At 46.5% G+C, this 115,343-nt stretch carries 113 protein-coding genes, 3 pseudogenes and 1 other annotated feature (2 of these 117 cut by a window edge); of the genes and pseudogenes, 28 read left to right on the top strand and 88 right to left on the bottom strand.

All coding sequences use genetic code 11. The annotated features are described in order from the left end of the window. The 6 genes from alaS to cymR all read right to left on the bottom strand — a co-directional run. Nucleotides 1–1,942: the 5' portion of an alanine--tRNA ligase gene (alaS, locus tag ACZ5N7_RS01120; protein WP_464659094.1), read on the bottom strand. Its footprint begins 689 nt before the window's first position; the window shows 1,942 of its 2,631 coding nt (coding positions 1–1,942); its start codon is at nucleotides 1,940–1,942; its stop codon lies off the left edge, out of view. Between the two features lie 486 nt (nucleotides 1,943–2,428). After that, entirely contained in the window at nucleotides 2,429–3,499 is a 1,071-nt protein-coding gene (locus tag ACZ5N7_RS01115; protein WP_464656623.1) for an AI-2E family transporter, read from the bottom strand. Nucleotides 3,500–3,809: 310 nt separating this feature from the next. Then, nucleotides 3,810–4,007 carry a hypothetical protein gene (locus ACZ5N7_RS01110; RefSeq protein WP_464656621.1) on the bottom strand — a complete coding sequence of 66 codons (198 nt, stop codon included), beginning with the start codon at nucleotides 4,005–4,007 and terminating at the stop codon, nucleotides 3,810–3,812. A 10-nt stretch (nucleotides 4,008–4,017) separates the two neighbouring features. After that, nucleotides 4,018–4,536, bottom strand: coding sequence for a PRC-barrel domain-containing protein (locus ACZ5N7_RS01105; RefSeq protein WP_464656619.1), 519 nt, complete (start codon nucleotides 4,534–4,536; stop codon nucleotides 4,018–4,020). 11 nt (nucleotides 4,537–4,547) lie between these two features. After that, nucleotides 4,548–5,699 (bottom strand): cysteine desulfurase family protein, encoded by a 1,152-nt coding sequence (locus ACZ5N7_RS01100; RefSeq protein WP_464656617.1) that lies wholly within the window; start codon nucleotides 5,697–5,699, stop codon nucleotides 4,548–4,550. 10 nt (nucleotides 5,700–5,709) lie between these two features. Further along, nucleotides 5,710–6,129: a cysteine metabolism transcriptional regulator CymR gene (gene cymR, locus ACZ5N7_RS01095; protein WP_464656616.1), complete on the bottom strand. Its 420-nt coding sequence runs from the start codon at nucleotides 6,127–6,129 to the stop codon at nucleotides 5,710–5,712. 284 nt (nucleotides 6,130–6,413) lie between these two features. On the opposite strand from cymR, the gene mnmA reads away from it, so the two are divergent. After that, a complete protein-coding gene (gene mnmA, locus ACZ5N7_RS01090; protein WP_464656615.1) occupies nucleotides 6,414–7,499 on the top strand; it encodes a tRNA 2-thiouridine(34) synthase MnmA in 1,086 nt (361 codons plus the stop codon). A 465-nt stretch (nucleotides 7,500–7,964) separates the two neighbouring features. Here the strand turns inward: mnmA and ACZ5N7_RS01085 are convergent, their stop codons facing one another. Both ACZ5N7_RS01085 and ACZ5N7_RS01080 read right to left on the bottom strand, forming a co-directional pair. Next, a complete protein-coding gene (locus tag ACZ5N7_RS01085; protein WP_464656613.1) occupies nucleotides 7,965–9,317 on the bottom strand; it encodes an Nramp family divalent metal transporter in 1,353 nt (450 codons plus the stop codon). A 225-nt stretch (nucleotides 9,318–9,542) separates the two neighbouring features. Continuing rightward, nucleotides 9,543–10,526: pseudogene (locus ACZ5N7_RS01080) on the bottom strand (AAA family ATPase); the annotation flags it as partial. 354 nt (nucleotides 10,527–10,880) lie between these two features. On the opposite strand from ACZ5N7_RS01080, the gene ACZ5N7_RS01075 reads away from it, so the two are divergent. Beyond that, nucleotides 10,881–11,852, top strand: a complete 972-nt coding sequence (locus ACZ5N7_RS01075) for a hypothetical protein (RefSeq protein ID WP_464656611.1) — start codon at nucleotides 10,881–10,883, stop codon at nucleotides 11,850–11,852. A gap of 533 nt (nucleotides 11,853–12,385) precedes the next feature. Next, a complete protein-coding gene (locus tag ACZ5N7_RS01070; protein ID WP_464656609.1) occupies nucleotides 12,386–14,419 on the top strand; it encodes a serine/threonine protein kinase in 2,034 nt (677 codons plus the stop codon). Here ACZ5N7_RS01070 and ACZ5N7_RS01065 read toward each other — a convergent pair. Continuing rightward, nucleotides 14,397–15,050 (bottom strand): hypothetical protein, encoded by a 654-nt coding sequence (locus ACZ5N7_RS01065; protein WP_464656607.1) that lies wholly within the window; start codon nucleotides 15,048–15,050, stop codon nucleotides 14,397–14,399. The genes ACZ5N7_RS01070 and ACZ5N7_RS01065 overlap by 23 nt on opposite strands. A gap of 446 nt (nucleotides 15,051–15,496) precedes the next feature. Here ACZ5N7_RS01065 and ACZ5N7_RS01060 point away from each other — a divergent pair, with 446 nt between their 5' ends. Continuing rightward, complete coding sequence (locus ACZ5N7_RS01060) at nucleotides 15,497–16,135, top strand: hypothetical protein (RefSeq protein ID WP_464656605.1); 639 nt, start codon at nucleotides 15,497–15,499, stop codon at nucleotides 16,133–16,135. A 72-nt stretch (nucleotides 16,136–16,207) separates the two neighbouring features. On the opposite strand, the gene ACZ5N7_RS01055 is transcribed toward ACZ5N7_RS01060, so the two are convergent. Together ACZ5N7_RS01055 and ACZ5N7_RS01050 are read right to left on the bottom strand one after the other, a co-directional pair. Beyond that, the gene (locus tag ACZ5N7_RS01055) at nucleotides 16,208–18,574 is read right to left on the bottom strand and encodes a tetratricopeptide repeat protein (protein WP_464656603.1); all 2,367 of its coding nucleotides are present in this window, start codon (nucleotides 18,572–18,574) and stop codon (nucleotides 16,208–16,210) included. Between the two features lie 143 nt (nucleotides 18,575–18,717). After that, nucleotides 18,718–19,569, bottom strand: coding sequence for a hypothetical protein (locus tag ACZ5N7_RS01050; protein ID WP_464656601.1), 852 nt, complete (start codon nucleotides 19,567–19,569; stop codon nucleotides 18,718–18,720). 418 nt (nucleotides 19,570–19,987) lie between these two features. Between ACZ5N7_RS01050 and ACZ5N7_RS01045 the strand changes: the two genes are divergently transcribed. Further along, entirely contained in the window at nucleotides 19,988–20,977 is a 990-nt protein-coding gene (locus ACZ5N7_RS01045; protein WP_464656599.1) for a hypothetical protein, read from the top strand. Nucleotides 20,978–21,000: 23 nt separating this feature from the next. Here ACZ5N7_RS01045 and ACZ5N7_RS01040 read toward each other — a convergent pair whose 3' ends face one another. The 9 genes from ACZ5N7_RS01040 to ACZ5N7_RS01000 all read right to left on the bottom strand — a co-directional run bounded on the left by ACZ5N7_RS01040 (nucleotide 21,001) and on the right by ACZ5N7_RS01000 (nucleotide 28,195). Then, nucleotides 21,001–22,461 carry an HIRAN domain-containing protein gene (locus ACZ5N7_RS01040; protein ID WP_464656597.1) on the bottom strand — a complete coding sequence of 487 codons (1,461 nt, stop codon included), beginning with the start codon at nucleotides 22,459–22,461 and terminating at the stop codon, nucleotides 21,001–21,003. A gap of 82 nt (nucleotides 22,462–22,543) precedes the next feature. Continuing rightward, entirely contained in the window at nucleotides 22,544–23,653 is a 1,110-nt protein-coding gene (locus ACZ5N7_RS01035) for a hypothetical protein (protein ID WP_464656595.1), read from the bottom strand. 225 nt (nucleotides 23,654–23,878) lie between these two features. Beyond that, nucleotides 23,879–24,232 (bottom strand): hypothetical protein, encoded by a 354-nt coding sequence (locus ACZ5N7_RS01030; RefSeq protein WP_464656593.1) that lies wholly within the window; start codon nucleotides 24,230–24,232, stop codon nucleotides 23,879–23,881. A gap of 213 nt (nucleotides 24,233–24,445) precedes the next feature. Then, nucleotides 24,446–24,799, bottom strand: a complete 354-nt coding sequence (locus ACZ5N7_RS01025) for a hypothetical protein (protein ID WP_464656591.1) — start codon at nucleotides 24,797–24,799, stop codon at nucleotides 24,446–24,448. A gap of 48 nt (nucleotides 24,800–24,847) precedes the next feature. Beyond that, nucleotides 24,848–25,270 (bottom strand): hypothetical protein, encoded by a 423-nt coding sequence (locus ACZ5N7_RS01020; protein WP_464656589.1) that lies wholly within the window; start codon nucleotides 25,268–25,270, stop codon nucleotides 24,848–24,850. A gap of 1 nt (nucleotide 25,271) precedes the next feature. Beyond that, nucleotides 25,272–25,619: a hypothetical protein gene (locus ACZ5N7_RS01015; RefSeq protein ID WP_464656587.1), complete on the bottom strand. Its 348-nt coding sequence runs from the start codon at nucleotides 25,617–25,619 to the stop codon at nucleotides 25,272–25,274. After that, nucleotides 25,612–25,959, bottom strand: a complete 348-nt coding sequence (locus tag ACZ5N7_RS01010; RefSeq protein WP_464656585.1) for a hypothetical protein — start codon at nucleotides 25,957–25,959, stop codon at nucleotides 25,612–25,614. The genes ACZ5N7_RS01015 and ACZ5N7_RS01010 overlap by 8 nt, the downstream gene beginning before the upstream one ends. A gap of 510 nt (nucleotides 25,960–26,469) precedes the next feature. Then, nucleotides 26,470–27,054 (bottom strand): imidazoleglycerol-phosphate dehydratase HisB, encoded by a 585-nt coding sequence (hisB, locus tag ACZ5N7_RS01005; protein ID WP_464659092.1) that lies wholly within the window; start codon nucleotides 27,052–27,054, stop codon nucleotides 26,470–26,472. A gap of 778 nt (nucleotides 27,055–27,832) precedes the next feature. Then, nucleotides 27,833–28,195 (bottom strand): type II toxin-antitoxin system PemK/MazF family toxin, encoded by a 363-nt coding sequence (locus ACZ5N7_RS01000; RefSeq protein WP_464656583.1) that lies wholly within the window; start codon nucleotides 28,193–28,195, stop codon nucleotides 27,833–27,835. Nucleotides 28,196–28,504: 309 nt separating this feature from the next. Between ACZ5N7_RS01000 and ACZ5N7_RS00995 the strand changes: the two genes are divergently transcribed. The 6 genes from ACZ5N7_RS00995 (at nucleotide 28,505) to ACZ5N7_RS00970 (ending at nucleotide 33,796) form a co-directional block, all read left to right on the top strand. Continuing rightward, nucleotides 28,505–29,797 (top strand): TolB family protein, encoded by a 1,293-nt coding sequence (locus ACZ5N7_RS00995; protein WP_464656581.1) that lies wholly within the window; start codon nucleotides 28,505–28,507, stop codon nucleotides 29,795–29,797. Nucleotides 29,798–30,030: 233 nt separating this feature from the next. Beyond that, nucleotides 30,031–30,468, top strand: coding sequence for an Ig-like domain-containing domain (locus ACZ5N7_RS00990; protein WP_464656579.1), 438 nt, complete (start codon nucleotides 30,031–30,033; stop codon nucleotides 30,466–30,468). Between the two features lie 109 nt (nucleotides 30,469–30,577). Then, nucleotides 30,578–31,384: a WD40/YVTN/BNR-like repeat-containing protein gene (locus ACZ5N7_RS00985; protein WP_464656577.1), complete on the top strand. Its 807-nt coding sequence runs from the start codon at nucleotides 30,578–30,580 to the stop codon at nucleotides 31,382–31,384. A gap of 126 nt (nucleotides 31,385–31,510) precedes the next feature. Beyond that, nucleotides 31,511–32,707: a hypothetical protein gene (locus ACZ5N7_RS00980; RefSeq protein WP_464656575.1), complete on the top strand. Its 1,197-nt coding sequence runs from the start codon at nucleotides 31,511–31,513 to the stop codon at nucleotides 32,705–32,707. Nucleotides 32,708–32,804: 97 nt separating this feature from the next. Further along, complete coding sequence (locus ACZ5N7_RS00975) at nucleotides 32,805–33,068, top strand: hypothetical protein (protein ID WP_464656573.1); 264 nt, start codon at nucleotides 32,805–32,807, stop codon at nucleotides 33,066–33,068. A 155-nt stretch (nucleotides 33,069–33,223) separates the two neighbouring features. Beyond that, nucleotides 33,224–33,796 carry a class I SAM-dependent methyltransferase gene (locus tag ACZ5N7_RS00970; protein WP_464656571.1) on the top strand — a complete coding sequence of 191 codons (573 nt, stop codon included), beginning with the start codon at nucleotides 33,224–33,226 and terminating at the stop codon, nucleotides 33,794–33,796. Nucleotides 33,797–33,886: 90 nt separating this feature from the next. Here ACZ5N7_RS00970 and ACZ5N7_RS00965 read toward each other — a convergent pair whose 3' ends face one another. From ACZ5N7_RS00965 to ACZ5N7_RS00950, 4 genes are all read right to left on the bottom strand, one after another. Beyond that, nucleotides 33,887–34,729 (bottom strand): hypothetical protein, encoded by an 843-nt coding sequence (locus tag ACZ5N7_RS00965; protein WP_464656570.1) that lies wholly within the window; start codon nucleotides 34,727–34,729, stop codon nucleotides 33,887–33,889. A 20-nt stretch (nucleotides 34,730–34,749) separates the two neighbouring features. Continuing rightward, complete coding sequence (locus ACZ5N7_RS00960) at nucleotides 34,750–35,640, bottom strand: M56 family metallopeptidase (RefSeq protein WP_464656568.1); 891 nt, start codon at nucleotides 35,638–35,640, stop codon at nucleotides 34,750–34,752. Beyond that, nucleotides 35,630–36,058, bottom strand: coding sequence for a BlaI/MecI/CopY family transcriptional regulator (locus ACZ5N7_RS00955; RefSeq protein WP_464656566.1), 429 nt, complete (start codon nucleotides 36,056–36,058; stop codon nucleotides 35,630–35,632). Before ACZ5N7_RS00955 ends, ACZ5N7_RS00960 begins: the two co-directional genes overlap by 11 nt. A 196-nt stretch (nucleotides 36,059–36,254) precedes the next feature. Next, the gene (locus ACZ5N7_RS00950) at nucleotides 36,255–37,148 is read right to left on the bottom strand and encodes a F510_1955 family glycosylhydrolase (RefSeq protein WP_464656564.1); all 894 of its coding nucleotides are present in this window, start codon (nucleotides 37,146–37,148) and stop codon (nucleotides 36,255–36,257) included. Between the two features lie 234 nt (nucleotides 37,149–37,382). Here ACZ5N7_RS00950 and ACZ5N7_RS00945 point away from each other — a divergent pair, with 234 nt between their 5' ends. Next, complete coding sequence (locus ACZ5N7_RS00945; protein ID WP_464656562.1) at nucleotides 37,383–37,727, top strand: helix-turn-helix domain-containing protein; 345 nt, start codon at nucleotides 37,383–37,385, stop codon at nucleotides 37,725–37,727. On the opposite strand, the gene ACZ5N7_RS00940 is transcribed toward ACZ5N7_RS00945, so the two are convergent. After that, a complete protein-coding gene (locus ACZ5N7_RS00940; protein WP_464656560.1) occupies nucleotides 37,708–38,424 on the bottom strand; it encodes a hypothetical protein in 717 nt (238 codons plus the stop codon). The genes ACZ5N7_RS00945 and ACZ5N7_RS00940 overlap by 20 nt on opposite strands. A gap of 177 nt (nucleotides 38,425–38,601) precedes the next feature. On the opposite strand from ACZ5N7_RS00940, the gene ACZ5N7_RS00935 reads away from it, so the two are divergent. The 3 genes from ACZ5N7_RS00935 to ACZ5N7_RS00925 are packed head-to-tail and all read left to right on the top strand — an operon-like array spanning nucleotide 38,602 to nucleotide 39,953. Beyond that, nucleotides 38,602–39,048, top strand: a complete 447-nt coding sequence (locus ACZ5N7_RS00935) for a MarR family winged helix-turn-helix transcriptional regulator (RefSeq protein ID WP_464656558.1) — start codon at nucleotides 38,602–38,604, stop codon at nucleotides 39,046–39,048. Beyond that, nucleotides 39,045–39,359 carry a hypothetical protein gene (locus ACZ5N7_RS00930; RefSeq protein ID WP_464656556.1) on the top strand — a complete coding sequence of 105 codons (315 nt, stop codon included), beginning with the start codon at nucleotides 39,045–39,047 and terminating at the stop codon, nucleotides 39,357–39,359. The genes ACZ5N7_RS00935 and ACZ5N7_RS00930 overlap by 4 nt, the downstream gene beginning before the upstream one ends. A 9-nt stretch (nucleotides 39,360–39,368) precedes the next feature. Next, entirely contained in the window at nucleotides 39,369–39,953 is a 585-nt protein-coding gene (locus ACZ5N7_RS00925) for a class I SAM-dependent methyltransferase (protein WP_464656554.1), read from the top strand. A gap of 58 nt (nucleotides 39,954–40,011) precedes the next feature. Here ACZ5N7_RS00925 and ACZ5N7_RS00920 read toward each other — a convergent pair whose 3' ends face one another. The 9 genes from ACZ5N7_RS00920 to ACZ5N7_RS00880 all read right to left on the bottom strand — a co-directional run bounded on the left by ACZ5N7_RS00920 (nucleotide 40,012) and on the right by ACZ5N7_RS00880 (nucleotide 47,615). Beyond that, nucleotides 40,012–40,383 (bottom strand): protein NO VEIN domain-containing protein, encoded by a 372-nt coding sequence (locus ACZ5N7_RS00920; protein WP_464659090.1) that lies wholly within the window; start codon nucleotides 40,381–40,383, stop codon nucleotides 40,012–40,014. 164 nt (nucleotides 40,384–40,547) lie between these two features. Further along, complete coding sequence (locus ACZ5N7_RS00915; RefSeq protein WP_464656553.1) at nucleotides 40,548–41,393, bottom strand: hypothetical protein; 846 nt, start codon at nucleotides 41,391–41,393, stop codon at nucleotides 40,548–40,550. Nucleotides 41,394–41,655: 262 nt separating this feature from the next. Continuing rightward, the gene (locus tag ACZ5N7_RS00910; protein WP_464656551.1) at nucleotides 41,656–42,159 is read right to left on the bottom strand and encodes a hypothetical protein; all 504 of its coding nucleotides are present in this window, start codon (nucleotides 42,157–42,159) and stop codon (nucleotides 41,656–41,658) included. Nucleotides 42,160–42,355: 196 nt separating this feature from the next. Beyond that, the gene (locus ACZ5N7_RS00905; protein WP_464656549.1) at nucleotides 42,356–43,618 is read right to left on the bottom strand and encodes a replication-associated recombination protein A; all 1,263 of its coding nucleotides are present in this window, start codon (nucleotides 43,616–43,618) and stop codon (nucleotides 42,356–42,358) included. A gap of 69 nt (nucleotides 43,619–43,687) precedes the next feature. Then, nucleotides 43,688–44,563: a phage integrase N-terminal SAM-like domain-containing protein gene (locus tag ACZ5N7_RS00900; protein ID WP_464656547.1), complete on the bottom strand. Its 876-nt coding sequence runs from the start codon at nucleotides 44,561–44,563 to the stop codon at nucleotides 43,688–43,690. Then, entirely contained in the window at nucleotides 44,560–45,543 is a 984-nt protein-coding gene (locus ACZ5N7_RS00895; protein ID WP_464656545.1) for a tyrosine-type recombinase/integrase, read from the bottom strand. Before ACZ5N7_RS00895 ends, ACZ5N7_RS00900 begins: the two co-directional genes overlap by 4 nt. A 58-nt stretch (nucleotides 45,544–45,601) precedes the next feature. Continuing rightward, nucleotides 45,602–45,784 carry a hypothetical protein gene (locus tag ACZ5N7_RS00890; RefSeq protein ID WP_464656543.1) on the bottom strand — a complete coding sequence of 61 codons (183 nt, stop codon included), beginning with the start codon at nucleotides 45,782–45,784 and terminating at the stop codon, nucleotides 45,602–45,604. Between the two features lie 22 nt (nucleotides 45,785–45,806). Further along, on the bottom strand, nucleotides 45,807–46,271 hold the full coding sequence (locus tag ACZ5N7_RS00885) for a hypothetical protein (RefSeq protein WP_464656541.1): 465 nt from the start codon (nucleotides 46,269–46,271) through the stop codon (nucleotides 45,807–45,809). Nucleotides 46,272–46,289: 18 nt separating this feature from the next. Then, nucleotides 46,290–47,615 (bottom strand): site-specific integrase, encoded by a 1,326-nt coding sequence (locus ACZ5N7_RS00880; RefSeq protein WP_464656539.1) that lies wholly within the window; start codon nucleotides 47,613–47,615, stop codon nucleotides 46,290–46,292. A gap of 240 nt (nucleotides 47,616–47,855) precedes the next feature. Here ACZ5N7_RS00880 and istA point away from each other — a divergent pair, with 240 nt between their 5' ends. Beyond that, complete coding sequence (gene istA, locus ACZ5N7_RS00875) at nucleotides 47,856–49,094, top strand: IS21 family transposase (RefSeq protein ID WP_464654789.1); 1,239 nt, start codon at nucleotides 47,856–47,858, stop codon at nucleotides 49,092–49,094. Beyond that, nucleotides 49,094–49,873 (top strand): IS21-like element helper ATPase IstB, encoded by a 780-nt coding sequence (gene istB, locus ACZ5N7_RS00870; RefSeq protein WP_464659088.1) that lies wholly within the window; start codon nucleotides 49,094–49,096, stop codon nucleotides 49,871–49,873. Before istA ends, istB begins: the two co-directional genes overlap by 1 nt. Here the strand turns inward: istB and ACZ5N7_RS00865 are convergent. The 7 genes and pseudogenes from ACZ5N7_RS00865 to hisS all read right to left on the bottom strand — a co-directional run bounded on the left by ACZ5N7_RS00865 (nucleotide 49,812) and on the right by hisS (nucleotide 59,069). Further along, nucleotides 49,812–50,126: a hypothetical protein gene (locus ACZ5N7_RS00865; RefSeq protein ID WP_464656537.1), complete on the bottom strand. Its 315-nt coding sequence runs from the start codon at nucleotides 50,124–50,126 to the stop codon at nucleotides 49,812–49,814. The two genes, istB and ACZ5N7_RS00865, sit on opposite strands and share 62 nt — an antisense overlap. 3 nt (nucleotides 50,127–50,129) lie before the next feature. Further along, complete coding sequence (locus tag ACZ5N7_RS00860; protein ID WP_464656535.1) at nucleotides 50,130–52,376, bottom strand: tyrosine-type recombinase/integrase; 2,247 nt, start codon at nucleotides 52,374–52,376, stop codon at nucleotides 50,130–50,132. A gap of 12 nt (nucleotides 52,377–52,388) precedes the next feature. Then, nucleotides 52,389–53,618, bottom strand: coding sequence for a tyrosine-type recombinase/integrase (locus tag ACZ5N7_RS00855; protein ID WP_464656533.1), 1,230 nt, complete (start codon nucleotides 53,616–53,618; stop codon nucleotides 52,389–52,391). 744 nt (nucleotides 53,619–54,362) lie between these two features. Further along, a pseudogene (locus ACZ5N7_RS00850) lies at nucleotides 54,363–54,707 on the bottom strand (AAA family ATPase); the annotation flags it as partial. A gap of 399 nt (nucleotides 54,708–55,106) precedes the next feature. Next, on the bottom strand, nucleotides 55,107–55,862 hold the full coding sequence (locus tag ACZ5N7_RS00845) for a tRNA threonylcarbamoyladenosine dehydratase (RefSeq protein WP_464656531.1): 756 nt from the start codon (nucleotides 55,860–55,862) through the stop codon (nucleotides 55,107–55,109). A 102-nt stretch (nucleotides 55,863–55,964) separates the two neighbouring features. After that, nucleotides 55,965–57,746, bottom strand: a complete 1,782-nt coding sequence (gene aspS / locus ACZ5N7_RS00840) for an aspartate--tRNA ligase (RefSeq protein WP_464656529.1) — start codon at nucleotides 57,744–57,746, stop codon at nucleotides 55,965–55,967. 69 nt (nucleotides 57,747–57,815) lie between these two features. Then, nucleotides 57,816–59,069, bottom strand: coding sequence for a histidine--tRNA ligase (gene hisS, locus ACZ5N7_RS00835; protein WP_464656528.1), 1,254 nt, complete (start codon nucleotides 59,067–59,069; stop codon nucleotides 57,816–57,818). Between the two features lie 591 nt (nucleotides 59,070–59,660). Here hisS and ACZ5N7_RS00830 point away from each other — a divergent pair. Next, nucleotides 59,661–60,080, top strand: a complete 420-nt coding sequence (locus ACZ5N7_RS00830) for a DoxX family protein (protein WP_464656527.1) — start codon at nucleotides 59,661–59,663, stop codon at nucleotides 60,078–60,080. Between the two features lie 250 nt (nucleotides 60,081–60,330). Here ACZ5N7_RS00830 and ACZ5N7_RS00825 read toward each other — a convergent pair whose 3' ends face one another. From ACZ5N7_RS00825 to ACZ5N7_RS00805, 5 genes are all read right to left on the bottom strand, one after another. Then, the gene (locus tag ACZ5N7_RS00825) at nucleotides 60,331–62,283 is read right to left on the bottom strand and encodes an FAD-dependent oxidoreductase (protein WP_464656525.1); all 1,953 of its coding nucleotides are present in this window, start codon (nucleotides 62,281–62,283) and stop codon (nucleotides 60,331–60,333) included. Between the two features lie 15 nt (nucleotides 62,284–62,298). Continuing rightward, complete coding sequence (locus ACZ5N7_RS00820; RefSeq protein WP_464656523.1) at nucleotides 62,299–63,834, bottom strand: coproporphyrinogen III oxidase; 1,536 nt, start codon at nucleotides 63,832–63,834, stop codon at nucleotides 62,299–62,301. 90 nt (nucleotides 63,835–63,924) lie between these two features. Further along, on the bottom strand, nucleotides 63,925–64,089 hold the full coding sequence (locus ACZ5N7_RS00815) for a hypothetical protein (protein ID WP_464656521.1): 165 nt from the start codon (nucleotides 64,087–64,089) through the stop codon (nucleotides 63,925–63,927). Nucleotides 64,090–64,152: 63 nt separating this feature from the next. Further along, nucleotides 64,153–64,593, bottom strand: a complete 441-nt coding sequence (gene dtd, locus ACZ5N7_RS00810; protein ID WP_464656519.1) for a D-aminoacyl-tRNA deacylase — start codon at nucleotides 64,591–64,593, stop codon at nucleotides 64,153–64,155. Between the two features lie 87 nt (nucleotides 64,594–64,680). Further along, nucleotides 64,681–66,873: a RelA/SpoT family protein gene (locus ACZ5N7_RS00805; RefSeq protein WP_464656517.1), complete on the bottom strand. Its 2,193-nt coding sequence runs from the start codon at nucleotides 66,871–66,873 to the stop codon at nucleotides 64,681–64,683. Nucleotides 66,874–67,178: 305 nt separating this feature from the next. Between ACZ5N7_RS00805 and uraA the strand changes: the two genes are divergently transcribed. Further along, a complete protein-coding gene (gene uraA, locus ACZ5N7_RS00800; RefSeq protein WP_464656515.1) occupies nucleotides 67,179–68,444 on the top strand; it encodes a uracil permease in 1,266 nt (421 codons plus the stop codon). 95 nt (nucleotides 68,445–68,539) lie between these two features. On the opposite strand, the gene ACZ5N7_RS00795 is transcribed toward uraA, so the two are convergent. From ACZ5N7_RS00795 to ACZ5N7_RS00770, 6 genes are all read right to left on the bottom strand, one after another. Beyond that, entirely contained in the window at nucleotides 68,540–69,052 is a 513-nt protein-coding gene (locus tag ACZ5N7_RS00795; protein ID WP_464656513.1) for an adenine phosphoribosyltransferase, read from the bottom strand. Then, a complete protein-coding gene (gene recJ / locus ACZ5N7_RS00790; protein ID WP_464656511.1) occupies nucleotides 69,049–71,463 on the bottom strand; it encodes a single-stranded-DNA-specific exonuclease RecJ in 2,415 nt (804 codons plus the stop codon). Before recJ ends, ACZ5N7_RS00795 begins: the two co-directional genes overlap by 4 nt. Before the next feature lie 23 nt (nucleotides 71,464–71,486). Then, entirely contained in the window at nucleotides 71,487–72,437 is a 951-nt protein-coding gene (locus tag ACZ5N7_RS00785; protein ID WP_464656509.1) for a cation diffusion facilitator family transporter, read from the bottom strand. Nucleotides 72,438–72,500: 63 nt separating this feature from the next. After that, complete coding sequence (gene secF / locus ACZ5N7_RS00780) at nucleotides 72,501–73,418, bottom strand: protein translocase subunit SecF (RefSeq protein ID WP_464656507.1); 918 nt, start codon at nucleotides 73,416–73,418, stop codon at nucleotides 72,501–72,503. Then, nucleotides 73,408–74,640: a protein translocase subunit SecD gene (secD, locus tag ACZ5N7_RS00775; RefSeq protein WP_464656505.1), complete on the bottom strand. Its 1,233-nt coding sequence runs from the start codon at nucleotides 74,638–74,640 to the stop codon at nucleotides 73,408–73,410. The genes secF and secD overlap by 11 nt, the downstream gene beginning before the upstream one ends. Nucleotides 74,641–74,856: 216 nt before the next feature. Further along, a complete protein-coding gene (locus ACZ5N7_RS00770; RefSeq protein WP_464656504.1) occupies nucleotides 74,857–75,126 on the bottom strand; it encodes a post-transcriptional regulator in 270 nt (89 codons plus the stop codon). Nucleotides 75,127–75,304: 178 nt separating this feature from the next. On the opposite strand from ACZ5N7_RS00770, the gene spoVB reads away from it, so the two are divergent. Continuing rightward, nucleotides 75,305–76,876: a stage V sporulation protein B gene (gene spoVB / locus ACZ5N7_RS00765; protein ID WP_464656502.1), complete on the top strand. Its 1,572-nt coding sequence runs from the start codon at nucleotides 75,305–75,307 to the stop codon at nucleotides 76,874–76,876. Here spoVB and ACZ5N7_RS00760 read toward each other — a convergent pair. After that, entirely contained in the window at nucleotides 76,840–77,451 is a 612-nt protein-coding gene (locus ACZ5N7_RS00760) for a YetF domain-containing protein (RefSeq protein ID WP_464659086.1), read from the bottom strand. The two genes, spoVB and ACZ5N7_RS00760, sit on opposite strands and share 37 nt — an antisense overlap. A gap of 219 nt (nucleotides 77,452–77,670) precedes the next feature. On the opposite strand from ACZ5N7_RS00760, the gene ACZ5N7_RS00755 reads away from it, so the two are divergent. Both ACZ5N7_RS00755 and ACZ5N7_RS00750 read left to right on the top strand, forming a co-directional pair. Continuing rightward, nucleotides 77,671–78,060: a TIGR04086 family membrane protein gene (locus tag ACZ5N7_RS00755; RefSeq protein WP_464656500.1), complete on the top strand. Its 390-nt coding sequence runs from the start codon at nucleotides 77,671–77,673 to the stop codon at nucleotides 78,058–78,060. An 88-nt stretch (nucleotides 78,061–78,148) separates the two neighbouring features. Beyond that, the gene (locus ACZ5N7_RS00750) at nucleotides 78,149–78,985 is read left to right on the top strand and encodes a phosphatase PAP2 family protein (RefSeq protein ID WP_464656498.1); all 837 of its coding nucleotides are present in this window, start codon (nucleotides 78,149–78,151) and stop codon (nucleotides 78,983–78,985) included. Nucleotides 78,986–79,093: 108 nt separating this feature from the next. Here the strand turns inward: ACZ5N7_RS00750 and yajC are convergent, their stop codons facing one another. The 9 genes from yajC to ACZ5N7_RS00705 all read right to left on the bottom strand — a co-directional run bounded on the left by yajC (nucleotide 79,094) and on the right by ACZ5N7_RS00705 (nucleotide 88,964). Then, the gene (gene yajC, locus ACZ5N7_RS00745) at nucleotides 79,094–79,378 is read right to left on the bottom strand and encodes a preprotein translocase subunit YajC (RefSeq protein WP_464659085.1); all 285 of its coding nucleotides are present in this window, start codon (nucleotides 79,376–79,378) and stop codon (nucleotides 79,094–79,096) included. A gap of 36 nt (nucleotides 79,379–79,414) precedes the next feature. After that, nucleotides 79,415–80,548: a tRNA guanosine(34) transglycosylase Tgt gene (gene tgt / locus ACZ5N7_RS00740; protein ID WP_464656496.1), complete on the bottom strand. Its 1,134-nt coding sequence runs from the start codon at nucleotides 80,546–80,548 to the stop codon at nucleotides 79,415–79,417. A 19-nt stretch (nucleotides 80,549–80,567) separates the two neighbouring features. After that, nucleotides 80,568–81,671 (bottom strand): tRNA preQ1(34) S-adenosylmethionine ribosyltransferase-isomerase QueA, encoded by a 1,104-nt coding sequence (gene queA / locus ACZ5N7_RS00735; protein ID WP_464656494.1) that lies wholly within the window; start codon nucleotides 81,669–81,671, stop codon nucleotides 80,568–80,570. Between the two features lie 9 nt (nucleotides 81,672–81,680). Further along, entirely contained in the window at nucleotides 81,681–83,774 is a 2,094-nt protein-coding gene (locus ACZ5N7_RS00730; protein WP_464656492.1) for a SpoIID/LytB domain-containing protein, read from the bottom strand. 100 nt (nucleotides 83,775–83,874) lie between these two features. Then, on the bottom strand, nucleotides 83,875–84,876 hold the full coding sequence (gene ruvB, locus ACZ5N7_RS00725; protein ID WP_464656490.1) for a Holliday junction branch migration DNA helicase RuvB: 1,002 nt from the start codon (nucleotides 84,874–84,876) through the stop codon (nucleotides 83,875–83,877). A gap of 31 nt (nucleotides 84,877–84,907) precedes the next feature. Then, the gene (ruvA, locus tag ACZ5N7_RS00720; RefSeq protein ID WP_464656488.1) at nucleotides 84,908–85,537 is read right to left on the bottom strand and encodes a Holliday junction branch migration protein RuvA; all 630 of its coding nucleotides are present in this window, start codon (nucleotides 85,535–85,537) and stop codon (nucleotides 84,908–84,910) included. Next, nucleotides 85,534–86,037, bottom strand: a complete 504-nt coding sequence (gene ruvC / locus ACZ5N7_RS00715; protein WP_464656486.1) for a crossover junction endodeoxyribonuclease RuvC — start codon at nucleotides 86,035–86,037, stop codon at nucleotides 85,534–85,536. Before ruvC ends, ruvA begins: the two co-directional genes overlap by 4 nt. Before the next feature lie 131 nt (nucleotides 86,038–86,168). Then, complete coding sequence (locus ACZ5N7_RS00710; RefSeq protein ID WP_464656484.1) at nucleotides 86,169–86,825, bottom strand: BofC C-terminal domain-containing protein; 657 nt, start codon at nucleotides 86,823–86,825, stop codon at nucleotides 86,169–86,171. 204 nt (nucleotides 86,826–87,029) lie between these two features. Then, on the bottom strand, nucleotides 87,030–88,964 hold the full coding sequence (locus tag ACZ5N7_RS00705; RefSeq protein ID WP_464656482.1) for a LysM peptidoglycan-binding domain-containing protein: 1,935 nt from the start codon (nucleotides 88,962–88,964) through the stop codon (nucleotides 87,030–87,032). A 270-nt stretch (nucleotides 88,965–89,234) separates the two neighbouring features. Between ACZ5N7_RS00705 and ACZ5N7_RS00700 the strand changes: the two genes are divergently transcribed. Then, the gene (locus tag ACZ5N7_RS00700; RefSeq protein ID WP_464656480.1) at nucleotides 89,235–89,474 is read left to right on the top strand and encodes a hypothetical protein; all 240 of its coding nucleotides are present in this window, start codon (nucleotides 89,235–89,237) and stop codon (nucleotides 89,472–89,474) included. 229 nt (nucleotides 89,475–89,703) lie between these two features. Here ACZ5N7_RS00700 and ilvE read toward each other — a convergent pair whose 3' ends face one another. The 25 genes and pseudogenes from ilvE to ACZ5N7_RS00575 all read right to left on the bottom strand — a co-directional run bounded on the left by ilvE (nucleotide 89,704) and on the right by ACZ5N7_RS00575 (nucleotide 110,763). Next, nucleotides 89,704–90,585 carry a branched-chain-amino-acid transaminase gene (gene ilvE / locus ACZ5N7_RS00695; RefSeq protein WP_464659083.1) on the bottom strand — a complete coding sequence of 294 codons (882 nt, stop codon included), beginning with the start codon at nucleotides 90,583–90,585 and terminating at the stop codon, nucleotides 89,704–89,706. Between the two features lie 5 nt (nucleotides 90,586–90,590). After that, nucleotides 90,591–91,466 (bottom strand): prephenate dehydratase, encoded by an 876-nt coding sequence (gene pheA, locus ACZ5N7_RS00690; RefSeq protein ID WP_464656478.1) that lies wholly within the window; start codon nucleotides 91,464–91,466, stop codon nucleotides 90,591–90,593. Between the two features lie 15 nt (nucleotides 91,467–91,481). Further along, complete coding sequence (gene thrB, locus ACZ5N7_RS00685; RefSeq protein WP_464656476.1) at nucleotides 91,482–92,447, bottom strand: homoserine kinase; 966 nt, start codon at nucleotides 92,445–92,447, stop codon at nucleotides 91,482–91,484. A gap of 19 nt (nucleotides 92,448–92,466) precedes the next feature. Next, nucleotides 92,467–93,531, bottom strand: a complete 1,065-nt coding sequence (gene thrC, locus ACZ5N7_RS00680) for a threonine synthase (RefSeq protein ID WP_464656474.1) — start codon at nucleotides 93,529–93,531, stop codon at nucleotides 92,467–92,469. A gap of 42 nt (nucleotides 93,532–93,573) precedes the next feature. After that, nucleotides 93,574–94,860 carry a homoserine dehydrogenase gene (locus tag ACZ5N7_RS00675; RefSeq protein ID WP_464656472.1) on the bottom strand — a complete coding sequence of 429 codons (1,287 nt, stop codon included), beginning with the start codon at nucleotides 94,858–94,860 and terminating at the stop codon, nucleotides 93,574–93,576. A gap of 106 nt (nucleotides 94,861–94,966) precedes the next feature. Continuing rightward, nucleotides 94,967–95,440 carry an ACT domain-containing protein gene (locus tag ACZ5N7_RS00670; protein ID WP_464656470.1) on the bottom strand — a complete coding sequence of 158 codons (474 nt, stop codon included), beginning with the start codon at nucleotides 95,438–95,440 and terminating at the stop codon, nucleotides 94,967–94,969. Between the two features lie 516 nt (nucleotides 95,441–95,956). Beyond that, the gene (locus tag ACZ5N7_RS00665) at nucleotides 95,957–96,754 is read right to left on the bottom strand and encodes an alpha/beta hydrolase (protein ID WP_464656468.1); all 798 of its coding nucleotides are present in this window, start codon (nucleotides 96,752–96,754) and stop codon (nucleotides 95,957–95,959) included. 201 nt (nucleotides 96,755–96,955) lie between these two features. After that, nucleotides 96,956–97,249, bottom strand: coding sequence for a hypothetical protein (locus ACZ5N7_RS00660; protein ID WP_464656467.1), 294 nt, complete (start codon nucleotides 97,247–97,249; stop codon nucleotides 96,956–96,958). Between the two features lie 143 nt (nucleotides 97,250–97,392). Further along, entirely contained in the window at nucleotides 97,393–98,691 is a 1,299-nt protein-coding gene (obgE, locus tag ACZ5N7_RS00655) for a GTPase ObgE (protein ID WP_464656465.1), read from the bottom strand. A gap of 12 nt (nucleotides 98,692–98,703) precedes the next feature. Next, nucleotides 98,704–99,459 (bottom strand): Spo0B domain-containing protein, encoded by a 756-nt coding sequence (locus tag ACZ5N7_RS00650; protein ID WP_464656463.1) that lies wholly within the window; start codon nucleotides 99,457–99,459, stop codon nucleotides 98,704–98,706. A gap of 156 nt (nucleotides 99,460–99,615) precedes the next feature. Next, entirely contained in the window at nucleotides 99,616–99,927 is a 312-nt protein-coding gene (rpmA, locus tag ACZ5N7_RS00645; RefSeq protein WP_464656461.1) for a 50S ribosomal protein L27, read from the bottom strand. 6 nt (nucleotides 99,928–99,933) lie between these two features. Next, entirely contained in the window at nucleotides 99,934–100,269 is a 336-nt protein-coding gene (locus ACZ5N7_RS00640; RefSeq protein ID WP_464656459.1) for a ribosomal-processing cysteine protease Prp, read from the bottom strand. Nucleotides 100,270–100,273: 4 nt separating this feature from the next. Further along, nucleotides 100,274–100,585, bottom strand: a complete 312-nt coding sequence (gene rplU / locus ACZ5N7_RS00635; RefSeq protein ID WP_464656457.1) for a 50S ribosomal protein L21 — start codon at nucleotides 100,583–100,585, stop codon at nucleotides 100,274–100,276. A 13-nt stretch (nucleotides 100,586–100,598) separates the two neighbouring features. Beyond that, nucleotides 100,599–100,687: a sequence feature (ribosomal protein L21 leader region), on the bottom strand. 43 nt (nucleotides 100,688–100,730) lie between these two features. Beyond that, the gene (locus tag ACZ5N7_RS00630; RefSeq protein ID WP_464656455.1) at nucleotides 100,731–101,984 is read right to left on the bottom strand and encodes an Rne/Rng family ribonuclease; all 1,254 of its coding nucleotides are present in this window, start codon (nucleotides 101,982–101,984) and stop codon (nucleotides 100,731–100,733) included. A gap of 207 nt (nucleotides 101,985–102,191) precedes the next feature. Further along, entirely contained in the window at nucleotides 102,192–103,064 is an 873-nt protein-coding gene (locus ACZ5N7_RS00625; RefSeq protein WP_464656453.1) for a site-2 protease family protein, read from the bottom strand. Next, the gene (locus ACZ5N7_RS00620) at nucleotides 103,057–104,034 is read right to left on the bottom strand and encodes a peptidoglycan DD-metalloendopeptidase family protein (protein WP_464656451.1); all 978 of its coding nucleotides are present in this window, start codon (nucleotides 104,032–104,034) and stop codon (nucleotides 103,057–103,059) included. Before ACZ5N7_RS00620 ends, ACZ5N7_RS00625 begins: the two co-directional genes overlap by 8 nt. Before the next feature lie 262 nt (nucleotides 104,035–104,296). Continuing rightward, nucleotides 104,297–105,445, bottom strand: coding sequence for an FtsW/RodA/SpoVE family cell cycle protein (locus ACZ5N7_RS00615; protein ID WP_464656450.1), 1,149 nt, complete (start codon nucleotides 105,443–105,445; stop codon nucleotides 104,297–104,299). Between the two features lie 7 nt (nucleotides 105,446–105,452). After that, on the bottom strand, nucleotides 105,453–106,247 hold the full coding sequence (minD, locus tag ACZ5N7_RS00610; RefSeq protein WP_464656448.1) for a septum site-determining protein MinD: 795 nt from the start codon (nucleotides 106,245–106,247) through the stop codon (nucleotides 105,453–105,455). Between the two features lie 26 nt (nucleotides 106,248–106,273). After that, a complete protein-coding gene (locus tag ACZ5N7_RS00605) occupies nucleotides 106,274–106,921 on the bottom strand; it encodes a septum site-determining protein MinC (protein ID WP_464656446.1) in 648 nt (215 codons plus the stop codon). A gap of 69 nt (nucleotides 106,922–106,990) precedes the next feature. Beyond that, nucleotides 106,991–107,515, bottom strand: coding sequence for a rod shape-determining protein MreD (gene mreD, locus ACZ5N7_RS00600; protein WP_464656444.1), 525 nt, complete (start codon nucleotides 107,513–107,515; stop codon nucleotides 106,991–106,993). A 2-nt stretch (nucleotides 107,516–107,517) separates the two neighbouring features. Continuing rightward, on the bottom strand, nucleotides 107,518–108,372 hold the full coding sequence (gene mreC / locus ACZ5N7_RS00595; protein WP_464656442.1) for a rod shape-determining protein MreC: 855 nt from the start codon (nucleotides 108,370–108,372) through the stop codon (nucleotides 107,518–107,520). Nucleotides 108,373–108,400: 28 nt separating this feature from the next. Next, on the bottom strand, nucleotides 108,401–109,435 hold the full coding sequence (locus ACZ5N7_RS00590) for a rod shape-determining protein (RefSeq protein WP_464656440.1): 1,035 nt from the start codon (nucleotides 109,433–109,435) through the stop codon (nucleotides 108,401–108,403). Between the two features lie 78 nt (nucleotides 109,436–109,513). Beyond that, nucleotides 109,514–110,203 carry a RadC family protein gene (gene radC / locus ACZ5N7_RS00585; RefSeq protein WP_464656438.1) on the bottom strand — a complete coding sequence of 230 codons (690 nt, stop codon included), beginning with the start codon at nucleotides 110,201–110,203 and terminating at the stop codon, nucleotides 109,514–109,516. Nucleotides 110,204–110,237: 34 nt separating this feature from the next. After that, nucleotides 110,238–110,377 (bottom strand): annotated as a pseudogene (locus tag ACZ5N7_RS00580) (Maf family protein); the annotation flags it as partial. Nucleotides 110,378–110,463: 86 nt separating this feature from the next. After that, a complete protein-coding gene (locus ACZ5N7_RS00575) occupies nucleotides 110,464–110,763 on the bottom strand; it encodes a hypothetical protein (protein WP_464656436.1) in 300 nt (99 codons plus the stop codon). A 161-nt stretch (nucleotides 110,764–110,924) separates the two neighbouring features. On the opposite strand from ACZ5N7_RS00575, the gene ACZ5N7_RS00570 reads away from it, so the two are divergent. The 5 genes from ACZ5N7_RS00570 to ACZ5N7_RS00550 all read left to right on the top strand — a co-directional run bounded on the left by ACZ5N7_RS00570 (nucleotide 110,925) and on the right by ACZ5N7_RS00550 (nucleotide 114,392). Then, the gene (locus ACZ5N7_RS00570) at nucleotides 110,925–111,059 is read left to right on the top strand and encodes a transposase (RefSeq protein WP_464656434.1); all 135 of its coding nucleotides are present in this window, start codon (nucleotides 110,925–110,927) and stop codon (nucleotides 111,057–111,059) included. A 217-nt stretch (nucleotides 111,060–111,276) separates the two neighbouring features. Then, the gene (locus tag ACZ5N7_RS00565; RefSeq protein ID WP_464656432.1) at nucleotides 111,277–111,873 is read left to right on the top strand and encodes an AAA family ATPase; all 597 of its coding nucleotides are present in this window, start codon (nucleotides 111,277–111,279) and stop codon (nucleotides 111,871–111,873) included. A gap of 313 nt (nucleotides 111,874–112,186) precedes the next feature. Continuing rightward, nucleotides 112,187–112,840, top strand: coding sequence for a TetR/AcrR family transcriptional regulator (locus ACZ5N7_RS00560; RefSeq protein ID WP_464656430.1), 654 nt, complete (start codon nucleotides 112,187–112,189; stop codon nucleotides 112,838–112,840). A 32-nt stretch (nucleotides 112,841–112,872) separates the two neighbouring features. Beyond that, nucleotides 112,873–114,057, top strand: a complete 1,185-nt coding sequence (locus ACZ5N7_RS00555) for a YhgE/Pip domain-containing protein (RefSeq protein ID WP_464659082.1) — start codon at nucleotides 112,873–112,875, stop codon at nucleotides 114,055–114,057. Between the two features lie 263 nt (nucleotides 114,058–114,320). Further along, the gene (locus ACZ5N7_RS00550; RefSeq protein WP_464659080.1) at nucleotides 114,321–114,392 is read left to right on the top strand and encodes an S-layer homology domain-containing protein; all 72 of its coding nucleotides are present in this window, start codon (nucleotides 114,321–114,323) and stop codon (nucleotides 114,390–114,392) included. A gap of 150 nt (nucleotides 114,393–114,542) precedes the next feature. On the opposite strand, the gene ACZ5N7_RS00545 is transcribed toward ACZ5N7_RS00550, so the two are convergent. After that, nucleotides 114,543–115,343 carry the 3' portion of a sulfatase-like hydrolase/transferase gene (locus ACZ5N7_RS00545; protein WP_464656428.1) on the bottom strand. It continues 534 nt past the right edge of the window, so only the last 801 of its 1,335 coding nucleotides appear in the window; the start codon falls outside the window, past its right edge; the stop codon is at nucleotides 114,543–114,545.

Here is a 115,343-nt window from a genome sequence, read left to right as displayed (position 1 = left end):
CGTATTTTTCCCCGAACAGAGCCATCGCGCCCATCGCTTTCGCTTCATCCAGGGATTTGAATGAAATATCGAGAACGGTGTTCTTCCAAATCTGTTCGTTCACGCGCTTCTCGATCTCCTGGAGCTCCTCCGCCGAGATGCCGCCGAAATGGGAGAAGTCAAAACGAAGCCGTTCCGCCGTCACGAGAGAGCCAGCCTGATTGACATGCTCGCCGAGCACTTCTTTCAGCGCTTTGTGCAGAAGATGGGTGGCTGTGTGATTTTTGACAATATCCCCGCGCAAAGCATCGTTAACGGATGCGGTCACGGTATCGCCCTTACGCAGCACTCCGGATTCCACCTTGACCGTATGCACATGCTGCCCGTGTGGAGCTTTATCCACATCTTCCACCACCGCATGGACGCCGCCGTTAGCCAAAGTGCCATGATCGCTCACTTGGCCGCCGCTTTCCGCGTAGAAAGGGGTGCGGTCCAGAATGATCTGGCACGTTTCTCCGCTTCCGGCCAGGTCGACCAATTCGTTCTCATGCACGATCGCGAGAATTTTAGCAGTTGTTACCAAGTCATTATACCCAACAAATTCCGATTTAACCGTTAAATCCGAGAGCGGGCCGCCCTGCACTTTCATTGAGCCCGAGTCCTGGCGGGCCGCTCTGGCGCGGTCCTTCTGCTCCTGCATCGCCTGGTCGAATCCGGCTCGGTCGACGGTCAGTCCTTTCTCCCCGGCAAAGTCCTCGGTCAAATCGAACGGGAAGCCGTAAGTGTCATAGAGCTTGAAAGCGTCAGGACCGCTGATTTCCGTCATTCCCTCCGCCTTGCAGCGCCCTACGATGTCCGCAAGAATGTTAAGACCGTCGCTCAAAGTTTCGTGGAAACGCTCTTCCTCCGTGCGGATCACCTTCTCGATGAAATCACTCTTCTGGGCTACTTCCGTATAGAAGCTGCCCATAATCTCTCCCACAACGGGAACGAGGCGGTACAAGAACGGTTTATCCATGCCCAGCACCTTGCCGTAACGCACCGCCCTGCGCAGCAAACGCCGTATGACGTATCCTCTGCCTTCATTGGAAGGCAGCACGCCGTCTCCCACGGCAAACGTCACCGTCCGTACGTGGTCCGCAATCACCTTAAGGGCAACATCGTAATCTTCGCTGGTGTGGTAGGCAACGCCGGCGATTTCGCTCGTCTTGCGGATAATCGGCTGGAATAAATCGGTGTCAAAATTCGAATCGACGTTCTGCAGAATTGAAGTGATGCGCTCGAGGCCTGCACCGGTATCGATATTCTTCTTGGGAAGCGGTGTGTAGCTGCCGTCTTTGTTATGGTTAAATTGTGAAAATACGACGTTCCACACTTCCAGGAAGCGTTCGTTCTCGCCGCCAGGCCAGCATTCGGGATCGCTCAGGTCGCCGTAGCCGTCTCCGCGGTCGTAGAAAATTTCCGTACAAGGGCCGCAGGGCCCTTCACCGATATCCCAGAAGTTTTCCTCCAGCTTATAGATGCGTTCTTCCGGAAGACCGATTTTTTTGTTCCACAGTTCAAAAGCTTCCTCGTCCTCCGGGTACACCGTCACCGAGAGCTTCTCCGGCTCGAAACCAAGCCACTTGGGATCCGTCAAAAACTCCCATGCCCAGGTGATGGCATCTTCCTTGAAATAGTCTCCTATTGAAAAATTACCCATCATTTCAAAGAATGTTTGATGGCGGCGGGTTTTGCCTACATTCTCGATATCGTTCGTGCGGATGCACTTCTGCGCATTCGCAATGCGCGGATTTTCAGGGATGACCCTACCGTCAAAATAAGGCTTCAAAGGGGCCATTCCGGCATTGATCCATAGCAGCGACGGATCGTTGTGCGGCACCAAGGACGCACTGGGCTCGATATTGTGGCCTTTGCTTTCAAAAAAACGCAGCCATTTGGAACGGATTTCACTGGCTTTCATCATCTCACTGACCTCCATGGATAGATTAAGAAAAACAAAAAACGCCCCTCAAATTGCAGGGACGAATCATTCGCGGTACCACCCTGGTTATTGCGCCTTCCGCTCGCAGCTTCCCAAATGAAGGGGCCTCTAAGAGCATATAAGGATCGCAATCTCCTCAATAATGAACGGTAACGGGCTCAACCGGCGGGGTTTGCCCGCACTCCGAAAGCAGCTTTCAGCAGGGCCTCGCGAATGAAAGCTCTTGCAGCCGAAGATCCTGAAGCGGATCTGTCGAAGCCTTCTCTCTGTAACCGGGACCTGGCTTACTCTTTTTCTTCAACGTTTTACAATTGCATACAGTTAACGAAATTATAATGCCCCGCAGTGAAGAAGTCAATCGGATAAAGGATTTACGGGCTGGAAGGAGGCGAGCAGCTCGAATCCCTCATACACGGATAGGCGATGTGCATCCATACGGATTTCGGCCTTCCGACGGTCCGTTATTCACACTGTCTTACGGTTAATGTAATAGGCGAAAATATGCTGCAGGATCACCTTCACCACCGCTACAAAAGGAACCGCCAGAATCAAGCCGGGTACCCCGGCTATCTGCCCGCCGGCCAGCAGGGCGAAAATAATCATCAGCGGATGAAGATTGAGCGAACGGCCCACCACCTGCGGAGAAATGACGTTTCCCTCCAGGATCTGGCACGCCGTATTAACGAGAAGCACGTACAGAACCATTTTGACCGAAACGGTGGAAGCCACGACCAAGGCCGGAGCCGCGCCTATGAACGGGCCGATATACGGAATAATATTCGTCACCGCCACAACGCTTGCAAGCAGCAGCGGGTAAGGAATGCCGATCAGCCAATACCCGATATAAGCGATCAGGCCGATAATAAGGCACACCAGAAATTGTCCGCGGATATAGTTGCCAAGCGCTTTATCGATATCCAGCAGAATGCGGATCGTGTGTTTCCTGTGGCCTTTGGGCACGAACGTCAGCACCGTTTTTTCGATGATCTGAAAATCTTTCAGCATGTAGAAAGCGAGGAACGGCACGATAAAAGCGTTAAACATCATAGTGATCGTACTGCCGATACCGTCAACGAAACCAGAAATATAACCCGACGCGGCATTTTCGAACTTGCCGATCGAATTCTGCACAGCCGTCCTCATCCCCTGAGGGAGAAAGGAGTTGTATTTGAAGCCGTCTATCATCGTTTGAGCCCTGGTCGCTATTTCCGGCAGATGCTCGTTCAGTTCCTTCAGCTGATTGATGAACATCGGGATCATATTGATCAAAATAATCGTCATCGATGTAATGAACACCGCGTAGATCAGCAGAACGGCGACGGTCCTCGGCACTTTTCTCTGATTGAGCAGATTGACTACCGGATTTAATACATAAGAGATGATGATCGCGATAATGAAAGGCATAAGCACCGCTTTAAGAAACGCCCACAGCCCGGAAAAAAGAGGCCAGATTTTGAGAAACATGAAGACAATGAGCAAAGAGAGCAGTATATAAAGAAGAATCATCAGCCAACGGTCCTTGAATAATCGGTCCAACGTCGATCACCCCGTGATTCAGGCATTGAAGACGGGCACCCCGCCAGCGAACAATCCATGCGCCTGAACTTCTTTTTCTTCCAATAAGTATATGTACAACCCTTTGGAAATAACCCAACATCTTGGCGGGTGCCGGAATCACGGTTTTTGGACATAAAAATACACCGGCGGGCTCAAGAATTCACGCGTAAAAGCCAAGCTGTGCCATCCGCTGCGCAATGCGACAAAAACCGCAAACAGCGAGACAACAAAACCGCGTTATCAATTCTTCAGCTGCCGGTGACAGCAGTTATATAAATAGGCGAAAATACTAATTCGCGTGGATCTGAGGAATTTCCTCTTCAAAGAACAAGTCGTCCAGCGAACTCAGAGTTCCATCTTCTTCCACTTGAAATACGGACATTTTTTCACCGTTAATCGTCAATTCAATAAAGCAACCCCAGCAATAAAATTGGTGCGAACCGATCTTGCCGATATCTTTGGAATTGCAATTCGGACATCTTACCATCAACTTCACCCTATTCTTCATTTGTTACGAAATTTTCAAGAAGTTCTTTACAATGAACGGGTACTATAATAGCATCGCTGCCCACCGTAACTCCATCTGGAAAAGGAAGCTTCTTGCGCCCCTCTTTTAAATCCGAAATGAAACCCTCCGAAACTTCGAATCCCATTATCTGTTTACCCATATCTTTGCTAAAATAAACATCTTCCAGCTCGCCTAATTGTTCGCCGCCCACAGTGAAAATCGGCATCCCCTTAATCTTGCCGTTGCCGGTCAGCAAAAACAGGTAAGGAGCGGTATCCTCCAGCACCAGTATGCTGTCTTCGTCACTGACCGTAACCGCATCGCTGCCGAAAGCTGCCACGGCGTCCCAACCGATGTAACGGACCGGACTGAACCATTGCTTGGAATCGACCAGCGCCCCCTGGACCTTCCAATCCAAGTCGATTATAAAATCCTTCACCGTACCGATCTGGGTTCCGCTGTCCAGTGTGATCACCGGGAGACCGATGAGATCGTGCGCCTTGTTCAATGCAGCTCCCCCTAATTCATATTACGTATCCGATTGACAATGGTTGCAATCTTACCGGCGGCAGTTTCGATTTGCTCCATAGTATTGCCCAGTCCGAAACTGAAACGCACCGCCGAATTCGTAACTTCTTCAGGAAGATGCATCGCTTCAAGCACGTGGGAAAGCTGCAGGGAACCCGAGGAGCATGCCGAACCGCTGGCTGCCGCAATGCCTTCCAGATCCAGGTTCATCAGCAAAGTTTCCGTATTGCAGCCCGGAAAGCTTATGTTCAATATATGGCCCAGGGTTTCGTCAGGATGGCCGTTCAGGATTACTCCATCCTCCCCGAGCTTCCGCTTCAGCAGCCGTAAAAGCGTCGCCCTCAGCTCAAGCATAAACGCTCGCTTGGACGCCCGCGTCTCTTCAGCGATCTCGACCGCTTTGGCGAATCCGACAATGCCCGCGATATTCTCCGTACCTGCGCGCCGTTTGCGTTCCTGCGTCCCTCCGTGCAGCGCCGGCGCGATCTTCACCTTGCTGTTCAGGTAAAGCGCTCCTACCCCTTTGGGGCCGTTGATTTTGTGCGATGCGAAGCTCATCAGGTCAACGGGCAGCGCTGTCAAGTCAAGAGGCATCAATCCAAGCGCTTGAACGGCGTCCACATGAAAAAACACGCCCGCTTCTCTCGCTGCGCGGCCCACGGCTTCCACCGGCTGGAGCGTGCCCACTTCATTGTTGCCGTACATCATCGAAATCATTAACGTATCCCGGCGCAGCGCGGCCTTCACATCGTCTGCGCTGACGCGGCCGGTTGAATCGACTGGCATATATGTAATGTCGAAGCCCATCTTCTCAAGCTGCCTGCAGCTGTGCAGTACAGCGTGATGTTCTATGGAGGTGGTGATAATATGTCGTCTGGAGCCGCCATAAGCTTCTGCGATGCCGAACAAAGCCAGATTGTCGCTCTCCGTTCCCCCGCCGGTAAAGATCAACTCTCCGCTGCGGCAGCCTAGATAACGGGCTATGCTGTCCCGCGCATCGTTGACTGCGGCGCGGGCCGCACGCCCGAAACCGTGGAGGGACGAAGCGTTGCCGAAGGTTTCCGTAAAATAGGGCAGCATGGCCTGCAGCACATCGGGATGCATAGGCGACGTTGCCGCGTGGTCGAGATAAATGTTTGTCATATCGGTTCACCTAAATGTAAAACATATAGTTGTCGTGTTGGCCATGATCTTTATACGAAATTAAGTTAGCCAAGGTCGTCGAGTTTAATACATCCGCAATACTGTCGCGGATTCGCATCCATAAGTCTCTTTTGGCCGGGTCGTCCTCCTCCGTAAAATCAACCGGCGAAATCGGTCCTTCCAGCACGCGGATGACGTCCCCGGAAGTAATTTCTTCCGGCGCTTTGGAAAGAATGTAACCACCGTAAGCCCCGCGAATGCTTTTCACTAATCCGGAGTTGCGCAGAGGAGCGATCAGCTGTTCCAGGTAATGCTCGGAAAGCTGATGCTTCTCGGCGATGCTTTTTAAACTGGTCGGGCCTTCTCCGTGCTTTCTGGCCAGTTCCATCATAATGGTCAGTCCGTAACGGCCTTTGGTAGAAATTTTCAAATGTGCACCTCGTTCGATATCATCTATATATTGAATGGAAGCAGCCGCTGTATGGACGGGCAGGCGTGACTATCTCATCTTTTCCCATTTGCACAAAAACATTCCAATATAAAACGGTACACAGCATCTTTTCAGGCACCCGTTGATCTGATAATCGTTTCTATGTTAACATATATCAACCGCTCATGGGAATATATCAATCTTGTTTGCCCACAAATTTATCTGCCGCTGGACGGCGTTATAATAGTTGAATTGCAAGGGAAAGGAGCGTGGACAACAAAGCCATGGATAAAAAACCACGTATCGTATTGGGCATGTCAGGCGGTGTCGATTCTTCCGTCGCGGCCCTCCTTTTAAAGGAACAGGGTTATGAAGTCATCGGAGTGTTTATGAAAAATTGGGACGACACCGACGAATTCGGCTACTGCACCGCGGAAGAAGACGCCGAAGATGTCAGACGGGTATGCGCGCAGATCGGCATCCCTTGTTATACGGTCAATTTTGAAAAGCAGTACTACGATAAAGTGTTCACCTATTTCCTGGATGAATACCGCAAAGGCCGTACTCCCAATCCGGACGTCATGTGCAACCGGGAGATCAAATTCGGCGAGTTTATGGACAAGGCGGTGGAGCTCGGGGCGGAGTATGTCGCGACAGGCCACTATGCGAGAGTACGCAATGTAAACGGCCGCGTGGAGCTGCTTCGGGGTGTGGATTCCAACAAGGACCAGACCTATTTCCTTCATGCGCTGAATCAGGGCCAGCTGTCGAAAGCGATGTTTCCGGTCGGCGAGCTGCCCAAGCCGAAGGTGCGGGAGATCGCCGCGGCCGCCGGTTTGGCCACCGCCAAGAAAAAGGACAGCACCGGCGTCTGTTTTATCGGCGAAAGAAACTTCAAGGAGTTTCTGAGCCAGTATTTGCCGGCGCAGCCCGGCGAGATCCGGACTTTGGACGGGGAATTGAAAGGGCGGCACGACGGCCTCATGTATTACACCTTGGGCCAGCGCCAAGGTCTCGGCATCGGCGGCTCCGGAACGGGCGAGCCCTGGTTCGTGGCGGGTAAGGATCTGGAGAACAATATCCTTCTCGTGGTCCAGGGGGACACGGACCCGAGATTGTTCTCCCACGGGCTGAAAGCGGTGAACGTCAACTGGATTTCCGGCGAAATGCCGGAAGGGACGTTCGCCTGCGCAGCCAAGTTCCGATACCGCCAGCCGGACCAGGGCGTGACCGTCACCTTTGGAGCGGGCGGCACGGCGGAAGTCGTGTTCGACCAGCCGCAGAAGGCGGTGACGCCTGGGCAGTCCGTGGTCTTCTACGACGGCGAAGTGTGCCTCGGCGGCGGAGTGATCGACGAAGTGATCAAGTAATATGACAGCAAAAGAACTTTGGCGGCCCATTGGGCCGTCAAGTTCTTTTTTTGCTGTGTAGGGCATTTCGGCGGCTTTCTTACATTCCAATCCTATGCAATACTCCCGGTAGCTTAGCACATCTTGAGCAGTTAGCAGTATGGATTTAGTTACATCAATCCGTTGGAAGATGATGTTTCGCATCGCAAGTCGCCCGTCTCCTAAATCACCTTTGCGCCTTCGGCATTATATCGGGTAGGATCGATCGGAGTTACAGCGATACTCCCTTGGTTTAACGGTATAACCATCCGCCGTTCAGCAAAGTAAGCCAGCATACCGCAAGCCAGCATACCCTATACGTTCGTATCAGTTCTTTCTCCAATTGTATGCCGTAAAATTGCACGGAAGCTACTGGCCAGTCGAATCGCCAGACATATGATTTCTTTCTCGGCAAGCAGTGACCGCGAGACTGGCATCCGGCACCGTCTAACCGAAAAAGGTGCGGAACAGCAGATACACATTCAACACAACGATAACGACGGCCACCGTCCAAGACAGCATTTTCAGCCAAAGCGGGTTGACGAACTCCCCCATCTTCTTTTTGTCCCCGGTGAACAGCACGAGCGGTATGACTGCAAAGGATAGCTGCAGCGATAAGATCACCTGGCTCAAAATAAGCAGCTGCGCCGTTCCGCCTTCCCCGGCGATAGCCGTTACGATAACCGCCGGCACGATGGCGATCAGACGGGTAATCAGCCTGCGCAGCCAGGGGGAAAGCCGAATGTTCAGGAAGCCTTCCATAACGATCTGCCCTGCCAATGTGCCCGTCAAGGTCGAGTTCTGGCCGGATGCCAATAATGCGACTCCAAACAGGACACTTCCTATCGTCGTCCCCAATAAAGGAGTCAGCAGGCGGAAAGCATCGCTGATTTCCGCGACCTCCGTCATTCCGGCTTTGTGGAACGTTGCTGAGGAAATGATCAGGATGGCCGCATTGATGAATAAAGCAAAGAACAGCGCGATGGTGGAATCCCAAGTGGCGTAGCGGATCGCCTGCCGTTTGCCCAAGTCGGTCTGCTCGAACCCCCGGGTCTGCACAATGGATGAATGCAGGTAAAGATTATGAGGCATAACCGTGGCGCCCAAAATTCCGATCGAGATATAAAGCATTGCCGGATTGCTTATGATTTGGGTTCTCGGCACGAAACCTGAGATAATGGCCCCCATGTCCGGCTTGGCGAGGAAGATATCCACCGCAAAACAGCCTGCAATAGTGACGATCAGCACAATGACCAGTGATTCTATAAATCGAAAGCCTTTATTCTGCAGCAGCAGCACCACCAGAACATCAAGAGCCGTAATAATCACGCCATAAAGCAGCGGAATTCCGAATAACAACTGGAGAGCGATAGCCGAACCGATGACCTCCGCCAGATCACAAGCGGCTATGGCCAGTTCGCACAAAATCCACAGCATCAGTGTCACAGGCTTGCTGTAATGGTCACGGCACGCCTGAGCCAAGTCTCTTCCCGTTACGATGCCCAGCTTGCCGGATAAAGCCTGCAAAAGAATCGCCATAAGATTCGACAGAAGAATAACCGACAACAAGGTGTAGCCGAACATCGATCCTCCGGCTATGTCTGTTGCCCAGTTCCCAGGATCCATATAGCCGACCGCCACCATATACCCGGGACCGGCGAACGCCAGAAACTTCTTTATCCATGAACCCTTTTTCGGAATTTTCAAACTCCTGTATACTTCCGGAAGCGTAGCTTCAGTCCGTCTTTGGCTCCAGCCCTCTTCCTGCAAAGAAAGGGCGGAAACAGCATTCTCGTTCATTGTGTTCACCTCTTTATATATTATGGGTCAGGCTAACTGTTTTGCCCCCAGGCAACATTTAGCCGAAAAAAAGTGCTTTGATATATTAATATGCGGCCCATATGCTAAACGATACTCTCACTATATATTGTATTGCGCAAAATATTTTTGTCAAGGGCAACTTTACAGGAAGATTATGGATAAAAAGAAAAACCGCCCAAAGGACGGCTGCTGTAACGTGGCAAGTCAGAATTGTTCATAGCTTCGGTTTATGCGCTGCTGCTGATTGTGACGGATGTTCTTCTCGGTTCCCTGCTCTGTCGCTTCGTAAAAATGCTCATTCCGGATTGAATCAGGCAAATACTGCTGCACAATATAATGGCCCGGATAGTTATGCGGGTACAAATAGCCGGTGTGCCCAAGCTTCTCGGCGCCGGAGTAATGGGCATCACGAAGATGGAGCGGCACTTCGGCGGATTTTATGCGTTCCAGCGTATCCCCTATACGGCCAAGGGCCATGGCGACCGCGTTGGACTTAGGGCTTTCTACCGCAAAAAGAATGGCTTGGCCGATCACGAACTTCGACTCCGGCCAGCCGATCTTATGGTAAGCGTCCATCGCCGTTACGGCCTGCACCATCGCCTGCGGGTTAGCTAGCCCGATGTCCTCGCTGCAGGCGACAATAAGCCGCCGCAGGAAGGTCATAGGGTCCATTCCCAGCCTCTCGACGGCATATATAAACCAGAACAGTGCGGCGTCGCTGGAACCGCGAACGCTTTTGTGGAAAGCGGACAGCACGTCATACTGAGTCGACTCGTCCGCTTTCACGGTAGGCTTGCGGATCGATTCCTCCGCCACTTCGACTGTGACGTGAACCGTCCCGTCTGCCTCCGGCGGCGTCGTCAAGCAAGCCAGCTCGAGCGCGTTCAGCGCTCGCCGGATATCTCCCCCCGCCATTGCGGCGATATGCTCAAGCGCCTCTTCCTCCACGCGCAGCTGGAGGAAGCCGAGGCCTTTGTCCTTCTCCGCCAGCGCCCGCCTCATGGCGAGCAGGCTGTGCTCCCTCGTCAAAGGCTGCAGCTGGAACAGCGTCGAACGGCTGAGCAGTGCGCCGTTCACATGATGGTACGGGTTCTCCGTAGTCGCCCCGATAAATACAATAATCCCCTGCTCCACAGCGGGGAGCAGGGCGTCCTGCCTGGCCGTATTGAAGCGGTGCACTTCGTCTATTTTGTTTACTACTTTACGTCCACCATTATGTACACGATACACATTAAAAATCACCGATTAACAAATATATTAATCGCCTAAAACCCCGCTCATTGCCAATAACTTAACCATATACCAAACAGAAGCAGATATCAATAACCCAAAATTATCCAACTTGAAGAAACTAATCAACGTAACATCCACCCCGCACATCCCTTCTAAATCAAACCCCTATACATCGTTTATGCAAAAATCTGTATATCCCCGAACCAATCTTTATTGTATGTACTAAACGGTAGTTATGGAAAAATCACTTGACTCACATCTGGTTAAAATGGAAAATATGGGTATTCTACCTTATAAGAGGCGAGACAATTGAGCGTACAAAACAGTAATGATATCGAATATGGACTTCTTGAAAACGGACTGGATTTTATACTCTCCTCAACTGAATACCTAATGAGTGGGAAATCCAAATCTGATATTAAATATGGATTACTCCATTTGTCGTCTGGAATTGAGCTAGTCTTTAAATATCGATTATTTATAGTCAACCGGGAATATGTCTTCCAAAATCTAAAAGAAGCTAACCACCAAAAGTTTTTGGATGGTGATTTCAAAAGTGTCGATTTTAAAACTTGTGTAGAGCGACTTAAAAAGCATTGCAATGTCACGTTTAAACAAAAGGATGAGGATGTCTTTAAGACACTACGAGAAAGACGAAATAAACTCGAACACTTCTCCATAACAGACTCTAGGGATGGTTTAAAAGCTTACCTACATCAGATTTTAAGTTTAGTCATTGATTTTATCGAAAGAGAAATCCCTAGCGAAAACATAACTACTGACGACGAAGAACTCTTAGATAACATTAGAGCAAATCTAGGAGAACTACAAGAATTCGTTACTTATCGTTGGAACGAAATCAGTTCAGATGTTCAGAGTTTTGCTACGTTTTCTACTCCAATATTGTGTCCAAGCTGTTTCCAGAAAGCCCTAGTTTCGGATGATGGTTCAAAATGTTTATTTTGTAATTACTCTGCCGAAGCTGATGAAATGGCGCAACGTTATATCTCTGATGTATTGAATATAAATGAGTACGAAACAGTAAAAGATGGCGGAGAATACCCACAGTATGATTGTCCAGAATGCGGTAGAGATTCATTTATTAGAGACTTCGAAAGAGATATTTGGAAATGCTTTAAATGTGCTTTTGAAGGTAATTCGGAAACCGTAGGTTTTTGTATAACTTGCGGGACACCTTATCAACTCAGTAGAGAAGATGAAATCGGAATGTGCGATAATTGCATTGAACACAGATTGGGTGACGATTACGATGATGATTGATTTTAATGGGTGTTCTTTTGAACATCCTTTTTATTTTCATTCTTAGGTGCATCAACTTGGAAATTCTTTATTCGAGGAGTTTTTAGGGGGAAGTACGAAGGAATTTTTGTTCTGTTATTATGTATTTTTTGTTTTTATCCGAAGCAAGCACCTCTTTCGAGGTTCTTGCCCTAATACTGTTTTAGCCTCCATTCGTACTACATCGTTGGAAAGATTACGAACATTATAGTCATCTTAAATGACCCAAGCTGTATTTTGAACACAGCCATTTGCAGTCCCTCCTTTCATAGGAGTCACCACAGTGAGTGCTATTTGATATTTATGCGATAATGGAAGAGGTGATGACTAAATATTTCCCCTTCATTTCGACGTAAATCTTTGCATTCCTATGTAAATGGATGCATTCTTAAATGCATTTCCTAGGAAATAAATAAAATACTGTTGATAGAAGGCACGTTCTTCTTCAAAATTTTGTTATTATATGTTTCAATAGGACTAGAGAACGATTTTCCTAAATACTGGAGGGAAATGTATTGCAAGAAATCAATGGGTACAAAATCATACGGACACTTGGAGCTGGAAATTTTGGTACAACTTATGAAGTCGAGAAAGATGGCACGAAATATGCATTAAAGCTGATTCGTGAAAACATTTTAGATAAAGAAGCGGTTCAAACAAGAAGAATTGAACGTGAAATTCGCATTCTTAAAGCAATCGAAAACGAAAATGTCGTCAAATATATTGATGATGGCTTTGTAAGTGACGGAATTCAAAAGTATCGTTACATAGTAATGGAGTATGTGGAAGGCGAAACACTAGAAGCTCGTATTGAAACAAAACCTCTATCTATACAAGATGCCTGCCTTCTTGCAAAAAATGTATTTGTAGGCATTCAAGCCATCCATTCAGCAAGTATTATTCACCGAGACCTAAAACCATCTAATATCATTGTGACCAATCAGAATATGGATATAAAAATTTTGGATTTTGGTATCTCAAAGCTGATTGACGCAAGCACCCTGACTACAACTGGACAAGGTATGGGTACTTTTGCGTATATGGCACCTGAACAATTACGTTCTGCAAAAGATATCGATAATCGAGCGGATTACTATTCTGCCGCTGCAATTCTTTACGAGCTTATCGCTACTGAGCGTCCATTAAAAATGAGCAACCAGTTAGAGGCTATACATAAAATTTTAAATGAAACTCCGGAACCCTTGGCTACTAAAGTCCCCTCTGTTCCGATAGAAATTTCCGAACTTGTTGAAACCCTATTGAAAAAACATCCTTTTGAACGGTCTATTCCATTCGATACCATTATCGTGCTTTTGGACAAGCACAAACGACCTGGTATGCGAACAACCTCCAAAGTTACATCGGTATATTTTAATACCGATGTTGAATTTTTGCCTATGGCTATTCAGAATGATTCAAAAGCAGTTGTTGAATTTCATAATAGCCACAAAATTAAGGGTGCTGTTTTCAATGCTCCCCAATTGCTACATTCCGATAAGAACTATCTTGAACTTTCTCAAAAAGGGGTTCGCCTTATCATTGACCCTTACACTCAGACATTAGGGTATTCGGCATTCACCACGAAATCAACTTATAAGAAAATCCCCTATTTGGTTAGTGCATTGAAGAAGGAAACGCCCAAGGATTTTGCCAACATCACTGCTCTGCAACAGAGAGTAAAAAAGGTGATTGATTTTCAACAACAATATAATGCCGGTATCTTGTTAGCACCGTATCACTTTTTAGAATCACATAAAGATGATTGGCTAAATGTCGACTACAATGCCTACAAGGAAAGTAAATCGTATCTTCAAAGTGCCGGTATGAATAAACCCTTATATTATGGTATCTCATTTGAAGTTGGGCAATTTGAAGATATTGATTATGTAAGGGACCTTGTTAATTTAGTCACTTCTGCAAATCCTGATGGCTATTACCTTCAAATTTCGGGGAATTTTGATTCAACCAACAGCAACCATTATCTATCCTACGCTTATTTAGTCAAAATACTGGCGGAGTCAAAGAAGGAAATCATCCTTTCCCGAATCAACGATTTCGGCTTGGGCTTACTCGCATTAGGAGCAAATACCGTTGCCACAGGATTAGGGCAGAGTGATAATTTTAAAAAAGAGTATTTGGAAAGAGAACAAAGTGGGGCAGCAAACCGAAGGTACTACATTGAAAAACTAATGGGCTTGTATAATCAAAATATGTTGGAAGATATTCTTTCAACTAACGCAGGAAAAGCCGTTGTATGTCAATGTGATTACTGTAATGGCTCAATAAATACAAATCAACTTTGTGAATTTAACAATGTCATAAAGCATCATATTTTGACTAAGAACAATCAAATGTCGGAACTCTCTTTACTTCAACCAGCAGGAAGAATGAATAAATTCACTGAATGTGTTACTGCGGCTGTGCAATTAACCAAAGATATCAATAAAGAAAAGCGTATTAAGAACTTTGGACACTCCCACTTAGAGGTATGGAGAGATGTTATTCTGGAAGTATCCAAGTCCAAATTCAACGATGCTTCTCACATGTAGGCGTTAATTTTGAAATTATTTCTTCTGCCACTTTATATCTCATTAAATGGTCTAGGGGTTTGTCTGGAGTAGGTTTTATAACCTCTTTCACCCTAGACCCTACACTCATTAGCCCTACGTTATATCGTCTAAATTCACTTTGATCTGCACGGTGTATGTACTGCTCGTCCAATGCTAGGTACGTCTTATCAGCAAAACGTTTATAGCGTATGGCTTGCGCTAACCCCTTTGTCCAATCCTCTAATTTGGCTTCTATCGCTGTTACGTCAGGGGAGAACAGGGTGAACTGAGGATTCCTTGAATAGGTCTGACCATTCCTCAATACTGCACCGACTTCTTCTAGCCGCTTGATTATACTGTATTTAAGTCGTGATTTAGAAATGAATAGCTCTGATTGAAGCTCATCTACTTGGACTCTTTTTCGTTTCCGAATAGAATCAAATACTTTGACCTCATCCAGATGCTTTAAATAAACTCCTTGTCTTTTTCCGATAAACCGATCCATTTCAGCTTGATTTCTAATGATGAGCAAATCCGAAATCCCGTATCCGACACCGACTTCTTGAACTATGAATTTATTCTGGTGATATTGGATAAGTCTTTGGACTAACTCCTCCTCTGTTCGAAACACATTAATCCACCTTTTCCATTTCTCATTAGAAGATTTGTCTACGCACATTATATCCTTTAAAGTGGCGGTCTTCCACCACGATCTGCCGTCATATTTTAGGTGAAAAACTGTAGATATAAGCCCAATACTGATATAATCAATTCCAACATAACCCATCAAATGGAGTGACGAAACGGTTTATGAAAATTCCAAAGGTCGAAGTACCAGAAAAAAACAATTTACCTTCTCCAGAAAGTTTTTATTTGTTGACTTCATTATATCAATCATTTGCTGTTAATCATTTTGAAGTCCAAGAATTGAAAGAAATTTTATATTTTAGTGGCACAATTGATTGTTATTGTACTCAGTGAGAAAGAGAAAGCACATTCGCAAGTCTTTTTAACCCCGCAAAGACGGAAAAAAAGGAGAGCATTAGAACTCCCGTCCTTGAAAATATTGGGGGAGAAATGATTGGTCAAATAGAAAATCAGGCTCGGAGGCAGACCTTTGCTGCATTAGTAAATCAGCATACTTTCATTCAGCAATTTGCATGTACAAGGGATCATACTCATATCATGACATTTGTTGTTGCATTGTTAACAGATAAATTTATGAAGGTTGGGCAATATCCATCTTCAGCTGATTTGACTCATTCCGAAATCGCCAAATACCGTACAACACTCGGCAGTTCAAAGTATAGGGAACTACACCGAGCTATTGGGCTTGCTTCGCACGGTGTTGGTATCGGCTCATATGTTTATTTAAGGCGAATTTTTGAAGGCTTAGTCGAGGAGGCTCACAGCAAGGCTCTGAATGGACAAGATTGGGACGAAGAATCGTTTCGTAAAATGAGAATGAATGAGAAAATAACAGCCCTGAACGGATTTTTACCTTCATTTTTGACGGAAAATACAACTATGTATTCGATTTTAAGTAAAGGGATACATGAACTAAGTGAGGAGGAGTGCCTTCAATACTTTAAACTGATGAAAATAGGAATTGAGTTGATCTTGGACGAGCAACTCGAAGAAAAAAATAAGTTACTCAAACAAGAGACTGCTAGAAATGCCATGTTAAAAGCAGCAGAAACGATTCAAAAGATGTAAAGACATCCTTCACTTGAAGGGCTTGAGTAACCACCCTAGTGCACACATAAAAAAGCTAAGAGGACTTGTCTCTTAGCTTTTTTGCTGAACATTAAATGCCTTTTCAACTTCGTGTATCTTCGCTTGCACCATGTCATTTGCAATTTGCTGAAAGTTAAAAGCAGTTCTACCTATTACCCTTGTTACTCTCAATGAAAGTTCAACCCCAAATTGGACAAAATGCTCATCCAAAAGTGCTTTTAATGCTTCACGGTCATTCTTTATATCCACTACTGGAGTAAGCAACCTTTGTTCTGCATTTTTCCAAGCTAATTGTACAACAGATTGATAAATTTGCTGAACCTTCTGATCTATTTCTTCCTTAGATAGCGTTGTATTGCCTTCATATTTTTCGACTATTTTAGAAACATAGACAAAAGAAAGTAGTTGAGTAGCGTTTTCAATTGCTAATTTGGCTGGTGTAGTTCTACCTAAACCTGTATAGGACTTACATAGTCCTATTTCCACATCAAAGTAATTTTGTTCAGATAATCTTTTCGCTCTTTGATAGTTCTTTCGAGCTTCGTTGAAATCCTCCATTAGTAAATAAGTTTCACCTATAAAACATAACAGCTCACGTTCTTCTAGGTATGTGTTACATTCGATTAATTTGAATTGAGTCTGCAGCGCCTGCTCATATTGTTTAAATCCAATATGCTGTCGGGATTTAACAAAATAATATAGCGTTAAATGCCTTCGGCTATCTATGCGGTCCACATCAATATTGTTAATCACCATTTCTGCCTTTTCATATTCACCGTTGGACTGAAGTTCAATCATCCAAGAGGTATAAACATTAATCATATCCGGTTCGTTTCTTAATGATGGTTCAAGAGCCTCAAGAAACTGTTCTGCATCCTGAAACCGTTTTTCATTCACAAGTGCAAACAGCACTTTACTTGCTATATCCGCATTTATGTATTGGTGGTAAGTTCGGACATGCTGAACAAACAATTCTAAATACCTGGCTGAGTTTTGAATTTGTAACTGAAATAAAATTTCCGCTTTCAGTTCATATAAGTTTTTTGAAGTTGGGTTGTACCTTAGCCCCTTTTCAATTGATTCGAAGGCATTTTGCCAGTCATTCAATTCAATGTAACATTTTGCTACCCAGTAAAATATTGCGGGAAATCTCAATAACTGATCATGCTGACGTAAAGCACGTTTGTAATAACTTAAAGCTTCAACTGGTTCATTAAAATAAGCATATTGAACATAACCCATTGCACAGAGCGCTTCTAATAAATCTGGGTTTATTTCTAAGGAACGTTGATAAAATGCGATTTCTTTATCGTGTGCGTGAACCCATCCGTACACCGTTCCAAGGTTCTTTAACAATTCTGGATTTGTGTCGTCTATCTCTAATGCTAACTCAAAGTATTGAATGCATAATTCAAGCTCGTCCCTTTTTTCAATAACACTCATGTAAGATGTGCCAAGGTTATAGTAAATGGACCATAGTAAATGATTATCACATTCGTCAGCTTGAACTAATTGAAGTTGTTGTTCAAAACACTGTGTACCTAATTTGGTTAATTGGGTGTTACTCTCCTTCAAACCTTTCTCCGACAGTACACTCCCCTTTAGTGCAAGGTAAGAAAGTTTCAATTGTGTATTCCTATCAAGATCTAAGTCTTCAATGCATATTAGCTTTTCATAAGCTACATCATAATTGTATTGATTGTAATAAACTCCACTTTGTAAAAAAAATAATGCAATCCTTTCTTCATTATTTAACTCAGTATTGTTTAATGCTTGTTCCAATAATCCAATTAAGGAGTTATATTCTTTACGGTTATAAAGAAGAATACAATCTGTATAAAGCGACTGAAACCCTTTTTCTCCCGTTTCATCGGCACTCACGAAATCTTTGTTGTTAAGTTGTGTTTGTATTTCATTAATTTGCTCTTTCAAACTAGGCAGAGTGGCTACAGCAGCAAGAATCTGTTTCAGGGTAATACCTTGACGAAGCTGAATTTGATTCATTGCTTTGGCATCATTAACTTGTTTTTCTAGATAGTATTCCTTTGCAAAACTGATTATCTGAGTTACAATATGAACCTTTTCGGCTTCACTCAGTTGATGCCCCGAAACAACCAGGAATTGTTCTAATTCCAAAGATAGCTCTTCAGCGTTACAATGTTCGAAGCCAAATGTTTTATTTCTATCGAACATATTAAGAAAGAAGTCATGAAGCTTTTTCTCTTCCCAATAAACCCCTTCTGCGAAACTCAAGGTTTTATCTGCGACCTTGGAAAAGAGGTATTCTTTAAAATGCTCCTTGCCTATGTTCAGCGATTTAATGATGAGGTTAATGATTGACTTTTTTGGATTTCGTAAAAGATTCCACGCAGTATGTCCTGCTTTCACAATGGCTCCTAAAGATGAACCAATGCTCATAAATCCACCCGCCTTTCGCTAATCATAATCCTTCCCTCTAAGGCGATTTCAATAGTTTATATGTATTGATGTAAGTCTGTAAAATCAACTTGTTATCTGTGAAAATATCATCGCAATCAATCCATATTAGAAGAAATTTGGAATCAAATAATATCAAAACAGTCTGGAAATATAGCCTCCAAAACACTTTTGAGAAATACCATTAAATTACTCCATAAAGTAAAACACACATGGTTAGCGGTGAGTTCATTTAACTTGGGGTAACTAAAATACCCTTTTTCATACTCGAACGATTTGAATCCAGGCAAATCACCATCATGTTGTACAGAATCTCGAAACTTCTTCAATTGAACAATCCAATGCTCGTTTTCCATATACACATTATAAAGTTTAGTACCCTTATGTCGCTTATTTTCTTTAAGTTCGGCATACAACTTACCATTTGTAGATACATTCTTATTGCCTAAATGTAAAGCTATCAACTTTGCTATCACATCTAGCGTAGTTCTGATTCTTGAAATAAAGGATTCGAACTCATACCGTAATGGCATATCATCCATTTCTATTGTGACATTACCACTAACTACTTTGTTTAACAATAACTCTTCACCAGTCAGTAATCTTAGACGAAACAAGAATTGCCTCTTATGGTACTGTACTGCGTGTAAGCTATCGTCAATTCGATTCAGCATATTATCTATTTGCTCAGCGTTTTTAAGCCGCTTTGCTCCATTGCTTACGTTTAATGCTTCTCGTATGGGATACAATAATTCTAGAATCTGATGAGAAAGCTGTTGAGGTTTCCGCATCTGAACATTCGTGTGCATTTCGTACAAAGGGATAAATTGATTTCCGTAATCGTCAACCAATTGCGATTGTATATCTACCGATGAGAAACCTTGATTTCTTTCTATAAGCGGTGATTCGTGGACTAGACAGCATTCATTTGGCTTTAGACCGCTTTTACACGGGCAGAAATTGGTGTCTATTAACATAATTTAACCCAACCTTAGCGATATATATCAAACACTGAATCGTTAATTTTAGTCTATACATGCTGCAATTCACTTTTTATACTACAACCTTATATTAATTCTTGTTTTTAATTATACATTTCTCACAAAAATAAATATCCTCGGAAAACCTTGCGACATTTTCGTAAAAACATATAGATCAGAACATTGAAATCAATCTCGGTTTGTTTATGAAAAGCAGGAACCACACATCATTTGTAGAATTTTGTGGAAATAACTATGTCAAAAACTAAAGGTACAGGTAATGACTTTGTAATAGATACAAAAATGTTTAAGGCGGAAAGAGAAAAGTTGAAGACTATTTTGCATCTTCATGTGCCATAGATACAAACGATGTGTCGGGTGTTGAGTTTAAATTTTAAAGAAGAAGGGTTAAGAGATGAATCTAGAAGAGATACTCCATAAGAAAATGGTTCCTTTAAGTTTTCAAATGGGAAATGACTTAGAAAGCCCTATTTATAAGGTATTCTTTAAATCTCGTCCAGAAAAAAAGTACTTTATTGCAGTTGAAATTGCAAAACGAGCTACAAGGCACATTATTCTTGAAAACATTTGTGAAGATGATCATAGTATAAACCACTTGGTTATCTTTACAGAAGAACAATTTGAGGACTTGATATTATTAAACAATCTCATACATAGAATAAGCTTGGTTGAAGGCATTTGGGGATTTGATATATATGGTATAGACTTAAAGTACATCTGCAATTTTCCACATTTTTGTGGTCACGGTTTGCAACTTAAAGACCCACATATTTTAAAAGCAAAAGAAAAAGCATTAGAGATACTTCAAGAAAGGCTTCAAATTGAGAATAAGTCATATGTTGAGCTATTTATCCGAAAAAATTATTTAAATCCAATCCAAAAGGAGTATGAAAAAGTTAACGCTAAGGTTCGCCATTTTTACGACAGTTTACCAGGCGCAGCAGAATATAACGAATTACATAAAGAAGAAAGAAAAAAAATAAAAAGGGAGCATAAGCAAGAAACTGAAAAGATATATAATGAATTGGTCCATAACGGCACTATTCCGATCAAATGGCGTTCGGAGCATGCTTTATTTGAGCTAGTTGCCATTTACTTTCCGGATGCTTTATATCAACATTATCCTGATTGGCTTACTCCTCAAAATTTTGATATATTCGTACCGTCCATAAATGTAGCTTTTGAATACCAGGGCATACAGCATTACAAACCGATTGCCCATTTCGGTGGCGAGGAAGCCTTAAAGCGACGACAAGAGCTTGATAGATTAAAAAAGGAAAAAAGCAATGCGCATAACGTAAAAATTATTGAGTGGCATTACGAGGAACCTATAACAAAAATTTTGTTAGTAAAAAAGCTTCAGAACATTGCAATAACTTTATAAATAATTTGCAATATTATCTCTTGCTAGATAGGCAGCAAAAACTGATATACCTTCAAATCATTTGTATTACTTCTTGACACATTTATTTTCATAACTTTTGATTCAATGCTTGTTATTGTTGATTTAAATTTCATACCCAAATCCAATTTATCGGCATAAACAATTGCCCAGTCTTTACTTACATATCCAATATGATTTCGATTTTTATCAATAACTTTAATTGCATTTACATCAAAGGCATTTTCCGAATCTCTTTCAAGAAAAACTTCATCATTAACTTTCAAGTTCTTTACAAAAGGAATCCTTTCGGGTCTGTTGATTCCAACTATTGGCAATATTTCACTTTTGTTATTTTTCAAACTAACTTTTTCCCAATTTGGTAAAAGAGAAGAATACAAGCTTTCTAAGGAATAATACATATCAGAATCGATAATGTATTGTTTATAATGTGGATACTCTTGATAAAAACATTTTACAACTTCTAAACTATTGTTATCCCAAAATCCCTTTACCTCGATGATTTTATTTTCACTCAATAAAAAATCTGGTCTGTATTTATAGTGATATATTTTTTCGCCAGCCGTTCCCAAATTGGTTACATTTTTATCCAAATGGGTTTTCAGTTCAAATTGATATGCCTCATATTCCCACCTAATTTTTTTATAATTTAAAATCCTGGCAATATTTGCTTCCCAAGATGACATAAAGACCCTCCGTAAGTCTTCACGCCAACCTTCAAGTCCATTACTATCTCTATTTCCAATAGCGTATGTATGCATTAATTTTAATTCATTTTTGGAGTCAATAAATAAGCAAACAGGAATTCGCAACTCCCTCAATTTCTTGAATATTTTGCTCCAAGTGTAGTTTTTATTTATTTTTTGTTTTTGACAAAACGAATCGAACCTTAAAGTTCTAATTTGTTCGACAATCGGAACATAACAAAGACCATAAATATCGAACTTTTCATTTATAACATCCACAAAATGAATATTATGATTTTCTTTCGTTATTTCAGATATGACTTCATCCACTCTATTACTTGTCGCCTTATCAAATACAAAATAATAAGTCTCCTCAAAATGAGTTATTGCGTTAGGAAACTGTTGATAATCTACTTCATAAATTGTTTTGGCTTTGACATTTTCATTATAAAGTATATTTTCGCCAAATCCCCCCCACAGTTCATCCCTAATTTCATATATTTTATCTTTTAGCGTATCGTATAACCCATTATTCCCCTCATAATATTCAACTAAATAGTCGAGCATAACATAACTATCATTATTTTGAATTTCTTTATAGAGAAATTTGATTTCGGGAAATTCTAATATCAAAGAATCAAAAATCTCCATATATTTTATAGGGCAAGGAATACTTTCAATATATTGCTCTAATCTAGGCAAAGATTTCGCCTCTAATAAAGTCCCGATATTTTGAACTAAATACTCGGATAGTTCTTCTAATCCATTATTTATATACAAGTCATTCACTCCAAATCCAAAGATATAAAAATTGGATGTTATATACTTCCTTTAGCGCTCTATCATCTGTAATCCTCTTCACTTATTTGTTAGATCTTTTGGAGCTTACATATTGCTTTGCATCTTCCAATAACTTTTGCGCTTTATTATGATACTCTGTTCCTATATTTAGTTTTGCATCCCTTACTTGATTGATCTTGTCAATCCTCTGCTGTACTGTGTTTAGATATTTATTAATATCATCTTGTGAATATTGAGATTGAGGCATTCCAGTCGTATTCGCACTCACAGCTTTCTGCAAGTTGTCAAAATTATTTTGTAATGACTGCATTGCTCGTTGGATATAGGATACTGAACTGGCTACACCATTGGTAACGCTCCGCATTCCATTATCCGAAGAAACAATCCCATTAAAATCACTTTGGATTCCATTAACTTCGCTTTGTAGGTAATTTAAATCAGATTGCGTTAAATTACTCTTTGATCCATTGGCTTGCAATTGTCGGTAATCTGCCTGCATCTGTTGCCATTTCTCTTCGTAATCTTTAAGGACATCATCGAACCCTGCATTCGGATCCTCTTTGTTGTTCAATATATCCTGAATTTGTTTTATAGAATCTGTAACTGTTCGATTCGCATAAACTACATTGTCTTGCATCATTTTAACCCTATTTGCTTCAGCCTGAGCCTGTTGTTGTTGAAGTTTTTGAGCTTCCATTTGTTTGTTGTTTTCAACCACGTCGGTTTTCAATTGGGCTACTACTTGATTGTACTCATTAACTGTCCCAGGTTGTAGGGCATACGTTTGCAATGTTCCATCATTCATTGGAGCAACTAATGATAATGTTTTATTCTTCAAGGTTCCTGTCCATGTTGTACCCGCTAATCCATCCGTCCATACACTGCCAGTAAATTTAATACTTACGTTCTCACCGCTTAATACTCCCTCGAAAGTGTGACTACTGCTGTCGGTTGACTGCTTCCCATTGGTTTGTTTTGCAAAAATCTGCAGCTGCCCATTTAATTTCTTGTCAGCCTCGGTCCATCTCAAGAACATTACAAAATCTTTCGCAACTAACGTATAGCCTTCAGGCGTTGCATCTGGGACATTATTTTTTGCCACTTGCGTATTGGGCAAGAGGCTGATTAGTGATATTATTTGAAGATGGTTTATCGGGAGTACCACAACCATTTAATAAGATAACACTCACAAGATAAACCCCGAACAAACTCAAACTGCGCCCATTGAACTTCATAACAATCCCCTAAATATTGGTTTTCTAAATAGTATTCAATGATTGTCGACAAAATCCTGCAAAACTTCCTTGGGGATTGTTTAAAACGGCAATAATATAGGATTGCGATACTACTGCGGATAAATTCACACCATGAATGATTCCAAGTAAAGTCTTAAATACTAGTTACCTTTCATCTCATCGCTTGCCGATTGTTGAACTTTTTCGACCAAATGCCGTGTTTGTCTAGATAAACGAGCCATAATTTGAATACTGGGGTGTAATCTGCCTTTTAGACGTTTTTGTATGATTCTGTAGAACTCAACGTTTGTCAGTACAAGCAGCTTCTGTTTTGCTTCTGCTAAAAGTAAGTAGTATAGCTCTGCTTCGATATCTTTAATTTTGCCACTTGGATTTTTGCCGCCGCTGGTTCTCCCCGAAGCTGTTTTTATCGATGCAATAATATCACCATTCAACGAAACACCATCGAATTCGTGCGTTCCCCCAGTTGGTAAATGAACACTACCTTTTTTCAAACTCGACGCAGAAATACCTTGCTAATTTCTGTTTAACCTCATCTTCGACAATGGTTTTAAGTAGATATGTATTAGCCAATTAATTCCACATCCCACAATTAAAAATACTTACTATCAATTCAGGATTCGTTTCATTTATCATACCGTTTGAAAACATATTTGAACATACAAAATGACCGTCATGTGGAGAGACGGTCATTTTGTTAATATGAATTAATTTAATTGGACTTCAACGAAACGAAATCCGTTATCTGTTGGGATAGCTTGGACACCAAATTCTCTATCGCCTTGAATAAACCCAATGGCATATAAAGCTTCTTCTTTTTCTTTAAACTGAGGATAAAAAAAGTGCATCAGATTATGAGACGTATGCAAAGTCAAACAACAATTGAGAATGCCCAACGTTTCTGTTATTTTACGAGGGACAAAATCACGTTTAAGATAAGAACGGGCTACATCAATATTTACAGCTATGTCAATAGCCGTTGCGTTCTTATATTCGGTGGTGAGTAAATGATAAACGGACTGAATAAAGCTTATGTAATTGTCCCCTGCAAGTCTTTTCATACTAACTCTCCTTTAAATATTTTTTACCCGAACTAACGGAACAGGAAGTTATTCGACATGACTAATGACCATTGCTAATTCCATTCGTTCATAATCGTTTCGGCATAGCTCAAAAGCGTTTTGAACTAACTTGTTGCTATGTTCAATTGGGAACGGCAACTGTGCTTCAACATGGTCAATCGCTTGTTTAAATTGCGCAATGGAAGTTGTGTCTAAGAAATAGAATAAAGATGAGTGATGTAAAGAAAAATTATACAACCAGTGTGCGAACGGTTCTCGGAGAAACCAATCGTTCGATTCAGTAGTTACATTTAGCAAAGTGACACGTACTCTGTTCTTGACATACCATTTTCGTTTTAATACCCTATCGAACTCTTTATCGTACTTCGTGAATTCACGGTTCAACATATCCATACTGTAAATCGACCATTGATCATACCATTTACCATTGAGCTTAAAGAAGTTCAACATATTAAATGTCTCCCGGCTTCCAACTGTAAATGATTCCAACAGGGGTAAAAAGAACTTGATACACCCGTGGCTCCTCACTGTCTATAAAATGAATGGTGCAAATCAACTCTTTTTTTGCATTAGGGTCACTTATGTATTGCAAATCAGGTTTTTCGGTTTGCCAAGGTTGTATCATTTCTTCAGCCACAAAACACAGCCCTTGTTCCAGCCAGGCTCCAAAATGTTCTGCACCACAATGTAGCTTATAATTTTCTTCGTGTATCGCTATCCTCTTTACTTTTGTTTTGTCGTCCATTGTGCTTGCAAAAAGTAAGCGTAGGGATTTTATGAATTCAGAATACCTAATCATAAAATACTTCAAAACCTCCACTCTTGGATTTACGAACACCAATCAAAATCTCGGTATCTTTATTGACAGCAACTATGGTGTAGAGTACATCATTATTTTTCGGCGTTCCGAATACGAACTGAACCGTAATGTGTTGAGTTTGTGATTCCAACAATTGACGAGCAACATTGGCTATGTAAGCAAAATCTCTGTGCAGCTCATACTTGTTCTCTTCAAATTCGCTAATCATTACGTTATCTAGTACTGTAAAACCCAGAATATACTCATATTTCCCTTCCAGTTGTTCTATTAGGGCATTCACAGTATAAGGTGTGGAATGCTGTTTTTTCTCTGGTTTCAAGCTATCTCCTCCTTGTTGAGGATTATCATATCCTGATCCAAATAGGCTTGACTAGAGGTTCGAATTTCCAGCTAATGATTATAAAAAAATAAAGAAATTCATTTTAACGAAAAAAATGAAAGGCTTGGTACCCACAAAGAACTGGGCGACAAGCCTTTCAATTTTTTTTATTTTATTAGAAGTGACAATTCATTCTGAAATTAGGATTGTTCAATGCAATAATTTTACAGTTGCTTCGGAGATATTTGCCATCTTCAACCGCAATCCATTCGTTCGTAAAGACTTTGATTAGATGAATATTTCGGTGCCGTAGAGCCAGCTGGTTAATGAGTCAGAGCCACCGTGTTAAAAAAATAGAGCCATTATGTTAATGGTGAGAGCCATCAAATAATTGATGGCTCTCGGTTAACTAATTCAACTATCGTACCCGTTAGCGTAATCGTCAGATGTCCAATGAAACAAATTCCTCCCCCATAATTTGTTACACGTAAGCGTCTATACATATTTTTTTCATAATGATAACGTACCCTTCGTAGACGGAATAACATCGCCAGTTATCCTAATTGCTTTCTTCAACGCATCGCCGAATGCCACGAAAATTGCCTCATTTATATGGTGTGTATTTCTGCCGTATTCCAAATTGATGTGCATGGTTATCCCGCTATTATGCGCTACAGCGATAAAAAACTCTTCGGTTAATTCGGTTTCAAACTCGCCTACTCGTGTTGACGGCATTTCCACGTTAAACACTAAAAAAGAGCGATTAGATATACTCAAATCCACTAATGCTAAGCTCTCATCCATAGGTATACGAGAACTACCATAACGGTTTATGCCTTTTTTATCCCCTATAGCCTTTTTGATTGCTTGCCCCAAGCATATTCCAATGTCCTCAACCGTGTGATGCCCATCTATCTCTAAATCACCTTTGCAATCCACATTTAGTTTTATTCCTGCCCTAAAAGCAAAAAGCGTGAGCATATGGTTAAAGAATCCAATTCCCGTGTTGATGTTGCCTTCACTGTATTCATCGAGATTAAGCTCCAGTTTAATTTCTGTTTCTTTTGTTTTTCTGTTAATTAATGCCTCTCGCACCATAACAAACTCCCTTCTTAACTGAGGTATTGCCTTTTGGTATTGCTAGCCGAATGAATTCGATTAAGACCACATCCTTTATTACTTTACTTCTCTAATATATTATCGTAATAAAGTGATAATGTAAAGTTATGTAAGTGTCGGTCAGCCACGCTAAACTGCCCGTTAGCCACACATGCAGCGCAAGCGCTGCACCACAGATTATGAAAATGGTTTTATCAGTCTATACTGCTCTTATGGCTGGCGAAGAAGGTCGATGAGCTATGGTGCCTTAGAGCCCAACCGTTAGTCTGACTCCGACCACCACGGTGCATCACAGATTGTCGCACCCTATATGGGTAGCACTTATAGGAGATTAATCCTTTCTGGTTGTTGCACCAGCCATGCCTTTTTTTGAAGTATTTTGAACTAGTTTTGGAACTACATAACACTCTTCTCAATTGAAGGCTCAGCCTTTTTTTAAAACGATTGTTGCTGGGTCTAATTTTCTATTGTCTTTTTTCGGTTTTGAGCGGTTTTAATTTTCATAGGAGCTTAATGAACTTACCCAAGCTTACTGAACAACACTTAATACAAAGATGGCTCTTCCTTCCGAGAAGGTGGCTCTATTTCGTTAACATCATGGCTCTGACTCATTAACCAAGCGGCTCTCCCGTAGTGAAATATTCAATTAGACCAACTGTATCCAATTGTCCATTAACCCAAACTTCGACTTGTACATGTGAATGGACACAGTTTTGGATTTGTTCGTTCGTGTAGACGTGAATCCTCCGAGCCATTATACACCCACATGATCTGGCTGCTCTTTGTTCAGTCCAAAATGGATCTTCAGGGCGGTATCCACACGTGTCATAGTTTCGATATCGAGGTGAGTGATTTTATCTTTGAGTCGATTCTTATCAATTGTTCTTACATGTTCCAACAAAACAGCGCAATCTTGCCCTAAATCAGTATTACCTTTAATGAGTACATGGGTGGGTAGTTTTGCTTTCTCAAATTGGCTTGTTATTGCAGATACTGTTACATGTGGATTAAATCGGTTGCTAACATTATTGGATACAACAAGTACTTTGCGTACTTCGCCAATTTCGGAACCAAAGCTGGGGGATAAATCAGCAAAAAAAATGTCACCACGAACCATAAATGAGTTCATCCTTTCAGGAAAATGTTACCTCTACATTCTACATGGTTAGACATTTTCCTCCTACGTTCTAATGTTTTGTCCTAATGAAACATTCATTAGCTCACGGACGTTTAAAAAATGGAAATAGCTGGTGTATAGAAACTTCAAACCGAGCGAAACGTATCCAGCGGCGGAAAGGAAGCTTATCGTGACACAGACAAGGAAAATATTTCTATACCTTTCTAAATGCCTCATGGTAAAAGTTGCAACAACTCAGAAATCATCACGTCTAAATATGTGTAATATATGGGGAAAGGAAGTTTTCTTTTGAAAAGTTTTAATTATTTACTTGTGTGTGGCTTGTTGTGTATCACTCTAACCGGATGCGATTCTAAACAGGGCAACGAAAATACGGCTCAACCTTCACCCATCATTACGCCGGTTCCCAGTGCTGAAACAACCTCGAAACTAACAACCTACACTGAACCTCTTCGTTCTTGGAACTGGAAGAAGTTCGGGAGGGGTAATCTTAATGTTTTTCACATTAAAGATGGAATCATTCTATATCCGGAACCGATCACCTATATTGGATTAAAAGGATATTCCGGAAAAGATTTTGCCTTGGGGACGACCACCGCCTACTTTATAAGAGCTGCTGACGAACAATTTTCAAGCCCCGAGGCACTCGAAATAGCGTCAAAGTCCCTGCCTTTTGGTAAGGGTTTTACGGTAAAGAATCAACTGTTTCCAGCAGACGGAATGTCTATAAAAATGAGTAGTGGAGATCTGGTTGGAGTGGCTGGAGATCAAACGAACATATGGCTTGTATCGGAGGATGGCAATTCAGCAAAACCCCTATTAAGCACTAAAGGCTATGATGAACTGAACCTTAAGGTCAAAACGGACGAAGCCAATTTCGGGGAGAGAAAATATAGTTTAAACTGGAGTTCGAATCCGCATCCGATGGCGGACGGGATGAAAATCGCCTTTGTATCCAATAGAAATGGAATTCTCTCGGTAAAGAAAGGGCAGAGTGTCTATATTGTAAACAAGGATGGCAGTAATGAAAAACTACTCATTGATTCTCAAAAGTACGGCAGCCTGACGATTGTAGGTACTGCAAAAGATTTAGTTGCCGCAGAAACTTATAACCATTCTCTACTTATTGTAAACACGACAAGCGGAGAAGTTAAAGAGTTTCCGATAAACGGAAAGTCAATCGCTATATCTCCTGATGGGGCAAAGGTCCTTTTTCGAAAGATAGTGGAACCTTCCATTCAAAAAGATTTATGGTTGTTAAACGTGGAAAGTGGCAAGGAAACGATCGTAGCTGGTTTTCCGCAAGGTTACTTTTTCAATGCAGCTGGGGAATGGTCTCCTGATGGTTCAAAGTACGCTTTTTACGGTAATGGCATAGAAGTTATAGATAAAACTAAAGGCTACAGGGATAATAACATACTGCTTATCATAGATTCCTCCTCTTCATCTATGGCTTCATACGGAAAACCAGAAGGCACAGCCAACATATATCCGCTTGGAACAAATCATTGGATCGACGCCAAGCATGTGCTCGTTTATCTTGAAGATGATACGACTTGGATCGCAAAATTGAAGGAGTGAAGTAAAGGCTTCTTTAGAGATGATAATGTTATGCAGGAATGTGAAACAGATATCAATTGTGTATTTCGTCTAATGTAATTAGAGGGACAAAATGAAAAAAACTATGTGGACACCCTACAAAAAAATTACCCAAGTTAACTTACGGGGCAAAAGATCTAAAAAGTCTTAAATTTATTTTGGACCATGTAACATATGAATTGGGTTACTCGTCAAATAGTAGGGAGTTGAAATGTTTGTCATTCAAAAATTATATTAGTATCTTCGTAGTTGTTGTTTTATTCTTGTTATCGAGCGGATGTAAGGGGAATGATTTCAAACCAACTTCTTCCAACGGACCTTCAGTTCCCTTTATTCATTCTGTTCAACCTGCTGTAGGAAGTTCATATAATGAAACAATCATAAAAATTCGCTTTTTACGAGATATGAAACAATCCACCTTTAATAGTAAAACAATTCAAATATGTGAAGCAAAACATAGTTCAGATCTCACGAACCTCTATCAATTTATTTATGACTCTCAAAATAGAACACTTGCTTTAGTTCCGAAAAATAATGATTTTGACTTTGGCTCTGAAAATACTGTGACCATAAAAATTAGTGGTGCGATACAAGATCAAAATGGAAATACAATGGCTTCTGATTACATTTGGTCATTTAAAACCTCCAATTAACCCGATCGTTTCTGAGCTACGGGAAACGATAGCTAAATAAAAATACCACACCAGGCTACCCCAGTTTTAAAGTAACTTTAAACTGAAAAAATAGGGGTGAATATTACCGATGAAATTCGTCGTTATCATCATACTTTGCATGTCACTGATTCTAAATGGGTGCAGTGATAATAAAGACATTTTGTCACCAACTAGTACGATTGCAACGGGAAATCAGACTCCAGAACAAAATAAATCTACACCAGTCAGTTCGACAAATGTTAACGCTTATCTTACCCCGTCTGTGGAGCAAGCATCGCATCTCCTTTTTTCGACTGTAGATGAAAAGACAGATGGTTGGTTTATTTATTCCGCAAAAGCAGAAATTCCGGGTAAGTTAGTCGTGTATCATAGTACAGATACTGGGGAAACGTGGAATCGGGCTACTTTGCCAACAAAACAGCCCTGGGAACAGCAGGTCAGTAAGCAAAATCTATTTACTTCATTTCCGCCAACACAACAAAACCTCACTGGTTGGGTTCTTTTGACCTCTGAGCCAACGGCAGGACTGATGGGCAAAACCCTCTATCAGTCAACCGATTCAGGAAAATCGTGGCAATTCCTAGCAGATGTCAGCCTAACAATTGACGGTTATGTTACTGGAGTTACATTCCGTGATACACAAAACGGATGGATCACAGCTTCCCAACATGGAGCTGTGATGCTTCCTTTATATCGCTCGAAAGACGGCGGTAATACCTGGACTTTACAAACTATAGATATCCCTCAAAATTATAAATATGGAAACGTGATGCCACCTAAGTTTGATAAAACTAACTTGCAAAATGGAACTATATCTATTGAATTTGTGAATGACTCCAAACGGAATATTGTTGAATACAAATCACAAGATGGTGGAGATACGTGGAAGCCGTAATTTCAGTTCGGCGTATCAAATATCGATTGTAAAATTGATCGAATCATTCTGGTTTTTACGTTTTTAACCGTCAATAACTTTGTACGACTATATACAGTAAAATCGAAAAGGGGGTTGAAGTTAATTATGCTAAAAACTGCTATTTTTATTTTTTGTTTTACGATGATCTTGATAGGTTGTAATGCAACCAATGGTACTTCGGCTAAACATTCTCCCTCACCCACAGTTCAGAATGAGTTACAACCGAAGTCTACTTCAACCAATAATCTTACAGGAACAGGGAAGGATATTGACCTAATTGAGCAACGTCAAGTCGATTCACCAGATCACATTAGTTTTCCCAATCATTCTAATGTAATCTCTCAGGAAGAAATTACAATTTCGGCGGGAAAGGCAACATTGTTAAAACTATCACATGACAACTTCACAGCGGCAACGGAACAGGAAAAGGGTCTTGGCAAGACTGATATTATTTATTGGCTGTATATAACTCAACCTTTTCTTAATGATTCCACTAAAGTAAATACATATATTCTCTCGGGAGTAGTAACGGGTAACGACAAAGCGGCAAAGAGTGAAATTTTAGAAGCGGCTCAAAAGTGGAACCCATTTACTTCCACGCAATCGATAAAAGTTATTCGCAAAATAAATGTTGACCAAGATGGTAAAATTGACGAGGTTCAATTATATTACAATGGAGATAATGGAGATGTAGGTTTGCAGGTAAAAAATTCACAAGTAACAATTTTAAAAGTTGATAGTGAAAAGCAGATTTTTGCTACTCAACCATCTGATCATTACACATTTCAGTTGTATATAGATGGAAACAAAATTTTAGTAGGGATTACATATGCTTTTACAAATAAATATGGCTCGACTTCAGATGTGTACTGTTATGAATACAAAAACAGTCAGTTATCTAAGATATGGTCAACTGATGATTATCTACAAAAGAGATTAATGGTTAAGAGCTATAACGAACAAAGCAATACGATGGATGTCATTTTAGATCAGGACAGCAAAAAAATCATTTTAGATAACGAAGAAGCAAAAGCTTATTTAGCTTACGCTAAGACTCAGAAAGAGAGTGGGCAGACAGAATTGGAATTGATTTTAACGATTACTCCTGCTTTTACCTTCTTTGATTACAATCGTGATGGTGTAAAGGAACTTATAACGAAAACCATTGTTAATTTTGGAGCGTGTCCAATTACAAAAACGTATTATTCGGCATATCATTTTTCGAAGGATGGTATAAGACAATTAGATAGCTGGTTTAATGGAAGTAATCCTGCACTAGAACAGAACATTCCATTTAATTAAACTTCTTTAAGCTAAACGGGTACGATAGATTCCTGTAACTCAAAGTAGCTATTGTTGGGGTAAATTGGGCTGTGCAGATTATTTTGGCGGAAAGTCAATGTTAAAAGATAAAACCCCTATAGTTGTTGCTTCAGAAGCAAATATCAAAATTTCCTTTGATTATAAACCTGCACCTACTCAATTGAATGTTCAGCAGTTTCAAGACAATAAAAATGTTGAAGTTCCCTTAAATGATGGTTATTTTAACGTTCCCAAAGAAAAAGGCGTTTATTATTATGGGATTTCAGCTTTTTGGATGACAGAAGATGGTAAGTATTCTAAAGGCGACACATCATCGGTCTTTGTCATAGAAGTTAAGTGAGCCTGAGATGCCTTGCTATTTTACATTACATATCCATTTAGAAATCCTTAATAGTTGCACAAAATAGACCTTGGCATAAAATTCCTAAAATTTGTATTTTTGTTCCACATAAATTACACTACATATTGTGGTGCAAAAATGTGGAGGTGTATGAGTTGGAAGAACAACACCGTTTTGACCCCAAAAACAAGGACTTATTAGACAGTCCTGAAAGAAAAAAACTATTCCCCACAGAAAAGTTATTGGGGCTACTCCCGATACAGAAAAACCATACGATTTTGGACGTAGGAGCTGGAACCGGTTATTTTTCACTCCCAGCTGCTGGACTAACTGATGGTATCGTATATGCTCTTGACCTGGAACCAGAACTGTTAGAAGTCCTCAAAAATCGAATGGAAGAACAACAGGTATCCAATATTCAATTAGTCGAAGCGTCAGCTACAAACATTCCCTTGGAAGATAATTCAGTGGATATCGTGATTGCTTCTTTGGTTTTACATGCAGTTAAGCCATTATCGACATGTCTAAATGAAATTAAACGTGTAATGAAAAAAGGAGCATATCTTTTGAGTTTTGATTGGGAACCCAAAGAAAGCCCAATGGGACCTCCAATGGAAATTCGTATTCCTTCTGACCTAATGGAAAAAGCTTTTCGTGAAGCAGGATTCAGCATAGAGAAAATGCTATCCCCGACGGAATTTTTATACTTTTTTGTTATCAAAAAATAATACATTCATACCTTTTACTGTCCGCCGCTAATACATATAGACAAAATAAAAAACGAACTCGGAGTGATGTTCTCCAAGTTCGTTTTGAATTTATGGAACCTTAACTACGAATGGAACCGTGAAGACTTTGCCTTCATATTGGAACTGACCCCATATTTTATAGGTTCCGCTTTTTGGGAAGTTCGTCATAAATTTAGCGTCTGGACCTGTTGCCTTTTCGTCAGAAGGATGGACGTGAAGATAGAGGTTTGTGTCTTCGCTAATGATTACCACGTGTCCAACAGCGCCTAAATATGGTTGGAGGTTCGTAATGGGTTGCTTAGTTTGAGCGTCCTTGATATTGAAATTCATATTCAGGTCCATATTCGCCATCACATGGTCAAAGGACAAGGTGACTTCTTTGCCATCAATGACTTTGGTGAGATTTGTTTCAGGTTGGAGTGCAACTGGCTTCGGAGCATCACCTTGGACAGTTACCATATCCGTTTTAACCGACTTTGAAGCACCTTTGGGTGTAAAGTCAGCATATAGCTTAAAATCGCCCCCAATGGGGAATTTGGTCGTTATGGTAAATAACCCATTGCCTTTATAGTCAGGATGAATGTGGTCGAAATACGAAAGGTCTTTGCTAACAACAATGAGGTGCATCAATTTTTCGTGTACAATATCAAAGTCTTGAATGGACTTACCATTTTTATCATTAACCTGAATCGATATATCTACATTCTGATTACTCTGTGGTTTGTCATTGGACAATTTCCAAGTGGCTTGAATGGAGTCGTCGGTTGCGTTACTTCCCCCCATATTTCCGTGATCCATTCCAGCCATACCATTATTACCACTGTGGTTCATATTTGAATGGTCCATTTTTGAAGAACATGCACCTAAAACTAAAACAAGTGACAAGGATACAAGCAATAAGATTTTTTTCATTTGGTTCTCTCCATCCTTTTTTAATATAAGAATTTGTGCAATACAAATCCTTTATCTACACAACTTACAAAAACCAATACATTTACCACAAACAAAAATACAGACAGAGCAAATCGTTGATGTTTGGCAAGTGGAACATGAATTTTTTGCTTAGGTGAAATAATTTGTTGAATGCGATAATGTAAGGCATTATCAGCGAAATGTGCTGTAACTTCACGAAATGAATTTTGTTTTTGAACGTTTGATATACGCTGATTTAGTTTGAGCAAAACAGAACCTAAGTGAAGTTCCGTGTTCATTTTTTTCATTGCGTATTGGTCTGCTAATAATTCCCTCCAAGTTTTGTAGTAATGGACTACACTTGTTAGAATGGGAATATAAGCGATGCCTTCTAAAAGAATTCGAATGATAAGAAATTTGAGTGGGTCACGGTTACGACAGTGAAAGTGTTCGTGAAGAAGCACAGACTCAATTTCCTCAATCGTGAAATGCGTTTGCCAAGCATTTGAAATCGCAATTCTCGGTTTGATAAAACCGAAGGTCATCGCAAATAGCTGATCGTTCTTAACAACGATAATGTTGTTCTTGAAGCTTGGGTATTTCTTGTTTAACTCGATTGTTGCTTGAATGTCTTGGTTCTTTGAGAAGTCTTTTCGATATTTGATAAAAAGGTTTATTTGCTTACCAATTTGCCAAAACATACGACTCAACACGACGATAAATATACTGCTCAATACCAACCCCACCACAGAATGTTCGCTTGTAAGAGGTAGTATCGACTGCATTTCCATTACATGTGAAATATGCATACCGATATGGTGAAACAGAAATACAACCATTTGGAAAAGCATAAATAAACCGACGAACAAAATAACACTAAACGCAATTTTTGATTTGAGTTTAGGAACCATTAGATTCATTCCTTTTTTTTAACTCGTTTATTTTCTTTTCCAATTGCTCAAGAAAAGAAGGTTCGGCTTCGTTAAGCGCTTCGACAAAGTGAGAGGCGACAAGACCACCAAAATCTTCAATTAATCCTAATGTGACTGTTTTCGTTTGAGCGTGTAAAAATTCTTCTTTGGTTTGTATTGATCGATAGAAAGTTGTACGTCCTTGTGTATATCTGGTGAGATGTTCTTTTTCAACAAGTCGGTTCATTACGGTATTTACAGCATTAAAGGAAATGGGGTTTTCTAGATTTATCCTTTCCTGAACTTGCTTTATGCTTAATTCACCTGATGCCCAAATAGCGTCCATTATTCTTGCTTCTAATGCGCCAAAAAAGCGATTTAGACCTTCCCCATTAAAGTTATATTTATTGACTGACATAGGCTCTCCCCCTTACCACACATGTTGTAGGGTAATTATGCATAGTTGTACATTGCATTTGATTTAAAAATGAATCATTACCCTACATATTGTAGGGTAAAAAATCATCAGAGTCAAATAAGCGAAAGCGGTACATAATGCATTAGAGTAACAAACAGCGGCGGATTGAATCTTCCGCCGCTGTATCGTCTCAGACTTATTTCTGAGATATAGCCTCACCATTTTTAGCGATTTGAGTCCAATGTTGTCCTAAATCTTTACTGATAAATGCATCACGTCCGTTGGTCGAAAATGCAAGTTCTTTCTCATTGGTTGGGTTTTGAGCAATATATAATATGGGATTGTTTTGGTCGAGTGCTGGTATGCTAATTTGTTCTTGCGTGTGATTAGCAAGATTTAATTTGACAATAGCCGGTGATTGAACTCTTGCAACGAATAAGTCACCATTAACTCCAAAATAGAGTGCTGACACGAAAACGTTGGTTAACATATCTTCGAAATGATTGCCGTTATCTTTGGATACGTACAGCCCCTTTTTATTACCTACTACAATGGTATTCGTATCAGTAGGGTGAGCTGCTATTGCTGTTGGTTGAGAAGCTATAATATTGGATTCACTTTTTGTCCAAGTTTTTGCGTCATCCAAGGAGTAATACAGACCAGGTATTTTCATTTTAGAGTTCGGTTGCTCATTCAGAACATAAATGGCGTGGCTTTTATATCCAACGGTCATAGCGTGAAAGTCGCTTTCGCCTTCCAATCCAAGTTTGGATAAGGATTTGCCAATGTCAGAGCTTTTAACGATTCCAATGGGGTTTTTAAGCTCAGAACCAGCGGCGGGATGACCACTACTGTAAAAGCCATTATCAACAGTGGTAAAGCCCATATAGTCGTGTTTAGCTGTATCAATGGGTTTCCACTGACCATTGGAATACGATACTAATCCTGTATGTGCAGGAACTAGGATTTGTGTTCCGTCTGCGGAGTAACCAAATCCGTGAATATGCTCTAAATGAACAGAGGTACTTTTTGTACATGCAGTGGTAACAACCGTAAGCAAACAGATAATCATTATGGATAATTTCTTCATTCGGTTCTCCTCTTCATTTGTAATACTACCCCACGCATTGTAGTGTAATTATATGTCGAAGTCAAATTTGACAAAGAAAAAGCCGATTCAGAAGAACCGACCTTTCAACGTAGTTGCATATTGAGTCTTACCATACACATGTGAATGAAACTGAATTACAACTTTTCATTCACATGTGTATGAATTGATATATAATAAAATGAAAGCAGCCACACCGTTAGTTGGGGGTTCATTATGAGCGATGCATTACAATACATAGGAAGTCGCATTCGAATGTTAAGGGAGCAGCAAGGACTAACCATCGAAGAGTTAGCCAAAATAAGTAATATAACCAAATCATATTTAGCACAAATGGAAAGAGGAGAAGCCAATTTCAGCATCAATAAGCTAGCTGACGTATGCTCCTCCCTACATATACAACTGAGCGATATCTTTGAGAAAAACGATAAATTGGTAACTAACATACATGCTTCCGCACACAAGGAACAAATTCTAACCATTTTGGACTATCTCTTGAAGACTGACCATGACAGAGATGTTTCGTTGGTACTGGGACTAATTAAAGCGATGAGGAAGTAAGAAACTTTTCACCCAATTGCTCCGCAAGCAGTTGCAAAAGACGTGTTCTTTTGGCGTGGAATTCACTTCGTAAATGTTGATATTTCGGTTTGAATGTAATATGAAAATATTCAAATACTAAATTCAAATTGGAATTACCCAAATGCTTTATAAATGATTCCATTGTCATTTGTGCGATATTGTAAAAATGGACAGGCTCAAAACAAGGAAATACATCAATATCATTTTTAAAAATATAGTCCCTCATCGCAATAGTTTCAAGCAAATAGATAAGATAAAAATAATAGTTGCCCTTATGATAATCGGTTTTTGGGGAAATGGAGAAAAAGTCATTTTCTAAAATTAACTTTTTTTGTAGCATAGCTTTTTTTACATTAATGATTCCGATTGCCTCAATGCCTGTGTTATATAGAGTTCGTTCATTTTCAATCAAATCCGAAACGACATTGAATTTATCTTCGTCGTCCATTCCAACGTAGTCCAAGTAAAATTGGACTTTTTTTATTCCAATAGGGTTATCTAATTGTTGTAGTAAAGTATTCGTATGAAATACATAATTATTTTCATTTACGAGTGGTTGAACTACGGACTCTCCAGAGGGAGAAAACGCAAATACGGAATCCTCCACTTGAAGATGTTTAATAAAGTATTTCAACAACTCCAAATCTTCTTCACAGGTAGTATTCGGAATTACCATTAGTATCGACCTCCGTTGTATTGTTATAATGATACTGATAAATTAAATAAGTATTAATATATTTATACTTTAACATATCCAAATCTTGGGCGCAATCCTTATAACTAAAATCACATTTGCATGCATAATTGATGTATAATACAATTGTTGTATAATACACTAATAGGAGTGAGGGAATTGAATTCAGAACAAATATTGGATTTACGAAATAGTGTTCAGCAGTTTGTCAGGTTATTTGGTCTTCTTGAACAGTCGGTCACTCCTTGTGGTTATTCATTATCCTTATCCCAAGTGTTTGCTCTTCAAGAATTAGAAAAAAATACGCTTACTTTAAGCGAACTTGCAAGTAAATTGTATTTGGAGAGAAGCAGTGTAAGTCGTTTAGTTGAAGAGCTGGTCAAGAAAGAATTTATAGACCGTGTACAAAACGAAAACAACAGAAGAGAAGTTCTGCTGACGATTACAGAAAAGGGCACAAAGACCATTGAGCAGGTTCGAAAACAGTCCATCCATTATTATCAGAGCATTTTAAACGACCTTTCCGAAGAGGAACAGGAAACCATCTTAAAAGGGTTCCAAACTTTCACGAAAAGCTTACAAAAACACAAGGAGGCAAACACATGATAAACACGAAAAAGCAAGTAAGCAATTCGATTCTGTCGTTTTTGTTATCGTTTCTTGCGTCTTCACATCATTGGCTTCATATGGGAATATTAATGCTTTTAGGCGGTTCAACAAATATGATGGCGACAATGAGCGCAGTTTTTTGGATAAGACGATTTATGATTATCGCCACACTGCTTACGGGTTTATATTCAATATATCGCCTGGTGAAGCATCGTTGTAAAGATAAGAAAATCATTGGTATCACGGCACTTTCTGTGGTTTTATCTGTCTTTTTTATTGCCAATACACTCATTCATTTTGGATGGTAGGAGGGACATATGGAATTCCGCAAAGATTTATCCAATTTAGCTTGGGAAGAGGTTAGAAAGCGGCAGTTACTTAGATTTCCACTGGTTTCGGAATGGATCAAAATCACCGGTATGGTTGAAGGACAGTACATTTTGGATATTGGTTCGGGTCCAGGTGTCTTTACATGTGAGTATGCCAAAGTCGTTGGACCAATGGGTCGAGTGGTAAGCATTGAAAAATCAGCAGGAGCCATTGGGCTTCTTGAGCAGCAAAAGGAATCCGAAAATCTCCAAAACATATTGATTATCGAAGCTAATGCAGAAGAACCTTTCCAAGTCACAGATAAGTTTCATTTGATTTTCTTAACTGATGTATTACATCATTCCGATTCCTCCGAAAGCATACTCAAAAATGTTGCTTCCGTGACAACGCTTGAAACTCAAATATTAATTTCCGAGTTTGATCCAGAAGCCAAAGGTGAATTCGGTCCTCCTCTCAAAAATCGAATGTCATTAGAAACAATAAAGGAACTGGTTTTGGATAAGTTCAATATACTCACGTGGGGAAAACAGGAAAACGAACATTATTTTTTGCTTTTAAAGAAATTATCTTAAATACAGAATACCACCGTGAGTGATGGTTTTCTGTGTTTGGCTCTGTAAATTTTTAATGTTAACATTGTTCTACTTTCGTAACTAGCCAGTTATACTCCTCTTTTTCGAAACCGTTATTAGCCGTAATATCTTCTATTATTTCCAATTTAGGGTTCGTTGACATAACTTCTTTTATAAAATAAATCAGATAACTTAATCCATCTTCCTTCATTCTACAGGCAGTGTTGTACTCATGTTTTGTTAAGTAAAAATTATCTTCCTTGCCCGTGGTTGCCTTCACTTCAATATGTATTGGATGCCCGTCTAAGGTATAAGAAAGGATATCGTACCCGTTTGAAGGATCCAATCCTTTTCTCGGATCAATCTTTTCATGATATTTTGTTCCCATTAAAATCTTTCGTTCTTGTTCGTAAACGAATGCCTCGCCTATTTTGCCTATTTTGATTTGTAGTTCATGAAGTCCTATGTAGTCTATTGGTTTGTTTTTAAGTTTATGTTTTAATTCGTCATACGTATAAAGAATTGATAAGTCTCCATTTGATTCAATGTTTTGGACCTCTGTATTATCGATTGAAGAAATAACAACTTCAAATTCTAGTTTTTTTTTAATTTATTTGCACAGTCTACGCATACGATTCTATTGTTAATTGAACGCCAGTTATGAGCCAAATTTGGGTAACTTTCAAAACAGTTTCCGCACTTAACCATAGAGTTCGTTCTGGCTTGTTTTATCATAATTGGAATGAGTTTTCTTTTTAGTTTTGCATCTTTTCCGATATTTGCAATGTACACATCCAATGTAGCGAAACCATGATGTTCTTGGCTTAATTGTATAAACATTTGGTTGTATTTTTCTGGAATCGAAAATGACCCCAGAGATGTATTAAGTGCGCCGTTTGAAAAATTATCACTTGTGATGCTCTTTCTTACTTCGTCAATTGGTAACCCCAACTCAAATATTGCAAACCAACAAAACTGCATTTTTAATGTTTCGTGCTTTGTAGAGACCGCCTCAATAACATTTTGAATCTGCATTAATTCTTCAATTGTTAGAGCTTTTTCTTCGTTTTTAATATTTTTAGGTTTTACGTTATTTGTTGAAAATTCCTTCAATAAACTTTCCTTATGCATATGCCTTTCAAAACCATTTGGATTTCTTAGATAATCCATTGAATACAAAAATTGAAAAAATCTATTTTTATAACTTTGTTGGGAATTTAATTCCCGATCCTGTGGAATATGACTTTCGTAATGCTCGATGGTTAGTTCAGTCACGTCAAGAATCTCTATTTGATTAAAGAGAAGGTCATGAATGGCACTTTTGTAATTGGCTTTCGCAGAATAAAATGATAGGAAAAGGTTTATTGCTTCAATGCTTATTGGATGATCACTTAATAAAGCTTCCATATCTTTAGCATATAAAATTTCTCTTCTCGCCAACTGATTTCAGCCCCTTAAGTCATTTTATCTCAAACATATCTTACCATATTTTTGCACCTAAGATTATGGAAGTTAATCCATTCTTCCGTGGGAACTTATTGAGAAAATCAACATCTAACAAAAACAGCCCTTGGTTTAAGTATGTTTTTGTCCATTGTATTTGGCATATAATATATCTTTGCTTCGACACCACTGTTTTGAGGTTCGTAAAGCGTATAGTTCGCTGTTCGTAATAATTTCTAAAATCAATGATATCTTGAAATTAACTTGTAAAAAGCGAATTGATTACAGTGATGCTATTTTTATAGTTGATGCCCTTTTCAATGGCTTGGGCTAACTGGATGGCTTCAATTTTGTCATTACAATATGCTAATGACCTCCTCATTACCTCTGTAAGGTCATTGCCAACTTCAGCATTTCTCTGCATCGATTTTATACATTGAAAAGCAATGTTCATTGAGTTGTTGCCTTCAGAGGACAGATAATAAAAAATATATGGCACCCGCCCAATCACAGTTGTATAAAGCCATTGTTGGATATTATCTGCCTTAAAGTTATCATCAGGTAATATGGGCTGATTCTTAATATCCGTACCGTCAAAAATTTTAAGTGTAATACGATTTCTGAATTGATCTTTAGGCTGAAGAGATTTAATCTCTTGGGCGAAATGGTAACTACGTGACATTGTTTTTTTGTATTCTATATTTGGAATGAGAATCGGATGTAATGCCTCTTTTTCTTTTGATTGTTTCCATATTGAAGTCAATACACTCAGTCCTTCCTGGAGTCCTCTACGGATAGATTTCCCAAGGAGATAACGAGAATACTATTTTTTATAACAACTTTGAATATGCCTTTTTTCAGATGTAACAAATCCATTATTCGGAAACAGCTTTTGACTTCCGAAAAGCATCGTATACAATCAAGAAGCAACAAAAAAGTGCATACCAAAGTATGCACCTTCACTGTTTCTTGGACTGATATTTAGTAAAGATCTTGCTCTCCGTTCCTGAATCCTGGGGTTGATAAAACCGTACATTTTTCAATTCAGGCGGGAGATATTCGTTGGTATCCTTGCCTGGGTTGTCAAAGGGGTATAAATAGGTCGTGGTGGCGTGTTTAATGTCCTTGGGTACATCGTACTGCCTTTGGCTACGAACAGTCTCCAGAGCCGAATTTATGGCTTTATAGACGCTATTGGATTTCGGGCTTTCGCAGAGATACACCACTGCTTGCGCAAGCGCCAACCGTCCTTCCGGCATCCCTACGAACTGGACGGCTTGTTGAGCTGCTATTGCCATCTGGAGACAATGTGGATTCGCCATCCCCACATCTTCAGAGCTATGGACTACTACCCTTCTGGCAATGTATATGGGGTCAACACCACTGTCAAGTAATCTGGCTAACCAGTACAGCGCAGCGTCTGTTTGGGAACCTCGCATCGACTTAATAAAGGCGGAGATCAGATTGTACATATCACTGGTGTTAATGCCGTTTAAGCGAAACTGGAACGCTTCCTGAATAGCGTTTAAATCAATCTCATTACTGTTATGAAGCGAATATGCTGCTACTTCAAGTGCATTCAGCGCAGCTCGTATATCTCCATTGCATACGTCAGCAATGTAATGTAATGCTTCTTCAGAAATCGTGAGATGGCTTTTACCGAGTCCTCTTTCCGTATCGCTTAAAGCCGATAAAATTACGCCCTTCACATCTTCTGGGGTAAGTGCTGTCAATTGATAAATCCTACATCTAGAAACCAGCGGCGGAATAATATCGTGGGCAATGCTCTCTGTTGTACAGCCAATAAGCGTAATAACGCCGTTCTCAACGTACGGAAGCAGGGTTTCTTGAATGTTTCGCTTCATTGCGTGAATCTCGTCAATAAATGCAATTGTTTTTTTACCATATAATTTTCGTAGTTCTTGCGCTTGTTCGAATGTTTCACGTAGTTGGGCGACTCCCAAAGAAACTGCATTTAATTTAATAAATTCAGCATCCGTGAGCTTGCTGATAATCGTCGCTAAACTGGTCTTTCCCGATGATGGTGGACCCTGTAAAATCATCGAAGGAACTTGGTCAGTTTCAATCAAATGACGTAGGGATTTCCCTTTCCCAACAATGTGCTGCTGACCGATATATTCATCTAACGTCCGAGGACGCATACGTTCCGCAAGTGGTGTAGGTGCCGTCCGTTCGTTTTGTGCAAAATCAAATAAGTCCATTTCGTGCCACCTTTATACGAACAGGGATTCCGTATATTGTAGCATAAAATGGACTATTTAGAAATGCGCTTAGAGAGCGATAGGAGAAGCAAACGTCGAAATTTCTAACATGCTCTTTTCAAATTCGTAGTTATAATAGACTTTCTTCTTTAAATCTTTTAATAAATCAAGGTTAAGATAATACTTGCCTGAAGCTTGTTCTAAGTTCCAACGATAATGACTGGATGTAAATTGAGTACCCCGCTTTGAACCTTTACGATACAAAAATAAATATTCACTTCCTTCTAAGTCGTCTTCATTTCGTTCTTCTTCACAGTACCGTTGTATTGCGTTGCATATGGACAAATGCAGTTGAATCTCAAACTTGTTACGACTACTTTTCCATACGTAAAGTTTTCGGGATAAAAAATCAAAATCCGTTACCTTGACATCGAGCAGAGCTTCAATCGAAAGTTTATACACATTATTGAGAATAAACAATATGACATCTCTTTGAAAACTTAATCCGCTAACAAGAAGTTTAATCTCCCGTTCAGGAATATCAGCTTTTGAAAATTTCTGAACTTCTGAAGTAAGGAGTAGAGGGTGATTAACAACAACGAACGGATTTTTGCAAACAATACCCTGACCTACCATCCATCTATAAAATCTACGCAGTATGCTCACTGCTGGAGAGACCTGATGTTCTTGATAGTTCCAATCATTTCGAAGATGATTGGTATAGGAATTGCATATTGAATCGGGTACTGTCTTGTAATCCAACCCTTTATCTCCCACATATCGAAGAAAGCGTACTATATGGGATGCATATGAACGTACAGTACTTTTCTTACAATTCAAATGATTATTGAGCCAATCGTTAATCTCTGGTATGGGAATTTGATTTTTTGTCACGTTCAACATGTTGTTTTTATCTAGTTTTGTGTATATAACATCTTTTTTCACTCTTCATCATCTCCTTCCTTTCCAACTGCTACTTCATCTTCGGAAAGCTTCAGGAAGAGTTTTTGGTTATTCATTTCGGTCATATGAGGGTGAGCATGTCGATTTAGCATTAAAAGAGACTTATGCATCCAGATTGGATTTGTAACTTCAAGCTGTGGATTGTAAGTTCTTATCATGACGTAAGCTCGACCTACATTAATAATTCCTCTATCCATACCCATCTCATCAGCCGTCTTACGTAAATTTTTATGGAACTGCTCGATGGAATATTTCTTCCCTGTATCCGAGAGGAAGAGCATATTCATTCCTTCTACCGGTGTAGGTCGTTCGATTTGGATATACTTTTGAAGCATTGCCACAGCATTTGGGGGAATTATTCGTACTTGTTCTTGTCTAGTTTTTAATTCCGAGTATTTTAAAATCCCCTTCTCTGCATCAAAACCGTCAATTGTTATATGGATCAAAGGCAACTTACGAATGCCAAGAATCACGTAAAAGGAATACATTAATTTGTCACGCAGCTTCGGTATGGCTCTAATAAAGCGATATACTTCATCTTCTGTAAATCGTTTTTTATTGATTATTGTGTGTTTAGAATCATAAGGGGGCAAAACCATAAATCGTTTTGGAGATCTTTTAAACCAGATAAGTCGATGCTCTACAATGTTTGAGTCATTAAGCCATTTGTAAAATTTCTCTAAGATGCACACTTCTTTTTTCAATGTGTTATATGAGAACCCTTTATCTAGCAATCCTCTAATGTATTGACTCATTGTATCTTCATCTACTTTCAAATAATCAATGCCTTCGATCTCAATTGTCTTAAGAAATCGGACTAATGATCCCGCATTTGTTCTTACCGTTAAGTTGGAGCATTTAAATGAACGATATTTAAGCCAATCTGATAAAATCGTTTGAACCTGTCCATCTTTCGTAATGATATAATGCTTATCTTTATTTTGTTCAATTTTATAACTCATTGTAGATTTCCTCCTCGAATGTTTGAATAGCTTGATTTGAATCTTTATATGGAAGAACTTAACGTGATCTTAGTTGTCCATCTTTCTGTAAGTTTTGAAGTTGGTGTTGCATAATATAAATTTTTCCAAGAAGAATTTGATTAGCATTACGAAGTTCGACAGCCTCTGACTTCAACATTTCTATTTGTTCCATCATCTTTTCTTTTTCTTGTATCTGGCGGTGTTTTGAACGATTTCCCATCTTAAAAACCTCCTGAATGGAATTAAGTTAAACCTCTGGCTTTTAATTGATTTTGTAGGGTGGTGATTTCACCACGTAACTTTTTGTTTGTTTCACGATACTCGTCCAACCGTTCTTCAAGTCCATCGCAATAATTTTGTTTATTAGCCAATTTCTTTTCCATCTGTTCGATTTTTTGTTCTGCATTCTTTAAATGCTTTTGTAGCTTCTCGTTTTCAGCTTGCAATGCGGCGAGTTCTTTTTGGACAAGTTTCTGCTGTTCCTTTCCCCCTTCCGATTGTTCGGCTTGCCAGTTCCGATCCCATAGAGGGCGAATATGCTCTTTGTACAAAAGTGTCTTGGAAACCTTGGACAACTTTATGATTTTCTCTGCGGAAAGGATAGCATTTTCGCCTTCGTGCTTTTTAATAAATTCCACAGCTTTCAAGACCTTTTTCTTATATTCTAACTTCTTGTTCTCTTGAAATTTTTTAAGCCCCCGATTCATCCTCATCACCTACGATGTTTACTTCAACTCTCCACGCTGTATTTTCTTGATAACTTCTTGCTTATGCCTTTCAATGCCATTTTCACAAATCTGAACAATACGCCGAATATAACTGGCGTTACGAATAGCATTTTCAAAGGTCGATGCTCGTTTTGGATTGTTCTGGGTTTCTTCAATGATCTCTTCCCAATGTTGTAACTCCTTTTTGTAGTCCTCATAATACTCCGCTCTTGGGCAAAACCAACTGCAAGCGTAACATTCAAAATGAACCGAAGTTGCGCCATTAGGTCTGCAACCGGATATATTGCTACAAATGCCCACTCCTTTAATCCCGTTCACTTCCCAAGTTAAATACTTGGGCTTATCCATATTTAGCATCTCGATTGTCTCGTCATCTAAGTTGAAAATAACACTTTCAAATTCGACCGGTGCTTTTTGAGGTTCAGGTAACAACTCCGTTAAGATTTTTTGATGAGCTTCCATCTGTGGATGGGTGTAACGCATCATCATTGCAAAGCTTTTATGACCTGAAACCGAAGCGGTCTGTTCAACCGTGTAGCCAAATTGCCTACGTTCAGTCACCCCATTGTGTCTAAATTGATGTGTAGTTGGGGCGTAGATGTTACCATCTTTATCAGTAATGTTCAAAATGGTTGCGATACTTTTCAGCGAAGTATTGATTTTTTGATTATGAAAAGTAATCAACTTGCTATGCTGTTTTGTTCTATTCGTTCTAATTTTTTTCTCTGGGTCTTTTTTGAATTCAAAGCCTGTTGTTAAAAGCAAATACTTGGCATCTTTTTCATTCTTCAATTCATAGCTCATTAATCTGCTTTTAGTTTGTTCTTGAACCCGTTTAATAAGGTCGATAATATACTTACCGTGACCCACATATTGAACTGGAATCGCTTTAAGCTCTTCTCGATCATATCCGCCGTTTTGTTTGAAAGTCGGAATAAACAGAAAGTAATAACTGTATGTGGTCTTTAAACAATCAAGCCTTAGACTCAATATCTCAGTTCCTCGGCTTGGAAACGTGCGAAGCAGCCAATATGCCAAACGTAGTTCTAATGGAATATCAAATTGGTCTTCGTGCTTCATTACATAATCGAATTTCTCAACGATGTCCGGTGGAATATACTTTTCATCGTTTGGTCTAAGAATAAGCGGAAACGGATTATGACGTTTCGTTGGTACAGGAGGAAACTCGGGAAACTCACTCATTGTTTCGAAAAAATCACGAACTCCGTTATAAATCGCCCTTTGCATATCAGGCGTATCATTTTGCCTGAGGTACTCCTCAAAATTCCCGATAATAGTTCTGTTGATGTCCTTAAGTTTCAAGTAAGGATAATTCTCATCAAAATACTCGAAGAAATATCCAATCCACTCAATCTTCTTTTGTAGCGATTGCAAGCCAGTTCTTTTTTGTAAGGCATAATATTTCGCTAATTCACGGTACGGCTTACTAACTTTTTGGAAGTATAGCGTGAAGGCGTGTGAACGGCAGTGCTAAAATCCCCAATAATGGCACTTGAAAATTCCCCATAATCGGCAGACACTCTTCCTTATGGGGGAGAGACAATGATCAGGAATGGGGAGTTTTACGTGATTCAGCACATGACACAAAAAGGAATGAGCAAGACGCAAATCGCCGAGGAACTCGGCCGTGACCGGAAGACCATCGGGAAGTGGCTCCGGGAAGACGGTCCGCAAGCTTACAAGCGGCAAACGCCGAAACCGAGCATCCTGGCGCCGTTCCAAGACTACATCCGTTCGCGAATGGAAGAAGGCTGCCTGAACGCAGCGGTACTGTTCGACGAAATCAAAGCCAAAGGCTACATGGGCCAGATCCGACTATTGCGTTCGTTCATGGAGCCACTGCGGCCAGCGGTGCTCGCCAAAGCGACCGAACGTTTTGAAACGCCGCCCGGCAAACAAGCGCAGGTGGACTGGGGACATTTCAAAGTCGAATGGAAGGGCGAGGCGAAACGGCTGTATGCCTTCGTCATGGTGCTTGGCTATTCCCGGATGATGTACCTCGAATTTACGGAAGACGAACGACTGGATACGCTGATGGGCTGCCATGTCCGGGCGATGCAGTATTTCGGCGGCAGGCCGGAAACCGTGCTCTACGATAATATGAAAACCGTTGTCACCGGTGTGGACGATCAGGGCCACCCGGTATGGAATGAGCGGTTCGCCCGTTTTGCCGCTCATCACGGGTTCCTGCTCCGGCGCTGTGCGCCGTATCGTCCACGCACCAAAGGGAAAGTGGAAAACGGTGTCGCGTATGTACGCAAAAACTTTTGGCCGCGCGTGCGCACCTTTACCGGTTTGACCGATCTGAACATCCAAGCCCGCTTGTGGCTCGATACGGTGGCCAATGTCCGTATCCACGGCACCACGCATGAAGTGCCGCTGCAGCGTTTACAGCAAGAAGTTCTGCAGAAGTTTAATGTGCGCCCCTTCGATGAAGCGGAGCGGCATGCCCGCAAAGTGTCCGCCGACTCCCTGATCTCCTATGCGGCGAATCGCTACTCGGTGCCCTGGCGGTATGTGGGGCAAACAGTGGAGGTGCAGGATGAGCGCAATGGCCGCCTCCGAATTTTTGCTGGGGACAAGCTCATCGCCGAACACGACAAAGCCACTGGGCACCATGAGGTGGTCTTCGACCGCAAGCATTCCGAAGGCATCCGCTCCGCAGTCGGGAAGCCCAAGCAGCTGCCCATGCCGCGCTTAGTCCAGCAAGCGTTGCCCGACGTGGTCGTGCGCGATCTGTCGGTCTACGAGGCGTTTCTGAATGAGGCGGTGATCCAATGATGGTGGTCACCGAACGGTTACAAGAGGCTTTCGAAGAACTCGGGTGGAGCCGGATTCCGGAGATTCTGCACCACCATGCCGAGGAAGCGGCGGCACAGAACCGGACATATCTGGAGTTTCTGGATGGGCTGCTGCAGGAGGAACTGTCCGCTAAGCATGACCGGTTCATCCGCATGAAAACCCGCATGGCACACTTACCGTACCACAAAACGCTCGATCAGTTCGACTTCGGCTTCCAGCCGTCGGTCGAAGAGCGGCGCATCCGGGACCTGGCGACACTGCGCTTTGTCGAGCACCAAGAGAATCTGGTCTTTTTGGGGCCGCCCGGTGTGGGTAAAACCCATTTGGCCGTAGCACTCGCGCTGGAGGCGATTAAACGGCGCTACACGGTGTATTTCACCACCGCACACGATTTGGTACAGACCTTGCAGCAAGCGCATCTCAATAACACGATTACGCAGAAAATGAGGGCGCTCACCAAACCGAATCTGCTGATCATCGACGAGATCGGCTACCGGAAGATGGATGAAACTGCCGCCCACTTCTTCTTCCAGATCATCGCGGAGCGCTACGAGTCTGGCTCGATCATTCTCACCTCTAACAAGTCTTACGGCGCCTGGGGAGAAATCTTTGGGGACTCGGTCCTCGCTACCGCCATCCTCGACCGCCTCCTCCATCACTCCAGCACGATTAACATCAAGGGGGAGAGCTACCGAATCAAAGAGAAGAAAAAAGCCGGATTTTTCCGACCCGATCCGGATGAGGAAAAAGAAAATTAAATAGATTTTCACCGGCCTCACGCGGGCCTTCTACTTGCACCTTTTGGGGAAAATTCAAGTGCCGGTTTTGGGTAATTTTCGTTTGCAGTTGACAGGCGTGTTTATAACGAGTATCTTTATGCTTTTTAGAACAATACCACTGGTCATCTTCAAATCTGAAATCGCCGTACTGAGATACCTTTTTCTTTAGCTTTTCTTTGACCTTTTCGATATAATCCAGATTAGTTTCAGTATGATTTAATTGAATACTCATTTGTTATGCCCCCTCGTAGTCAATTCCAGCTTCAATGCAAGTTTGAATCGTTTCCTCAATTGTTTGGACAATCACTTCAAGCCTGTCAATTTGCATTTGATATTCCCGATATTCATTAAAATCTTCGATGTTTTGTTGCTGATAATAATCCTCAATTTCTTGAATGTAAGCTCTCTGCTCACTCTCAACTTTCCTCAACCGTTTTAAATATTGTGGTCCTGTTGTAAGGAACCGGCATCCTAAACACTGCATTTTCGCACAAGCTCCAAAGCTAACGTGCTTCAAGCAAACGCCGTGTCCTTCAGGTGTTTCTCGACTACCAAGCTTAATCTCTGTAATAAGTGCTTGCTTTTCTTCATCTGAAAAAAATTTGATGGTTTCTTTATCAAATACTCGTTCAATTGCGATTTCATAAAACTTGGATTCCAGCGGCGCAAGCTTTTCATTTTGAACATCGCTATAATCTCTAAATGTTGTGCGTAAATTTAAATGATTGATAAGGTCCGCCACTTGTTCCAATGTTGCACCATTGGAAATAAGTTCTGTTGTTACGGTCTTTCTACACTGATGGTGAGTATAGTGATGGAGATTGCCAAAATCATCACGAATGTCATATTTCTTTATCAGATTGTTTATTTGTTCTGCCATCCATTCTTTGCTCTGTAAAGTAATTCTTTGATTGTGTAAGTTTCTGGTTATAAAAATGTATTTGAAATTCGTATCTCTCCGTAATGCAGAAGTAAGTTGTATTTGGTTCAACACATACTGAATCAGGATTGGTTTGGCAGGAATCGTATGATACTCTGGAAGACCCAAACGTTCTCTATACTTACGAATTTTGATTGGGATATACTTTAACTTCATCATCTGATCAGCTTTATCATAAAACAAACAACCCTCTTCTAATGCCAAACAATCTGAAATACGCATACCCGTATGCATCATAATCATCCAAGCATTTTTTACAGGTTCGGGAAGTTCCATTAAATTACTTTGTAGCCCTTCAACCACGACTTCAGGAATATACTTAGTTTTGGTCACATATGCTTCAGCGTTATAAACCTTGAATTTACGAAATGGATTTATTATGTCATTTTCTTTCTTGAACTTTCTCAATAACCAATCAAACAGCAACTTCATTTCAGTAATCGTTCCTCGTATCGTAGAAAGCTGGTAAAAAGGTTTTCCATCTTCATCTTCCATATGCAATAAATCATCAAACATATGCTGAACTTGGAAGTAGTCAATGTCCAAAACGGACTCGATATCATCTTTGTAGGTTTCCATAAGACATCGAATTCCTCTGCGAATGTCATTTAACCGAATACTGATCTTCCTATGCATTTCATTTCTCTGGATCAGGGATTCAACGTATAATTTCACTTCATATTTAATCGCATCTGGTAATTCTGCGAAATCCAGTTCTTTCCTGTGAATTGTTTCTAAATGCGTCCGATATAGAATCCAAATATCATCCTCGAACCTATATCTCCATTTTTTTGAATCCTCCATCTGTGCGTAATGAATCTCTTTCGCTATTTGTTTGAAGACATTCCCATCATATTTTTCCAAGAGATCCGTTGCACGATTAGCAAGAACATTCGTCTCCATCTCGCCATAAAATGAATAATTATAAAGGCTCAACCATCCTATTGGCTTCTGCTTTTTAAGAAAATCCTCCGCACATAACCGTACATAGTCACTAAAATCTTCTCCACAATTTGTTAAACAAAACTCACACAATTCTTTCTCCGTCGTTCTCATATAAAGACCCTTGCATAGCTTCCATACGGAGAATTTGTCTTTATTGAAAATGGCTATCTTTAACCTTTCCCGAAGTTCAGTTAAATAAGTCTCAACAGCCTGAGAAAACATCTGCTGTGACTTAGAATGGGCGTATGTTCTATTTTCATTTGCATCTCCTGAACGCAAGAAGTTATAAACGGACCTATTGGATATCGAAATGCCTTGTTCAAATAGCACCTCACCAACCGCTTTTATAAACGCCTCAAATTCTATGGTGAATGCAAAGCAAGATAATCCAAATATCGTTGCATCTTGATACTTCTCATTTAAATTTCTAAAAGAGGGAATATCGAAATCCGTTAACACCTGATGTAACGATGTCACTAACTGGACCAATTCTTCAATCGTTCTCGAATTCCAATAAACTTCGACTTGCTTTCCATTTACCTCATAGTAATGAGAGCCACCTGGTCGTCCTTTAATCAGTTTTACTGTATGATTCATACCCCTCATCCTCTACTTTTTTTTTTGTAAAGCGTCTAGCATTTCTCGGATATGTTGAAAGTCATTTACATTTTCATAAGTTGGTAATTTTTCATTCCCTTCTATTGGCTTGTCCGATAATAGATCCAAAGTTCTTTTTAAATCCTGTGAATTGAACTGCTTACGGTAGTGTTCAATAGTGTCAATACGTTTCCAACCCATAAAGTCTAAGATTGATTGCTGTGATATTTTCCCTTGATGAAGTAATTCAAGTAACTTTTGAGCCACAGTGCTTCTGCCGCTGTGTGTTCGAATCTTCTTCGGGTCTAACCCAGTTCTTTCGCCAACTTCCTTCAAGATTTTGAGATAATTCCTTGGTGTAAGCGGCTTACCAATATGGGGCGCTCTATGATTCAGAAACAAAAACTCTGATTCATACTTATCAATTCTTGAACGCTCTCCACGGATATAAAAATCAATTTCTTTCGCCATACTATCAGTGATGGGCAACTTTCTAGGCTTTGTTTTTACCAATGCCTTGTTCTCTCTATTCTGATTTCTTTCTATGGACATCTGTTTATTTTTAGAGTCGTAATCATTAATACGGATTCCAAGCACTTCACCAATTCGTAGCCCCATTTCTACTTGCAAACGAAAAACTACTCGGTCCCTTGCCGATTGAAAATTATCCTGAAAACGTTGTATCTCCTCCGATGAATAATGTTTGATATGTTCTTGTTTTTTCTTGTATCTAAGCCCACGTGTTAATTCATTAGAGTCCAAATTGAAATCCCAAATCTGACCATAAAGGAATTTTCCATCGACATATTGTTGCCGCTTGTCATTACTTTTTTTGACACTGTATGGGACAGGATTCTTATCAACAACCCCCTCATCTTCTAACCAACGATAAAACTTGCTGACAGCACTCAAATATCTTTTTACTGTGGTTATTGCTTTGGCTCCTTCCATTTCAACAACTGTTTCCCCACTATAGCCAAGCAAGTATTTAACGTAATGCTCAAGAATCGCTTTGTCTCTGACATCCCGATAGTGAATCCGTAAATGTTTAAGAAACCGAAGATAATTTAAAAGCGCTTCTGCTGTTGTCTTGCCAGTTAAATAACTGTTTCTGCTGCAATTATCCAAAAACCGATTAACTTCAGCGAGAGGGATGCTGTCTTCTGTAATGTAATAACGTAGGATATAACCCTCACTTGAATCATTTGACTTTACATAAGATTCTTCAACTCTTAAGCTCAATTGTCGTCACTCCCCTATTGGTTACTTATCAACTTTGAACAATTGCTCATATAGTTTCGCATTTGGTATTATAACAACTTTTTCTAAAAATGCTTCAAGATTCCAGATTATTTTAATTTTTCGACCAATAACCCCCTTCATCCAACAGCTATTATTCGTTTTCGACATAATATTTTTATTTCTGTTTTTGGAGTAAGTTGAGTATATCTCAGGGTTCAAATCATTGATTCGCAAATAAATAATTTTATATTGATTGAATAAATGTGAATAATTCGATGGAAATTCAGAGGTCTTGATACTAAAGGGGATGGATGAAAATGTATGACGCATAGTTTCCTCAGTAATGGAAGGTTATCCAGTTATATATCCTGCATTTGGAATATAGTGATTTGTTGGGGGGACTTTCTGTATAAGGTGTGAATATTTATGCAGTTGGGAAGGGGATATATTTTATTATTTTATAAAGGGGAATCTTTCCTTTTGTCAGGCTTTACTTCTACGTTTTATCATAGAGGTACTTTCCGTTAGCTCCTACCGGGGGTCTGCACCCTCCACCTATTGATAGTATCCAATCCCTTATTCCATAAGATGATTAACATTTTTATTAATCATCCGTAAAGAAGAATAAAAAAATAATCGTGAACATTGTGCATAGACACGTCCACGATTGATACATACATATATGATTTGGATTTTCAGGTTTGTTCACGATACTTTTAATGATTTACGTTTAGTTAACAGAACATCAAGGAACAGGATCGTTTTACGCCCGTACAGGTCTTTGTTCGCTTTCGCCTGCTCAATGACATCCCGGACGTCCTTTACGGTAGCGTCAACGGCATTCAGCTTGACGAATTCCCCCTGCGTGCGATTAGAGATGATATTCGCCAGAGTGGTTTTCCCCGTGCCAGGCGGGCCGTAGAGCACGATTGAACTGACCTGGTCTGCTTCAATTGCCCGGCGAAGCAGCTTGCCCGGGCCGACGATCTGCTCCTGGCCGATATATTCCTCCAGACTGGCGGGCCGCATCCGGTCCGCCAGCAGCTGGTGTTTATTCGTATGTGAGGCTGCGTATGAAAACAAGTCCATGCGGTTCACTACCTTTTTTCTTAACATGATGGGTAACATGGGTAATGCAAGCTTGCTGCGATGTTTCCATTATACCCTCCGGCTTCCGGCTTGTCATGGACCGCTTCATACTGACCTTTCCGACGAGCCTTATGATTACGATCCCAATTATATTGGAAAAACGATTCACCTCCAACCCGCCTAAATCCACAAGATTAAGCTGGGGGATCCGCTAGACCTGAAGGGGAATCCGAAGGAAACTGAACGGCATCATACACGATATAACGCGGTGGACGCAAGGGTGACTCTGGATTGGAGACATCACAATTTCCTGTACAACACAAGAGCATAGAACCGCGTCACCGCGAATCTATGCTCTTTCCGCTTTTTCCCGTCCTTCCAGCTGGCTGCAAAACAGGATTAATACTCCACGCCCGCCTGCTCCAGAAGGTCCCTGACCACGACGCTGACCATAATGAGTCCGGCGACTGGCGGCACAAACGCGTTGGATGCGGGGGGCTGCTGAGCTTTCCGGATTTCCGGCGCATTCTCCGGCACTATCTTCTGTGTCACATCCTGTCGGGGCTTCTTGGGCTCCTCTGTCGAGAAGACCACCTTTACCCCCTTGCGGATACCGTCCTTGCGAAGCTTCTGCCGGATTACCCGGGCGATTGGATCCATCGTCGTTTTGGATATGTCCGCCACCTGAAACTTGGAAGGATCCATCTTGTTCGCCGCTCCCATGCTTGAGATGATGTTGATTTTGCGCTCCAGGCACTGCTTGATCAGATGGATCTTGTAAGAGACCGTATCCGAGGCGTCCACCACATAATCCAGGTCATGTTCAAAAAGCTTCTCATACGTCTCTTCCGTGTAAAACATCTTCATCGCGACAGCGTCGCATTCCGGGTTGATCAGCTTGATGCGGTCCCGCATCAGCTCAGCCTTGGGCTGTCCCACGGTTGTCGTCAGTGCATGGATCTGCCTGTTGATGTTCGTGATATCCACGTTATCCTTATCGATCAGCAAAATCCTGCCCACTCCCGTCCGCGCCAAAGCTTCAGCGGCAATGGAGCCTACTCCGCCGATGCCGAGCACCGCTACAGTGCTGTTCTTCATGACTTCCAGCCCTTCGGGGCCTATGGCAAGCTCCGTCCGGGAAAATTGATGCAGCATGCGTCCAACCTCCTTTCCTTGCAAAACGGCGGCTCCCCGCCCCTCTTATGACGATAACCGAAATTCACACGACCCAAACATCAGGCCGATTGGCTCCGTTCATCAATGAGCAGAGGCTTTCTCTTTCTTGACCACGCGAATGGAAAGCTGCTCAAGCTGCTTGTCATCCACTTCTCCCGGAGCGTCGGTCAACAGGTCTGTTGCGCTTGCCGTCTTCGGGAAGGCGATCGTTTCGCGAAGGTTCGTGCGGCCGGCAATCAACATCACCAGGCGGTCAAAACCGAAAGCGATCCCGCCGTGCGGAGGCGTGCCGTACTCAAAAGCTTCCAGCAGGAAGCCAAACTTCTCATTGGCCTCTTCTTTGCTGAATCCGAGCGCCTGGAACATTTTCTCCTGCACTTCGCGCTTGTAAATCCGCATGGAACCGCCGCCCACTTCGTAGCCGTTCAGCACCAGGTCGTATGCTTGCGCACGGATCTGGCCGGGGTCGGTGTCGAAATAATGGAGGTCATCTTCGTTCGGACGAGTGAACGGATGGTGCTCCGCCACATAACGTTTCTCTTCCTCGTCGTAGCTGAGCAGCGGGAAGTCGATGACCCAGGCGAACTTGAACACGGAATCGTCGATCAATCCCAGATCGCGGCCGATTTTGAGGCGCAGGTTGCCCAGCACATCGGCGACGACTTTCTTTTTGTCCGCGGAGAACAGCAGCAGGTCCCCTTCTTCCACGTCGAGACGGTCCTTCAGCGCCGCAAGCTCTTCCTCGGTGAAGAACTTCACGATCGGCCCTTTCATTTCACCGTCCTTCACCTGGATCCAGGCGAGTCCTTTCGCTCCGTAACGCGCCGCAAAAGGCAGCAGGTCGTCGATCTCCTTGCGGCTCCAGGAAGCGCAGCCTTTGGCGTTCAACGCTTTTACCTGGCCGCCGTTAGCGACAACCGACGCAAATACCTTCACTCCCGATTTTTCCACCACATCGGAGACGTCCACCAGCTCCAGGCCAAAACGCAGATCCGGCTTGTCGGAACCGTATTTACCCATCGCATCGGCGTATGACAAACGTTGGAAAGGACGGGCGATCTCCGCGCCGGTCGTTTCTTTCATCAGGCGGACGATGAGTTCCTCCATCAGCTCGAGCAGCTGGTCGCGGGACAGGAAGGAAGTCTCAATATCCACTTGAGTGAATTCCGGCTGCCTGTCTGCGCGCAGATCTTCGTCGCGGAAGCAGCGGGCGATCTGGTAATAGCGCTCCAGGCCGCTTACCATCAGTAGCTGCTTGAAAATTTGCGGCGACTGCGGCAGGGCAAAAAATTCTCCCGGGTGCACACGGCTGGGAACCAGATAGTCGCGCGCCCCTTCCGGCGTGCTTTTAGTCAGAATCGGTGTCTCCACATCGATAAACCCGTTCTCGTCCAGGAAGTCCCTGAAGATTTTGGCGGCTTTGGAACGAAGCATCAGCGTACGCTGCATCTCCGGACGGCGCAAGTCCAGGTAGCGGTACTTCAAACGCAGCGGCTCGTCGATCTCTACCCCATCCTCGATGAAAAAGGGAGGGTTCTTCGCAGCGTTCATGATTTCTATCTCGCCCACCTGCACTTCGACTTCGCCCGTGCCCAGGTTAGGATTTTTCGTTTCTTCAGATCTTTCAATAACTTTCCCTTTTACCGCAAGTACATATTCGTTCCGCGCCTTGTCGCCGATTTTCAGCGCTTCCTCATTAAAATCCGGGTTGAACACGATCTGCACGATCCCGCTGCGGTCTCTCAGATCGATGAACAGCACGCCGCCCAAGTCTCTTCGTCTCTGTACCCAACCGTTCAGAACCACCGTTTCTCCCACATTGGCTTTGCCAATCTCGCCGCATTGATGAGTTTTCAATAGCATGTTTTACATCCTCCAATGAAATTAAAAATAATACTTCCGCTCTTCCTTCAATAATTTCACAAACAGCGCTTAAACCAAACCTTTCACCGTCGGCACAAAATCGTTCAATGCCACGGTGGACTGCTCTCCGTTCGACATATTCTTTAACGTGATCTCGCCCCTCCCCAGCTCGTCATCCCCAAGAATGGCTGTGTACCGTGCCTGACAGCGGTCGGCGGATTTCATCTGCGCCTTCATTTTGCGGCCCAAATAGTCCTTTTCGGCTGTAACGCCGTTCACCCGCAAATTGTGCAGCAGCTTGGGAATCTCTTTCTCGGCGGCTTCTCCAAGGCCTATCAGATAAATATCCAGCGGCTTAACGGCGGGAAGCTCTACACCCTGCGCTTGCAAAATAAGCAGCGTGCGTTCAATGCCAAGACCGAGTCCGACGCCCGGCTGGTCCTGTCCTCCGATGCTTCCCACCAGTCCGTTGTACCTGCCTCCTGCGCCGATCGTATCGATGGATCCGATGCCTGACGCCTTAAACTCAAACACCGTATCGGTGTAATAATCCAGCCCGCGGACCAAAGTGGTGTTGACCTCGAACGGAATATCCATCTCCGCCAGATAACCTTTTACCGCTTGAAAGTGGCTGACGCTCTTCTCATCCAGATGCTCCAGCAGGACAGGCGCGCCCCGAACGAGCTTCTGGTCGATTTTGCAATCGAGTATACGCAGCGGGTTTCTGTCATACCGGGACTGGCAGTCTTTACACAGCTGATCCTTGACTGGGGCAAAAAAGTTCTGCAGAACTTCCCGGAACGAGGCCCGGCTCTCGGGATTTCCCACGCTGTTGATCTCCACGCGGATGTCCTTGAGGCCCAGCTCCGTATAGAACTGATAGCCCAGAGAGATCACCTCGGCATCGATGGCAGGATCGACCGAGCCGAAAGCTTCGACTCCGAACTGGTGCAACTGCCGGTACCGGCCTGCCTGTACAGCCTCATAGCGGAACATGGGCCCTATATAATAGAGCTTGCTCACATCGGGTTCGCCGTACAGCTTGTTTTCAACGTACGCACGGACGACACCGGCGGTTCCTTCGGGCCTGAGCGACATGCTGCGGTCGCTTTTGTCCAGAAAGGTGTACATTTCTTTCTCTACGATATCCGTTGTCTCGCCGACGCCCCGGACGAAAAGCTCGGTGTTTTCGAAGATCGGGGTTCGGATTTCTTTAAAATTATACCTTTGACACAACTCTCTCGCTTTGGACTCGATGGCCTGCCATTTTTCCACCTCGCCGGGCAGAATGTCCTGCGTGCCTCTTGGCTTTTGAATGCTCATCGATCTTACCCCTTTCCATATAACAGCTAACTTCCTTGTAAAATTAAAAAATCCCCCGCCTCTGACTGCTGTCAGGGACGAGAGATTAGGACAACCAAATCACCCGTGGTACCACCCACATTCGAAACACCGCCGCTAAGGCCAAGCTTCGCTCTATACGGTTAACGCCCGCCTACGCACAACGGCTACTGGAACACTCAATAAAAGAATGGGTTCGCCGTCTGTCCTCCGGGAGGTCTTTCGTTCGTTCGACATAAGGAAGCTTTCAGCCGGGGCTTCCTTCTCTGGGTATGCGGGTACGAGCTACTTTATCCCTTCAACGGATCACATTTCATCGACAATATTATTATCATAATAATCGCGAAAAATGACAAAGTCAAGCATCGTTCCTTTTAATCATTTCCTTTAGACAACCAATCGTTTTAAAACCAGCGGAAACGAGCAAACTAACGGCGAACAAGATTTGGATGCGCTTTACTTAACGTGTTTTTTTGGAAGTCACTTGACAAAGGTAAGTTAATGCTTTAATATCACTAAAATAAAGTAAGTTAAGAACTTATTTTAAAAACAAAACAGAAGGGGTTGTATTAAATGTTGTCTTTTGGAGCTGCGGCAAGCTTGGGTTTGCTGATCATTCGCCTGGTGGTAGGATTGACCTTCGCAGGCCATGGCGCGCAGAAGCTGTTCGGATGGTTTGGGGGCCACGGTTTGAAAGGAACCGGGGGCTGGTTCGAATCGATGGGAATGAAGCCCGGAGTGACGATGGCTTTTCTGGCCGGGTTGATGGAATTCGTTGGCGGACTGTTGTTCGCGGCGGGTTGGTTTACCTGGATCGGAGCCGCACTGATTATCCTTTCGATGCTGGGAGCGATCGTCAAGGTCCACGGAAAGAACGGCTATTGGCTGACCGATAACGGCAGCGAATATACCGTCATCCTTATAGCCGTTGCGCTGGGCGTGGCGTTTATCGGCGCAGGCGAATATTCGCTGGACGCCTCGATGAAGCTGTAACCGTAACTTTAGAAAGGACCGTTAGGAAGATGATTCCTTGACGGTCCTTTTGTTTTGCCTTTGTCACGGGTATCAAGCATCTGTATGAAGCGTAATGCGAATACGAGCCTTACAGCACAGAAAAAAACCCGCAAACACATTCGCGGGTTATCCAAAGGTTTATATTTTAAAAGGGGGGTCGACTTTTATTATATTCGCCCGACGTTAAAGGAGTGTGAAAGGCACATTACAATTATGTTACAAATTGCCTTCACGGCTTCAAGGCTTCCTTCAAGTCTTTTATCATCATATACGATTCGCCGTTGGTCAGGCTGTTCTTGTCCGAGATCAGGTCAATGGTGGATTGCTGCAGCAGCCCTTTCTGCAGCAATTCCGTCTGCGCGGCTTCGAGCGGCACTTTCATTCCCAGGGCCTGCGTGACCGTATAACACGCCTGCTGTAAAGTCAGGGGCGTTTTGTCCGCCGTATCCTTAAAATCGGCTATCGCTGCGCCAGGATCCCCTTTGAATGCAGCCTTGTTGATTTTTTTGGCTCCACCCACCAAATTGGCCATCCTTTTTGCATTAGACGGTTTTTCAAGCTCAAACGTATTGCTGTATCCCCCGGTAGCGAGTCCTAAAGAAACGGCTGTCTTTAAGCCCGGATAAGTCTTGTCATCCATAAAAGCCAGCTTCTTCGGCGTATAAGGCTTGATCTCCATGCCCTGCTTGTTCAGCTGGTCCTGCAGATTTGCGATAAGCTCTTTGTTAGAGGACAGTTCCCTGAAAGAGAGCTGCTTGTCGATAGCGAGCCTGGCTGCCGCGCCCGCTGCCTCTCCTTCCGCCATTCCCGTCGGAATAACCCTCGCGGAGCCGTGGGGTAGAGTATCGTAGCTGGCCGACCTTCCGACCACCAGCAGACCGTCCACCTGCTTGGGCACAATGCTGCGGAAAGGAATCGCGTACTTGTCAGGCTGCGTCACTACCGCCCCGTTGTCCGCAGGCGAAGTCCTTTGTATGTCGACCGGGTACGAACCGAAGCCGATTCGGTCCCATTGGTCCCGGCTTTCCAGCACATCGATGATTGACAGCCTGTACTCCCCTTGGATATGCCTGGACTCCCTCACGTATAATTCAGGGGCCGTGTCGGCGAGATCCACATCCTTGAATTCAGGGTACAGCTTTTTCATATATTCCATGACATTAGGAAGCTCTTTTTTGCCGATATCGAAAGCCTCCTGCCTTGACTTCGAATCCAAAGGATTAACGCCGAATATTTGCAGCGCATTGACGAGAGCCGTGTCGTCGTTCTGGCGGCCGATGTTCAAGCCTCTCATCTTGACGCGTTCCTTATTGAGCGGCGGGTACTTCTGCATCTCGACATAACCCCATGCGCTCAGATCGTTGGCGCCCGTACTTGGCAGACCGTCATCCGCCAGATGCTTCTTGATCTGCTTCCAAACATCCGGAGTCACGTTCTTAAGCTTGAACACCAGCGTGACCGCCATTCTGGCGTCTTTATCTCCTAGGTCTTCCCGCCCGAAAGTAAACGGAACACCGGCCTGCGCCGCGATATCACCGTCCTGTGTGGCATCAATAAACGCTTTGGCTTTGACCTCCATCGTTTTGCCGTCCGCCGTCACGAACTTCATGGCGGTCATTTTTTTGGTGCCAGGCGCCGAGCCCTCTGCCGTTACGGGTTCAAAGCTTTTTAACCCGAGTGCGACGTCAATGTTCTTCTCGTTCCCTACCATTTCGTTAAACGCGTTGGCTGCCGTGTTGACGTCGAAAGAATCCCCTTCCACCTTCTTGAACCATTCGGAAAAGAGGCCCTTGTTCAGCACTTGAACCCCGCCGATATGCGGCTTGTCGCGGTCTTCGTTCAAATCGATCGTGTTCAGCCAGCCCAAAGTCATGAGTCCGCCAAGAATCTTACGGTTGTTCCCGTCGATCATTAGCGTCTTGAGGCCGTTGCGGGCGGCGGAGACTGCGGCGGTTACGCCTTCAGGATCGGTGCCGACGACAATCACATCGTAATCTGATTTAATATCGGCGGCCAACCTGACCTTTTGGGGCGCTTGCGCCTTCGTCCTGTCCGCATGCTTGTTTTTTCCATAGAGATTCCACAAAACGCCTCCAATCCCCACTGCAACGACCAGCACCAATAAACCTACAAGATAGGCCGTTTTCTTCGTTGTTGCCCCGCCTTGTTTCTTCTCTCCCATAACACACCTCGGCATTCAAAAATGGTTAACGCGTTCTATCCCGTAAGCTTCGTCCAAAAGCTTTATTTTCCTGGCAACATAGTCCTTGTACGCACTATTATAGACGGAAGGCTCCTTCGGATTGGGAAGCCTTTCGATCTTCTGCGGTTGTTCGTCGTTGGCAGCACCGTTCCTCGGATAAACAACCTTGGATACGGCGCCGCAGCCGAGTCCGATAATTGTCTGCCTCTCCTCCATCATGAGTATGTTATACAGGCTTTCAAACCCTTCCAGAGCATAACCTACATTCTCCTGGTTGCCGAGGATATTTTTCTGCCTGTACATGTAATACGGCTTATATCCTTTCCTTTCGGTCCAATCCAAAGCCATACCCATCATGTCCGTCACTTCGCTGCGGTCCGCAACCTCGTATTCCTCCCTGTTTTGGGTCATCTTGGAGGCGCGTTTGAAGGACAGTGTGTGCACGGTCAGCGATTCCGGCATCAGCTTCTCCGTTTCCTCCAGAGAACGCCGAAGCTCGGCCTTGCCCTCATCAGGCAGGCCGATGATCAGGTCCATGTTGATGTTATTCAGCCCCATCTCCCGGGCCAGCCTGAACTTCTCCACGGTCTCGGTCACGGTATGATGGCGGCCGATCGTATCCAGCGTTTTCTGCGTAAAGCTCTGCGGGTTAATGGAAATCCGGCCGACGTTCCACTTCTTCATCACCTCGATCTTGGCTTCAGTGATCGTATCCGGGCGGCCCGCCTCCACCGTCAGCTCTCGAATCGCGCCCATGCCGGGAAAGGCTTCGTGCAGCGTCACGAACAGAGCGTCCATCTGCTCCGCCTCAATGCTGGTCGGCGTCCCGCCTCCCAAGTAAAGCGTGGTTACCTTGAGCCCGGCTTCCTTCAGCCAGCGGCCCGTCTCGCGTATCTCGTAATCCAGCCCTTCCAGGAAGGCTTCCACCGACCCGTTCTGGCCCCTGATATCATAAGCGGGAAAGGTACAGTAAGCGCACTTGGTCGGGCAAAAGGGAATGCCGATATACACGCTCACTTCGTTATCCAAATGAAACAGATCCGGTATGACCTTCAGCTGCCTTTCTGCGATTTCCACAAGCAGGCGGGCCTTAGACTCCGAAACGAGATACTGTTCCCGCAAAATGGCCATGCACTCATCGATGCTATGGTTCTGAAGCAGGTTGTGCATCAGTTTCGTCGGGCGCACGCCCGTCAGAATCCCCCAAGGCTGCTCCAGCCCGGCAGCTTCGGTGAAGAGCTGCAGCAAAGCGGACAGCACGATCCTTCGAATTTGCAGGTCAGCGGAATCCGTCTTCCCGTCCTCGAGCTTCCTGCGAGTTTCGTTCGCCCACCTGCGGCCCCGCCCATCGGCCATGTCCGCCTTCAACTCCACCCACCCTTCGTCCACGGCAAGCACCATACGTATGGTCAGGTCGGCTCCCTCATCCGATCCATTAACCAACTCCACATTTTCAAAAAACAGCTTCGCTATATGATAAATTTCCGTCGTAAAATCATCGAATCCTTCTCGGAAAAAAGCAATCTTCAAGCATAAAACTCCTTAAATAGTATTTTCCCTGCAACTCATCCAGTTTACCATACCCCTTACACGGAAAAAAAGGCCAACCGCGATAATCGGTCAGCCTTTTCTCAAGTGGACGCTTCTCTCTTCGCATGCGGTCAAATGCCTGTTCTTCTCCTGATCCGCATAATCCGTCAGGACAGCGAGGGCCTCGTTCCGTTCCGGAGAGAACAGCTGCAGCTGAGCTTGGTTGATGATCCGTTCTTTGGCGGATTGGCGCATACTGTAGGAGCTCCTTACTATTGATTTAGCTTTAGTATGGCCACCTGAGGGAAAAATAACCCGTTATTTGCTCTCGACGATGAGGGTGACCGGTCCCCAATTCGTAAAAGACACATCCATCATTTCGCCAAAAGCGCCGGTTTCCACGTGAACTCCCAAGTCTCGCAGCTTCCGGTTGAAATCGTCATATAGCTGCCTTGCATGCTCCGGCCTTGCCGCTCCCATGAAGTTCGGCCGGTTCCCTTTGCGGCAGTCGCCATAAAGCGTAAATTGGGAGATCGAGAGAACTTGTCCTCCGATGTCCTGCACCGAATGGTTCATTTTTCCTTCCTCATCCTCAAAAATGCGCAGCCCCGCTATTTTTCTCGCCAAATAGGCCGTATCCTCCTCGGTGTCTTCGCGGGCGATGCCGACAAGAAGAACCAGGCCCAGCGAAATGCTTCCTACAATATTGCCGTCTACAGTAACTTGAGCTTCCTTGCTGCGCTGCACGACTACTCTCATCGCTCTATCTTTCTCCCCTGTTCGAACTAACCCCGCTGCTCCGGCAAAAATATAGCGTACACTGCGGGCCATAAGATATCCCGGACGCTACGCCTGCATGATGCGCTGTACGGAATATACGTCCTTCACCCGCTTGATTTTATCGACAACCGACTGCAGATGGTCAATGTTGCGGATCAGGATCGTCATATGGATCATCGCCATCTTGTTTTTGTCCGAACGGCCCGAAACCGCGGATATCATCGTCTTGCTCTCGGAGACGGCCTGCAGCACTTCATTGAGCAAGCCGCGGCGGTCATGGCCGGTAATCTCGATCTCTACGCTGTAATTGGCTTCAATCGCATCCACCCACTCGACCTCGATCACACGGTTGCCTTCATCCCCGCCCGCGGCAGGAATATTCGTACAATCGACGCGGTGGACCGATACGCCCCGTCCCCTGGTAATGTAGCCGACAATGTCGTCTCCGGGGACCGGGTTGCAGCAGCGGGCAAAACGGACCAGCACGTTGTCCACGCCTTTCACGGAAACACCGTGGGTAGGGCGGCTCTTTTTTTCCGTCGACGGAGCCGATTTCATCTCTTTTATTTCACTGGTCAGCTGTAAAGCCTGCCGCTCCGCCTCTTCCGTCTCCCTGCGCAGCTTTTCCGTCAGCTTGGTCGTGATCTGCGCCGCAGTGATGCCCCCGAAGCCCACGGCCGACAGCATATCTTCGAAGTCGTTGAAATTGAACTTCCTCGCCGCTTCCATCAGCCGTTCGTCCGACATAAGAGTGGAAGGCTCGATGCCGAGCCGCTTCAGCTCGCGTTCGATGCCCTCTCGGCCCTTGGCCACGTTCTCCTCGCGCTTTTCTTTCTTGAACCACTGCTTGATCTTGCTCTTGGCGTGGGACGATTGCGCGATTTTGACCCAGTCCTGGCTTGGTCCGTAGGAATGCTTGGAGGTAAGGATCTCCACGATGTCCCCGGTCTTCAGCCTGTGGTCCAAAGGCACGATCCTGCCGTTTACCTTGGCTCCTATGGTACGGTTGCCGACCTCAGTGTGAATCCGGTAAGCAAAATCAAGCGGCACAGATCCCGCGGGAAGCTCGATAACTTCTCCTTTTGGCGTAAACACGAACACCAGATCCGAGAAAAAATCCATTTTGAGCGATTCCATAAATTCCGCGGCGTCGCTTGTTTCTTTTTGCAATTCGAGAATTTCCTGGAACCAGTTGATTTTATCTCCCAGCACGTTGTTCGCGGCGTTTGTGCCTTCTTTGTAAGCCCAATGCGCTGCAATTCCGTATTCGGAGGTCTGGTGCATTTCGTAAGTGCGGATCTGGACCTCGAGAGGTTCCCCATTGGGCCCGATGACAGTGGTATGCAGCGATTGGTACATATTTTCCTTGGGCATGGCCACATAATCTTTGAACCGGCCCGGCATCGGCTTCCATAGCGTATGAATAATTCCCAACGAAGCGTAGCAATCTTTAATATTATCCACAATGACTCTGATCGCAAGCAGATCGTAGATTTCGTTGAACTGCTTGTTGCGCGACGTCATTTTTCTGTAAATACTGTATATGTGCTTCGGACGACCGGAAATGTCGGCTTCGATGCCCATTTCCGACAATTTCTCTTTTATGCTCTGCACGACATTCTCGATATACTGCTCCCGCTCGGCACGCTTCTTCTGCATCAGATTCACGATCCGGTAGTACTGCTGCGGGTTCAGATACCGGAGGGCTATGTCCTCCATCTCCCATTTGATTGCGGAAATCCCCAGACGGTGGGCGATCGGGCAAAAAATTTCCAAAGTCTCATCGGCAATCCGCCGCTGGCTTTCCTCGGACTGGTATTTCAATGTTCTCATATTATGAAGGCGGTCCGCCAATTTAATAAGAATGACTCGGATATCCTGGGCCATGGCCACGAACATTTTGCGGTAATTCTCGTTCTGGTGTTCTTCCTTCGACTTGAACTGGATCTTCTCCAGCTTGGTCAATCCGTCGACGATCATCGCGCAAGTTTTGCCGAACTGCATTTCCACCGTTTGCAGGGAAACCGTCGTATCCTCGACAACATCGTGCAGCAGCGCGGCGATTATGGAGGTGACATCCATATGCATGTTGACCAGAATCTCTGCAACGGCAAGCGGATGTAAAATATAAGGCTCGCCTGATTTTCTCAACTGTCCGTAGTGGGCGCGGTCGGCAAAATCAAAAGCCTCTTTAATTTTTAAAAGGTCGGTTTCTTTCAGATAGCCTGCCGCTTTATCCAGCAACTGCTCTATGCCCATACGTCTACCCTTTCACTTTAGTCGATTTTTATACATTATGCCTTTGAAACGCCGCTCACGTCAACTCGTATAGCGAAACTTGTCGAATGTTGTCCGGGAAAGGAATGGCATTGATGAAGGTTTTCTTTACGTTAAGGAAAGTCTAAGATCACTGATACAGTGAAGTGGGACTTTCCTTACCAAGAAAACCTTCCTCTGAATCACGGTCGCTCCTCCTGGAATGGCATCATTTGAGGTTTTCTTATATGATAGGTATAATCTTAATCCACGCAGTAATAATATTCCAACACTAAGGAGGCTTTTTTATGCAAAAAGCGATTGGAGTGGACGAACGGCCGCCTTGGGCCCAAAGCATTCCTTTAAGCCTGCAGCATCTTTTCGCCATGTTCGGCGCCACAGTGCTCGTTCCGATTCTGTTTAAAATCAACCCCGCCACAGTGCTATTGATGAACGGGATCGGCACCCTGCTCTACATATGGATTTGCAAAGGCAAGATTCCCGCGTACTTAGGTTCGAGCTTCGCTTTTCTGTCTCCCGTGTTCATCGTGCTTTCTTCAAAAGGGTACAGCGCGGCGCTCGGAGGCTTTATCGCTTCAGGTATTGTATTCACCGTCGTCGGGCTGCTCGTAAAAGCGGTCGGCACCCGCTGGATCGACGTCGTGTTTCCTCCTGCCGCCATGGGTGCCATCATTGCCGTAATCGGCCTTGAGCTGGCGCCTACAGCGGCAGGAATGGCCGGATTCATTGCCCCGCCCGGCGCCGGGCCGAATTGGAGTGTGAATGTACCGGCAGTCGCTGTTTCCGTCATTACACTGCTCACCGCGATTATCGGGTCGGTCATGTTCCGCGGCTTTCTGAAAATCATACCGATCTTGATTAGCATTATCGTCGGATATATCGCCGCTTATGCCGCGGGCATCGTAGATTTGAGCGGAGTGGGTAACGCGTCTGTAATAGGGCTGCCCACATTCTATACGCCAGTGCTGGATTGGAGCAGCATCCTGATCATCCTTCCCGCCTCCCTGGTCGTCATAGCGGAGCATATCGGCCACCTGCTTGTGACGGAAAATATCGTAGGCCGGAACCTGAGCAAGGATCCCGGACTTGATCGTTCTCTGATCGGCAACGGGATATCGACAATCGTCTCCGGTTTTGCCGGATCTACTCCGAATACGACTTACGGCGAGAATATCGGGGTGCTCGCGCTGACAAGAGTATATTCCGTGTGGGTCATCGGAGGGGCAGCCGTCATTGCCATAGTGTTATCTTTCTGCGGCAAGCTTGCGGCTCTGATCCAATCCATTCCCGCACCGGTGATGGGTGGAGTGTCTATGCTGCTGTTCGGCGTCATCGCGGGTTCGGGCCTTCGGATTCTGGTCGAATCCAAGGTCGATTACTCGAAGCCCAAAAATTTGATCCTGACCACCGTCGTTCTGGTCATCGGATTAAGCGGTACCGCTTTAAAATGGGGAACGTTCGAGCTGAAAGGAATGGCACTCGCCACATTTGCCGCTGTTCTTTTAAGCTTGTTCTTCAAGCTGATCGAAGTGTTGAAGCTTGGCAACGAATAGTTCGAGCACACTGCCGCTGATATAACGCCCAAAATTAATCCTCTATTATGAAAAGGCCGCCCCAAGCAAAATCTGCAAGGGACAGCCTTTTCGAATTAAAACTTCATCAAAGAGAAAACTTCCACTCCGTCAAGGTGATCGCGTCCGGTCAAGTAGCCCAGCTCGATCATGAAAGCCGCTCCTACGACTTTGCCGCCCAGCTGGTTGACCAGATTGATGGAGGTGGCGATCGTACCGCCGGTGGCCAGCAGGTCATCGGCTATCAGCACGCGCTGTCCCTCCTCAATCGCATCCTTGTGCATAGCGAGACGGTCCTTTCCGTACTCCAGCGCGTAGTCCGCTTCGATAGCCTCGCCTGGAAGCTTGCCGCTTTTGCGGATCGGAATGAATCCTATGCCCAGTGCATAAGCCAGAGGCGCACCTACGACGAATCCCCTCGCCTCCGGGCCTGCTATGACATCGATCTTGAGCTCTTTTACCATTTCCGCCAAAGTGTTGATGGCTTCCTTGTACACCGGCCCGTTTTTCAGCAATGTCGTAATATCTTTAAAGCGGATGCCCGGCTGCGGAAAGTCGTGGATCACCCTGATGTGCTCTTTAAAATTCATATGATTTCCTCCAATAATTGATGTTTATTGTCAAGTTGGGCCAGAACCCAATCTCTCAGCTCCTGTGTCGTCGTGTAAACCAATATCTGCTCTACCTCCGCATGGTTCATGCGTTTGCGGTACAAGCGGGAGGCCGATAAGTCCTTTTTCTCCGGAGACGGAACCGGTTGATAATAGCCTGCCCCGCTTTTCTCGATAAAAGACAGTTCCTCGAATACATTAAGTATGAATTCAATCAAGGCCTGGGATAATGCCGTCCGTTTATGTAACGAATCCAGAAGTTTGTTCTTGGGCATACCGCCGCTATTGTGCAGAAGCACGGAGTAAATCTGTTTAAAAGCGTCCCTGGACGGTAATGTGTGGCCGCCGGCTTGATCGGGCTCGGCAAACACTGCGTAAATCCTTTCCACCGCTGCCGCCTGTGCCAGCACTTGTTGAAGCTGCTGCACAGATTCAGGGACAGCGTAAAGGATGATATCTTTCGAACGGGCAAAAGCAGCCTCCTTCGCAGTCTCGTTCCAGGCAAGCATTGTGCCGGAGGTATCCAGCGTCCAGCAGGCATAACCGCCGGCCCAGCGTTCAGCAGCAGCTTTCGCTTCCGCCGACGAGGAAAAGACTATAACGGGACACCTGTTGGCCTGCTCGGAGACCGCTTTTACCTTTTTATCGATTCCATCCATACCTCTCCAATCGAAAACCTGGACATGGGGCACGCGGATATCACCGATCAGAATTTGCGCTTTTCGCACCCCGTTCCACTCGTTGACAGAGAGCTCGCCCAGCAGCTCAACCCTGGAGGAGACCGCGATGTCATGGGCCAGATTTCCTTGGTTAAAAGCAATGGCTTCTATTAAATCCTCCCTAGCCTCCGCTTTCGCCAAGGTGAGTTTGATATGCCGGTTATCTTTGCCCATGGTGCGGATTTGTTCGATCCTCAAATCGGACAGCACGACCTTGGGAGTAGGATTCCCAATGCCAAAGGGCGCAAGCTTCTCTATGGACTGGATCAGTTCCACCGACACATCCTCGAACATGCACTCCAAATCGGCTTGAATGACGGGAAGAAAATCTTCCTCTGTCAACCACTCCTCAGCGAGCTCATTGAGCCGGCCAGACAGTGCACCGACCTTCTCCCTCATGAGGCTCATGCCCGCCGCGGCCTGATGCCCCCCGAAATGTTCCATCAAGCCGGCACATTCGGTCAGCGCGGCATAAATGTCAAAGCCTGCGATGGAACGGGCCGACCCTTTGCACATGCCCGTTTCCCCATCGATGCTTAAAATAATGGCCGGCCGGTAAAACTTTTCCATAATTTTGGAAGCTACAATACCGATAACTCCTGCGTTCCAGCCTTCCTCCGCGAGTACGATTACCTTTGGCAGTCCATGCGGGCCCATTGTTTCCAGCATCGACACGGCCTGTCTGGACATTTCTTCAACAATACGCTGCCGTTCCTTGTTCAGACGGTCCAATTCCTCGGCTAACGCCTGGGCTTCCTCCTTATCTGAGGAAGTCAGCAGCTTAACCGCGCCATCCGCCGAGTCAAGCCTTCCGGAGGCGTTTATTCGCGGCGCAAGGGCGAAAGCCACATGCGTCGAATTTACCTCCTTGGTATTCACGCCGGATACTTCAAGCAGCGCCTTAATCCCTATATTGCCCGTACGGAGCATCTTTTCCAATCCAAACTTTACCAAAAGCCGGTTCTCGTCCGTCAGCGGCATCAAATCGGCTACCGTACCGATTGCTGCCATCTCCAGCAGTTCCTCGGGCACCGCGCCCAATAAAGCATGGGCCAGCTTAAAGGCCACTCCGACTCCGGCGAGCATTTTGAACGGATAAAGGCAGCCGGGCTGTTTAGGGTTGATTATCGCGAAAGCATCAGGCAAAACCGCCGGCGGCTCGTGATGGTCCGTAACGATGATATCGATGCCGAGCTTATTCGCATAGTTCACTTCTTCAAAGGCGCTTATTCCCGTGTCCACGGTGACGATCAGGGTAACGCCAGCTTCGCGGGCCGCATCGATAGCGCCGGTGTTTAAGCCGTAACCCTCATGGATACGGTGGGGAATATAATAATCAAAGCTCGCGCCGAGCCGCTGCATCAGCATGATCATCAACGAAGTGCTGCTCACGCCATCCGCGTCGTAATCGCCGTAAATTCTGATTTTCTCTCGGCCATCCAAGGCTTTGCGAATTCTTGCCACCGATTCTTCCATACCTTTTAATAAGAAAGGATCATGAAAGTGATCGACTGCCGTTTCCAGAAACATCGCGATCTGTTCCGGAGTGGACAGCCCTCGTCCAAGCAGCAGACGGACCATCAAAGGACTCATTTGGAGATTGTCCGCCAATTGCCGAACCTGGCTTTCATCCGTTTGCGCGATGTGCCATCTGGCTCTAGACTCGAGCACGTAATCCCTCCTCTTGTTATAATTCAATGCAGAAGAGCGGGAAATTCTTCTTCGCCGGTTGAATCCGCTTTGTACGGATAACCCGGATCGTAAGGATTCACGTAGATAAAAACGTCCGAGACATGGGAGAATCTTTTCATCAGCTGGGTTTTTACCTTTTTGCCTATATCATGCCCTTCAAGGACGGTGATTTTGGGGTTTACGCTGATTTTGACATCGACAATGACATAATGGCCGTGTTCTCTCGCCCTTAGCTCGTTCACCGCAATGACGCCGCCCACCCGCTGCACGGTTTCGATGAGTTCCGTGGTGTCCTCTTGCTGAAGCACTCGCTCCGTGTTGCTGAGCATCGAATCCATCACAAGCTTATAGCCTTTTCTGATAATAAGCAGCGAGATAAACAAGGAGGCCGCGGGATCCAGATAAAGAAGCCACAAAACTCCTTGCCTGTCTCCGATGATAGCCCCTCCGACGCCGGCTAATGCCGCCAACGAGGAAATTACATCCGTACGATGATCCCATGCCGCCGCGACAAGCCCTTTACCGGCTATTTTCTTGCCTAACCGATAATTATATTGAAAAAGGGCTTCTTTGACAATTCCTGAAATGAGCAGTGCTATTAAAGCGTAACTGGCCGGGGCGTGTTGAACACCTGTAGTCAGAGCATTCAATCCTTTTACGCCGATCTCAAGGCCTGCGACCAGCAGAAGGACCGATGCAATGATGGCTGCTATGGTCTCCATTCTGGCGTGCCGGTGAGCAGGCTCCTGGTCCGCGCGCAGCTTTGCCGTTTTCAAACCTGCCAGTACCGCCACGGATCCCGCCGCATCGGAAGCGGAATTTACCGCATCGGCGAGCAGCGCCTTGCTGTCTGCGCTCCAGCCCACGATTCCTTTCATTATTGCCAGCGCAAGATTGCCGGCGATCCCTGTCCAGGCAGCCCCTTCAGCTTGTCGAAAACGCTGTTCCGTCATGTAGCCACTCCCTATGAATTGAGTAGAAAGGCCGCGGAATAGACTCATTCTCGCGGCCGGCTATTATTCTTTTACTGCTGCTGCCCTCGTTTTAGAACCGACGGATTTATTTTTGAGCAGATACCAGAGCGGGCTGGCAATACATAAAGAGGAATAGGCTCCGCTGGTCAATCCGATCAGTTTGGCTAAAGCGAACAGTTTAATGGATTGGCTGCCGAAGATAAACAAACATCCGGCGGCGATCAAAACGGTTAATACGGTGTTGATGTTTCTTGCCATAGTCTGCCATATACTCGCGTTGATCATCCTGGACAGGTCGTCCGAGGATTTAATTTTGGTAAATCTCATATTCTCGCGAATCCGGTCGAAGATAACGATTTTGTCGTTAATGGAGTAACCGATGGTAGTCAGAACCGCCGCAACGAACGGCAATGTCACTTCGAAACGGAAAATGGCGAACATACAGATTACCATCAAAGCGTCATGGAGGATCGCAATAATTGAAGCTACTGCAATCCGCCATTCGAAGCGTATACTGACATAGATGCAGATGGCGATGCTTGCTATAGCCACGGCATACATTGCTTTCAATCCCATTTCCTTGGCGATGTCCGGAGAAACGGTGTTCACCTCGTAAGAGACTTGATTGCCCAAAGCCGCGGTATATGTGGACTCCACCTTTTTGATCGTATCCTGGCTCAGGATGTCGTCAAAGCGGGCGGACACCCTGTCGTTGCCCGTGCCGCCGATCGTAATGATCGGTTTGTTCGCAATGCCGCTGTTCGCGAACAATTGCTCAGCCTGTGCGGCGGTGACCGGTTTGCCGGTGTTGATATCAAGGAAGGTTCCCGCTTTAAAATCAACCCCGAAATTCATCCCTTTGACCAGAATGATGATCAATCCAATAATAATAATCGCAAGCGACACGCCGAAGAAAATCTTGCGGTGCTTCATGAAATCAAAACGATTGCTATAATCCACGGACGTCTGCCTCCTTCACGCCGAAATAGCCCGGCTTCTTGAACAGATTGCTGCGGATCAGCAGATGCAATAAAAGTCTGGACAAGAACACGTTGGTGAGAATACTGATGATGATGCTGAGAATGGTAGTCAGCGCAAAGCCTTTGATCGCGCCGTTCCCCAGCGTGTACAGCACGCCGGCGGAAATAATGTTCGTGATGTTGGCATCCATAATCGTACGGAAAGAATGCTTGGATCCCGCTTTCAAAGAAGACATAATGCTTTTGCCGCTGCGGATTTCCTCTTTGATCCGCTCATACGTAATGATGTTGGCATCGACGGCCATCCCGATCCCGAGCACGAGCGCGGCGATTCCGGGCAGCGTTAAAGTAGCCCTCATCAGGTACAGCGTACCGAGCAGCAGCCACAAATAAGTAATTAAAGTGAAGGCAGCCACCAATCCGGGTATCCTGTAGTAAGCAATCATGAACAGCAGGATGATCGCGGCTCCGATCATACCCGCTTCAACAGTTTGCTGAAGGGATAATTTACCAAGCGTCGCGCCGACCACTTGAGTGTATTTCTCGTCGAGTTTTAGCGGCAGCGCCCCCAGATTGATCGTTTCAGCGATCTTCTTCGCTTCTTCTAATGTATAGTTACCGGTGATCGTCGCCTTCCCGTCCGTCAGCACACTTTGAACGATGGGAGCGGACAGCTCGGTTTCATCCAAATAAATCGCAAGAGGCTTGCCCAGCAGCTTCTGGGTTGCGTTCTTGAACTTTTCTTTGTCTTTTACTTCTATTTGAATCATCGGCCGGTTCGTTTGGTCGAACCCTACCTTGGCGCCATTCTCCACGAAATCGCTGCCGACCATTTCTTTCGTCCCGTCAGGCCCTCTGAATGTAAGTTCAGCAGGCTTCTTGATGATATTCCGGACTTCTTCCTGGTTGGTAACCCCGGCGATTCTTACCCTGATCCGGTTGGTACCCTCCGTGTTGATTTCCGGCTCGGCAATCCCCTGTTTATTGATCCTGCCTTCCAAGCTTCTTGCCGTCTGGTTCAAAGATTCCTTCGTCACCGGCTTGCCCGCGTCAATAGGCGAAGCTTCGTACAATATCTCAAATCCCCCTTTTAAATCCAGGCCAAGCTTCAGGTTGTTCATAACTCCCGGGGTGGTCCAGGCAACGATCCCCAAGGTTACAATCACAACCAGCAAAAAGACGGATATTCTCTTAAAGTCCATAACCTTGCTTGTCTCCTTCCATACTCAATATTCCTATTATACCTACCTCCGAAAATCGCGTCAATTTGACATTTTTATTATTTCCATGTCAAAAACCCCCATCGCACAATGGGTGTTTCTGGGGTTGGCTATCGATTTCCTTTCATTCTATCGGAGACCATCACAAAAAAAGGTTCAAAAATAAAAAAGAGCGCTCATGGCGCCCGCAAACCACTTCTATGATCTTTTGTACATGGAAATCGTGTTCCAATTCATGAATTTGGTGACCGTGAGTGACAGGATATCGTTTACCACCCGGTGCAGCGCAGGCATTCCGGTCTTTTGGTATTTGTCGCTGACGCATTCCCAGACCTCATCCGCGTTCACGTATTCATAGCCGATCAGCCTGAATTCTTCCGCCTTCGAGCCGCATAGCTGGGCCACCACACGGAGCAGCTCTTCACTGCTAAGTTCCTCCTGCGTTTCCCCTTGGTGCTCTTGATCCATAGCCAACCTCCTTTTCGCGAACCCTGTTACGCGGACTGATATATGTTTAACATTCGACAACGGCTGCCGTTTTCCTACCTCCTGGCCCATTTTAAATTTATAGCATCAGCTTGGCCTGCCCCCGCATATGTATGAAATAAGCTCGTACCAGAAAAATTGCTGGGAAGTAGGAATCGCTGTGAGCAAACAATCTTTTATAAAAGGGACTATGATCTTGTTGGCGGCCGGCATCATCAACCGGATCCTTGGTTTCGTGCCCAGAATCACCCTCCCCCGGGTCATCGGGCCTGAAGGTATCGGCTTGTACCAAATGGGTTACCCGTTTCTTATTGTAGTACTGACCCTGATCACGGGCGGAATTCCGATAGCGGTGTCCAAGCTGGTGGCGGAGGCGGAGGCCGAGAGGAACGAGAAGCGGGTGGGCACTATCCTCAAGCTGTCCTTGGGACTTACCATAGCCCTCAGCATTTTTTTCACGGCGGTGTGCGTGATTGCGGCTCCATGGATTACAGCGAACCTCTTTACCGACTCCCGGGTGTATTACACCTTTCTTTGCATGAGCCCCATTATATTGATGGCTGCGGTTTCCGCCGTCTACAGAGGATACTTCCAAGGACGGCATAACATGATTCCTACGGCACTGTCGGGAATTGTCGAGACTACCGTGAGGATTTTCATGATGCTGGCCTTCTCTTATTTTATGATTCCGTACGGTATTGAATATGCTGCGGCGGGGGCGATGACGGGTGTCGCTGTGGGGGAACTGAGCGGCATGCTGGTGCTATATTTCTACTATGGAATCAATAACCGGCAGCAGCCTGATCGGGCAATAGCTCACATTGGAACGGGACAGAATCCGAGACGGCTCTCCACTTTAAAAAAGCTGCTGAAAATCTCAATTCCTGTAACCGGAGGGAAATTGGTCGGGTCGGCTTCGTATTTTTTGGAATCCATTCTCATCGTGCACAGCCTCGCCGCGGCCGGAGTGGCAACCAAGCTGGCCACGGCGCAGTACGGCTCCCTGCAGGGGATGATCCTGCCTATCGTGCTGCTGCCCAGCGCTCTCACGTATTCCCTGGCCGTATCCCTGGTGCCGTTCCTGTCGGAAGCCGCAGCAAAGAAAGATATGCCGTCCATCCATAACAGGCTCCATCAATCTTTAAAGCTTTCCTTGGTCACAGGGGCTCCCTTTGTAGTTATGATGTATATCCTTGCCGATCCGCTGGTCGAGGTGCTCTACAACCAGCAAAGCATCGGTTTAATGCTCAGGATGCTGGCTCCGATCGCTCTGTTCATTTATTTTCAAGCCCCTTTGCAGGCTACGCTTCAGGCGCTGGACCGGCCCGTCAACGCTCTGGTCAACACCTTTGCCGGCTCCGCGGTCAAGCTGGGCCTTATTGTGTGGCTGGTCAGCAAGCCGGAATTCGGCATTTTTGGCGCGGTCATCGCAATGAATGTGAATATCGCCGTCGTTACCATCCTTCATTGGATAAGCGTGACGAAGCTGCTCAATTTCACGATGGACATGACAAGCTTTCTCAAGGTCGGGGCGGCCATGCTCGTTTCCGGCTGCTGCTGCTATCTGGTCATGCATTGGGAATGGACGGACCTCTACTCCGCCCGGTTCCTCGCCTCAGTCGCGGCCTGCTTCATCGTCTACCTGTTTGCGATTCTCCTGCTGAAGCTCGTCGATCCCGCTGATTTTCGCAGGCTTCATCTTTTTCTGTCCAAAAATAAACGGCCGCGGTGATCAATCGAGCAAAAAAACACCTCTTTGAAGTCGGCGATTCCTTTTTCCCGAAGCTCACTCCTCAGCCAAAACCGGGTCTTGTTTATTTTTTCCAAATTTTTGTCCTGCACTTTTCCATCCATAATTAAAGGCAAGGGCAGCCCTTCGTAACGGATTTTGTCCGGGGCCAGGGGCGCTTCATCATGCTTTTTCTCGATTACCGTCAGCTTGCCCGTGTTTTCAAGGATCGCAAACTCCACGTCGGACACATTCAAAATTTTGTTCTGCCGCAGCTGCCCTATCAGGTCGTCCAGATTGTAACGCTGCTTTTTCATTTCCTCCCGGTCGATTCTCCCGTTATGTATGATCAGCGAAGCATCTCCGCCGAACCATGCGCGAACCTTTTGATTTTTCAGGGAAAGATAGGCAATAGCGATCTGTATGGATACGAGGACAACCATTGGCAGTATCCCGTTTATGATCGGCCGGTGCAAATCCTCAAGCACGAAGACGGCAATCTCCGCAATCATGATAGAAATGACGAAGTCGAACAAGGACAGTTTGCCGATCTCTCTTTTTCCCATAATCCGCAGCATGAAAAAGACGACAAAGTAGATCAATACGGTCCGAAACACGATGGTCACAATATCCACGATCCGCTCCTCCTGCCTGTCATTTCATCTGGTATTCTCACCTGGATTCCACCGTCTCATACAAATGCCGGCTGTTCAAATGTTGCCAGGCGCAACCTGTACTATTTCTTTGCGCCTGGCCATAGAATGGTGATAAAACGTTGATCAGGAAGGAAGATGTCCATGATTCAGATGAATCGTGTACCGCAGGTGAGAATGACTTCGCCGCTGTTTACCGGATTGTTCTATTCGCTGATTTTTATGGCGGCCGGCACCCTTATCGTATCGCTGCTGATGTATTTGACTTCCTTGCAGGAAAATTCTCTTGTGGCTTATACTATGGTAATCCACGGGGTTTCGTTGTTTGCCGGGGGGCTCGCCGGCGGGAAAAAAATCGGTAAAAAAGGCTGGTACCACGGAGGCCTGCTGGGCATCGTCTATTCCGTGATTATTCTGATTATCGGGTTTCTAACCTATGATGCCGGTGTTAATAAAAATACAATCATGCTGTTTGTGGTAACGGTCTTATGCGGAGCTTTAGGGGGAATCCTAGGGGTTAATTCCAAAAAATAGCGTGCGTTTCATCCGGCCCCCTGCTGTGTTATAATAATTAGAATTTATACACTCAGCCATTTTCCAGATTTTAGGGGGGGGTTTCATCATGATTTTATTTACTTCCATGAACCAGGCCACCATATATACCGTCATTACGGTCATAGTCCTGCTGGCTGTCGCTATAAAAGGAAATCCTTTTCGGATCGCGGGCGCTTTTATCAATGAAATGTATACGAACGTCAAATTTATCGTTCACCTGGGCGCGGTGCTGAGCATCCTTTACCTCAATAAAGCCGAGCTTTGGCTTGAATCGGCCACCAAACTGACCAAGTCCGATTTCACTCCGAAATTCGCCCGTTTGGAAGGGGACTTTGTCCCCTGGATCCAGCATACATTCCACAGCGACGTCCTGACACTGCTTTCCACCTTTACTTATGTGGCGGTGTTTCCGTGTCTTATGGCGGTTTCGATCGGCCTGTACACTTACAAGAAAAACCATACCCTGTTCTATGCCCTATGCTATGCGGTGATCATCAATTATTTGGCCGCCTTTCCTTTTTATATGTTCTTCCCGGTAGACGAAGTCTGGTCGGTGCATCCGCATGTACGCATGCTCATTCTTGATGTTTTTCCGAGCTTCGAGAAAGAGTACCGTCCTCTGTCGGGGCTGGACAACTGTTTCCCGAGCCTCCACACTTCCATTTCCGTTTCCATGGCCATTCTCGCCTCCAAGTCGGGCAGCCGGTTCTGGCGTTGGTTTACGGCCTGCACCGCCGTTTTTATCATTTTCTCCATTTTCTATCTGGGCATCCATTGGTTTACGGATATGCTCGGAGGAGTGGCTTTAGGATGGTTCGCCTCCAGAACCGCGCTTTATTTATCGGAACCAAAATGGGCTCTCGGCGGTGTGGCTTTGATTAGGCTGAAGCAGCAGAACGAATAAGCATACAGGCCTCTGCACGGGATAAAAGGACGCAAAAATCCCCCTGCGATCAACGAAATGCGCATCATGCGCACCCTCTGGTTGCAGGGGGATTTCCTTTTGTCCGGCTTACTTGCTTGCCTCTGCGGCGTCTGTCGATCTGACGGAGTTGATCGCCGAACGGTCAAACGTCATTTTGGTAACGTCGTTTACGCGCAGCACAACCGTATCGTCCGTGATCTCGACAATCGTTCCGTGCAAACCGCCGATCGTTACGACTTTATCGTTCTTTTTTAAGGAATTCAACATGTTCGTACGTGTTTTTTGCCTCTTTTGCTGCGGACGGATGAGCAGAAAATAAAGTACAAGAAACATGAACACTAACGGTCCCCAAGTTGCAAGGGCCGAACCCATTCCTCCCGAGCTTGCTCCCACATTCGTACCTCCCTTCTAGAAACCTTTGTCGTTATCATGAAGGCCGTATTGTTGAAAAAACTCCTCCCGGAAATCGAGCAGACGGTCCTCCATAATCGCTTGTCTTACATTACGCATCAACTGCAGAAGAAAATGCAGGTTATGATACGTGGTCAGACGAATGCCGAACGTCTCGTCCGCTTTGATCAAGTGCCGGATATACGCGCGGGAATAATTCCTGCAGGTATAGCATCCGCAGTCCGGATCCAGCGGGCCGAAATCTTCGGCAAACTTGGCGTTGCGCACAACGAGCCGGCCCTGGCTGGTCATCGTTGTGCCGTTCCGGGCAATGCGCGTAGGAAGCACGCAGTCGAACATATCGACTCCGCGGATCGCACCCTCAATCAAGGCGTCGGGAGATCCGACCCCCATTAAATATCTCGGTTTATTCGCGGGCAGAAGCGGCACGGTGTAATCCAACACTTCATACATCAGCGCTTTCGGCTCGCCCACGCTCAATCCACCAATAGCATACCCCGGAAAATCCAGGGAAGTCAACTCTTTCGCGCTCTGTTTGCGGAGATCCTCAAACATGCCTCCCTGTACAATTGCGAACAACGCTTGATCGTGGGGACGGGTATGGCTTTGAAGACAACGCTCCGCCCAGCGGCTCGTCCTTTCCAGCGATTGTTTCACATAATCGTATTCCGCGGGATAAGGAGGACATTCATCGAAGGCCATCATAATATCCGATCCGAGTGCGTTCTGGATTTCCATTGCCGCTTCCGGTGAAATGAAGAGCTTGTCTCCGTTCAAGTGAGAGCGGAAGGAAACCCCTTCTTCGGTGATCTTCCGCATTTCGCTTAAGCTGAAAACCTGGAACCCGCCGCTGTCCGTCAGGATCGGGCGGTCCCAGTTCATGAATTTGTGCAGCCCGCCTGCTTTTCCGACAACTTCCTGCCCGGGGCGAAGAAAGAGATGGTAAGTGTTGCTCAGAATGATATGGGCATCCATCTCTTTTAGCTCTTCGGGGCTCATCGTCTTCACCGCCGCCTGCGTCCCTACGGGCATAAAGGCCGGAGTCTCGATCACTCCGTGGGGAGTGTGCACTCTGCCCAGCCGCGCGCCGGACTGCTTGCATGTCTTTATATGTTCATAAGTTACTGCCATTGATTATCGCTTCTTTCTATTAATAAATGAACATTGCATCCCCGAAAGAGAAGAACCGGTACTCCCTCTCCACTGCCTGCTTGTAGGCGTTAAGCACATTCTCTTTGCCCGCCAGCGCGCTGATCAGCATCAGCAGGGTCGATTTCGGCAGGTGAAAATTGGTCAGCAGCGCATCCACAAGGCCGAAACGGTATCCGGGATAAATAAAGATGTCCGTCCAGCCTTGGCTGGGCGCGATTGGAACGAGTGCGCCCTCCTGCTCCCCTGCGGCGGACGATCTTTTCTCGGCGGCGATTCCTGCCGCAGTTTCCAATGTTCTCGCGGAGGTGGTTCCTACAGCAATCACCCTCCGACCATTGGCACGGGTTTCATTGATTAAATCGGCTGTTTCCTGCGGCAGGATGTAAAACTCGGAATGCATTTCATGCTCTTCCACCGTCTCTGCCGAGACCGGCCTGAATGTCCCCAATCCGACATGCAGCGTAATGAAGGCCAGGCGAATGCCCTTGCTCTTCAGCTTCTCCAGGTAGGATTCGGTAAAATGAAGCCCTGCCGTGGGCGCGGCCGCAGAGCCTTCATGCCTCGCGTATACGGTCTGATAACGCTCCTTGTCTTCTCTCGGCAGCTGCTCTTTTATGTATGGCGGCAGCGGCATTTGCCCAAGCCTGTCCAATATTTCCGGAAAGATCCCCTCGTAGCGGAACTTCAAAGTACGTGCGCCCATCTCCCCCACGGTTTCCACTTCGCTACTAAGCGGCACGGACAAGGTTTGTCCGCTTGTTTCATCCGCTCCGAAATCGATGACAGCACCCTCGCGCAGCTTCTTGCCCGGTTTGACCAGCGCTTCCCAGCGGTCCTCTGCCAGCTGCTTCAGCAGAAGCACCTCCACCTTGGCTCCCGTCTCGCGCTTTACGCCAAAAAGCCGGGCTGGTATAACCCGTGTATCGTTCAACACGAGCAGGTCCCCGGCTTGCATGTAGTCTATCAAGTCCTCGAATCGGCGGTGCTCCACCTCTCCGGTGGCCTTGTTTAATGTCAACAGCCTCGAACCGGTACGGTCAGGCAGCGGAGTCTGGGCAATGAGCCTTTCCGGCAGTTCAAAATCAAAACTCGATACATCCATTCTATACATTCATCCTTTTGAGATAGTCACTCCGGAGTAATAGTGTAACAAAATCGCTCTGTAATCATACCCTTGTTCGGCAAGCGAACGGGCTCCCCACTGGGACATTCCCACTCCATGGCCGTATCCCTTGCCCTTGAAAATAAATTGGGCGTCTTTGGTAACCAGGCGAACCTGTCCGTCACCATTTAGCGCAAACATCTGCGCTCCCGCTGCGGGAGCGGCGGCCTTGCCGGCGCTAAGCACGTGAACGTCTCCGGGAGTCGAAGTCACCGTACGCGCGGCCCCCGCTGCTCCCAATATAGTATACCTTCCCGTTTCCTCAATATCAAACAGCGTACTGTTCAGCCCTTGGAAGATGGACCTCCAGCTGTCCGATGTTTTCAGCTTCACCGGTTTGCCGTTGACCGTTATTTCCGTCACCCTGCCGGAAGGGCCTTTTCCGGTTACCTGAAGGCTTTGAAGCGCAATAATACCGGGCGCTACCGTACTCACCTTGTCCAACAGCTTGGCCGATGTGAACGGCCCTCTTTGCCAGCTATAAGCGTTGTTCTCTTTCACCTGCGACAAAGCAAGGAACCGCACCCCTTTGCTCACAGTGAAAAGGGCAGGATTGGATTGACTGGCAGGCTCCAGCCGGACGCTGACTTTATCCGAGCCGGTTTCATAGTAAGCCAACCCTGCCGCATTTTTATCCCCGGTGCTTTTGGCCTGCGTGGACAAAACATAGCCTGATCTGCCATCGTCAAAGACAGCCTGGATCCACATCGGCCGGTTCCGTTCGGGGGCATCGTCGGGACTTTCCACTGACGTAATGTAAGGGACCGGATTTCCCCAAACCTCGGCAGGATCCGCCGTCTTTCCTCCGGCATTGGAGTAAAAGAGCGCCGATACAGGGACATCCTTAACCGTCAGGATTTCCCCTTGTGTAGCATCGACTGCGGAAATGATATCGCCGCTTTCCTTCCCCGTTCCCGAATAAACCTGGTCGAGGGTGGTATCCGTCACATTCGCGATCTTATAGGCGTTGCCCTGTTTAACGGCAAATGTCCTCGCCGCAACGGCCTGGGCCTTCAAAGCTTCGGCAGGCCAACCCGTTCCCATCTCGGCGCCCACGACCGAGTAGAGGTATTGTTCGAACGGCAGTTCATTGATGACCGCCATCTGTCCGTTGAATTGAGAAAGTTCAATGCTTCCGCGGTAGGAAGCGCCTGACTTTTCGCTTACTGTAATCGTTCCCGCTCCGTTGTTCCCGGGAGTAAAGCTTACTTTTTCCCCGCCCGTACCGACAAAATAATGAGGAACAAATTCATTGCCCGTCTCCGCGAGGGAGCTGCGGATGACGAGCGAAGGGACGTTTCTGTCAACCGGCTGCAGCACAAGGGCGGGGAACAAAGCCGCCAGCTTTACCTTCAGCGCGTCAAGCTTGACGGCATCCGTCTCCTGGCCCAACCAGACGGAAAACACCGGATTGCCTCCCGCATCCTCCTGGACGGCAACCTCGGCAGCGATGTCCGTCTGTGCCAACGTCTGCGCCTGCTCGGCCGCTTCCGCCTCGGTTCCGTATGAACCGGCGTTCAAGGAGTAGGGACCGGTCACTAGAGGCGCGGTCCCCTGCATAGCGGCCATCGCTTTGGCCTCATTCATAGCGGCATCGGCGGCAGCCTTGGAGCCGTAAGTGCTGCCGGAAAAAATCTGGTAAACCGTCTTTCCCTGCCTGTTTATGCTGTATATGACCGGCTTGAGCTTCGGTTCCAGCTTGCGGCCCAAAGCTTTGGCTTCATCCAGAGTCGGAAGCTCCGACAGCAGCACTCTATATTCGTTCAAAGAGCCTCTTACCGTTCGGTTCCCGCCGGAAATTGGCCACAGCTTACCGGAGCCCGGAGCTTTAAAGCCGGCCTGAAAACCTTGATCCGAGGTTAGAGTGACAGTGGACACATTGTTCTGATACCTGTCCGACGTGAAAAAAAGGCCTACGCGGATCTGATCCAGTTTGGGAACGGCGGCATACGCGCCAGGCGGCTGTAAACCAGGCAAGATTAAAGCTATAAGAACTATGCACCCAAGGAACTTTTTCAGAGCCGCTTTCGTACTGTTCGACATGAACTGCTCTCCCCTTTCGTCTTGGCAGATGCGTAACTTTGTGATGCCTCTCCCGTCTTCGTGCGGCACAGGGCTCATCCTTCCGGCGGCCCGCCTGGCATCAGCTCTGCGGAATCGGAAGCCCCAGATGGCTGTATGCGCGGTGCGTTACCGTCCTGCCCCTCGGCGTTCTTTGCAGAAAGCCGATTTGCAGCAAATAAGGCTCGTACACATCTTCGATCGTCTGGCTCTCCTCCCCGATGGTGGCCGCGATCGTATCCAGTCCGACCGGTCCTCCTTTGAAGGAGCTGATAATGGAGCGAAGCATCTTGTGGTCGATCTCGTCAAGCCCCAGATCGTCGATCTGGATAAGCTTCAGCGCGGTTTTGGCAATATCGAGGGTAATGACGCCGTCGCCTTTGACCTGGGCAAAATCGCGTACCCGCTTCAGCAGCCGGTTAGCGATCCGGGGGGTGCCCCGGGAACGCATGCCGATCTCCCTGGCGGCTTCCCCTACAGTATCAACTTGCAGAATGTCGGACGCCCTGCTCACAATATAGGCCAATTCATCAACCGTATAATACTCCAACCGGCTGACCACCCCGAAACGATCCCTTAAAGGAGCGGACAGCAGCCCCGCTCGTGTAGTAGCGCCAATGAGCGTAAAAGGCGGCAGGTCCAGCCTGACCGAGCGGGCGCTCGGCCCCTTGCCGATAATGATATCCAGCGCAAAATCCTCCATCGCCGGGTACAGCACCTCCTCCACCGTACGGTGAAGGCGGTGGATTTCGTCGATGAACAGCACGTCGTTCTCCTGCAGGTTCGTCAGTAGGGCAGCCAAATCTCCCGGCCGCTCGATCGCAGGCCCAGAGGTCGTGCGTATATTGACTCCGAGCTCGTTGGCGATTATGTTCGATAAAGTGGTCTTCCCGAGCCCGGGCGGACCGTATAAAAGTACGTGATCCAGAGCTTCACGGCGCATTTTGGCCGCTTCTATATAAATTTTCAAATTTTCCTTGGCTTGGCTTTGGCCGATATACTCCGCCAAAAAACGGGGACGCAGGCTTAACTCCACCGCCTGGTCTTCCATCATCAAATTCGCCGAAATGATGCGATCCTCCATCGGCTACCTCCTTGCTTCTTGTCTCTGCGGCTTACGCTCCTTGAAAAAGCGCCTGCAGAGCCAGTTTCATCACGGCATCCACCGCATCCGTATCCTTCACCTTAGGCTTGACGGCGTTCCACGCCTTGTCGGTCTCGGCTTCGGTGTAGCCCAGAGCCATCAGCGCCTCCCTCGCTTCCCTCCACACTAGCGAGCTTCCGGGCTGTAAACCAGCGCCAGCCGCTTCCACGAAAGCGGACGCCTCTCCGTGAGACATGGAAGCCGCGCTGAGCTTGTCTTTCAGATCGAGCACGATTCTCTGCGCCGTCTTGCGCCCGATGCCAGGCAGCTTGGTCAGAAAGGCCAGATTCTCCTGCTGAATGGCGGCAATAACCGCCTCTGGCCTGCCTCCGGCCAGGACCCCCATCGCCACGCGGGGACCGATGCCGGTCACCTCCAGCAGCCTGCGGAACAGCCATTGCTCCTCCCTTGTAATAAAGCCGTACAGCAGATGTGCGTCCTCCCGTACACTGTAGTGAATGAACAAAGTCACTTCTTCGGAATCATTCAGCTGCGGCGCGTACGGGTTGGCTACAAACACCCGGTAGCCCACACCGTTCACATCCACCACGATATAATCCATTTCCCGATGGGCAATCCAACCTCTTACAAAATCGATCATCTTTTGTTTACCTCTTGAATTTTCATTTGTAATGTCGACGAATGGGCGTGGCAGATAGCGATGGCCAAAGCGTCAGCCACATCGTCGGGCTTGGGGACGGCGGACAGCCGCAAAAACAGCTTCACCATCTCCTGCACCTGCTTTTTTTCCGCTTTGCCGTACCCGACAATGGCCTGTTTCACCTGCAGCGGGGTATATTCCGCTATGTGAAGCCCCTTCTGTTCGGCGGCCAGCATCAGCACACCGCGAGCCTCGCCGACTGTGAGCGCCGTGGTCACGTTCCGGTTAAAAAACAGCTTCTCCACCGCTACAGCATCCGGCTTATATTTGTCTATCAGTGCCAGAATCGAATCGTACACCTCACGGAGCCTGAGCGGCGTGGCGGTTCCGGCTTCGGTCTGGATGCACCCGTACTGGACGGGGGTAAGCTTGCTTCCCGCTTTATCGATAAAACCGAACCCGACAATGGCCAGACCGGGATCAATTCCTAAAATTCGCAAACGATTCTCTCCCATCATAAAGCGAACATATGTATCATTTTCCATTATAGCAGATATTGATAGCCGTGAGTATGCAAAAAAAAACCATGCCAGCCCTGAAAAGGCTGAAATGGTTTTTCTTGTGACAATGCTTATGGCTTCCGCTTACCCTCAAGGGCGAATTCGCTGAAGGTGGACAGCACGCTGTTGTATTCGTCGGCGTCTTTCACCGGAATTCCGTCATACAGCTGCTGTATCGTTTCCTTGGGAAGGGAGCTCCTTAAAGAATCGATATTCAATTGAAAAAAGGTTCGCATTGCGTGCTCCTGCTGAGGCTGGCCGTTAAACAATGTTAAATGGCCGTGCTCATCCAGGCCGAAGAAAGCTCCATCCTTGCATTTGGTGGTCAGGTCGTTCATTTTTTCCGTAAAATAAACCTGTCCCTGATCCCCGAGCTCCACTTCCGCATACGGATGTGCTTCATGGTAGGAAAGAATTTGATCCGCAGTGAAGGTGCCAAGATTCTGCAGTTCTTCCCCGCATAAATACAAAGTTTGCTTGAACGTCTCCCGGGTGCCTTTATATTCTTTGATTTCTTTTAACACCGGAGATGCGGCGGCTGGCTCCTCTTGGGTTATCGCACGGCTGAAAGCCAGTTGTTGCTTCAGCGATGCAGCTCCCTGGAAGGAATGCCGTCCCCAAACCAAAGCAGACAGACCGGCTGCTGTGAAAAGGATCCCGAAAGCTAGCCAACGGCGTTTCCAACGAAGCTTTTTCTTTAACTGTTTCCATAGATGTAATAGATACATTCGCATCGCCTTCTAACCCTGTTTTTACCTCATTTTTCCCAGCGCCGGCGGCGATTATACGTAATGCAGGCATAGACTCGGACGCCCGCGGACTAACCTGCGGAACTCTGATTTTTGAGTCTGCGGGGAAAGGGTATTTGCGCTTCGGAGATTGGTTTTGCAGGGTCAACAGGAAAAAGCTGCCTCGCGGCAGCCCGCGTGAACCTAGACGTTAATCCAGGGGTAGTTGGCTTTCTGCCTTTTTCTGGCCGGTGCGTTTTGTTTCCGCGTTAATTGGGATAATGATGCCTTGGGTCTGGCCGGTCTTCTTTTGGCTGATGCAGGCTCCTCCCCGTTTTGGATGGCGATGCTCGCTCTAGCTTCCCCTTTGCGGCCACTGCTCTCTTCCGAACCTTGCTCCGCTAAAGCCGGTAATGGCTCTCTTTCGGCTGTATCTTCCAAGGAGCTCGCATCGAATTCCGTGTAGAGAAGGCTCCCCTCATTTACCGGGGGAAAAATCTGTGCTCCGCGCATTGGAGGATAGACGGGAGCCGCTGCTCCTCCTACTGTAGGCGGGAACGGCTGGTTCGGATACATCGCTCCTCCTACTGCAGGCGGGAACGGCTGGTTCGGGTACATCGCTCCTCCTACTGCCGGCGGGAACGGCTGGTTCGGGTGCATCGCTCCTCCTACTGCAGGCGGGAACGGCTGGTTCGGGTACATCGCTCCTCCCACTGCAGGCGGGAACGGCTGGTTCGGGTACATCGCTCCTCCCACTGCAGGCGGGAACGGCTGGTTCGGGTACATCGCTCCTCCCACTGCAGGCGGGAACGGCTGGTTCGGGTACATCGCTCCTCCTACTGCCGGCGGATAAGCAGGTGAGTTGCCCATGTAGCTGTAAGGGTTAGCGGAGCTGCCGCCGCAGCCGCAATCTTTAGCCCCTACAGGAAACGCCGGAGCCGGGTTGCCCTGTGTTTGCGGCGCATAGGGAAGGCTCATTGTATGCGCCCCCATGTTCGGAGCGTATTCCCCTTTATCCGGCATACCCGGCAAAATATAATGTGAAGCGACTTCGGTCGCAGGGATTTGGTACTGTTCAAAAGGGTTTACCGACGGCTGGTTTATGTCTGAATCTCCAAAAGGAACCGGCGACGGAGCAGCCCCTGTCATCCCTTCCGCAGGGGTCTCGTAGGTTGGATAGGCAGTGGTTTCCATTGGATATTGGAAGCTCTCCATCAGATTTATGCCTTGCATACCGAAAGAGTCCCCCATCGGATTCAATTCCGTCATTGGATGAGATCCATAAGGAAGCATCGTTTCAGGCCCAAGCCCCGGATAAGATTCAGAATGGACCTCGGCATTTGCTTGCGGCATCATGTGATGCTTTGTCTCCGGCATGATCTCATGCTTTGATTCCGGCATCATCTCGTGCTTCATCTCCGGCTTCATCTCGTGCTTCGTCTCCGGCTTCATCTCATGCTTCGTCTCCGGCATCATTTCGTGCTTCGTCTCCGGCATCATTTCGTGCTTCATCTCCGGCTTCATCTCGTGCTTCGTCTCCGGCATCATTTCGTGCTTCATCTCCGGCTTCATCTCGTGCTTCGTCTCCGGCATCATCTTGTGCTTCGTCTCCGGCATCATCTCGTGCTTCGTCTCCGGCTTCATCTCGTGCTTCGTCTCCGGCATCATCTCCGCTTCCAGAGCTTTGTTTTCCTCCGGCATAGGCGCTGCCTCGATCTCAGGAGGCATATTATCAACAAAGGGAACATGAGGCACGCCATGCACTTTGTCCATGCCCGCACCGGCCTGGTTAGCACCATGCGCCGTCCCCGGCTTTGGAATATACACCATATCCCCCGTCATAAGAATATTCGGATTTTTCAGCTGCGGATTCGCGTCGATCATCGCCTTCAAGGGGACGTTAAAAGCTTTGGAGAGCTTATACAATGTATCCCCCTGCTTGACTATGTGTGTAAAAACATTACCGTGAGAAGGCGTGAGCGGCTGCGCGGACGCAGGGATTTTCACCTTCATGCCGACATCGATTTTGTCGGGGTCTGCAATTTGCGGGTTCATTTGAATCAGCGCATCCAGCTCCACATTATATTTTTGGGCCAGTTTATAAAGGGTGTCCCCTTTTTTTACCATATGGATCTTCACTCCAAGAACCTCCTTTATAGTTGACAACCGCCGCATTTCCCGCTGAACGCAGGATGACATTACATCTTATGCACGAAATGGGCTTTTGACCATACTTGCCGAAAATTTTAATAAAATAACGGAAAATCAGAACAAAATCACCCTGCGGGTGAATAAAGACGTGTTTCTAAGGACCGGGACAGTCTTGTTCATACATTATAATCAGGGATAAGTGACGAAGAACATACCATTCCATTCTGACGAGTGGAAGCAGGACGTTTTTCTGTTTTTATGGAGGGGTATGAGAGACTGACTTGGCTGGCCGTTCCGGTCGAAAAATGTAAAGCGTCCTTTTTAAAAATTGATCATAAGACGGCGGTCTTGATGTGGAAAAAGTTATGTACAGAAGGCTGGCTGCCCCCTTGTTCTTTGCGAGGCAATGGTGAAAGGGTTGCCCGGAATGTGCTGGCCCGCGGCATGCTGGATTGCTTTGAATTAACAGGAAAATATGCTGATATTTGCTCAGTTTGATTGCCTTCCTATCCATATCCATGGAAAATCTCCTGTTAATTCAACACCGCTAAGGTGATCTTCTGGATTGGAATAGAGGGGATTTACCAAAACAACATCCCCAGCGGATGAATGTATCTACCCACACTTATCCACAGCCACTGAAAATCATAATTTCCTATACAATAAAAAAACATCCCGTTCCGCCGCTCCGGCAAGATTCGGGATGCTTCATCTGCAAAACCAGTTCCTATTCGTAAACTTTTACACCGTCAACCTTGACGAGCTTGCGGAATTCCTCCAGCAGCTTCGTAGTGACCGCCCCGGCTTTGCCCTCGCCAATAGTGCGGCCGTCCACTTCCCTTACCGCAATGACCTCCGCCGCAGTACCGGTAAAGAACACCTCGTCCGCCACATACACATCGTGCAGGGTGAAAGGCTCCTCTTTCAGCTTGTAGCCGAGCTTTCCGCAAATTTCGATGATGGCCGCCCGCGTGATGCCTTCCAGGGCGCCGATATAGCACGGCGGCGTGAACACGGTACCTCTTTTGACGATAAAAATATTATCCGAGGAGCCCTCAGCCACATACCCCTGGGAATTCAGCATGACCGCTTCGCCCACACCTGCGAGGTTCGCCTGGATCTTCACCAGTATGTTGTTGAGATAGTTGAGCGATTTGATCTTCGGATTCAGGGCATCCGGAATATTGCGGCGCTGGGATACCGAAACCGATACCAGGCCATTCTTGTAAGCTTCCTCCGAATAGATGGCCAGCTGCTCAACAATGATGACGACATTCGCCTTCGGCGAACGGCGCGGATCAAGGCCAAGATCACCGGGCCCGCGGGAGACGACCAGACGGATATATCCGTCACGAAGCCCGTTGCGGCGGATCGTCTCGCACAGCACTTCCTGCATTTCCCGGTAGCCCAGAGGGATGTCCAGCATGATGGATTTGGCGGAATCGTAAAGACGGTCCAAATGCTCCTTGCACTTGAAAATATTGCCGTCATAGATACGGATCCCCTCGAAAATTCCGTCGCCGTACAAAAAACCGTGGTCATAGACGGAGATCAGCGCGTTCTCTTTAGCAACATACTCGCCGTTTAAATAAATGACTTGTGACATAATGGAAACTACACCTCCGGATATTTATGTTCAACCAAATAGCTCGGGTAACAGCCCAGAATGCGCACCTGGCAGCCGATCGCCTCAATTTCCTGTATGGCATTAGGCACCAGGACTGAGTCAAGCGATTCTTCGATATCAATGTAAAAGTAATAATTGCCCAGCTGCTTCTTCGTCGGTCTTGATTCGATTTTGGACAGGTTGATCCTTCTCCAGGCAAAAGCCGACAGCACCTGATGCAGCGCTCCCGGGTAGTCCTCCGGCAGGGTGATCATGATCGTCGTCTTCATCGTAAAAGGGTGCCGCAGCGAAATCGGATTTTCTCCGACGAGCACGAACTTGGTAACATTGTTATCATGATCCTGCACGTTCCGTTTCAACACGGTCACATCGTACAAATTGGCGGCAGCCAGCGTGCCGATGGCCGCAATCTCGGGGTTGTCCAGCTCCTTGACGAGCCGGACGCCCTCCGCAGTCGAGCTTACCACCTCGTATTCCGCCTGCGGAATCGATCGCAGGAAATTGCGGCACTGGGAAGCGGCTACTCCATGGGAGTAGATTTTACGGATATGGGCAAAAGGTTCCGCTGCAGCCTGACCCCCCGTTGCAGGATAACCGATCAAATTCATTTGGATCGGCTGCACCCATTCCGCCTGTATCGGAATATCGACCTCATGGACCAGCCAGTCCAGATGAAGCGATACGGAGCCTTCAATCGTATTTTCAATCGGGACTACGCTGTAATCCGTCTTGCCGTTCACAGTGGATTGAAAGACTTCCGATATCAGCCTGTAATTCATATATTGTTGGACGGTACAGCCGAACAGCGATTCAACCGCCTCATTCGAGAAGGTTCCCGGCCCAAGCAGCGCAATGCGGTTCATCCTCGGATTACCCCTTTAATATTTGACCTTTAACCCTTCCACCATCTCCGCAAGGCTGCGGACATCCGCGGCCACCACCGCGCCCTCGGCGCTTGGCCGCAGCCACATTGTGTCCGCTTCGACGCCCGCGGCGCGCAGCGTATCCGCCAGGAAAGCCTCCAGCTCGGCTTTCCTGCCGGCGGCCGCGTCCGCGAACGCGACCAGCGTCGGCCCTGCGCCGCTCAGGGCCGCACCCAGCGCGCCATGCTCCGCGGCGCGTTCAAGCACGGCCGCCATGCCCGGCACCAGCTCTGCACGATAAGGCTGGTGCAGTGCGTCCTTCATCGCATGGCGGAGCATCTCCAGGTTGCCGGTGCACAGCGCGGCAACCAGCAAAGACGAGTGGCCGACATTGAACACCGCGTCGGCCATCGGGACCTGCTTCGGCAGCGCATGCCTGGCCTTTGCAGTAGACAGCTGGAAGCGCGGGATCGCTGCCAGCACCTCCAGCCGCTCGTGCGGCTCGATCCGGATCACCTCTGCCCGCACTCCGTCCCAAAAAGACACGATCAAGCCGCCGAACAGGGAAGCCCCGACATTGTCGGGGTGCTTCTCCAAGCCTGCGGCGATCTGAAAAAGCTCGTCGACGCTAAGCCGACCGCCGATCAGCGCGTTGGCAGCCACCAGGCTGCCGACAATGGCCGACGCGCTGCTGCCCAGCCCGCGCGTCAGCGGGATCTCGCTGTAAACCGCGATATCCAGTTCCGGGTGGCTCACTCCCGCCTTGTCGAACACGAGCTGCGCCACCTCGTATATCAGGTTCGACTTGTCCAAAGGAACGCCCGGCAGCCGGTCTCCCAGCGACGTAATCGTCGTCTTGCCTTCGGCGATTCCCATTTCCACATACGCGTACAAATTTAAAGCCATTCCGAGCGTATCGAAGCCAGGCCCCAAATTCGCCGTCGAGGCGGGAACCTTAACGCACACTTTCCGTGAATTCATGTTCTGTCACCTCGAGCTCTTACACTCTTTCCAGAATTTGAATCGCGTCCATAACCGCCTGCTCGGAATCCTGTACGACCATCGGCTCCGCGTTGACGCTCTTGATGGCGATGTTGGGATCTTTCAGGCCGTGGCCTGTTAGTACGCACACAACACGCTGGCCTTTGCTGAAATATCCCATCTTGTGCAGCTTCATCACGCCCGCAATGGACGCCGCTGAAGCCGGCTCGGCGAAAATTCCCTCTTTGGCTGCAATCGTGCGGTAAGCGTTAAGGATTTCCTCGTCCGTCACAAAATTGATCTGCCCTTGGGATTCTTCAGCCGCAGCTACTGCAGGCACCCAGCTTGCAGGGTTTCCGATGCGGATCGCGGTAGCGACCGTTTCCGGATTCGGAATCGGCTCCCCTTTGACGATCGCCATCGAGCCTTCCGCTTCAAAGCCGATCATCTTGGGCAGCTTCGTCGATTTCCCCGCCGCTTTGTATTCCTTGAAGCCTTTCCAGTAGGCGGTGATGTTGCCCGCGTTCCCTACCGGAATAGCCAGAAAGTCCGGCGCTTCCCCGAGCTGGTCGCACACTTCGAAAGCGGCTGTTTTCTGGCCTTCGATACGGTAAGGATTGACGGAGTTCACCAGCGTGATCGGATGCTTGGCGGTAATTTCGCGCACGATCTCCAGCGCACGGTCAAAATTCCCTTCAATGGCAATCACCTTCGCGCCGTAAATCATCGCTTGAGCCAGCTTGCCCAAAGCGATATTGTTGTTCGGAATCAGCACGATGCAGTTCAGGCTGCCTCTCGCCGCATAAGCCGCGGCTGCTGCCGACGTGTTGCCTGTGGAAGCGCACATGATCGTGCGGCTGCCTTCCTCCATCGCTTTCGCTACAGCCATGACCATCCCGCGGTCCTTGAAAGAACCGGTCGGATTCAAGCCCTCGTATTTGAAGTAAATGTCGAGGTCGAGCTGATCCGAAAGCTTCTGCGCGTGGACCAGCGGAGTATTTCCTTCCTGCAGGGTAATCATCGGTGTGCGTTCGTTAACCGGCAAATAAGCGGCGTAAGTTTGTAAAAGTCCCATATATCTCATAGTTGACAGCTCCTTTTAGGCTGGGGTAATTGGTGCTAACGGTTATCCTTCGACTCTGTACACGCTGTGTACGGAAGCAATGACATCCATACTTTCAAAATGCTTCAATACCTTGTTCATGCCCGCCTGGTTCGCGTCATGCGTGATAATGATGATTTCCGCTTTCGGATTGCTCGCGTTCGGATGCTGAAGCACCGACTCCAGGCTCACTTCATGCTCCGCGAACACCTCCGTAATCTGCGCCAGCACCCCGGCTTTATCTTCCACATGCAGAAGGATAAAGTTCTTCGAGTCAATCTGCTCATCCGACTTCAGCTTTTTCTCTTTGTAAGGGACGAGCACCCTGCGGCCGTTGACGCCCAGCTTCAGGTTTCTGACGACGGCGACCAGATCCGCGACTACGGAAGTGGCCGTAGGCATCGCGCCCGCTCCCGGGCCGTAGAACATCGTCTCGCCGACCGCCTCCCCGTACACATAGACTGCGTTAAACACGCCGCCCACCGCAGACAGCGGATGGGAATGCTTTACCATCGTCGGCTGGACGCTCACCGAAATGAAGTCGTCTTTCCGCTCCGCGATTCCGAGCAGCTTCACTTCATAGCCAAGCTTCTTGCCGTAGGCGATATCTTCCTTCGTGATTTGGGTTATGCCCTTCACCTTGACATCCTGCAGATCCACATTCGTCTGGAAGCCAAGGGTTGCCAGGATGGTCATTTTGCGCGCCGCGTCAAGCCCCTCCACGTCCGAAGTCGGATCGGATTCCGCATAACCGAGCTGCTGCGCTTCCTTCAGCACGTCCTCGTAGGCCGCGCCCTCCTGGCTCATTTTGGTCAAAATGTAGTTCGTCGTGCCGTTCACAATGCCCATGACCTTCGTGATCCGGTCGGAAGAGAAGCCTTCCACCAAGGTGCGGATAATCGGAATGCCCCCGGCCACACTGGCTTCATAGAGCACGTCGCAGCCTTTTTGCGCCGCTTTCTCGCGGATTTCCTGCCCGTACAGCGCCATCAGGTCTTTATTGGCCGTTACGATATGCTTGCCGCGGTCCAGGGCTTCGAGAATGTAATTCTTCGTATGTTCCACTCCGCCCATCACTTCCACAACGACGTCGATGTCCGGATTGTTGATGATTTCCCAAGGGTCGTTCGTTATTTTACTTTCATCTATGGCAACATTTCTCGTTTTAGCGCGGTCCTGCACCAAAATCTTTTCGATCACAATCCCGCTTCCGGTTTGCCGGTGCAGATCCTCCTGGTGTCCTTCCACAATTCTTACGACACCTGTTCCTACTGTCCCCAATCCCAGCAAACCTACCTTAATCGGCTTCATTCCAGCTCCTCCTCAATAGTTCAATCCCCACAAAGTGACGTGATGCTTCGAAGTTTGTTCCGATTACTTTGCGGGGAGCCCCAACGTTGAATCCCACAAAATGCCATCATCCCCTGCCAATCACCTGGGCCCGTTTGACACCTTCCTGCGCGGAGAGCTTTTCCAACAAAAAAGGAAGATTCTCTCCCATATGGGAAGTATCGATGGACAGGATTACCGTGGCCATTCCCTGCAAAGGGATCGTCTGGTGGATCGTCAGCACATTGCCTTCCATCACCGCGATTGCGGCGAGCACCTTTGACAGCGTTCCGGACCTGTGCTCCAGTTCCATGGAAACCGTCACCAGCCGCTCCCGCTCCAGCTTGCTTAGAGGATAAATGCCGTCTTTGTATTTATAAAAAGCGCTTCGGCTCAAGCCTACTTCTTCCACCGCTTCGTGAATCGTTTTGACCTTGCCGCCGGCCAGCAGTTCTTTTGCCTGGATCGTCTTCAGCACCGCTTCCGGCAAAATGTCCTCACGAACCAGATAGTAACGTTCCGCAAACGAGTCCCTGGACTCATTTTTTGTGGATTCCGACAAGTGGATTCGTCCTCTCTAGGGAAACTGTTGTATTCCTATAGTGGACATTATAACGGAAGATTACCGGTGCCACAATAGGTAAATAAATTATTCACAAGTTCTTCTTATCCGGAGGCCTTGGAACTTTAATGGATTCCCCGCGCCGAGATTTTAAAACCGCGAAATCCATTCCAACTATTGCTATGCGGCTGCCCCTGCCCCAAAATGAAAACAGACTAAATGCAAAATGGTCCTTTCCGCATGGGTTTGTCTGGCTACCCGCCAAGCAGCGCCGCAACGCGCTCCGGCAGAACCGGGCCAGCTCGAACGGCCACTGGATTGGACAGCCACCGAACATTTGCCGAAGGAAGAAGGGAACTAAGTTATGATTCGACTCAGGTTGATATCGGCTGCAGTATTATTTCATGGGGATGAACTGCTTATGTTGAAACAGGTTTTGAACCTTCGACAAGCGCTTTACGTTGTGTATGCAACTCGCTCTGTTAAATCAAAGTATCACTGCCAGTCTGAGCCGTGTCACGCAGGCGTGAACCCGCGCTTCTTGAGCCACAGTTCGCAAAGTTGTGTCCATGTATGAGCCTCCGGATGCTCTTCGGCCAGGCCGATGCCATGTCTGCCGTTTTCATAGCAGTGAAGATCAAACGGCACTTTACAGCGGCTCAGCGCCCCTGCAAACAATAAGCTGTTCTCGACAGGCACACCTTCGTCATCGGAAGTGTGCCATATGAACACGGGCGGGGTCCGCTCCGTTACATTCAGCTCGGCTGAGAGACTGTTCGCCAGTTCCTCTGGGGCATCCACTCCGAGCAGATTATCCCTTGAACCGCGGTGAAGATAGGGATCCAGCAGAGTGATTACGGGATAGCATAGCACCATTAGATCTGGCCTGCAGCTTACTTGCTCGATCGGGTCATGGCTGTCCGGATCGCCGTTATCAAACTGCGTGCCGGCCGTCGCCGCCAGATGGCCTCCCGCGGAAAAACCGAGGATTCCTATTCTTCCCGGATCCACATTCAACTGCTGCGCGTGGCTTCTCACATAACGGACAGCGCGCTGGGCGTCCGACAGCGGTGCGGGATGTTGGTGCGGCGCCACACGGTAATTTAGCACGAATGCGGTGATGCCCTGTTTGTTAAGCCAGAGCGCGACAGGCTCTCCCTCATGATCGGCTCTCATCCTGTAGCCTCCGCCCGGACATACGATAACGGCAGCGCTTTCTTCTGTATCGTTCGCAGGATAAGCAGTGAGCGTCGGACTCTCCTGCTCTGTTGCAATACTCCACGGCGCCTGGCCGGGCCATAAATCAATACTCACGTCAGGTATTCCCCTTTCCCTTCCCATCTTGTCCATTTCCCATTATAAGGCAGCGGCTTACAGGCGTCTATTGCCGGCTGATACCCTTGATGGGTAATTATGTAGAAATATTGATGTGGCTCCCAGTGAAGTTTATGCCCCAACAAGCAAGCGAAAGGCCAGGGTTGCCCCTGGCCCTGCTTTTCCTGCTGGCAAATGCTGCTAGCTCTGTTTATTTTGTTCTGTCCGATTTGTGGAGGCGCCACCAGCACCAAGAGCATTTTTTGAGTTGTTGTTGTCTCCCATCGCTCCCTCACCCACCTGGTTGCCCATCGCCGCGCCAGCAACACCGCCTGCAACGGTGCCAGCCGGCCCCAACACGGAACCCACGGCAGCGCCAACAGCGGCACCGCCAACCGTTCCTACAGCTTCACCAGTGTCGACGTCAGCCGCGTTGGTCATGTTGCCGCCAGAAGAAGCACCGTTCCGATTATTGTTATTGTTATTTTCAGCCATCCCTGTCCACTCCCTCGTTTTGTAGTAGAGAAGCGCCGCTGTCATTGTCAGCGCAACTCCCGGAACTTATTGTGCCCGACCGCGATGGTAGAAATCCTAAATTGATAATTCCAAAAAGAACCTTGCGCTGCGAACCGGCTGGCTTATTCTTTCTCGTCAAACTCAAATTCAAAATCACCGATCCGGACGACTGATCCGTCTACCGCTCCCTTTTTACGCAGCTCTTTATCGACGCCCATTCTGCGAATAATTTGCGCAAATCGGAGCAGCGCATCATAGCTGTTGATGTTTACTCTCTTCAGCATGTTTTCGAGGCTCGCGCTTTCCACTACAAAGTCTTCGTTCTCGCGGCGCACCGTAAAATCATTATCCTCCCGGCGCTCCAGCTTGTACACCTTGCGTTCATCCACTTCAGCGACTTCCTCCACCAGCGGCGTCTCCGGTATTTGCTCAAGCAGGTCCATTACCTTGTACAGCAGCTCCCGCACACCCTGTCCGGCCACGGCCGAAATCGGGAAAACGGGATACTCACCATATTCCTCAAGCCTGTTCTTGAAGTCTTCCAGATAGACCTCGGCGTCCGGAATGTCCATTTTGTTCGCCACAATGATCTGCGGCCGTTCTTCCAGCCTGGCGTTATACAGCTTTAACTCGCCATTGATCTTCAACCAGTCGTCGAACGGATCGCGGCCTTCGGTGCCCGCCATATCGACAATATGAAGAATGAGCCTTGTCCGCTCCACATGGCGCAGAAATTCGTGGCCCAGGCCGACACCTTCGTGGGCACCCTCGATCAATCCGGGCAGGTCCGCCATGACAAAGCTGCGGCCGTCCCCCACATCCACTACGCCGAGATTCGGAGTCAGCGTAGTGAAGTGATAGGCTCCGATCTTCGGCTGCGCCGCGGAAACGACCGATAACAATGTCGATTTGCCCACACTCGGAAATCCGACCAAGCCTACATCCGCCATCACTTTAAGCTCAAGCACGATCCAACGCTCCTGGCCCTCTTCGCCGTTCTCGGCAATTTCCGGGGCCGGATTGCTCGGTGTTGCAAAACGGATATTGCCGCGTCCGCCGCGTCCGCCTTTGGCTATGACCACTTCCTGCCCGTGCCGGGTTAAATCCGCGACCACCTCATGCGTGTCCTCATCGATGACTACCGTACCTGGCGGGACTCTGACCACCAGATCGTCGGCGTTCGCGCCGTGCTGGCTTTTATTCCGTCCCTTTTCACCGCGTTCGGCTTTAAAATGCCTTTGGTAACGGAAATCCATCAAAGTGCGCAGGCCTTCGTCCACACGAAAAATGACATCCCCGCCGTTCCCACCGTCACCGCCTGCAGGTCCGCCTTCCGGAACATATTTCTCTCTGCGGAAAGATACGATCCCGTCGCCGCCGTTTCCGCCTTTGACAAATATTCTCGCTTTATCTACAAACATGACTCCACCCCTTTATGTATGGAATGGCAAACGAACCGTAAACGCCGCCTCGCCTTGTTCGAAGGCGCTTTCCTCGACTATAAGCACATTTCCCTTTTGTAATAATTTGCGCTTCAGCTCCGCTGCTAATTCGCTGCTGTTATATTGCCCCTGATACACAAAATCAAGCAGCAGTCCGCTGTCCTGCACTTCAAACTGAAGGTTTAGCACATTCGGCTCCCCGTCGGAAGACTGTGCGTGGCTCTTGAAAGCCTCTACAATCTCCCGCACTGCCTCGGTCACTGCTTCGCACCGCAGAGGCAGCAGTTGCAGCGGCAGCTCTTCCTCCATCTCCACCTCCAGCTCCATCACCGTAGAATCCGTTCTATAGGACAATAAATAAGCAACGAGAGATGGAATTCCGAGCTTGGAAATATAGCTTTCCTGAAACATTTTTCCCCTGATCTTTTCCACATACGGCAGCAGAGCTTCGAATTTTTTCAAAGAGATATATCCGTACAGAACTTGAATATCGTTCATCCAGTCATGGCGCACATGGTTCAGCGTCGCGATCATCTGCCTGTTTTTTTCCGCTTCCTTGTTTTCCACAGCCTCCGAAACCTTTTGGGAGCATACGGCTTTCTGCTTAGATATGATCCCAAGGACCGCCACTGTAATAAAAACAGCCAATGCGGCTCTAACCAGAAGTGCCGTCGCTGCCGCCAGCGCAACCATCGCTATGAGTAAAATACTGCCTAACAGGATAGACTTGCCCCTCGCATGATTCATTGTTTCTCCCCGTCTTTCACTGCTTGCCGTTACAGTATAGCATATTATCCCCACAAAAGTGATTTCAAGCTGCCGAAGTAAAATCCGTTAGAGTGTTGTTCCTTCAAAAAAAGACCTTGACGAACTTCGCCAAGGTCTTTAGGTTTGGGATTTGTCTTACGCTTCTACAGTCGCGGCCACCGGTGCGGCATCAGCAGGATATACGCTGACTTTCTTGCGGTCGCGGCCCCAACGTTCGAATTTCACGACGCCCTCCACTTTCGCGAACAAGGTGTCATCGGAACCGATGCCTACGTTGTTGCCAGGGTGGATTTTCGTTCCGCGTTGACGAACCAGGATGCTTCCAGCAGTAACGGTTTGTCCGTCAGCGCGCTTCACGCCAAGGCGCTTCGCGATGCTGTCGCGGCCGTTCTTTGTGGAACCTACTCCCTTTTTGGAAGCGAATAACTGAAGATTTAATTGTAACATTCCAGTCTACCTCCTTTTTTCGATAATGTGTATATATTCACTGTAATTCGTTTCGATGGTTTGCAGCATGATGACCATGGATTCCGCAATGAGCTGCACCTTCTCCGCCGCCTGTTCATCAAGGCCGTCCGGGACGGTGAACTCAAATAATCCATGCTCCATTCTATGCTCCATGATCAGACCGAGCAGAGCCTCAACCGCATTGTATGTGCCGACGGATATCGCAGAAACCGCCGAGCAAACAATATCTTTGCCGGGCACGTCGTATTCGGCGTGTCCCACGATCCTGCAGGAATGGATAGAGCCGTCGCTGCCGTTTCTTGTTACGGTGACGTTAATCATACGATTAAGCTTCGATCTTGCCGATAGTAACTTTCGTGTAAGGTTGTCTGTGACCTTGCTTACGACGGTAGTTCTTTTTGGCTTTGTATTTGTAAACGATGATTTTCTCGCCTTTGCCGTGTCTTTCCACTTTCGCGGAAACTTTCGCGCCGGACACTACAGGAGTTCCAAGAACCAACCCGTTGTCGCCGGAAACCGCCAGAACACGGTCAAAAACAAAATCTTCGCCCTCGCCGGCGCCCAATTTCTCGATGTATAGTACATCGCCTTCTTGAACTTTGTATTGCTTGCCGCCAGTTTCGATAATTGCGTACATTCGTTGCACCTCCTCATGTCATAAGACTCACCGCATCCAGGTGACGCAAACCGCGGTAAGCGTCGCGTACTTAGAACCCGACTCGTGTGGTTGCAGCATGTTTTGCAACATACCAAAGAAGTATATCACATTCGCTTGCAAGAAATCAATACCTAATATCCCGCTGCTGGGCTTTCCCGGTTCCCGAACAAGCCGGGCAAGGCGGCTCGGCCAGTTCGTCCGAGGTGTCCCTCACCTTCTTGCGGGTCATTTCCACAAGGCCGAGCTTGGTCCATCCTATAACGGTTGATTTGGTGCGGTCCTTCTTCAATTCCTCGGAAAGCGTCTGAAGCACCCGGTGGCGGTGTTCCTCCAGCTCCATGTCGATGAAATCGATTATAATAATTCCGCCCACATCGCGCAAGCGCAAAAGTCTGGCAATTTCCACAGCCGCTTCGCAATTGGTCTCGAACACGGTCTGCTCTAGATCCACCGAGCCCGTGAATTTTCCGGTATTGATATCGATCACCGTCAAAGCTTCCGTCAAATCGACAATCAGGTGTCCGCCGCTGGGCAGCCAGATTTTTCTCTGCAGAGACCGGCCCAGCTGCTTATCGATTCCATATTGCTCAAACACCCGCCGCTGTTCCGTGTGCAGCCGAACCTTCACCGCCATGCCGGGTGACACTTCACCCAGAATCGCTGCAATTTCACCGCGCATTTGAGGACTGTCGACAATAATTTCATCGATTTTCTCGCTGACTATGTCACGTACAAGGCGTGGAATCAGGCTTAAATCCGTAAAGATCCGGCTTGGGGCCGGAGCATTCCGCGACCGGGCCATCACCGAGGCCCAGAGATCACGCAGTTCCTGCAGATCGCGCTGCAGTTCGGTCAAGCTGCTTCCAGCCGCCACAGTGCGTATGATTACCCCTTCGCCAGGCTCTCGTATGCCGTCCGCTATATCTTTTAACCGGCTGCGTTCGGAGTCCGACTCGATTTTGCGGGACACGCCGACATAATCCGCATTAGGCATGTATACAATCCAGCGTCCGGGAATCGAATAATGGGTCGTCACTCTTGCGCCCTTGTCCCCTATAGGTTCCTTCGTCATCTGCACGATTACATTATGTCCCGCCTGGACGAGCTCATTGATCTGCGGCTTGAGCTTTGGCTGCTTTTCCAGATGTGCGGGCAGCAGGTCGTCTATATAGAGGAAGGCGTTCTTCTCCTGCCCGATATGGACAAAAGCAGCCTGCATCCCCTGCAGCACATTGACCACCCGGCCCACATACACATCACCGGCTTTCGGTGTCTCCTGCGAACGGTCCTTGTAATATTCCGTCAAGCTGCCGTCCTCCAGCAGAGCCGCATGGGCCCCGGCCGTCTGCCGGTTCGATTGGATCACGATTTGCTTCAACTTCTCACCTCCCGCGCATCAATCTCCTGACCATTCTGCCTGCTGAGCTCGCTTAATATTGCTAACCGCCTCGCTGCGTACGATGGAAACCCTCACCGCTCCCGTCCCGGGTGGATTGCCGGCAAGCCGTAAATTTATTATCTTAAAATACTGCTCCTCAATGTGGACGCAATACGAAGCCTTAAAGTTGCGCCTGTCAGGACTATTTTAACGAAAAAGCTCCGACACCGCACTACCTTGTTTTTTATCCACGAAAAATGTTTTCGTAAGCCGCTGTTCCGGCAGAACTGCCTGAATGCGGCCTCCCGGGTCCACGACATACACCAGATGATATTTTTCCCTCATAAACAGCTTCATAATCTGGCCGACGGGCTTCTGCCCGCTCACGACAATAGGCTGCGCGATCACACCCGCTTCCATCCACTCGCGCACTCTTGCCTCCCGTGCAATCAGGAACCGGAGGAAGTGAAACGAAAGATGGCGGTAGCTGTACCAGTTGGAATATACCAGGAAAAGCCCGATGACCAGCAGGTTAAGCTGAATCCCCCCGAACATGCCGCTCAGCAGCGCAACCGCCGTAGCCAGCGCGCCAAGCCCCACGCTGAGCACGGTAGTATACAGAATCGCTTGGTGGTAGGGCATCAGGAAGCTGAGAACGCTCTGCATCATCTTCCCACCGTCAAGCGGAAGGATAGGCAGCAGATTGAACAAACCTATGAGTAGATTGGCCGCGATAAAATAATTCCACCACTCCGAATCTGCTCCGGCCCCCTTCATCACCCAGGCAAAAAAGATCAGAAAGCCGTTCTGAAGCGGACCCGCAGCGGCCACGACGATTTCTTCCCAGGCGGGAACCGTCCCAAGCTCCTCTACGACAGCCGCGCCTCCGAACGGCAGCAGGCGAACTTCTTGTATTCTCCAACCGAGATTTTTGGCCGCGGCGAGATGGCCCAGCTCATGCAGCAGCACAATCGCGAACAGAGTAACGACCTCCAGGAAATAACCCGTAAGGACGGACAGAAAGATGACAATCGAGAAAAGCGGATGAACCCTGAATGCCGTGCCGAATATTTTAATCAAATCGTACCACATCCAGCGGATTAATAAATTCCTTGTCTTTCATCACGGCAAAATAAAGCGTTCCCACGTCCTTCCGCTTATCCTGCGCCACTTTTCCAATCGCCTCTCCGCCCTTGATCCAGTCGCTTTGCTGCACATAGCTCTTATCGATCCAGCCGTACACGGATTGCAGCTTATCCGCATGCTGGACAATGACCGTGAACCCCGTATCCTCACGCTGGCCTGCATAAATGACAAGCCCGGTCGCTAATGCGCTCACCGTTGCGTCTGCTTTCGTCTCCACGATGATTCCGAGATGGCTGGCGTCGAAAGGAGCCGCTATTTTCCCCTGTACGGGCACGAAAAAGCTTTTGTTGAGCGAGGTGCTCACTTTTCTTGCATCAGGCTGTTTATCGCCAAAAACGGGGATGAACGAAGGAGCTCCTTGAAAAGTTTTGTCATACCATACGGCAAGCTTGTCAAAAGGCTTAGATTCCGTCAAAGAGGTTCGAATGAAACGTTTCGCTTCGTCGGCAAGCGGGTGGTTTACTTGGAATATCCCCCACACCAGACCGAACAGAATGGCCGAGATCAACATTTTTCGGGCAAAATTTCGTATGAGGAGTGTGCCGCTGGGCTCCTCCCACTCTTCCTCCAATTCATTCCATGAGGCGGCGGCGCCCCACTCCCGTTTATATTTCTGGTTCCACACAAATTCGGGATCGTTCCAGTCTCCCTGAGCGGCCTCGTCCCGTCGGTAAAGCCGACGCTCGTCCGTTTCGTAAGAGCGCGGCGGCCCCACCTGCGGGGTCATGTCCCGGTAATGTACATTGTGTTCTTCCACTTCGTAAGAGCGCGGCAGTCCGCTTTCGTGCCGGGAGGAGGGCTTTTCTCTATACGGGGAAGGCTGCATTCCGTGTGCTGTGCGCGATTGCTGGATCTCCCTGATTCGGTCCGTTCTTCTTTGGCGGACTTTGTCTTTCGTTTCCATGGCGGATCTCCTCCCGAGGCGGCGTTAGGGTGCGTCCTAACGGCTTGTTCGCTTACTTCATCCTATGAGGACAAGGGAAGAATTATAACAAAGAGGACAACCGCCTGCACAGCCAAAAAAAAGCCGCCAGGATAAAATGCTTGTCCTGACGGTGCCTTCTATTCCACGCACGACGTGTGGGGATGCAGCCCGAATAAATATGGTTCACTTCGACCTCAACGTACTCGGCTCTTAACGGAGCGCAGGCGCCTTGGCGATCTTTTTAATACGAAGGTTCGGTCTCCTGATGCACTTTAATGCTCATCACAAACCCGATGGAAATCATGTTGATCAGCAGCGAGCTTCCCCCGTAAGAGACGAACGGTAACGTGATCCCTGTTAAAGGCATAATGCCGATCATCATACCGACATTTTCAAAAATCTGGAACACCAGCATGGAAACGATACCAACAATGATATAGGAGCCTGTTATATCCGTGCATTGAATGCCAATAATAATCATCCGATAGATAAACACGAAATAAAGCAGCAGCAGGACGGAGCAGCCTACAAATCCGAACTCCTCCCCGACTACCACAAAGATCGAATCCGTATAAGCGATGGGAATAAAATTGCTGTGAATAGAGCTCCCATGCAGATAGCCCTCCCCGAACAAGGAGCCTGAGCCAATGGCGATAATGGCATTTTGTACATGGTAAGAATCCTTCTTGGAAGCGGCGCTTGGATTAAGGAACGTATCGATCCGTCCCATCCAGTGGTCGGAGCCTACCGTTGACTTCAGAAAAGCTCTGATTTCCTCATGGTAGCTCTGATACAGAGTCAAGGATAAAAACAGCACACCCGCTATAATCGATGTGGCGACAAGCACATGTGTATATTTAATGTTGCCGATCCAGTAAATGCCAAGCAGAATGACGATAAATATAACCGCGTTCCCCAAGTCCGGCTGGATGACAACCAGGACAAAGGGAACGAACATAATAAGCCCGATCGGAATGACATCGTGCAAAAGCTCCAGATTCTCTCCCTGCTTTCTTGCCATATAAGCAGCTAAAGCGATAATAAGAATGAGCTTGAACAATTCCACCGGCTGAAAATCAAACCCGAACGGCAGTTTGAACCATCCTCGAGCTCCATTGATCTCCGTTCCGAGCACATATACAGCAACCAACATAAGGATACCTGCCCCATACAAATAAGGGACAATCTTCACGATTGCTTTGTAATCGACCATCATGGCCGCTAGAAATCCTATAATCCCAATTGTAAAAATCAGAATCATTTTCGGTATCCCGATCGAAATCGAAGGGGAATCCACGGTGGCGCTGTGGACGAGCAGCATGCTGAGTGCCATAAAGACGACAAGCAGTCCGACAATCACCATATCTATTTTTTTAAATTTTACCAGCAAGGGAATCTCATCCTATCCCAAGAAACTTCTTCACCCTCTTGAATACCCCCGGCTTTTGCTCCATGGGCATCAGAGGCACGGTGTCGCCAAGGATGCGGCGTCCGATGTTGCGGTAAGCCATGGCCGCCCGCGAATTCGGGTTCATCACCGTCGGCTCTCCGGAATTTGCAGCCTTTATGACATATTCATCATCCGGCACAATCCCCAGCAGATCGATCGCGAGTACCTGGCAGATCTCGTCGATGTCCAACATTTCGCCCTTCTTCACCATATTGGCGCGGATGCGGTTAATGATCAGCTTAGGAGATTGGATCTGCTCATTCTCCAGCAGCCCGATGATCCGGTCGGCGTCACGGACAGCGGCATTCTCCGGCGTAGTGACGACGATGGCCTTGTCCGCTCCCGCCACCGCGTTCTTGAAGCCTTGCTCGATCCCCGCGGGGCAATCGATAATAACGTAATCGTGCGTCTTCTTCAATTCCAATATGATATCCTTCACCTGTTCCGGCGAAACGGCATGCTTATCCTTGGTCTGCGCGGCGGGCAAAAGGTAAAGCTCGTCAAATCTTTTATCTTTGATAAGCGCTTGAGGCAGACGGCATCTCCCTTCGGCTACGTCGACAAGATCATAGATGATCCGGTTTTCCAGTCCCATGACCACATCGAGATTGCGGAGGCCGATGTCCGTGTCCACCATGCACACTTTTTTGCCTTGAATAGCCAGTGCCGTTCCGATATTGGCCGAAGTCGTCGTCTTGCCGACACCGCCTTTTCCCGAAGTGACTACAATCGCCTCACCCATCGGACCATTCACTCCTTTGTCAGTGGTTAATCCCGAATCAATCGGAACAATTGGTTGATTTTATTGATCTCCATCCGGCCTTCTTTAATATAGGCGTAATCCATATAGGAGGAGTCCTCTATCCCCCACTCGTCCGGAGGGCGGGAAATGATATTGGCGATTCTCAGCTGGGTCGGCTTCAAGAGGGACGCCGCAATCACCGCGCTTTCATCGCCATCCCTACCCGCGTGGGCCATGCCTTTGAGCGAGCCCATTACATAGATGCTGCCGGTGCTGAGAATCGTTCCTCCGGGATTCACATCGCCCATAAAAAGGATATTGCCGTCATGCTGAATCGTCTGTCCGGAGCGGACCATGCCTTTTACAAGCTCAATTTTGGCAAAATCCAATCCCGGCTGCTCCTCCCGCACATCGCTCTCGATCGACCGGACAAGCAGATTGCCCTTTTGGGAGATGATCCGGTGAATCTCTTCCTTTTCTTCCTCGCCGATCTGCCTCTGCCCCAGCTTCACGTGCACATGGATAATGGGACCGGACAGAAATTTTTTGTGCGTTTTCTCAAGCTTGTGCAGCAGTTCTCTATATAAATCGTCGATTTCGCATTGGTCATCCAAAAGAAAGATTAATCCGTCCTTGATGCCTTTTATGGTAACGTGGTGCTTTACTGCAGTCATAGACTCCTTCAACCCCCTAACCTAGCTATTTCGGCTCCGAGGGTATATATTCCTTCTTAGGCGCCCAAATTAATCCTCGCCGCGGCTCTGCACTTCGATCGATTCCAGCCATTTTCGGACGGGAACATAGATGATAAGAGCAAATAACAAGTTCACCAGAATGCTAGGCAGCATTTGATGGGTCAGAGCCCACTTCAAATCGATGCGCATAATGTTAAACACACGATAAATGCCGAAGGTCAATAATTCGAATACAGTGCTGCCAAGAAAAATAACCGATAGAGCGAACAGCAGGTTGAGATGGATTTTGCGGTTGGCAAGGCCCGCCACGTAGCCGCTCACCGCCATCGAGAAGGCATATATGCCCAGCATCGGGCCGTAATAAGTCAAATCATGGAGAGATCCGAAGATGAGGCCAAAGATTAACGCCCAGCGCGGGTTAAGATATAAGCCTATATATAAGACCACAACAAGCACGAGATGCGGCGCGATAAGGACCTTGGTCTGCCAAGCCTCGGGAATGATCAGATCGAGTACGGTGCCTTCCAGCAAAAACAATGCAAAAACGACAAGCCAAAGCATATACCGGTTCATGGTCACCTGCCCTCCGGCACTTCAACTACAAACACCTCGCGAAGATGCTGGAAGGAGGCCATCGGTTTAATCATTGCCTTGGGAGTGATCGCGAAATCATCCTCTTTGATGGCGACTACCTTTCCTATTACGATTCCTCTCGGAAACACCTGGCCCAAACCCGACGTAATGACGACATCGTTCACCTGGACGCCCTGGATTTTGGTCATGGAGAGCAGGCCCTCTTCCTTTGAAAAGTTCACGATGACTCCGAAGGATTGGTCCTCTTTGCCCTGGACGGTGGCGGAAATCGCTTTGGTCGTGTTCTCGCTGTCGTTGATATCGTCCAGAAGCTGGACATTCGAGTAGAACGGATAGACGTTCGTAACGCGGCCCACCAACCCGTCCACGGACATCACTGCCATATTCGGTTTTATACCGTCTTTCTCTCCCAGATTGATCGCTTTGGTAGAGTTATAGGCATCCGGACTGGACGCTATCACTTCGGCAACGCGAAACTTGTAATTGTTCGATTGCTTTTGGCGGTCGGTGAATCCCAGCATATCTTTGAGCCGGACGTTCTGGGATTTCAGGTCGTTCAGGCGGGCCGTATCCATCGCGTAATGGCTTAAAGTGGATTTCAACACACGGTTCTCTTCATAAATGGTTCTCAAGGAGTACATCTCTTCAAAGAACCCCGCTATAGAGCGGGCGGGCTTATAGATCATTCCCTGCATCCAGGAAACAGTGTCTTTCACCAGCTTCTCGGGCCAAGTCAATTTATCTCTTTGTCCGAGGGTGAGGCCCATCAAGGCGACAAAAAGAATAAACAGAAGCATGAGGACAAGAAGACGTTTATTCCCCATAAATTTCAACAAGCGGAGCACCTTCTAACCATGGATCGTCTTAACGTCTGGATCTGCCGGACGAGCCGGAATTCTTTTTGAACAGATGAATGTGGTCCAACGCGCGCCCGGTCCCGATCGCTACGCAATCCAGCGGATTCTCGGCCACCATGACGGGCATGCCGGTTTCTTTGGCAAGGAGCTTGTCCAAATTGCGCAGCAAGCCTCCGCCTCCGGTCAATACAATACCGCGGTCCATAATGTCTGCGGACAGTTCCGGCGGGCACTTCTCCAACGTGATCTTCACCGCGTCTACAATGCTGTTCACCGTATCCGTCAAAGCATCCGTAATTTCGTGGGACGAGACGGTCATCGTCTTGGGCAATCCGCTCACGAGGTCGCGGCCGCGGATTTCATACAGTTCAGGGCTGTCGGTAGGCATAGCGGAACCGATCTCGATCTTCAGCTGTTCCGAGGTCCTTTCCCCGATCATCAGGTTATACGTTTTCTTGATATACTGCATGATGGCTTCGTCCATCTCGTCGCCCGCGATGCGGATGGAACGGCTGGTAACGATGCCGCCGAGCGAGATGACCGCCACTTCCGTCGTTCCGCCGCCGATATCGACGACCATGCTGCCCGTCGGCTCCCATACCGGAAGATCGGCGCCTATCGCTGCCGCGAACGGCTCTTCGATCGTATAGGCATCTCTTGCTCCGGCCTGCTTCGTAGCGTCCTCTACCGCTCTCTTCTCTACCGCCGTAATACCGGAAGGTACGCATACCATCACGCTCGGATGGCGTTGGAACAGCCAGCGGTCCTTTTGGGCCTGCTTCAAGAAATAACGGATCATCGTTGCGGTTGTTTCGAAATCCGCGATGACCCCGTCTTTCATCGGCCGTACCGCGCGGATGTTGCCCGGAGTGCGTCCGATCATTTTCTTGGCGTTATCGCCTACGGCTTCAATCGTTTTTGTATCTGTTCTCAGGGCGACCACCGATGGCTCCCTGACGACAATTCCTTTTCCTTTGACAAAAACCAGCGTATTCGCTGTTCCAAGATCAATCCCCAAATCTTTTGTGAAACCACCAAACATGCTTTAAATCTCCCTTCCGGTTAACCAATCTATGTAGCGGAGTGTGTGCTGCCCAAAGACGGCACTTAGATCATTATATTACATTAAGCCTTGTTCCTTCAAACTAATATACCTGTTATCGCCAATGACAATATGATCCAGTACGTCAATACCGATAATCTCTCCAACTTCTACCAATCTCGCTGTCATCTGCACATCTTCGGGGCTTGGAGCGGGATCCCCGCTGGGATGGTTGTGGGCGCAGACGATCGACGCGCTGCTGCGCTGGATGGCGGCTTTAAACACTTCTCTCGGATGTACGATCGAGGCGTTCAAGCTTCCCATGGAGAGCGTCTCTTGACCCACGACATGATTCTTCGTATTGAGAAAGAGGCAGACAAAATGTTCCTTCTGCAAATACCGCATATCTTCCATCAACAGATCTGCCGCGTCCTTGGGAGAACGGATCGTGACCTTGCCGCCGCCGGTCGTTCTGGCCAGCCGCCGTCCGAGCTCGATGCCGGCTTGAAGTTGAAGCGCCTTGGCCGGCCCGATGCCTTTGATCTGTTGCAGCTGCTCGGCGCTCATATCGACCAGATTGCGCAGGCCGCCCGACTCGGCCAGAATCCTTTGGGCCAAGTGTACGGCCGATGCGGCTACCGTTCCCGTTCGCAGCAGTATTGCGATCAGCTCCGCGTTGCTCAGCGTGTGTGCGCCGTAGTGCAGCATGCGTTCCCTGGGCCTTTCTTCAACAGGTACTTCTCTTAAGGTTAAATACGGTAAAGCCATGAATTCCCTTCTTTCTAATTGAAATTAAACTGCATTACAGAATTTGAACACCCATCTCCTCGAGAATTTGGCTTTTAACAGAAACAGCGGCAGCCCGACTACGGTAAAATAATCTCCTTCGATCCGTTCCACGAGCAGGGACCCTACGCCTTGAATGCCGTAGGAGCCGGCTTTGTAGTGCACAATGGTTCTTTCCGTAGGGAATCATCCCCATTTTGTGACATTTGGCAGACATTTAAGGCAACCGTGGATACAAAAGACTACTTAACAGCCCCTGCTTTATAAAAAACGGTGGCATTGTTGCCGCCACCGTTTCCATCAGGATCATCACCATTATTAGGATGAAGTAGTTGCTCAATACTTGCTTTAAGGTAAATTGTAGGTTCGGTCAAGGATATAATGAGTGGAGCAGGATATCTTGCCGACTCTTCGTCAATAATTATCTTCTCTCGATCAAGAGGACTTCTCTTATATCCGTAAGGGACAGATGCCAGATATTTGCCCTCTTTCATCCTAGATTTGATATTTTCTTTGACTTTTCGACTAATATCCTTAAACATACAACTCATTATACCATGTTTTGACCCCTAGAATCGAATCATCATCTACAAATGAGTCATAATTGTCGCTTATTAAAATGATTCAAACACCCATACGCTTCATGTCTTCTAGGAACAGCAACGTATATGCGTTATGTCGTGTAATTAGGGAGGCGATCGTCATGATGAAGCGAAATAAAGTATTCGAAGAAGTACGGTACAAAGTGGCTCAAGAAGCATTGAACGGAATAAAAACCGGGGCTCTTGCCCGAAAGTACGACGTCACGCCTAAGACCATCCGCAACTGGGTGAAGTAGTACCAAGAAACCTTTTGTGCCGACGCGGCCTACACTGGATGAGCGAATCGCCGAATCGAAACGCTAGATACCTGTACAAACCGCTTCGATTTTCCAGCTGTAAAATCGGCTCTACCTTCTCAGGATCATGGAATTTGAGATAATGCTCGCTTTATCGCGTTCGTCCAGGAAAGGAACATGACCGCTATATTGAAACGGAACGAGGACTGAATTGTGGATGAGCTTATTGGTTTCCTGGGCATCTGCAAATTGTTGGACGGACGCTGCCGAAATCAAAAAGTTGATCGGTTATATTCCAGGAGAAATTGCATTTCCCGATGCACCGACGGGAACAGAGTTTTTGAGAAGGCAAGCGGAATTACTGGGATTAAAGGATATGTCATATGCGGAGAGCATTATACAAAAGCTGCAGCTTGATCCTACAGCCAACTTGAAAAGAATCTCCAAGGGGATGAAGCAGAAAACGGCGATTGTCGCAGCTTTGATGGCCGATCCCGACATTTTGATTCTGGATGAGCCTACCACAGGGTTAGACCCGCTAATGCGCGCTGAGTTCGTAGACATATTGAAGGAAGAAAAGAAGAAAGGCAAGACGATTTTCATGTCCAGTCATATGTTTCAAGAAGTTCAGCATACTTGTGACAAGGTCGCGTTAAACAAGGGAGGAAGGGTGGTTGCGGTCAAACCGACCGTCGACATAAAGCACAACGAAAACAAGGTGTATAAAATCGAGTTCCTTTCCCGCGAGGCATGCTTGCCAAAACCTTCTATGGCATTCAGGGTGTACTGCTGCCAATCGTATTCATCCTTATGAGCGCCAACAGTCTCATCGCTTCGCAAGACGATAGAGGGTCTATGGCATACTTACTCTCTACTCCTTTATGTGCTTGGCATACGCGTCTTCAAATTGCCGCTATGACGAATTTTTCTATGTGACTTGTCGGTCTTCACAATACGATAAGCACGAAAAATAACATACAATTTCCATGGAACAACAAAGAACTACATTGTGTTAAAGTAAGTAATTACTCACTTTTTATTGACACCAAAACTGCGCGGTGATATTATTAAGTAAGTACTTACTCACTTATTTTAATCAAATAACTCACGAAGGAGGTGAATCGGTTTTGAACAACAATTTGTTGAATGAAATCCTATCGTCACAATCAGCAAAACTAACAGTAAAGCAAGAACGGATTGTCGAGGCAGCAATTCGACTGTTTGCAGAAAAGGGCTATTCAAATACTTCAACGTCTGAAATCGCCAAGGTTGCCGAGGTATCTGAGGCAAGTATCTTTAAGCAGTATGGAACGAAAGACAAGCTACTGTTATCCCTTATTGTCTCTCATTTGAAGGAATTCTTGCCTTCTATGGCGGACGAGGTAATTGGTCAAATCAGCAAAGCTAATTCCACTTTTGAAGGATTCTTAGCAGAGCTTCTTAAAAATCGCGTTGAATTCGGCTTGGAAAACAAGGAAATATTCCAAGTAATCATAAAGGAATTAATTTATAAAGAGGAATTGAAAAACGAACTCCTCCCTTACATTTCAGAAGTAGTTACTTCGCGTCTAACCCAAGTTATCGAGTTATTTAAAGAACGCGGTGAACTTATTGACATCCCAACCGACAGAATTCTAAAGTTGCTTTTCACGTTCATTGGTGGATTCCTTGCTTCGCGTTTTGTGTTGTTGAATAAGGAGTCAATTAACGACGAGGAAATTGAAGATGCGATCCGTTTTATAATGGATGGCATTCGAAAATCATCTTCCGATAATGAGTGATTGTATAAAAAGGAGAAACATTTATTATGAATATTTTTAAAAACAGGCTCGTGCTGTTGTCGCCAATCATTGCTTTGTTGGTCATATTTATTTTTTCACTTACACTTTTCCCATCTGTTCAAGTCCAACCAAAGAACTTACCAATCGCCATTGTCAACGAAGACCAAGGATTTGAAATCCCAAATCAACCAAAGATGAATATGGGGCAAACTATCGTTGACATGATGCAGAAGACTTCATCTTCAACATCTGGGAAAGACCCCGCTGTAAAATGGGTGCAAGTAAAAAGTGTTGAAGAAGTACAAAACGGCCTAAATAACCGAGAGTATTACGCGGCGTTTGTTATTCCAAAAGATTTTAGTGCGAGGCAAGCTTCTTTGCGCACTCCAACGCCTAATTCGCCTGAAGTTCAAATCTATATTAATCAAGGTATGAACACTGCGGCTTCCACAATGGCAGCGCAAATCCTGAATGGAGTCGTCGATAACATGAACAACAATGTTCGTACCCAACTCCTCGAAGGATTTAAAAATCAAGGTGCAGCACTGACGCCGGATCAGGCTTCTAAATTGGTAAGTCCTATTGTCAAAAAAGTTACCAATGTCAACGAAATAGGCACGAAAAGCGCAAACGGCAATGCTCCTGTTTCCTTATTCCAACCACTTTGGATGGCAAGTTTAGCGACCGCAGCGGTCCTCTTTATAGCCGTAAGCAAGACAACATCTAAAACCAGAAGAGAGAGCCTTACTACGAAGTTAATGCAGATTGTAATAGGTGGTGTTGTTGCGGTAGTCGTTGGTTTTGGATTAACTTGGCTTACAGACAGTATGGTGGGACTTCATATTCCGCAGTTTACAGATACAGCAGTTTTCTTAACGATTGCGTTCTTCAGCTTTTTCTTGATGATATCCGCTGTTGTTTCGTGGTTGGGCTTCGCTGGAATTTCCATTTTTGCGTTACTCCTTTTCTTTGGTGCACCATTACTTGCTTTAGCCCCTGAAATGATGTCCCCGTTCTATCAGGACTGGGTGTATTCTTGGTTGCCAATGCGTTTCATGGTGGAAGGTCTTCGAGAATTGTTTTTCTTCGGTAAAGGATTAAGTTGGAATAATGCAGTATCATCGCTTACTTGGATTGGTTTAGTGAGCGCCATTGTTATCCTTGGTTCTGTTTTGAAACACCGTGCAGTACAAAAACAGCAAAAACTTGAAGGCTAAAAAATAAAGCATGCGAATCGTGAAGTTGATTCATGTGCTTTTATTTTTGTTGCAAGGAACCCTTCGTTCTCCTGGCCTTCAAAACCACATTGGGAGAAAGACTGATCGCCGATCGATACTTGGCCGGCGTAAACTATATCGCTGATAGCGGAAGTCTGGAATATATCGGAGGAAAATTCGACGGCAACTGGATGCGCCTGCTTCCTCCTTCAACGACAGCCAGGAGATGAGCGCTTGGGCCAGACCAGCCCTTTGACGCAGCGGTGCAATCGGGCCTCATGGTCGGTCGCACAGACACAGGCTTTGCCCCTAAGGAAAACGCTACTCGCGCGTAAGCCGCCCAGGTCGTTTATAATGTGATCAAAAAGCTGTAGCTGATTCCGCCTGCACAAGCAGTGAAGTTAAAATATTAGGGCGCCCTCAATGGGTGCCCTTGTTTATAACGCAGTAACTCGGATTGACGGAGGAGTGGAATTGCTGCCCCCCTATTTTACCGTATTATGAAGTGGCCCATAACCCATCTCACCACGCCGCGCTCGAAAATATTCAATTTCAGCTGCAAACCTTTTTTCATTGATCTGATTGATCGTCTCCAGAGGATCGCTCTCCAAATCAAACAAAACTTCAGTATAATCCGGACCGTAATATTGGTATTTCAAATGATCCCTCTTTATCATCACCTGGCCGAAGAAATATTGCGAAATCGTTTCGTTATACCATTGCCCCGTCCCTTCCATAAGCGGCACTAAACTGCGGCCGTCCAGACCGTCCGGAACAGGAATATTCGTCAAATCACACAATGTCGGAAATAGATCATACAGGTTTACATTTTCCAAACTGACCTTGCCTCCGGAAAACCGTTTCGGCCACCGTATAATCAAAGGAACCTTTACGCTAGCCTCATAAAAATTACCCTTCCACCAGCGACCATGTTCACCAAGCATTTCTCCATGGTCACCGCTGTAGATAATAATCCAATCATCGAGGTTTTGTCCGGCTTGTTCCAACGCATCCAGAATGCTGCGGCAATATCCGTCCATCGTTTCTACCATTGCATAATAGGCTGCGGTGGCCCTTCGAAGGTCCCGCTCCGACACGTCAACACCGGGCCTAACCAGATTTTTGCCGAGCATTGGGTGATCAGACACGTGTTGTGCCAAGAACGGCTCCACTCTATTCATGTAATAGTTGAATTTATTCTCTTCCGCCGTGAAGGGATAATGCGGTTGAGCAAAAACAACCTTCAGCAGAATAGGGCGCTCATTCACTCGATCGTCATAAGGGCT

The sequence above is a fragment of the Paenibacillus sp. JCM 18996 genome, assembly GCF_055392555.1.
Note: the sequence above shows the minus strand (reverse complement) of the source record. Positions and strands in the feature narration are given on the sequence as shown.

Coding starts and splice junctions, on each gene's coding strand:
- ACZ5N7_RS00865 (WP_464656537.1), bottom strand. CDS start 50,126: ATGAGTATTCAATTAAATCATACTGAAACTAATCTGGATTATATCGAA.
- ACZ5N7_RS00830 (WP_464656527.1), top strand. CDS start 59,661: ATGTTGTCTTTTGGAGCTGCGGCAAGCTTGGGTTTGCTGATCATTCGC.
- ACZ5N7_RS00890 (WP_464656543.1), bottom strand. CDS start 45,784: ATGGGAAATCGTTCAAAACACCGCCAGATACAAGAAAAAGAAAAGATG.
- ACZ5N7_RS00985 (WP_464656577.1), top strand. CDS start 30,578: ATGAAATTCGTCGTTATCATCATACTTTGCATGTCACTGATTCTAAAT.
- ACZ5N7_RS00925 (WP_464656554.1), top strand. CDS start 39,369: ATGGAATTCCGCAAAGATTTATCCAATTTAGCTTGGGAAGAGGTTAGA.
- ACZ5N7_RS00730 (WP_464656492.1), bottom strand. CDS start 83,774: ATGTCGAACAGTACGAAAGCGGCTCTGAAAAAGTTCCTTGGGTGCATA.
- ACZ5N7_RS00675 (WP_464656472.1), bottom strand. CDS start 94,860: ATGAAGCCGATTAAGGTAGGTTTGCTGGGATTGGGGACAGTAGGAACA.
- istB (WP_464659088.1), top strand. CDS start 49,094: ATGGTGGTCACCGAACGGTTACAAGAGGCTTTCGAAGAACTCGGGTGG.
- ACZ5N7_RS00980 (WP_464656575.1), top strand. CDS start 31,511: ATGCTAAAAACTGCTATTTTTATTTTTTGTTTTACGATGATCTTGATA.
- ACZ5N7_RS00620 (WP_464656451.1), bottom strand. CDS start 104,034: ATGGAAACGAAAGACAAAGTCCGCCAAAGAAGAACGGACCGAATCAGG.
- ACZ5N7_RS00860 (WP_464656535.1), bottom strand. CDS start 52,376: ATGAATCATACAGTAAAACTGATTAAAGGACGACCAGGTGGCTCTCAT.
- ACZ5N7_RS01035 (WP_464656595.1), bottom strand. CDS start 23,653: ATGGTTGTGGTACTCCCGATAAACCATCTTCAAATAATATCACTAATC.
- thrB (WP_464656476.1), bottom strand. CDS start 92,447: ATGAATTCACGGAAAGTGTGCGTTAAGGTTCCCGCCTCGACGGCGAAT.
- ACZ5N7_RS01110 (WP_464656621.1), bottom strand. CDS start 4,007: ATGGTAAGATGTCCGAATTGCAATTCCAAAGATATCGGCAAGATCGGT.
- hisS (WP_464656528.1), bottom strand. CDS start 59,069: ATGAGCATTCAAAAGCCAAGAGGCACGCAGGACATTCTGCCCGGCGAG.
- ACZ5N7_RS00905 (WP_464656549.1), bottom strand. CDS start 43,618: ATGGACTTATTTGATTTTGCACAAAACGAACGGACGGCACCTACACCA.
- rpmA (WP_464656461.1), bottom strand. CDS start 99,927: ATGTTACAATTAAATCTTCAGTTATTCGCTTCCAAAAAGGGAGTAGGT.
- ACZ5N7_RS00660 (WP_464656467.1), bottom strand. CDS start 97,249: ATGGCTGAAAATAACAATAACAATAATCGGAACGGTGCTTCTTCTGGC.
- istA (WP_464654789.1), top strand. CDS start 47,856: ATGATCAGGAATGGGGAGTTTTACGTGATTCAGCACATGACACAAAAA.
- ACZ5N7_RS00565 (WP_464656432.1), top strand. CDS start 111,277: ATGAGCTTATTGGTTTCCTGGGCATCTGCAAATTGTTGGACGGACGCT.
- ACZ5N7_RS00930 (WP_464656556.1), top strand. CDS start 39,045: ATGATAAACACGAAAAAGCAAGTAAGCAATTCGATTCTGTCGTTTTTG.
- queA (WP_464656494.1), bottom strand. CDS start 81,671: ATGGATGTATCGAGTTTTGATTTTGAACTGCCGGAAAGGCTCATTGCC.
- ACZ5N7_RS00945 (WP_464656562.1), top strand. CDS start 37,383: ATGAGCGATGCATTACAATACATAGGAAGTCGCATTCGAATGTTAAGG.
- ACZ5N7_RS00605 (WP_464656446.1), bottom strand. CDS start 106,921: ATGACTGCAGTAAAGCACCACGTTACCATAAAAGGCATCAAGGACGGA.
- ACZ5N7_RS00590 (WP_464656440.1), bottom strand. CDS start 109,435: ATGTTTGGTGGTTTCACAAAAGATTTGGGGATTGATCTTGGAACAGCG.
- ACZ5N7_RS01100 (WP_464656617.1), bottom strand. CDS start 5,699: ATGACAAACATTTATCTCGACCACGCGGCAACGTCGCCTATGCATCCC.
- uraA (WP_464656515.1), top strand. CDS start 67,179: ATGCAAAAAGCGATTGGAGTGGACGAACGGCCGCCTTGGGCCCAAAGC.
- ACZ5N7_RS00755 (WP_464656500.1), top strand. CDS start 77,671: ATGATTCAGATGAATCGTGTACCGCAGGTGAGAATGACTTCGCCGCTG.
- ACZ5N7_RS00795 (WP_464656513.1), bottom strand. CDS start 69,052: ATGAATTTTAAAGAGCACATCAGGGTGATCCACGACTTTCCGCAGCCG.
- ACZ5N7_RS00805 (WP_464656517.1), bottom strand. CDS start 66,873: ATGGGCATAGAGCAGTTGCTGGATAAAGCGGCAGGCTATCTGAAAGAA.
- ACZ5N7_RS01025 (WP_464656591.1), bottom strand. CDS start 24,799: ATGAAAAGACTTGCAGGGGACAATTACATAAGCTTTATTCAGTCCGTT.
- ACZ5N7_RS01060 (WP_464656605.1), top strand. CDS start 15,497: ATGATTGGTCAAATAGAAAATCAGGCTCGGAGGCAGACCTTTGCTGCA.
- ACZ5N7_RS00570 (WP_464656434.1), top strand. CDS start 110,925: ATGATGAAGCGAAATAAAGTATTCGAAGAAGTACGGTACAAAGTGGCT.
- thrC (WP_464656474.1), bottom strand. CDS start 93,531: ATGAGATATATGGGACTTTTACAAACTTACGCCGCTTATTTGCCGGTT.
- ACZ5N7_RS00825 (WP_464656525.1), bottom strand. CDS start 62,283: ATGGGAGAGAAGAAACAAGGCGGGGCAACAACGAAGAAAACGGCCTAT.
- secD (WP_464656505.1), bottom strand. CDS start 74,640: ATGGACTTTAAGAGAATATCCGTCTTTTTGCTGGTTGTGATTGTAACC.
- ACZ5N7_RS01015 (WP_464656587.1), bottom strand. CDS start 25,619: ATGATTAGGTATTCTGAATTCATAAAATCCCTACGCTTACTTTTTGCA.
- aspS (WP_464656529.1), bottom strand. CDS start 57,746: ATGCTATTGAAAACTCATCAATGCGGCGAGATTGGCAAAGCCAATGTG.
- ACZ5N7_RS00975 (WP_464656573.1), top strand. CDS start 32,805: ATGTTAAAAGATAAAACCCCTATAGTTGTTGCTTCAGAAGCAAATATC.
- yajC (WP_464659085.1), bottom strand. CDS start 79,378: ATGGGTTCGGCCCTTGCAACTTGGGGACCGTTAGTGTTCATGTTTCTT.
- ACZ5N7_RS01085 (WP_464656613.1), bottom strand. CDS start 9,317: ATGAACGAGAATGCTGTTTCCGCCCTTTCTTTGCAGGAAGAGGGCTGG.
- ACZ5N7_RS00750 (WP_464656498.1), top strand. CDS start 78,149: ATGATTTTATTTACTTCCATGAACCAGGCCACCATATATACCGTCATT.
- ACZ5N7_RS01050 (WP_464656601.1), bottom strand. CDS start 19,569: ATGTTAATAGACACCAATTTCTGCCCGTGTAAAAGCGGTCTAAAGCCA.
- ACZ5N7_RS00760 (WP_464659086.1), bottom strand. CDS start 77,451: ATGCTGCGGATTATGGGAAAAAGAGAGATCGGCAAACTGTCCTTGTTC.
- rplU (WP_464656457.1), bottom strand. CDS start 100,585: ATGTACGCAATTATCGAAACTGGCGGCAAGCAATACAAAGTTCAAGAA.
- ACZ5N7_RS00785 (WP_464656509.1), bottom strand. CDS start 72,437: ATGACGGAACAGCGTTTTCGACAAGCTGAAGGGGCTGCCTGGACAGGG.
- dtd (WP_464656519.1), bottom strand. CDS start 64,593: ATGAGAGTAGTCGTGCAGCGCAGCAAGGAAGCTCAAGTTACTGTAGAC.
- ACZ5N7_RS00845 (WP_464656531.1), bottom strand. CDS start 55,862: ATGCTGCATCAATTTTCCCGGACGGAGCTTGCCATAGGCCCCGAAGGG.
- ACZ5N7_RS00885 (WP_464656541.1), bottom strand. CDS start 46,271: ATGAATCGGGGGCTTAAAAAATTTCAAGAGAACAAGAAGTTAGAATAT.
- ACZ5N7_RS00895 (WP_464656545.1), bottom strand. CDS start 45,543: ATGAGTTATAAAATTGAACAAAATAAAGATAAGCATTATATCATTACG.
- ACZ5N7_RS00940 (WP_464656560.1), bottom strand. CDS start 38,424: ATGGTAATTCCGAATACTACCTGTGAAGAAGATTTGGAGTTGTTGAAA.
- mnmA (WP_464656615.1), top strand. CDS start 6,414: ATGGATAAAAAACCACGTATCGTATTGGGCATGTCAGGCGGTGTCGAT.
- ACZ5N7_RS00955 (WP_464656566.1), bottom strand. CDS start 36,058: ATGTCAGTCAATAAATATAACTTTAATGGGGAAGGTCTAAATCGCTTT.
- obgE (WP_464656465.1), bottom strand. CDS start 98,691: ATGTTTGTAGATAAAGCGAGAATATTTGTCAAAGGCGGAAACGGCGGC.
- ACZ5N7_RS01020 (WP_464656589.1), bottom strand. CDS start 25,270: ATGTTGAACTTCTTTAAGCTCAATGGTAAATGGTATGATCAATGGTCG.
- ruvB (WP_464656490.1), bottom strand. CDS start 84,876: ATGGAGGATCGCATCATTTCGGCGAATTTGATGATGGAAGACCAGGCG.
- radC (WP_464656438.1), bottom strand. CDS start 110,203: ATGGCTTTACCGTATTTAACCTTAAGAGAAGTACCTGTTGAAGAAAGG.
- ACZ5N7_RS00770 (WP_464656504.1), bottom strand. CDS start 75,126: ATGGATCAAGAGCACCAAGGGGAAACGCAGGAGGAACTTAGCAGTGAA.
- ACZ5N7_RS00815 (WP_464656521.1), bottom strand. CDS start 64,089: ATGCGCCAATCCGCCAAAGAACGGATCATCAACCAAGCTCAGCTGCAG.
- ACZ5N7_RS01055 (WP_464656603.1), bottom strand. CDS start 18,574: ATGAGCATTGGTTCATCTTTAGGAGCCATTGTGAAAGCAGGACATACT.
- ACZ5N7_RS01045 (WP_464656599.1), top strand. CDS start 19,988: ATGAATCTAGAAGAGATACTCCATAAGAAAATGGTTCCTTTAAGTTTT.
- ACZ5N7_RS00650 (WP_464656463.1), bottom strand. CDS start 99,459: ATGAATCATGCGAGGGGCAAGTCTATCCTGTTAGGCAGTATTTTACTC.
- tgt (WP_464656496.1), bottom strand. CDS start 80,548: ATGGCAGTAACTTATGAACATATAAAGACATGCAAGCAGTCCGGCGCG.
- ruvA (WP_464656488.1), bottom strand. CDS start 85,537: ATGATCGATTTTGTAAGAGGTTGGATTGCCCATCGGGAAATGGATTAT.
- ACZ5N7_RS00640 (WP_464656459.1), bottom strand. CDS start 100,269: ATGATTAACGTCACCGTAACAAGAAACGGCAGCGACGGCTCTATCCAT.
- ACZ5N7_RS00710 (WP_464656484.1), bottom strand. CDS start 86,825: ATGTATCTATTACATCTATGGAAACAGTTAAAGAAAAAGCTTCGTTGG.
- ACZ5N7_RS00700 (WP_464656480.1), top strand. CDS start 89,235: ATGGAGGGGTATGAGAGACTGACTTGGCTGGCCGTTCCGGTCGAAAAA.
- minD (WP_464656448.1), bottom strand. CDS start 106,247: ATGGGTGAGGCGATTGTAGTCACTTCGGGAAAAGGCGGTGTCGGCAAG.
- ACZ5N7_RS00950 (WP_464656564.1), bottom strand. CDS start 37,148: ATGAAGAAATTATCCATAATGATTATCTGTTTGCTTACGGTTGTTACC.
- ACZ5N7_RS00965 (WP_464656570.1), bottom strand. CDS start 34,729: ATGAAAAAAATCTTATTGCTTGTATCCTTGTCACTTGTTTTAGTTTTA.
- ACZ5N7_RS00575 (WP_464656436.1), bottom strand. CDS start 110,763: ATGTTTAAGGATATTAGTCGAAAAGTCAAAGAAAATATCAAATCTAGG.
- ACZ5N7_RS00960 (WP_464656568.1), bottom strand. CDS start 35,640: ATGGTTCCTAAACTCAAATCAAAAATTGCGTTTAGTGTTATTTTGTTC.
- ACZ5N7_RS01000 (WP_464656583.1), bottom strand. CDS start 28,195: ATGGTTCGTGGTGACATTTTTTTTGCTGATTTATCCCCCAGCTTTGGT.
- pheA (WP_464656478.1), bottom strand. CDS start 91,466: ATGAACCGCATTGCGCTGCTTGGGCCGGGAACCTTCTCGAATGAGGCG.
- mreD (WP_464656444.1), bottom strand. CDS start 107,515: ATGAACCGGTATATGCTTTGGCTTGTCGTTTTTGCATTGTTTTTGCTG.